The sequence below is a fragment of the Paraburkholderia sp. SECH4 genome (assembly GCF_030511745.1).
Taxonomy (GTDB): domain Bacteria; phylum Pseudomonadota; class Gammaproteobacteria; order Burkholderiales; family Burkholderiaceae; genus Paraburkholderia; species Paraburkholderia madseniana.
Genome location: NZ_JALOCP010000024.1, coordinates 1 through 113125 on the forward strand (window position 1 = coordinate 1; position 113125 = coordinate 113125).

Consider the following 113125-nt stretch of genomic DNA (forward strand, 5'->3'; position numbering starts at 1 on the left):
CCTCACGAACCACCGCGCTTAGCCGGAGCCCCCTACCGCGCGAGCGGTTTCGTTCTTCGACCCACCTCAGACGGTCGTCCATGCAGCATCTAGACGGCTGCTTTCAAGGTTAAACGGCCACCCCGGCTATTCTGGCGTCTAGTCGCGTTTCTGCGGCTTTGTGCCGTCAGCCTGGCCTGCTGCCGCTCAACAACGCTGAGCGGCAGCAGGCATAACAGGGCTGTTCCGACCATATACAAGAATTCGCTGGCACTGTCCGGTGATACGAAAGTCAATCCAATGTTGTAAACGGGAGACAAAAATTGAAAACAGATCCCGATTTAATTTGACGGAAATATCATTGCGCGCAGGCCAAAAGCCGCGCATGAACCGCAGCGGTTATATAGACCAGCGGTTTGCCTTACAACTAAACATGGGGAGATACTCTGTGAAGAAAACCATCAGCGCCATCGGTGGCGCACTTATCGCCATCGCGGCCCAATCCGCTTTCGCGCAAAGCTCGGTCACCCTGTACGGCATCGTCGACACGAGCGTCCGCTATCTCACCAACGCCAATGCGAACAACGACAGCCAGGTATCGATGGGCGTCGGCCCGATCACCGGAAGCCGTTGGGGCTTGAAGGGTTCTGAAGACCTGGGCGGCGGCTTGTCTACGGTGTTCCGGCTTGAGAACGGCTTCAACCTGTGGAACGGCCAGTTTGCGAGCCAGAATACCCTTTTCAACCGGATGGCTTATGTTGGGCTGTCTAGCAACCAGTATGGCACGGTGACCTTCGGTCGCCAGAATACGCCGCTATTCGACCAGCTAGGGAACGTCTACGACCCGCTGACCGTCGGTAACTACGATCAGGACGGCTGGCTGCCTGGCGCACTCGGATACGGCCTGCGCCAGAACAACTCCGTCAAGTACAACGGCCAGTTCGGCGGCCTGAACGTGGAAGCCATGTATAGCTTTGGCGGTGTGGCCGGCAGCACCGGCGCGAACAACATGTACGGCTTGACGGCGGCCTATACGTACGGCGGCTTGTCCCTTGATGCCGGCTTTCAGCAGAACAGCGATGCACACAACAACAAGTTCAATGTTGTCAACGTGAGCGCTGTCTATGCGTTCAGCACGGTCAAGGCCTACGCAGGCTGGCTGCATGCGCAGGACAACACCGGTATGGTCGACCTTTTCATGTCGGCCGCGAACTCGCCGGCTGCCGCCTTTTCGGCGCCGGTGACGAATACCAACCGCATCGACGACGGCTTCTACGTCGGTACCACCTGGCAGGTCACGCCGCCGCTGCTGCTGACTGCGGCAGCCTACTACGATCACTCCCGCAATGCGTTGAACGCCGATGGCACCACGCTTGGCCGCGGCGTCCGTTACTCGGGCGTGCTGCTAGCCGAATACTCGCTGTCCAAGCGGACCGAAGTGTATGGCACGGTCGATTTCATCCGCGGCACTGGCGCGGCGAAAGCAGACTTTCCAGGCCGCAACAACCAGACCGGCGTCGCGCTCGGCCTTCGCAACATATTCTGATTCGTGCTGACCGGTTTGCCGCCGGGCATCGCGCTTCCGAACCACCTGCGCGCGCTTTTTCTATACGCGCGCAGGTGGGGCGCAATGTGCTGCGGATGACCGGTCCGGCCGACAACACGCCTGACGTGTGCGGCGCACGAAGGGCCGTTATCGGGGCGGAGCGGTCCTTCGAACGTCCGGGTGAAAGCGTGGGGCAACGTCAGTAGATGGCCGAAGAACCCGGAGCCCGTCAGTCACCGGCTCTGCCTCGACGCGAATTTCCCTTGTCGACCCTTCCCGTACGGCCACCTTCTGTGCACGTATGGCGGGATTACGCGTCGAACGGGACATTCGGCGGATACGCGGTAAAGTGCACAGCGTCAAGCAGGACGGCCGGTCGTCGAGTGGACCGTGCTGCTAGTGTCGCTGGCTTCCGCTGGTGCGTTCATCCTCGCCATAGAGAAAAGGTTCGGCGATCCGAGACGGAACGCTCCGCGGCACGGTCACTGCGATTCGAAAGCGCCTTGGATGCTCGCAGTCGAAGGCCGCAGCCCTTCGCAAACACCTCGTGCAACACACGCAATCCAGTCAGGCGACGACTAAAGCGATAAGTCAATCCTCAGAGCCGCGAGAGGAGCGATACGCAGCGAAAAGCATCCAAGCCGCTCCGGCAACAAAAAAAAGATACCGGCCGCGCGCAATACACTGCATCGCTCGGCCGGCCCTGAAATCGCGCCGAATCCCGCGTAGGCTGGCGCCGCGCCGGCCGGCGGCCAACTGCATCAAAACGAGCCCCCAAGAGGAGAGCAGGCGGGGAGGCGGACTGCGATCTTGAAGCTGCTGGGACCACCCTCGGCCCGCACGACCGATCGGCGGCCGCATTGGCGCGCACGGTTGCCGGACCGCCCCCAGCCCGCTGTAGGCCAGCAAAACGTGCCGGGGGCATATTTCGCACTTTACTTATCGTTTTCATCAAACTTAACAATCCTCTGGCCTTGCATGCCAAGACCGGCCATCAGGCCCGTTTGGCCAAAAATGAACGAGTAGACATCGGATTTCAACGTAGTAGTTGTCATAGACCTGGCCATCCCTGCATCCACTACTACGACACTCGGCCCCATACCAACCGATAATCCGGCGCCGCTGGTGAGCGTAGTCATAGCCGAGTCGGTCATGAGAAACAAGGCCTCCGAGAACGATTGGGCGCCAGCCTGCAGGCCATACGAGACTGCGCGTGCTCTGTAGTACCCAAGGACTTTCCCGTCTGGACCAAACATCACCCCTTTCCCGCCTTGCGCACCGACGATAAGCCCGGCCTTGACAATGTCGGGAAACACGACGACGGCCTTCGCCTGGTATTGGAGTTCCTTCGCCTTTGGAGTGCCGGCAAATAGCTGTTGAAGTGCCGCTTGCGCTTTGTCGACTAACTCAGGGTCTCCGCCATTAGCAACGGTCGGGTTCGTCGAGCAGGCCACGACAAACAGAAAGACGGGAATCGCGAGAACAAACCGAAGGGATTTGATCATGATGCAGGCTCCATTAAACATATCGTAATCGCGGTATTGAGCGCGCACGCGCCGCGACAGCGAGACTCACATGAATAGTGGTAGTTGCGGTCCGATCAAACAATTGGACCTTGGTCCAATAGCGTTGTCCTGAGTCAGCCGACCAAGAACTCCGTCGACGACGGATGATGGGTGAGACGGATGGCCGTTAACCGAAAGCTTTAGATCCCTCGATAGGCCTAGCCGGGCGTCCCTTGATGGCCGCATCCCATCAGAAGCTGAACTTCCGTGACCATGACCGGATCGTGCCCGCGATCAAGTCGATTCACACGCCAGATGTTGCCGGCGGAAATACACTCCTCACCGCCGCCGCCAACGATGACATGCTCGTCGGTTCCATTGTCGCCGGAGCAGGCAAGAATTTCCGGACCGACAACGTCAGTATTGCTATGGTTGTTCGGCACATAGGCTTTCGCCTGGGTTATACCCGGAAACACTACCCTGAGCCCTTAAGGACGTGCTAAAAATAGTCGATATCCCGTAAGCGCGAGTGAAGGTCCGGTCCGGAGATTGGAGAATCCCACGCGGTCTGTCGCACGGAATTCCGAGGTGAAAGTATGGAAAAAAAAGTGCTCGTCGCGGTAGCCGCTGCGCTTATGTCTTCTGTGGGCGCGCTGCATCCCGAATCCGCCCGTGCCGCTGATGCTGCAGCCTCGGCCTTCGAAGACTCGACCGTCGACGCCTCTCTCGACCCCGGCGAAAAACGCGTCTCTGCCGATGCCGACATTCAGGCGCGCCTGGCAGACCTGCGCTATGCGTATTTCATCGGCTATAACGCGCGCGCCAGGGAAGACTCGAAATCCTATGCGACGTTGGGCGACGAAGTGAAGCATCGGCAAAAGCCGCTTGCTGTGCCGGCCATGCCCGCATCGCCGAAGCCGGTTGCCGAGCGGGGTGCACCCCCAAGGCGGGTCGTAGCGCAAGCCGCGTCGCCGAGGCAAGTATCCGCGCCGGTCACATCGCCGAAGCGGGATGCTGCTGCGCGAGCCATGCCGTCCCGGCAGGTCGTCGCGCAGGCCGGCCCTGTGCCGCTGAAGCACGGCTCCGCGCAAGTCGCGTCTGCGCCGCCGAAGCGGGTCTCTGCACCGGTCGCGGTCGCGTCGTTGAAGCAGGCTTCACTGCGGGTTACGCCGCCTAAGCGGGCTGAAATGCAGCCTGTGCCTCTGAAGCAGGTTTCAACTCGGACTGCGTTGCCGAAGCTGTTTGCCACCGAGTCCGAGCCTCCCATACTGATTCCGACGCAAGGCGTGACGGCATTGCCGCATGATGACGACTCGCAGTTGACGCAGAGGCGCGATTTGCAGAACGCTCAGCGGGCGGTGCCGCAATATCGGCAGGCCGATGAGGAACCGCAATACGCGGCGGAGCAGGGGACTCAAGCGGCTTACAACCGGCAAGCCCGGCAATATCAGAATCAGCAGCCCCAGCAATACGCAGCGACGCCGGCGTATAACCAGACGTCAACAGAGTCTCAGGAGTCAGGTGGGTACGCGAGGCGGGAATACGCGCCGCCGCCTCGAACTGTTCAGGCTAATCAATACGCGCCAGCTCCGTATCCGCCCGCGCGGTACCAACCGGCTGACGCGCAGTCCGCCTATGTACCTCGGCCGCCCACTCAAGCGGCGGCGCAGCAGGTCATCATAGTGGGCCGCCCGCCTGCCTATCCGGCATACAACGAGATGTACACGCCGCCTGAACTGCGCCGGCCGTACCCCACCGGTTACGGCAATCCGGCGCAGCCTGTCGGATATCAGGGATGGGAGTAGGCGCACTCACTCGCATGTGCCGTTGGGCGCCCTGACTCACGTATGCAACGGGCCGTTACAGGCGTCCCGTTTCCATGATGGCAGCAACATGCGCATGCCGGACACGTGCGATGGCACTGCCGTGACTCCGATCGCCTATCAGGGCGATTCCTGCGAAGGTCCATAATCGTACCGATTGTCGCCACTGGCGCATTCCCAACCGGCGTGACTCGGCGGCTGGTTCATGCCGAAACTTGCTGGATCGGTAACGGGGGCGTCTCGGCCGATACCGTTGCAGGCGGCTTTCGTTAGAATGTGTTTGCGATCCTTATATTCGTTTATAACCGGAGACAAACGTGCCAGGCTTACTTCCCGATGTCGACCGCGAGGGACTGCTCGAGTATTCAGTCGTTTACACCGACCGATCAATCAATCATATGTCGCAGCTCTTTCAAGGAGTCATGCGTGATATTTCCGGTTCTCTGAAGAAAGTCTACAACGCGAAGTCGGCCGTGGTCGTGCCGGGCAGCGGGACGTTCGGCATGGAAGCTGTTGCCCGGCAGTTCGCAACGGGCAAGAAGTGTCTGGTGATTCGCAATGGCTGGTTCAGTTTCCGCTGGTCGCAGATTTTCGACATGGGCGGCATTCCGTCTGAATCGATCGTGCTGAAGGCGCGCCCGGTCGAACAAGGGAGACAGGCTGCCTATGCACCGCCACCGATCGAAGAGGTGGTCGCTGCGATCAGGGAAAACAAGCCGGATCTGGTCTTTGCGCCGCATGTCGAAACCGCATCCGGGATCATGCTGCCGGACGCTTATTTGCGCGCGGTGGCCGACGCTGTGCATGCTGTCGGCGGCATGTTTGTACTGGATTGCATTGCCTCCGGCACGGTCTGGGTCGACATGAAGGCGAGTGGCGTTGACGTCCTGATCAGCGCGCCGCAAAAGGGATGGAGCGCTTCACCGTGCTGCGGGCTGGTCATGCTTAGCCCGCTTGCCCGCGAAAGAATCGACGGAACAACCAGCACCAGTTTCGCTTGCGATCTTCGCAAGTGGCTGCAGATCATGGAAGCCTACGAGAACGGTGGGTTCGCGTACCACGCAACGATGCCCACGGACGGTCTCGCTACGTTGCGTGATGTTATGAAGGAGACCGAGGCATACGGCTTCGATAAAGTGAGAGTAGAGCAGCTTGAACTCGGCAAGCGCGTTCGCTCACTCCTCGTGGACAAGGGTTTCAAAAGCGTGGCGGCCGAAGGTTTTGAGGCTCCGGGCGTCGTCGTCAGCTACACGGACGATGACGGAATACGATCGGGTAAGAAGTTCGCTGATGCCGGCTTGCAGATCGCGCCTGGCGTTCCCCTTCAATGCGACGAGCCTGAAGATTTCAAGACCTTCCGCATTGGGTTATTCGGCCTGGACAAACTGCATGACGTTGAAGGTGCGGTGGCCAGGCTCGCGAAGGCGCTGGACAGTATTCTTTAGGGCATTTTTTTTGTTTTGCGGAGGATGTGCGTATTGGTCGTCATCGCGAACGCCTCGGGAGGAGGAGACCGAGGCTAGGCTATACGCACTATTCGGCCTTATGGAAAGCTTCGCATAAGGCCGATCAACGGTCTGGCACTTCGCATCGGTGATCGGCAGGTCATCGGGGCGGATTCAACGGGGGGATGCAATAGTTTGCTGGAATCGCTCGGCTGGCGTCTCGTAGCCCAGGGTCTTTCTCGGACGCTCGCTACGCACGATTTCAATGTCCGTTCGGCCCCGAAGTTGTTATGGAATCCTGGATTCAGTGCGCCGTTACCCGCCGAGCTGAGGCACGCCGAAGCCGCGCCGCTGCCTGCCAGCGGGCCCCAAACCGCCAGCCTGTTCCAGGGCTGGTGTTACTCATCCCCACGGATCAGGGTTGGCGTTTGCCGCGGCCACCAGCGGGTTTGCCAGCCGGCTTACGTGAACCCGCAGCTGGCTTGCTGGCGGGCTTGCTGCGTGGCTTTTGCACGCTGAATGGGCTACCGCTGGACAAGCTTGTGCCTTTGCCCGCGGCCACAGCGCGCTGCGCCGCAGGCTTGCGTTTGTTTTCGCCACTTTGCGGGCGCGGTTTATTGCTGGGCACCTGCGTGGCGCGCGGCGCAGCTTGCGGCACTTTGGGCTTCTTGGGCTTTTTGGGTTTCTTGATGATCTCGCCTGTCGCGCTAGTTTGCGGCACGCGGTGTTCGGCTTCAAAACCCGGCTCTTCTTCACGGCGCAGTGTTTGCCGGATCAGCGCTTCAATCGCGGCCAGTTGCGGCGCTTCATCGGCACACACAAGGGACACCGCCACGCCGCTGGCGCCCGCGCGGCCGGTACGGCCAATACGGTGCACATAGTCTTGCGCCACGATCGGCAGATCAACGTTGATCACCAGCGGCAGGTCGTCGATATCCAGCCCGCGTGCAGCCACATCGGTGGCCACCAGCATACTTACTTCGCCCGTCTTGAAGCGCTCCAGCGCACGCAGGCGCGCGGGTTGCGGTTTGTCGCCGTGGATGGTGTCGACCGCATAGCCCGCTTCATCCAGCATGGCCGCCAGGTAATCCACGCCAATGCGGGTTTTGACGAACACCAGCGCGTGCTCCCAGTTGTTCTCAGCCACAAGGTGCATGAAGAGGTCAGGCTTGTTCTTTTTATCCACCGGCACCACCCACTGCTTGATCTTGCTGGCCGTGGCATTGGGCGGGCTGACGCTGATATTGACCGGGCTGCGCAGAATGCCCGCCGCCATGGCGCGGATATCATCGGTAAACGTGGCAGAGAACAGCAGGGTCTGGCGCTGAGCGGGCAAGGCAGCAAAGACGGCGTTGAGTTCGCGCGCAAAGCCCAGATCCAGCATGCGGTCGGCTTCATCCAGCACCAGCGTTTGTACTTGATCAAACTGCACTGCGTTCTGGCGATTGAGATCTAGCAAACGGCCCGGCGTGGCAACGAGCACATCCACGCCTTTGCGCAACTTCATCATCTGCGGGTTGATACTCACACCGCCGTAGGCGGCCAGAAATCGTAAGTCGAGGCCTTTGCCGTATTCGATAAAGCTTTGCAGCACTTGTTCGGCCAGTTCACGCGTGGGCACCAGCACCAGAACACGCGCGCGGTTGCTGGACACCGCCGGGCCGTGTTGCACCAGCCGTTGCAACAGCGGCAGCGCAAAACCCGCCGTTTTGCCAGTGCCGGTCTGTGCCGCAGCCATGACGTCCTTGCCACTGAGCACAGCAGGAATCGCCTTGGCCTGCACCGGCGTAGGTGTTTGGTAATTGAGGTCCTGCACATTACGCAGCAAGGGATCGATCAGGCCAAGCGAGGCAAAAGACATTGGCGTATTCCGGGCTAAAACCGCAATTCTAGCGGTTACCGCCTGATTGCACCGCGCAAATCAAAGGTCAAAAAGATCGACGTTGATCGCCACTGAAAAACGCAGCGGCCCACACAGATCGTCGACAATGCGATATCTATCTGGAAGCAACCTGTTGCATTCGGTTCGATGTAACCGATAGCGTCGTCGATTTACTTGAGTTCCGATATCAGGATCAACATATGGCCCGCTCTGAACGTCTTCTTAGTCTCCTGCAAGTGCTACGGCGTTACCGACGTCCCGTGAGTGGTCAAGCTTTGGCCGAGGAGCTCGGTGTGAGCATCCGCACGCTATACCGGGACATCGCCAGTTTGCAGGCGCAAGGAGCGATGATCGAGGGGGAGCCGGGCGTTGGTTACGTGATGAAACCGGGTTTCATGCTGCCGCCAATGATGTTCCGCTCAGAGGAACTCGATGCTTTGGTTCTTGGCATGCGCTGGGTGGCTGATCGCTGCGACAAGACGCTATCGGACGGCGCGCTGAGCGCGCTTGCGAAGATAGCCGCACGATACTGCCAGAATCTGACAGCATCGTCTTTTAGACTGAGCTCCCTTTCTTAGCCAGGAGCTCAAAATGAAGTTTGCGTCTGTTCGTGTTGTTACCCAGGATATCGAAGGTCTGGTCGAGTTTTACCGAAGGCTTTCCGGTCTCGAGGCTGCACGGCCTGCTGATGGGTTTGCGGAAATACAATTCGAAGGGGCGGTGCTTGCGATTTCGTCTGAGCACCTGATCAAGCTGTTTAATGTCGGTGCCGCCACTGCGGCTGCGAATCGGTCGGCGATCCTGGAGTTTGAAGTGGAGGACGTTGATGCAGTGTTCGAACGGATGAATGCGTGGGGGACAGAAATCGTTATGCCGACGACGTTGATGCCGTGGGGCAATCGCTCTCTCTTGCTGCGCGACCCGGATGGGAATCTCGTCAACATATTTTCTCGACCCAAGCGTTGAGAAAGGCCACCGGACCACGGTAACTTTCCCTGACAGTTCGCGACGGGCAAGAAGTGTCTGGTGATTCGCAATGGCGGGTTCAGTTTTCGCTGGTTCGCTTGCGATCTTCGCAAGTGGCTGCAGATCATGGAAGCCTACGAGAACGGTGGGTTCGCGTACCACGCCACGATGCCCACGGACGGTCTCGCAACGTTGCGTGACGTCATGAAGGCCAGTGCGGGATATGCGGCCAATGTCAACCGGACTGCATCGGCTCGACGCTCTTACCGAAGCGCCGAGCGTACTCTGCGGGACTCACCCCGAAGCGGCGTGTAAATGCCTTTCTTAGCACGTCGACGCTGTCGTAGCCATTCTGACGACAGATGTCTTGCATCGATCTCTCGCCAAGCGCAAGCGAACGGCAAACGGATTCCAGCCGGACGTTTTCGACATATCTTGCGGGTGTGGTCTGCAATTCTCGCTGAAACATACGTATCAACGTTCTGACGCTCGTTGAAATTCTGGCTGCCATGACTTCGGCTGTGAGGTCCATGTGCAGATGCTCACCGATCCAGAGACATAACTCGTTCAGACCTGAGTTGTGCGCGCGCTGCGACTGAAGTGCGAAGCTGAACTGCGCCTGTCCGCCCGGACGACGCAAGAACAGGACCAGATTCTTCGCAATTTCCAGGGCGAAGTCATTTCCCAGATCTTCGCTGACCAGCGAGAGCGCGAGGTCGATTCCAGACGATATGCCGGCCGACGTGTACACGTTGCCGTCTTTCACCCAGATAGGAGTCGGGTCGACCTGTACCTTGGGATAGCGCTCCGCCAGGCGCCGTGCCGCGCCCCAATGCGTCGTCGCCCTGCGACCATCCAGTATGCCCGCAGCAGCCAGGGCGAACGCTCCAACACATATGGAGCACACGCGACGCACTGTCTGTGAGCGGGTCCGAATCCAGTCTATACCCGTCGTAGTTATTGCTGGAGAACTTGATCAGGTGGATCTGCCAGAGACATTGCGCGGCGAGCTATTGCCGCGAATCCTGGGCTCCCAAATGCTTCTGCTGCCCGGTACGGGGCACCTGTCACCTCTCGAGAATCCGGCTGCGGTCGCAGCAGTAATTCGCCAATTCATGCAGCAACTGAAGACATAACTTCGAGGGCCCCCTGAACGACGGCTTCCCGCAAAATTGACCGTCGCCTGCCGGCCGAGGGGTTCATCGCGCTAGTCGGCGGGCCGTTTGCCGCCGAGGCACGCAGCGCGAATTGGCGGTGAGAAGCGCGACAGAGAACGCTTCTTCATCTGGATGTATTCGCCAATGCTTGACCGGCTTCGCGAGACCGATAACGGTTGGAGGATCGCGGAGCGCTACATAGGTGGCTCAACGACGAATCGCCGCCTGACGCCGCCAGACATCTCCGCCGCTGCGATACGACCTTTCCTCCCTGGTGCTTAAAGAACGCCGGCGTCTGGCTGCTCGGCCAGGCCAACATTTCTGCAGCCCGGAGTGAAGGCCTGTCACAGTTCGCACGGCGCCTCCGTCTGTGCAAGTCCATAGATCTGAGCCAGCCCTCTCGCCAGTGCGCTCTTTGCGTGGGCAGTTGCAGACAGTGTGCGAAGCTGGTTTCCGCGCTCCTCTCGTGGCGGTAGTCCACGGCATCGTTTGATATTCGAAGGGCGCGCGTGAATCAGGGCCTGTCCTGAAGGTTAAGTGGAGATGCGCTCATGGCAATCCGTCTTTACGGAGCACAAACAGGCAACAGCCGAAGGGCGGCCATCGCCCTGGAAGAGGCTGGCATTTCGTATTCCGTCAGCCGCTTGGATTTGAGAGCCGGGGAGCACAAGACTGCTGCGTTTCGGGTGCTTAACCCGCGTGGCCTTATCCCGGTCATGGTCGAAGAAGGCAAGGCAGGAACAGACCTTGTCGTTACCCAATCGAACGCGATCATGTTCTATGCGGCGAGTCGATCGCGGGAGAGGCTAACGCCCGATCCGGGCCAGGAGGCCGCCTTGTTTTTCGATCGCCTGTTCTATTTCATCACCGAAGTGATTGCGCCAAACGGCGGTGCTTTCGAGCTTAGGCAACAAGGCAACGAACCGGGCGCTCAATTTCTTGCCGGTCGTTCCATCGAGGCGCTCGTTCAGGCCGAACGATTCCTGATCGACGCCCCATATGTCGCCGGCGATAGATTCACACTCGCAGACATCGCTGCCTATACGAGTGCCTTTGCTGCGAGGCAGGACCTCGATTGGTCCAAGCTCCCTCTGCTTCGCGCCTGGTACACGAGGATCAGTGCGCGGCCCGGCGTCGTTCGCGGCATGGCAGCTTTTTAGCGCGGCCTTCATTCAGACTCCGTGAGAGGCGAGGTGTTTCGCTCAAGGCGAACAGAAGCTGCTCGCGAAAAAACTTGCATATAGGAGCACATGCTCCTATATTGCCATACACGAGCATATGCTCTTAACTATTCAGAGGATCAAAACCATGAACGAATCGACCATTCTTGTAAGCGGCGCAACCGGCCGTACTGGCGGTGCAGCCATCGACGAACTGCTCCGGATGGGTAAGCGCGTCCGCGCTTACGTGCGCTCGGATGATGAGCGCGCAGCGGCGCTGCGGGCGCGCGGCGTTGACATCGCCGTCGGAGATTTCACCGACATCGACGACATCCGTGCGGCCATGGAGGGTGTCAGCTCCGCCTACTTCCTTCACCCGATCGCACCGGGGATTCTCGGGGCCGCAGCCTATTTCGCGCAGGCCGCGAAGGAAGCCGGCGTCACTGCGATCGTCAACATGTCGCAGATTTCAGCGCGGCGCGAGTCGACCAGCCATGCGGCGCAGGATCACTGGATTTCGGAGCAGGTCTTCGACTGGTCCGGTGTGCCCACCACGCATCTGCGCCCCACATTCTTTGCGGATTGGCTCGTCTACCCGCATTTTGCAAAGCAAATCTGGGCCAGAAAGAAGATCGATTTTCCGTTCGAAAACGGTCGCCACGCTCCGATCAGCGCGGACGACCAGGGCAGGGTCATCGCGCACATTCTGGCGAATCCGGCAGGCCATGGCGGCAAGACTTACACTCTCCACGGCCCGGTAGAGATGAACCATACGGAAATCGCTGCAGCCGTGAGCGAGGTGCTCGGCGTGACGATCGAATACGCCCCGACTTCGATCGAAGATTTCAAGCAACAGATGGAGCAGGTGTACAAGTTCCCTCCGTTCCTTGTGCAGCACCTCGTTGAAGTCGCGCAGCACTATCGCGAAGGGGTGTTCCAGGGTACTAACGATGCTGTCGAGAAAATCACCGGGACGCCGGCGCTTTCTGTCCCGGCATTCATCGAGAAGTATCGGGGCGCTTTTGCCTGACGAACGCGCGAGGCGCCTGGGCAATTTAACCAACGTTGAGGAGGACACGAGATGCTGCCGGAAAACCAACCCATCGGGGTCGATCAATGCAACTGCTTTACGGTGAGGAAGGCCGCCCGTCAGATCTCGCGTCTTTACGACGCTTATCTCCAGCCATCCGGCCTTCGCATCACGCAGTTTCTCACCCTGGCGACCCTGAATGAACAGCAGAGCGCCTCGGTTAATGCTCTCGCCGAGCGGCTCGACATCGAGCGGACGGCCATGGGAAAGATGATCGGTTTTCTCGAGCGCGATGGTTTCGTGAAGATGCGACCGTCTCCCACCGACGGCCGCATCCGCATGGTTGAACTCACCCCCGAGGGAGCCGATCTTTTCGAGCGGGCGGCGCCGCTGTGGCACGAAGCGCAGCATCAGTTCAGCATCATGAACGGGCCAAAAAATGTTGCAGTGCTGCGGCGGAGCCTTTCGCACATGAAGGTCGACAATGAGGCGACATCTTCCGCCGAATGATCGCCTGCCTGTTTTTCATGGACTACGCTCCGGTGTTCTTGCGCCACCTTCGCATCATGGCCGCGATTGAAGCCACGACGCTGGTGCTGCTTGTGTTCGTCGCAGTTCCGCTCAAGCATCCAGGCGGCATGCCGGCCGCCGTCAGATGGCTGGGGCCAGTGCACGGCGTCGCGTTCGTCGCTTACCTATGGCTGGTCGTCACGTCAGCGGCAAGCGGCGCGTGGCAGCGCTCAGAAGTCGTCCGGCTGATCGTTGCTGCGATCGTCCCCTTCGGGGGCTTCCTGAATGTGGCGTGGCTCGCACGCAAGCGGGCTGCTCGATGATTTATCTGTCAATCAAGGCACTGCATGTTGCGTCAGTAATAACATTTGTCGCTGGGCTTCTTGTCCTTTCCATTTGCGCGGCGACGAACAACCTCGTGATTCTTCGGGTGATGCGCCGTTGGGACCGCCGGGTGACGACCCCAGCACTGGCCATGGTGTGGATCACCGGCCCGACGATCGCGCTGATGGGGCACTGGTTTGGCGCCGCATGGCTAACCGCGAAGCTGCCTTTGGTCGTGTTGCTGTCGGCGTTGCATGGCATGCTCGCAGGTTTTTCGAGGCGGGCAGAGCGCGACGACACAGTGCGCGAATCGTCCGCGTTGAGGTTTGCAGCGCCGGCCGTGATCGTCATTGTTGTGGCGATTGTTTTCCTCGCGGTTCTGAAGTTCTCGCGGTGAGACGCCATGCTGACTGCTATAAATGCGCCCATGTCCATTCCGGCTTATCCGAATTCTGGCGCATGGAAGTGCGACCTAGACAGAGGCTTGAGTACGGCGTGGCCTGACACACGATTAGTCGACTGTGGCGACCGTATCGATTCAGCGCCTCGCTGTTGCGAGAACTGTCGACCGACGCAGCGCGGCAATGCAGTTCCGGCGAAGAGGCAATGACCGAAGTGCTCTCCAGGCGGTCAGAGTTCGGCACTGGCCTTGTATGACCGCAATGGGACGCAAGTACGCATCTGCCTGCAGTGAACCCTGTCATTCGCATCCGCCGACATGCGAATGACAGGAAAGTGATCCGCAGCCGCCAGACCAACACCGATACTCGAATGACGGCTAAGGCCGATGGCAATACTTCAACATTGCGAATTAAATGGCCGGTTCCTGAGCGGAACCGACGCCAGAATGTCGGAGCGACGGTGCGAGCGAACGACGACTCCTGGCCGGTTGCTGCCTGACGGCGATCGGCGGCACGCGACCCTAACCGGCCCTTCGACTCGATGCGAGCGCTCTGGCAGCTTCCAAACTGGAACTGCCAGGGGGTGTTCAGGCGACGACCTTCTGCTCTCCGGCAGCTTGCTCGCGCATGCGACGGGCTTCGTCGCGCAGGAACTGCTGGTAATCGTCCAGATCGCCGTCGAAGGGCTCGACGCCACCCTTGGTAACGAGCCAGAACTCGTCACATACCGCGCGCAGCAGCGACCGGTCGTGACTGACCAGCATCACTGTGCCTTCGAATTCGTTGAGTGCCATGCCTAGCGCTTCGCGTGTGGCCAGGTCGAGGTGGTTGGTAGGCTCGTCGAGCAGCAGCAGGTTGGGGCGTTGCCACACGATCATGCACAACACGAGCCGCGCCTTTTCGCCGCCGCTCATCGTGCCGACCGCCTGATGGACCATGTCACCACTGAAGTTGAAGGTGCCGAGGAAGGTACGAAGCGATTGTTCGGTGCCGCTCTGGCCGGGGGCACGCAGGTGCGCCGGTGTGTCCTTCGCAAGGCGGATCATGTGTTCTAGCGGTGTGTCGAGGGGACGCAGCACGTCGAGTTCCTGCTGTGCGAAGTAGCCGATGTTCAGGCCCTTGCCTTCGCTGATTTCGCCGGCAATCGGCGCCAGCTCGTGCGCCACCGTCTTCACCAGCGTCGACTTGCCCTGGCCGTTGGCACCGAGAATGCCGATGCGCTGCCCGGCCAGCACGGAGCGGTTGATGCCCCGCACGATGACCGTCGGCGGCGTGTCCGGCGCTGCGTCGGTCGGCGCGGGGTAGCCGAAGCTCGCGTCCAGCATCGACAATAGCGGGTTCGGGACGTTGAGCGGCTCCTTGAACTCGAAGGTGAACTCCGCGTCGGCAAGCACCGGTGCGATCTTCTCCATGCGTTCGAGCGCCTTGACCCGGCTCTGCGCCTGCTTCGCCTTCGAGGCCTTGGCCTTGAAACGGTCGATGAATTTCTGCAGGTGGGCGATCTTGTCCGCCTGCCTCGCCATCGCGGCCTGCTGCAACTGCAGTTGCTCGGCGCGCATCTCTTCGAACTTGCTGTAGTTGCCGCCATAACGCACCAGCTTGGCGTTGTCGACGTGCACGGTCACCTGCGTCACCGCGTCGAGGAATTCGCGGTCGTGGCTGATCACGACCATGGTTCCCTCGTAGCGCTTGAGCCACGCTTCCAGCCAGACCAGCGCGTCGAGGTCGAGGTGATTGGTTGGTTCGTCGAGCAGCAGCAAGTCGGACGGACACATGAGCGCTCGCGCCAGCTGCAGTCGCATGCGCCAGCCGCCGGAGAAGCTGTTGACCGGCTGGCCAAGCTGGGCAGCACTGAAGCCCAGGCCTTGGATCAGCGCCTGGGCGCGTGCGGGAGCATCGTGTGCACCGGCGTCGTGCAGGGCCATGTAGGCGTGCGCCATGCGCATGCCATCGTCGCTGGCCTCAGCAGCGGTTACTTCGGCCTGCGCTGCCAGCAGGATGGTGTCACCCTCGATGACGAAGTCGGTCGCACTCTGCTCGGTCTCCGGCATTTCCTGCGCGACCTGGCCCATCTTCCATGCAGCGGGAATCGAGAACTCGCCGCCGTCTTCGTGCAGCGTGCCGTTGAGAAGGCCGAAGAAGGATGACTTGCCGGCGCCATTGCGGCCGACAAGGCCAATCTTTTCGCCGGGGGTGAAGGTGACGGACGCGCCGTCGAGTACGACATTGACGCCACGGCGCAGCGTGACATTACGGACGGAAATCATAAGGAGCTACTTCGGAGAGGACAGGCATGATAGCCCACCGGACGTACGGGGCCGTCTCTTTTCTGGCCGAACGAGTGAAGAACCGCTTGCGCTTTGCGGCGCCCACCCGCCACAAAGCGAGGCGGGCACTGGCGCACCGGGCGTTCCGGCTGCGGGGAGAATGCGTGCTCCCGGCCAGTTTGAGCCATTCAGAGGAAGCTTTCGCGGGTCCGCTCCCGGCTCGACATGAGACGGTCGCTGATCGCGCTCTGAGCTTGCCCGTCCGCCATTCCAGGGCATCGCGAATTGCGGACGAAGGGTGACCTGCTATGTGACCTGACGTCCAGGTGCGATGACGCCGCTGAATAATGCCCGGTCCACCACGGGTGGCCGTGCTGCAGAAAAGCAGAGGTTCATTGGGCGGGCACACCACGTGAAGGCCGGCGCCTGAACTGGAACCGCTGCCTGCGAAACGCGCTTCGCGTGCGCCGAAGCACGTCGACGTCCACCGACAAGCGGCTCAGATCACGCAGTCGGAACAGTTCCGCCGTCGATGACGTACTCAGTGCCGGTGATGGCGCTGGCCCGCGCGGAGACGAGGAAACCGATGAGTTCTGCCACCTCCCGGGGAGAGCATGGCCGGCCGAGAGGAATGCCTCCGAGCGAATCCATGATGATCTTGCGAGCGCCGTCCGTGTCGATGCCGTTCTGCCGGGCGATCTCAGCAACGAGACCCGCGGCGGCATCCGTTTCAACCCAGCCGGGGGAGACACGCACGACCCGAACGCCTTTCGGACTAACTTCCTTGGACAAGGCTTTGCTGTAGTTCGACAGGGCAGCCTTGGCGGCGGCATAGGCAATCGTGGCCTCCGGCAACGGTAACTGCCGCTGGATCGACGTGACGTGGATGATGACGCCTGAGCGCTGCTCGACCATCGAGGGCAACAGCGCGCGATCGATGCGTACTGCCGGGAACAGGTTCAGGCTCAATGCCTTGTTCCATTCGTCGTCGTCGAGCACACTGAAGCCACCCGCTGGCGCAGATGATCCACCCGCCACATGCACGATTATATCGACGCCGCCGAGCCGCTCGAGCACGGCGTCGACAATGGTTTTACAACCCTCGGCCGTCGTGATATCCGCACCGATGAACCTTTCTTCGGTAAGGTCATCGGAACGCGAACGTGCCGTCGCGAGGACGTTCGCTCCCGCCTCGCAAAGGTGTGCGACAACGGATTTACCGACGCCTTTGGTCCCGCCTGTAACAAGCGCCCGAAGGCCCCGAAGTTCAAGTGCCGCGCTCATCAGCGAATCTCCAGAGACGCGATCTTGCCGTCGGCCAGAACAAACGTGTAGGTCAGCTCGACCGGGCTGCCGGGGAAGGCGCCCGTGAGCCTGGCGCGCATCGTCACGGCGGCGCCATCCTGGGACAAGTCCAGCGGCTCGATGGCGTACTGGTACCTGGCTTTGGTGTCTTTCTTCCAGGCCTGGATGGCTTCGAGCCCCTCGATAGTGCGGCCCTCGTCGCGCACGACGGCGTCAGCAGCGAAGCAGTTCGCGAGAGGAGCGGTGTCGCTGGTGGTTTCCGCGTTCAGATAGGCATCCAGTGGCGGGGGCAGGGTCATGTTCATCGGACTTTTCCTGAACGTCACGTTTGCATGTCCCAATGATGGCGCTATAGTTACCACATCGCAAGAACGCACTAAAAAGTAAGTAAGCCGTGCCCAACCGAAAAGCCTACACTCCCACGACTGCCGCGATCGACGTCGAAGCCGCATTCAAGCTGCTGGAAGGACGTTGGAAGCTGGTGATCCTGTTTCACCTTTTCGGTGGTCAGGTGCGACGTTTTTCGGACCTCGAGAGGCTAATCCCCAGCATCACGCAAAAGATGCTTGCCCAGCAGCTGCGCCGCCTCGAAGAGGACGGCATTGTGACGCGCACGGTCTATCACCAGGTGCCGCCGAAGGTGGACTACCGCCTCACCGATTGGGGGCAGGCCCTGTGCCCGGCACTGGATGCGATCCTGAAATGGGCGGAGCACCGTGAAGACTTTCCATCGGCTGCGTCGAGTGTGCGTGCCGAAGACTGACAGACCTGTTTTCCTGAATTCGAATTCTGTGGGTCGTTGACGAGGTGTCTGCTGCAAGTCAACGGATACGTCTGCATCGGTTTGGGGTGCTCTCCCAACGTTTTCGGAGTCACACCGTCGGGGCGCGGTATGGTCGGACCGCGTCAGCGATCCGCCACTTTCCGTGATGGCCGACGAGATAAAGGCCGACGCGTTATCCGCGGTCGTCTCATGTCGCTCCCGGATCGGACGGTGGTAAAGCTTGTCCGCGCGGCTCCATCGGGTCGAGCTGAGCCACTAATGTGATCCTGGTGGCCGTCACCGGATACGGACTGCCGGCGGATTGCCTCAAATCAGCCGAGGCTGGGTTCGACCATCATCTGACCAAGCCGGTCGACTATGAAGCCTTGATCCGGTTATTTGGCGCAGGGACGCAGGGGACGCCACGCACGTAGGGGTTCCCTCAGCCGCCATGCGGTCTGCCACCGTACCGACTTTTTCCGGGTGACACGGCAGAGTGGGTTCAAGCGACGACAGCCGCGCGTCAGTTCAATCGCCCGAACAGACATGAATCACTGCGTACGGGCCGATCCAATGCAACCGGAGTTACCGACAATGAAAGCATTCGTTTATCTTGGCCCTGGAAAGAAGGCTGTTGAAGAACGGCCCAAACCCGAGATCGAGGCGTCCACCGACGCCATCGTCAAGATCAGCAAGACGACAATTTGCGGCACGGACCTGCACATTCTCAAGGGCGACGTCGCGACCTGTCAGCCCGGCCGCGTGCTCGGCCATGAAGGTACCGGCGTAATCGAGCAGGTCGGAGCAGGCGTCACGGCGTTCAAGCCAGGCGAACGCGTCCTGATTTCTTGCATCAGCGCATGCGGTAAGTGCATGTACTGCCGCAAACTCATGTATTCCCATTGTGTCAGCGGCGGCTGGATTCTTGGCAACAGGATCGATGGCACGCAGGCCGAGTTCGTGCGGATTCCGCACGCGGATACCAGTCTTTACCGGATTCCCGACGGCGCCGACGAAGAAGCGCTGGTGATGCTGAGCGATATTCTGCCGACGGGCTTCGAGTGCGGTGTGCTCAATGGGAGGGTGCAGCCCGGTAGCATCGTGGCTATTGTCGGCAGCGGGCCGATCGGGCTTGCGGCATTGCTCACAGCCCGGTTCTATTCTCCCGCCGAAATCATCATGGTCGATCTGGACGATAACCGGCTAGAGACCGCAAAGCGTTTCGGTGCGACCGCGGTGATCAACAACGCGGATGGCAATGCGGTGAAGGCGATCATGAAACTCACGGCCGACCGTGGCGTCGATACCGCAATAGAGGCGGTCGGCATTCCGGCTACCTTTGAATTGTGCGAGGCTATCATCGCGCCGGGCGGGACGATTGCGAACGTCGGAGTACATGGCGTCAAGGTGGATCTTCATCTGGAGCATCTGTGGGACCGAAACATCACCATCACCACGCGGCTGGTCGATACCGTGAGTACACCGATGCTGATGGATACGTTGCGCGCCCGCAAGCTCGATGCCAGACTTCTGATTACACACCGCTTCAGGCTCGATCAGATTCTCGACGCCTACGGGACCTTCGAGCGTGCTGCTGACACGCGCGCGCTGAAGGTGATCATCTCGGCATAGCCGTTCGCCGCGACGATAGTGTTGCCGCTCTAGCGCGGCCTCTCTCATAGGCCTTCGATATGAAATACAAAGACTATTACGAAGTGCTGGGATTGCCGCGCAGCGCGACACAGGACGATATCAAGCGTACGTATCGCAAGCTCGCTCGCAAATATCACCCGGACCTGAGCAAACTCGACGACGCGGAGCCACGCTTCAAGGAGGTCGGCGAGGCGTACAGCGTGCTCAAAGACACGGAAAAGCGCGCAGCCTACGACCGGATGGGCGACCAGTGGCGCAATGGTCAGGACTTCGAGCCGCCGCCGCAGTGGGACGAGGGCTTCGAATTCAGCGGCGGGGAAGACCGCGGAGCCGAGGATGCACGCTTCAGCGAATTCTTTGAGGCACTGTTTCGCGGTGAACATGCCGGTGGTGGTCGCGCCTCGACAAGACGCGGGCGGCACGCTGCCGGCGGCAGACATGATCGCGCAACCGCCCAAGATATGGAGGACGCCTATGGCGGTGTGCCGCACTCGGCTTCGGGCCAGGACCACCATGCCAAAGTGGTGATCGATCTGGAAGATACCTATCGTGGGGCGCAGCGTACGATTTCGCTGGAGATGCCAGTACTCGATGCGAGCGGCCGTGCCGTGCTGAAGTCGCGGACGCTTGACGTCTCCATTCCGAAGGGCGTGCACAGTGGGCAGCATTTGCGACTCGCCGGCCAAGGGGGGACGGGTTTCGGCGAGGGGCGCGCTGGAGACCTGTACCTGGAAATCGCGTTGCGCCAGCATGGACTTTTTCGCGTCGACGGCCGCGATGTGACGATCGTCGTGCCGGTCGCCCCTTGGGAAGCGGCACTTGGCGCGCGCATTACCGTGCCGACGCCCGACGGCGCCGTCGAAATAGCCATACCCAAAGATTCCAGCGGAGGCCGACGCTTACGCTTGAAAGGCAAGGGAATCCCCGCGAGCGGTCCGACCGGTACATCGGGCGATCTCTATGCGCAATTGAACATCGTTCTGCCGCTGGCTGACAGCGAGCAGGCACGCGCGGCTTACGAGACACTACGACAGGCATGCGGCTTCAATCCGCGCGCGCACTTTTCAGGTGATGCATCATGAACGAATCGCGCACTGGGTGGCTCGAATGCCTGATCGTCGAGGAGCAGGTGGAGTTCACGCTACTCGAATTGTGCCGGGTGTCCGGCGCTTCTGAAGTCCAGCTCGTTGAATGGATCGAGCAAGGCGCAATTGAGCCGAAATACGTCAGCGAGGACGATGGCCCGCACTTCGACGGCGTCTCATTGCGCCGCGCCCGCAAGGCTCGCCATCTCGCGCAGGATCTCGAGATCAACGCTGCTGGCATCGCGCTCGCACTTGATCTGCTTGATGAAATCGAAGCCTTGCGAGCGCGGTATCTGAGGCGATAGGGAAGCTCCTTCACGCTATTTCAGATTGTTGAGTTCGGCACGTGCAAGCGTCTCGGCCGATTTCCATGCGACATCTTCACGTTCGAAGAAAGTGTCGAGTTTGATGACGAGTTCGTTGCTCTTCGCTGCGCCCTTCGGAACGACACACACGCTCGCCACCCAGCCATCGGCAATATGGTCTCTGACTGTCATGTAAGCGTCATGTGTTGTGCTTGAGATGATTCTGTCCGCCATGGTGTCACCCGTCTGAGTAAACGACAGCCACATTGGCCGTCGTAGCTGCTGGTAAATCTCGCGGTTCATTCCGATGCGACTGGCTCGTCGGCGCCTGCGTCCGACCAATATCCATGCTTGTCGTAAAACTGGTGCAGCACGACTTCGTAACGCCGGTCGATCGGCATCGAGTCGTCATAAGCTGGGCTATTCTTGATGACGTCACGCGTCAATGCCGTCGATACGGTTGAATCGAACCAGTCGACTTCGCCGATCCAGTGAATCGCGATGAGCACGGCCTTGCCACCGGGCCACCAGTTGTGCGTCTCTACGACCAGGTAACGAATCGCCCAGTCGGTGTCGTCGTAAATGAAGTCGGATACGTGACCGATGCTGCCGTCGGCCGTCTTGAGGTGGTAGCCCTTGACCTCGTCGGTGCTACGCAGATGGACGTCGGGTTGCGGTTTGTTCGTATCCAGGGTTGGCCCTGGTGGCTCATCGGGCAGGGCGTCAGGCGCTACACCTGTTGGGTCATAGGCCGGGTAGGCGCCCATCCCCCATAGGTTTGGGCCGCCCCAATAGGTCGGATAGCTGTAGTAGCGCAGATACTCGATCTCGTGCTGCCGCGATACCGGCTTGTGGGCGTCCAGCATTGGGCTGTCCCTCACTTGCTGCCGGGAGAGGCCGACATGCACGACACTCGATCCGGGATCGGTGTGTTTCACCGAATACGGCGAAACCAGCACTTGCCGGTCATTGAGCCAATTGCCTGTTTCGACCACCAGGTAGCGCACACCCCATGACTCGTCGTCGAAATAGGCCTGGCTAACTGAGCCGATGTCGCCGTCCACTGCGCTAACGGTGCTTCCGTGCAAGTCTCGCATGCTTCGTAACATGGTTTCTCTACCCTGTGTTTCGACGAGGGCGCACATCACGCGCGTCCCTCGGCCTCAATTTCAAAGCGACGTGAGCCGCGTGACTTTTGTGCCTTCCAGCGACGCGCCCGCCATCAGGCCACTGTTGGTCAACACGAAAGCGTCGACCTGTCCGGTCGCGGTGCTAGTGTCGAGATTGCCGTTCGCACCGACTTTCAGCACGGCCACGGAGGCGTCGCCGCCAGCCGACCATCCGTCCCTGCTACGGAAGCGGTTGAGCGACTCGTCGGTCATGAACAGGAAGACGATTGCGCGCGATTGCGCGCCGATCTGCCAGCCGATCGAACCGGTCGCCGTGCTGTAGTAGCCAACCGTGTGTCCGCCGACGCGCAAGGAGCCTTCGCCATACTGACCGCCGACCACGAAGCCGGCATCGATCACCGACGGGAACGTCAGTATCCCGTGCGCCTTGCCGACCAGTTCGCGTGATCCGCTTGCCATACCGTACAGGCGAGTCAGAGTCGAGTCGACGCCTGCATCGATGGAGCGGCGCTTGTCCATCTGCTGACTGCGGCTCGCATCGGAAGAAGAGGTGGTAGTGCAACCTGAGAGCGCTGCGCCGAGCACCAGAAGCGATCCGGATGTGCTCCAGATGAAGGTTCGTCGAAGCATGATTTTCTCCGCGCTGGTCAACGATAGAAGACACGCTACGCGCACGCGCGGCAGAAAGCGGTACGACAACGTACAGAGATCTGTCTATGTTCAAACGCACAATCGACGACGCATTTCTCGCAGTTGACAGACCTGTCCGCGCAGACCCGTTAAGGCGTGGCCGGTGGCGCGCCGCGACGGACCACCAGGCGCACGCGAACTATAATTTAAACAGGGTTTAGTCTGGTTCGACGTCCTCGCCCCATTCGTCTGGCGCATTCATGCAACTACTGCTGATGCCTGATACTGTTAAGAACAATTCTGCGAAAACGGTGCAGTTTCTGGACGGGATGTCGGGGAGCGAGACATGGAAAACGAAAGTCATTCCAAAGAGAACCACCTGCTTTCGGTTCTGCCGGAAGCAGAGCGGGCGCGCGTGGCGCCGCATCTCGTACCGGTCGAAATGCCACTGGGCCTGGTCGTGTACGAGTCTGGCGATCGCCTTGATCATGTCTATTTTCCGACAACGTCCATCGTATCGCTGCTCTATGTGATGGAGGACGGCGCGTCCGCCGAGATCGCAATTGTGGGCAACGAAGGGATCATCGGTATTGCGCTCTTCATGGGCGGTGAAACAACGCCAAACCGGGCAGTCGTGCAAAGCGCAGGACGGGCGTATCGACTGGATGCGCGCATCCTGAAAGAGGAATTCCATCGCGCTGGCCCGGTGCAGCGGTTATTGCTGCGCTATACCCAGGCATTGATTACACAGATGGCCCAGACCGCCGTCTGCAACCGGCATCATTCGATCGACCAGCAATTGTGCCGCTGGCTGCTGCTCAGCATGGACCGCCTGCCGTCAAACGAGCTGAAGATGACACAGGAACTGATCGCCAACATGCTTGGTGTGCGCAGATCCGGCGTGACGGAAGCGGCGCTGAAACTCCAGGACGCGGGGCTGATTCGCTACGGTCATGGCCACATCGAGGTACTGGATCGACCGGGACTCGAAAAGCGTGTGTGCGAGTGCTATAGCGTGGTGAAACGGGAGTTCGACCGGTTGTTGCCCGATCTGAAGGCGATATAAAACGCGCATTATTCCTGCTTGGGCGAGTAGCGCAGGGGCTACCGCAATACTCTCGACAGCATTCCCGACGAAAACGGCTGGCGCTTTTTACCAAGATGCCGGGCGGAAAAAAAGAAATCCCGATGTCCACCACCGTACCGACTGCGCGGCAAATCAATGCCAGCCTCAGGCTACAGGATGGCCCTCTTCCGGGTTGTGCGGATGCCGGTCAGCATCACATTCAATTTGCGAAGATAACTCGCGACAGGCCAGAAGATTCCGGGCACGTGGCGAGAGAGCGGCGATGGGCTCGTCGTAATACGGAGTCGGAAAGGAGTCGTCTCATGTTGAGCATACTATTGATAGTTGTACTGGCGTTCCTGTTGATGGGCGCGATGCCGACCTGGCCGCACAGTCGTTCGTGGGGCTATATGCCAAGCGGGGCGCTGGGTGTGCTGCTGGTCGTCGTTCTCATCTTGCTGCTTCTGGGCAGAATATAAGAACGCGAATTCCTAGAACGTGTTATGAACTTTCGGCCAGACCTGGTACCCTGGCGGGATGAAAAAACGCAGACCTTACCCAACTGATGTATCGGATGAAGAGTGGTACTTCGCCGCTCCGTACCTGACCTTGATGAACAAGGACGCACCCCAGCGCCGCTACGAGCTGCGCGAGATGTTCAATGCATTGCGCTGGATTGTGCGCGCGGGTGCACCGTGGCGTTTGTTGCCCAATGACTTTCCGCCCTGGGAGATGGTCTATCAGCAGACGCAGCGCTGGATTCAGGCAGGCTGCTTCGAGGCGATGGTCAGTGACCTGCGTTCGATCATCCGGGTCGCGCAGGAGCGCCGTGGTCAACCCAGCGCGGTTATTTTCGACGGACGCACGCTTCAGTCGACCTGCGAGAGCGGGCCTCGCGCTGGTTACGACGGCTACAAACGCAAACGCGGCAGCAAAGTCCACATGGCGGTTGATACCTTGGGGCAGTTGCTTGCCGTGCATGTGACGCCGGCCAACGAGCAGGAGCGCGCGCAGGTCGGGGAGCTGGCGCGTCAGGTTCAGCAGGCCACAGGCCAGACGGTCAAGGTGGCGTTCGCCGACCAGGGATACACCGGCGAAGAACCTGCGCAGGCTGCACTCGACGAAGGCATCGAGCTTCAGGTCATCAAGCTGCCGGAGGCGAAAAAGGGCTTCGTGTTGTTGCCGCGCCGCTGGGTGGTCGAACGCAGCTTTGGCTGGCTCAACCGCTTCCGCAGGCTGGCCAGAGACTACGAGCGGTTGCCCGAAACCTTGGCCGGTTTGCATTTCGTCGTGTTCTCCGTGCTTATGCTTGTCCACTTTGCAGCCCTTAACAAAAGTGCATAACACGCTCTAATAGACGATCTGATCGTCAGCCCAACCGATCGGGTTCCCTACGTCATCCGCTCGGTAGGCGGGTTTCTCGGGATGGGAACCCATCTCGTCGCAGTACCGTTTGGCAGCCTTCAGGTCGTCGACAAGCAGATGCGGCTAGAGGATGCGACCAGGGAGTCCCTCAAAGCATTGCCAGAGTTCAGGTACGCGCCTGAGTAACGGCGGCCGCCGGTTTTGATGCGAGTCCGCGAGCAGGCGACGATCGTCGCGCGAGGCTTTCGCCAGCGCTCCAGACCGCCAGACGTATTGACACGCGAAAACCGCGAAAGAAGAGGGCGATGTCGTGGGAATGTGCATGGCGTTCCGGCAGGATCGAAAAACGCCACGCCGGCACGCGGGCACCGCCCCGCCCCGCCTGTTTTGGGGCGCTACAGTGACTTCAGCCTGGTGACCTTCGTATCTTCGAGCGCCACGCCGACCATCAACCCGCTGTTCGTGAGCACGAACGCTTCGACCGGCGCTGTCGCGGTGGTGGTATCAATGTTCCCGTTCGCACCGACTTTCAGGAGTTGGACCTGCTGAGATATGGCGTCACAAAGCTGCCGCTAGCGCAGGCCGAATGTTTTCGACGGGCGGTTTACGGCGAAGGGAGTGAACGCGTACGGTCGGCCAAGAGGCGACATTCGGCAAATTCGATCGAACGTCCGCTCACCGGCTGACAGGCGTCGTCGTGCTTCAACGGCTTGACGCACTTCCGTAACGATGCCCTCATGGATTCTGTGTTACGTCCCGCCCGGAGGTGTGCGATAGAAGCCCAAAAACATACTTTCCGTTGATATGAATTAGTATAACGAATAACGAGAATACGTCTCTATCGGGATGATCGCTTGTGCAGGAACCGGTCGGGCTTCACATGCACTTATCAAGTGCTCTACAGCTGTTCGCAGCATGAGTTGAAGGTCCTGGGTCAGCAAATAGTCAATCGCGTCGCCCCGCAAGAGCGGCTCCGTGACGCGGTTAACTTCGTGAGTCACGTAGACTGTCTGGCCCGCCAGGCCGTATTCCCGCAGCGCGGCCGCCAGCCCTTCGTTGCCACCCGCGACGTTGTAGATGCCATCGAGCTTGCCGTGCTCGTCCAGAAAGCGCCGGGTTGCCTCATAGGTCGCAGCCCCCGAATCAGCGCCCTTGATGACCTCCACTAGGTTCACGTTCGGGAACCGCTGCCTGATCAGAGAACGGAAACCGATCTCTCGGTCCTCATGACAGGTATAGGAAAAGGTTGCGACGACCACGGCGACGTCGGGCGATGGGTGCGCCTGCAAATGCCGCCCGATGAGAAACGCCGCGGATTGCCCTGCAGCGCGGTTATTAACACCAACATAGGTGTGACGGGCGTCGGCATCGACATCTGTTATCAGCGTCACGACCGACTTGCCAGCGGCCATACATTTGCGCAGGGCCGCGGTTGTGGCCGCCGTGTTCGTGCAGATGATTGCAATACCGTCCGCCTCATCAGCCGCGACGCTCACTTGCGCTGCCACGTCGTGATCGGAAACACCCACGCAGTTCACGACCTCAAGCCGCGTTCCTGCCGCAGCGAAGTCATCTTCGAGTTCGGCCGCGCATCGCATCAGTTCCTCTGTGAAAGCGTCCCCGGCCTGCGCGAGCAATCTGAACGCGTAATTCCGCTGCGCGACAGGAACCGTCGAATGTGCCGGAGATCCCGCATCCAGTTGCCGCCGCGCGGCGTCGACGGCGCTGCGCGTACGTGGGTGCACCCCCGGCCGGTTGTTCAGCGCGCGATCGATCGTCGCCCGGCTGAGTTGCGTCATCTCCATCAGTTGTTTGAGGGTCGGCTTGCCTTTCATCGTGCATTCCCATGGGTCGAAGCGCGAAACCAGCGCATGGTTGACATTTTGCCTCAAAAAATGAGTCTTCATGAGACATGACGTGAGTCAATGCTGCGCAAGCAGGCAGCTAGGCGGGTACAGCCGGCAGGACTGGGACCATGGAATACCCTGAGTAGCTCAATATGAGGCATATTAGTCTTTGACGATGGCTCATAAAGAGCCTTAAATGAGCTCAAAGATGATCAATGCTTCATCTCACATCTCATCGTCAAACCGATTTCTCGTACAGGGTGCGACTCATGTCCGACCAGCAAGACAGCAGGAAAACGATCACCATGGACGACTGGTATAAATGCCGACTCGACAGAAAGGTGCTCAAGGAAGTCACGCGGCGCAACGACTCCGCCGCGCTTCTTCGTTTTGGCGGATTCATTGGGCTGGTGGTGGCAAGCGGCACGCTCGCATGGTTCTCGCTCGGTTCGCTCTGGTGCATACCGGCGTTTCTTCTCTACGGCACGCTGTATGCGTTCGCCGAGGCGATGGAACACGAACTGCGCCACCGCACGCCATTCAAAAGCGAATGGCTGAACGAGTCGGTGCATTGGCTGATCTGCTTCATGACATGGCGTGAGCAGATTTATAGCCGCTGGTCGCATGCGCAACATCACACTTACACGCATCTCACCGCAACCCTTCCCGCCGACGTTGAAATTGCGGTCAAGCGGCCACCGAATTACCTGAAGCTCGCCACCGATTTTCTACGTGTTTCGCACGGCGTTCATCACCTGGGCAACATCGTCCGGCATAGCTTCGGCATCGTGTCGAAGAGCGCCAAGGCCGTCGTTCCGCCCACCGAATTTCGTGCAATGTGCCGCAATTCGCGTGTGATCCTGGCGCTGTACATTGCCGCCGCCACGTGGGCGATGTTGGCCCATAGCTGGTTGCCGGTCATTTTCCTGCTGCTGCCCCGTTCCTATGGCGCCTGGCTGCACGAATTGCTGGCCATTGCGCAGCATACGGGATTGCGTGAGAACGAACTCGACCACCGCTTCTCGACACGAACGATCAAACTCAATCCTGCTCTGCAGTTCCTCTACTGGAACATGAACTACCACGTCGAGCATCACATGTTCCCCAACGTGCCTTTCCACGCGCTGCCGAAACTGCGCAAAGCGATCGAGGCCGATCTGCCGCCGGCATACGAAGGGCTCTTCAACGCGTGGGGCGAAATCTTCCACGTCTTCCGGATGCAACGACACGATCCGGACTACATGGTTACGCCGTGCGTACCGGGCAAGTCGCCGTACGTCGCGGCAGAACACGACACCGCCGCGCCGCTTGCGGCCCAGGTACGCTAACCGCGGAGAGATGCAATGAATATCCTGCAATGGCATCAGGTCTGCGGGTGCGATGACATCGACGAAGAGGACGTCATCGAGTTTCGTCACGACGACAAGCTGTATGCGATCTATCACACGCCGAGCGGCTTTTACGCAACCGCCGGTCTTTGTACCCACGAGACGGCGCGCCTCACCGAAGGTCTCGTGTTCGGCGAGATCATCGAATGTCCGATGCACATGGGCCGTTTTCACATTCCGTCGGGCGCGGCGAAAGGCGCGCCCGTCTGCGTGAATCTGCTTACTCATCCTGTGAAGATCGAGGACAACAAGGTTTTGATCGGGTTAGCAAGCGATTGACCGCCGCGCCTCGATTGAGAGGCGCGGCTCCCCCTGGCCCGTGTCGTCATACAGGCCAACAGAACGATATATACGGAGACAGCTATGCAATCCACCATAGGGAAGGCGCTTTGCCTGACCGCCACAGTGTTGAGCCTGGGACTATGCACCGGTGCTTTCGCGGACCCCGTCGCTCATTTTGATTTCATTACGCACGCGCCGGATTCGGATGCGTGGTGGAACACGGTCAAGAATGGCATCAGACAGGCCGATCAGGATTTCAACGTACAGACCGACTACCGGAATCCGCCAAACGGGGACATCGCCGACATGGTGCAACTGGTCAACCAGGCGGCCGCACGCAACTACGATGGCGTGGTGTTGACGATTGCCGACTACGACCTTCTCAAAGGAGCCGTCACGAAGCTGAAGGCGAAGAATATCCCGTTCATTACCTCCAATACCGGTACGGAGCAGCAGAGTGCCGACCTCGGCGCCATCATGCATGTGGGTCAGCCGGAATACCTGGCAGGCAAGGAAGCGGGGCTGCGTGCGAAGGCGGCCGGCATCAAGACGTTTCTGTGCGTGAACCACTATGCGACCAATCCGCTCTCGTTTGAGCGCTGCCGCGGGTTCGGAGAAGCCATCGGTGCGGACACGAAGGCATCTTCGCTTGATGTCGGCACCGATCCAACCGGTATCGAAGCCAAAGTGAGTGCCTATTTGCGTGCTCACCCAGATACGCAGGCCGTGTTGACGCTTGGACCGACGTCCGCCGACCCCACCATTCGTGCCGTGACCAAAATGGGGCTCGCCGGCAAGATCTGGTTTGCGACGTTCGACATTGATCCTGACGTTGCCAAGGCGATCAAGGACGGCACGATCAAGTTCTGCACCGATCAGCAACCCTATCTGCAGGGCTACATTCCCATCGCAATGCTGGCGATCATGCACAAGAATCACAACACGGATGTCGTAGCCGCCCGCACGGAGCTGGAAAAGGATCCGAAGTTCATGAAGCGCCTGGAGTCCTATGGACTCAAGCCGGTCTACGAGGCGCGCAATATCAGCTCGGGACCTGGCTTCATTACGCCGCAGAACATTGAGAAGGTGTCGGCGCTGGCTGGCAGCTACCGTTAAGCCCAGTTGCTTGCCGAGGAGGTCCAATGAGTCAACGCCTGCTGGTGTTTCAGTCAGTGTGGGCGATGGAGCGTCGCCATACCGACGGCTACGAACGCACGCTCGAAGAGAACGTGCGGATGATCGCCGATGCGGGTTTCGATGGCGTGAGTGCGCACTATACCGACCGGGAGTCTGTTCAGCGCCTGGCGCAGTTGCGCGGGCCGCATGGACTGCATGCAGAAGGCCAGTGCTTTCCACGGACGGTGGACGACTTGCAGCCCGTGCTCGAAAATGCCGCCGAGTTTGGGGTTCACCACATCGATCTGCAGCCCGACGTGCGTCCTCGCACGGTCGCGGAATGCGTGACGCTGCTCGATGGGTGGCGGCGGCTGGCGGAACAGGTCAACTTCCCGGTCTACATTGAAACGCACCGCGACCGGATGACCACGGATTTGCATTTCACGCTCGATCTGCTCGACGCGCGGCCCGATCTTAAGTTGCTGGGTGACATTTCGCATTACCTCGTGGGGCGTGAATTTGCATGGCCCGTGTCCGACGAAAACCACGCGCTGATGCACCGCATCCTCGACAACTCATGGGCATTTCACGGACGCGTCGCGAGCCGTGAGCAGGTGCAGATCGAGCTGTCGTTCGAACCGCATCGGATGTGGGTCGACCTGTTTCTCGACTGGTGGCGCTATGGCTTTGCATCGTGGCGCCGGCGAGCGGGTCCTGACGACACACTGGCGTTCACCTGCGAGCTCGGTCCCAAACCGTACGCGATTATCGGGCGCGATGGCAACGACACGACCGACCGTTGGGCAGAGTCACTGCTGCTGCGCGACTGGATACGCGAGGTATGGGAAGAATTGCAGCTCACTGCAACGCTCACGGGCAGCGCAATCCCCGAATAACAACCGCTTCATCAGAGGACGGCAGTATGAGAACCAAAGCAGCTATCGCATGGAAAGCAGGCGCCCCGTTGACGATCGAAGAAGTGGATCTGGAAGGTCCGCGCGCCGGTGAAGTCCTGATTGAAGTGAAAGCGACGGGTATCTGCCACACCGACTACTACACGCTCTCGGGCGCCGATCCGGAAGGCATCTTCCCGGCGATTCTCGGCCATGAAGGTGCGGGTGTGATCGTCGATGTGGGTCCGGGTGTCGGCACATTGAAGAAGGGCGACCACGTCATTCCGCTTTACACGCCGGAATGCCGTCGGTGCAAATTCTGTCTGTCGCGCAAGACCAATCTTTGCCAGGCGATTCGCTCGACGCAAGGCAAGGGCCTGATGCCCGATGCCACGTCGCGCTTCTCGCTGGGCGGCAAGCCGCTGTTTCACTACATGGGCACATCGACGTTCTCGAACTACATCGTCGTGCCGGAAATCGCCGTCGCGAAGGTGCGTGAAGACGCGCCGTTCGACAAGATCTGCTACATCGGCTGCGGCGTGACGACGGGCGTCGGCGCTGTGGTGTATTCGGCGAAGGTCGAAGCGGGCGCGAACGTGGTGGTGTTTGGCCTGGGCGGCATCGGCCTGAACGTGATCCAGGGTGCGAAGATGGTCGGCGCGGACAAGATCATCGGCGTCGATATCAACCCGGGCCGCATCGAGTTGGCGAAGAAATTCGGCATGACCCACTTCATCAACCCGAACGAAGTCGAGAACGTGGTTGACCACATCGTGCAACTCACCGACGGCGGGGCAGACTATTCGTTCGAATGCATCGGCAACACCAAGGTGATGCGTCAGGCGCTGGAGTGCACGCACAAAGGCTGGGGTCAGTCATTCATTATCGGCGTGGCGGCGGCGGGTGAAGAGATCAGCACGCGTCCGTTCCAGCTGGTGACGGGCCGCGAGTGGAAGGGCTCGGCATTCGGCGGCGCGCGCGGCCGTACCGACGTGCCGAAGATCGTCGACTGGTACATGGAAGGCAAGATCAATATCGACGACCTGATCACGCACCGTCTGCCGCTCGAGCGCATCAATGAAGGCTTCGACCTGATGAAGAAGGGCGAGTCGATCCGCTCGGTCGTTCTTTACTAGGCGAAGGCGGTTACTCGATCACTTTCATTCACTTTACTCCTGGGCGGCGGAATTCCTGTAGGGCGTCGGAGGAGTGACTGATAGTGCAGGGGCGAGAGCTTGATGGGCTGGCGACTCCACCCGCCAGCTTTTTCCCACGCAGGTACGATTTGTGGACGATATGGACCTCGCGTCCATATCGGCTTTTTCGCGTCTGGTCGTTCTGTGGCGACTTCCGGGAAGCCGGGCGCAGTTTCGAAATGGCGCTCCGCTTCATTGTTCATTCGCTGAGGTAAGGACTGTGTCTGACATTGGCCGAGCAGAACACGCGAAACTCGACCGGTTCGGCCCGGGGTGCCGTATCGACGATACCGCACGCATGGAGGGCATGCTGCAATGCCGCGATGACCTGTCCGTCGGGATCCTGGTCGATCGCGATATCCATGCTGCCCGCCTTGATGAAGTCGCGATGCAGATCGAGCATTTCATGGCCGACCCACACCACCTTATTTGCCGCGCCGAACTTGCGCAAGGCCGCTTCGACGCCCGCCGAGCCGTAGCCGCTGTTGTAGATCGCGCTGAGACCGCCTTGTTCGAGCGCTTTAGCCACGGCGTAATAGCAGCGGTCGTCCTCGTCCTGCGTCTCGATCGGCTCGGGTTCACATGTCAGATGGGCAAACGCTTCGTCGATCTGTGCACGGCAGCCGCCAATGCGGTCGAGATGCGCCCGGTAGTCCATACGGCCGCACAGCAGCAACACCCGGCCCAGTTGCCTTGCCAGCCGACCGATGTAATAGCCGGCGGTGCGGCCCGCGCACACGTTGTCAATGCCGGCGTAGTGGAGTCTGCCGGTATCGGGAATGTCCGTGACCATGGTGATCACCTGTTCCCCGCGCGCGATCGCCGATCTGAGTGCGTCGCGCACCGTCGTCGTATCGTGCGTCGTGATGATAAGCGCCGCACGTTGACGACGGGACTGGGTAATCGCCTTCGTAATCACGTCGTCATCGGCTGCCGACAGCACCATGCGATGCACGACAACGCGTCGATCCAGCATCTGCATGGCGCGTTGCAGCGCCTGATTCAGACGATTAAAGAATGGTGCCTGGCTGTCGGGCAGCAGGACGTCGACATGGATAAGTCCGTGGCGGGTCTCAGGCAGCGTGCGCGGCACGGCCAGTTCCCGGGCGGCCGCCACGACGCGCTTACGTGCTGCGTCCGATACGCTGCCGCGCTCGTTCAGGACACGGTCAACGGTGGACGGACTGACGCCGGCAAGTTGTGCGATCTCGATGAACCGCGCAGAGCGCTTACGCCGAGGGGGTGCTGCGCTATTTGCCACGGTTGTCTCCTTGTGCAGTTCACTATTTTCATTGCCATTCTCCTACGCTAGAAGTTTGACGATAAATCGTCAAATTTTCCGTTGAGCGATGCACGAATAGGGCTTATTTTTGATTCATAGACTCTCTGCATCATGCGGAGAAGGACATAACGGAGACAGACGTGGCAAACATGACCGACCGTGCGCGCGAAGCTTCCTCGTCCGCACGACACGAGGAGTATCGGCTCGTCGGCGGAGCGGGTGAGCGCGCGGAGGCTGCCGGTCTAGTCAATGCGGAGTGGTACAAATGTTCGGTACCCCGCCCAGTGATGAAGCAGTTGATGCAGCGCAGTGATGCCCGCGCGATTCGCGACACGCTCATCTGGTACGCGGGCATAATCGCCAGCGGCGTGCTGGCCGGGTTCGCGTGGCACGTTCACTCGCTGTGGGCGACTCCAGCCTTTTTTCTCTATGGCACGCTCTACTGCAGCCCGGCCGATTCGCGTTGGCATGAAGCCGGGCATGGAACGGCATTCAAGACGCGGTGGATGAATGACGTGCTGTATCAGGCGGCGTCGTTTCAGGTGTTCCGTCGTGCGACGGTATGGCGTTGGAGTCACGCCCGTCATCACACGGACACCCTCGTGGTCGGACGTGATCCCGAGATCGCAGCGCCCCGGCCAACCGATTGGCTGGGCCTGGCACTGAGTATCTTCGCGCTAAAGCACGTCTGGAATGAACTGCCAAAGATGGTTGCTGCGGCGTTTGGCCGGATTAATGAGGAAGACCGGACTTTCGTGCCGGCGTCGGAATGGCCGAAAGTGTTCCGCGAGGCCCGAATCTCTCTGGCCATTTACGTCGTAGTGATTGGTGCAAGTGTCTATTTCCGCACAATCCTGCCGCTCCTCTATGTCGGGCTTCCGAGCCTGTACGGGGGCTGGCTCTACCTGTACTTTGGTCTTACCCAGCATGCGGGGATGCCGGAAAACGTGCTGGACCACCGTCAGAACTGCCGTACCGTTTTGATGAATCCGGTTTTCCGGTTCCTGTACTGGAACATGAATTATCACGCCGAGCATCACATGTTCCCGATGGTTCCATTCCATGCACTACCGCAGCTACACGATACGGTGAAGGGTGATATGCCGCCGCCGTATCGCAGCAGTCTTGCCGCCTACGCTGAGATCATTCCGGCACTCGTACGGCAGACGCGCGATCCGTCGTACCACATCGTGCGTCCGGTTCCAGCCGTCAAGCAGGCCTGAGAGAAATCAATACAAAACCTGGAGACAACCGCCATGTCACAATGGGTCGAAGCTGCTGCGCTGGGCGATATCGAAGACGAAGACGTGATGCGTTTCGATCACGCGGGACGTACCTACGCAATTTATCGCGTCAACGATAACGTCTATGCGAGCGACGGATTGTGCACGCATGAACATGTGCACCTGAGCGATGGGCTCGTGATGGACCATGTGATCGAATGCCCAAAGCACAATGGCCGCTTCGACATCCGTGATGGCCGCCCGCTCTGCGCACCCGTGTGCGAAAAACTCAAGACCTACCCGGCGAAGATCGAAGCCGGCCGCATCCTGATCGAGGTCTGACGCGATGACAACCGATCGTGTCATGGCAATCGTCGGCGCGGGTCACGTCGGTGGCCGCGCTGCCCAGGCGCTGCGAGAATCTGGCTGGCGGGGCGTCATCGCGCTAATCGGCGCCGAGTCACACTTGCCGTACGAGCGGCCACCCCTGTCGAAGGGATTGCTGACGGGCGAGCGGGAAGCCGCGCAATGTCAGCTCCGAACACGCGACGCATGGCAGCAGGACAACGTCGAACACATCGTCGCCACGGTGAGAGCAATCGCGCCAGATACCCGTGAAATTCAGCTTGCAGATGGCAGGATCATTCCCTACGAGGCGTTACTGCTTGCCACTGGAGGTCACGTCCGGCGTCTCGCGATTCCGGGCGCCGAACTCGATGGGGTATCGACCCTGCGCACACTCGACGACGCGGCGGCTATCGCACCAAGGCTGGTGCCTGATGCTCACGTAGTGATAATCGGCGGCGGATTTATCGGCCTCGAAGTCGCGGCTTCGGCACGTCAGCGTGGCTGCCATGTTTGTGTGCTCGAAGGCGCGCCGCGTCTGCTTGGACGTGCAGTGCCCGCAACCATTGCCGCGCGGGTGCACGCATTGCATGAGAGCAAGGGCGTCGAGGTTCGCGTCAACACGGCACCGACGGCGATCGAGCATACCCCGGAAGGAGCGTTGGCTGTGACGCTCGCAAATGGCGATGTATTGAAAGCAGACACAGTCATCATCGGCATCGGGATTGATCCGGCGGACGAGTTGGCGCGAGAGGCAGGACTTAAGGTGCAACGCGGCGTAGTCGTCAATGCTGAGCTCAAGACATCGGCGCCCGGAATCTACGCGGCGGGTGACGTCGCCATCTTTCCTAGCCGCCTCTCAGGTCAGCCGATCCGGCAAGAAACATGGCACAACGCGGAGACGCAGGCGCGCATTGCTGCTCGTAACATGTTGGGCGCCCAGGAAGAGTATCAGGACCTTCCGTGGTTCTGGTCCGACCAATACGATCATCAATTACAGGTGGCTGGCGAGCCGGTACTCGGAGAGCAATGCGTGATCAGGGTACTTCCCGGTACGGCTGAGATTCATTTCAATCTTGACGCCAGCGGTCGACTCGTTGGGGCCAGTGGTTTCGGGCCCGTAAGCGGTTTTGTGAAAGAGATGAAGCTCGCACGCATGCTGGTCGATCGAAGCGCAACACCGGCACCCGAAACGCTCTCTGATTTGAACTTCAAGTTGAAGTCACTCCTGTAAAGGAATGAGAGTACGCACCGATTCGTTTCGTGGCGCTTCGCTAACGGACACATGTCTGCCACTTCCCGACCACCGGATGCGTTCGGTAGTCGGGCTCGCCCTCGTTTTCGCACGACGTCTCGCGTCCCTGTGAGCCCTTTGCGTATCGGCCAAACCCCGGCTTGCCTTTACCTCCCGGATACGCGACATTTCTGGAACCACCTCGCTGACAGTAGCGAAGCAGAACACCCTGATCCAGGACGGTTCGTCACTTCTGCCCCCAGGAACAATGCGCATCCCTCCACTAAAATCCATCGTCGCGTTTGAAAGTGTCGCCCGGACAAAGAGCGTCAATCGGGCGGCTGATGAATTGGGGTTAACACCATCGGCGGTCAGCCATCAAATTGCCAACCTCGAATCCATGGTGGGAAGGCCCTTGTTCACAAGAGTGGGACGGGGACTCGTGTTGACGCCAACGGGTCAGCAATATCTGGCGGATGTCACCGGATCGCTCGCCGATCTGAGCCGCGCGACGGAGCGCGCATCGAGCCAGTCGGGTGTCGAGATTCTTCGCATTCACTCGAGTCCCAGCTTTGGGCTGATGTGGCTGCTACCGCGGCTCGCTTTGTTCCAGGAAGCGAACGGCGACATTCAGTTGAATCTCGCCTGCTCGTATGAGGATGTGTCGTTCACCTCTGGCTTCTATGACGTCGACGTACGGCATGGCTACGCTCATTGGACCGATGGCGAGATCAAGACGCTACGCAACGAGTTCATCGCGCCTCTTGCTTCAGAGGAATACCTGCAAAGGCACCCGGTGCGTACCCCCGAGGATCTGCTCGAGCGGCGCCTGATCTTCTCGGAAACGCCTCTCGTGCAGTGGAAGCAATGGTTCGGCAAGTTCGGCGTTGCAGTGTCGCGCAAGGCATACGATTTCGCGTTCGACCGCTCTTACATGTCGCTCGAAGCCGCTGCATTGGGACACGGCATCGCGCTCGAAAGCACGATGCTCGCATCGGTTCATCTGAAACGAGGTTCGCTCGTACCGGTCTTCGATCGCGCGTATGCGGTCGAGGTCGGAGCCCATCACCTCGTTTACCCTTCCCAGAACGCGGACTTGCCGCGCGTGGCCAAATTTTTGGCCTGGGTCGAGCAAGAGATCAGCCGTGATGCCGTGTAGCGCCAGGCCGCACCAGGCGGGACGCCAGCGCCCTGCCTTATGCGAAAGGGCTGTTTTCTGACGCCTGTGACTCCACGGTGCGGTGACACCTGAAAATTCTTCAGCAATAGTTGAGCCGGACTGCATTGATCGAGATGGTTGAAGCGCTGAAACTGCGTCTACCAACTAACGTGATCGATGGAGACAAACATGTTGCTCGACAGCAAAGTGGTAATCGTAACCGGCGCAGCCTCGCCGCGTGGCATTGGCAAGGCAACCGCAAAAGCGCTTGCTGCGCAAGGCGCGCGAGTGGTGATTCTGGACCTTCGCAAGGAAGACGCAGAGAGTGCCGCGCGTGACCTCGGCGAAGAGCATCTCGGCCTCGCCTGCGATGTGACCGACAAGGCCGCATGCATGGCTGCCGCCAGGGCGGTCATCGAGAAGTACGGTCGTGTCGACGGATTGATCAACAACGCGGGTATCACCCAGCCGTTGAAGACGATGGACATCGGAGCCGACAACTTCGATGCGGTCATCGACGTAAACCTGCGCGGTACGCTCTACATGTCGCAGGCGGTCATTCCGCAAATGAGAGCGCAAAAGAGCGGCAGCATCGTCTGCATGTCATCCGTTTCCGCGCAACGCGGCGGCGGCATCTTCGGCGGTCCTCACTACAGCGCCGCAAAAGCGGGCGTACTCGGTCTCGCTCGTGCGATGGCGCGTGAACTCGGGGCGGACAACATCCGCGTCAACTCGATCACACCGGGCCTGATCCAGACCGATATCACCGGTGACAAGCTCACGACGGAGATGCGCGTCGACATCATCAAGGGCATTCCACTCGGTCGACTCGGCGATGCGGCCGACGTCGCGAACGCCTGTCTGTTCCTCTCGAGCGACCTGTCCGCCTACCTCACCGGCATCACGCTCGACGTCAACGGCGGCATGTTGATCCACTAAGTACGACATCCGTCGCGCTTGCGGCGGATGGGTCAATGCACCCGGCGGTAAAACCCGGGGCAATATGGCAGGAGACAACCATGAAAACGAAGGCCACTGCGCCGTCAATGACGGGCGATGTCACATCGCTCGCCGATCCGGCGAGCTTCGAATCAAAAACGTATGCGAAGGTGGGACGGCGCCTGATACCGTTCCTGATGCTGTGCTACCTGGGCGCTTATCTCGATCGGGTCAACGTGGGCTTCGCGAAACTGCAGATGCTCAACGACCTGCGATTCAGCGAAACCGTGTATGGTTTCGGCGCTGGCATTTTCTTCCTCGGTTATTTTCTCTTCGAGGTACCGAGTAATCTCATGTTGCACAAAGTGGGCGCACGAAACTGGCTCGCTCGCATCATGCTGACGTGGGCGGTGATCTCAGCCTGCTTCGTCTTCGTCAAGTCGCCCACCACCTTCTATGTTCTCCGCTTTCTATTGGGCGTGGCCGAGGCAGGGTTCGCGCCAGGCGTCATCCTGTATCTGACTTACTGGTTTCCTTCTGCGCGGCGCGCCAAGGCGCTCTCCCTCTTCTTCATGGCGATTCCACTTGCCGGCATTGTCGGTGGGCCGCTGTCCGGTTACATCCTGCATGCGTTCCAGGGCGTACACGGTCTCGCCGGCTGGAAGTGGCTGTTCATCCTCGAAGCGCTGCCGTCGTTGCTCCTTGGCGTCGCCATCCTGCTCTACCTCGACAACGGTATCGCTGCCGCCAGGTGGCTCACTGATCCGGAGAAGGCGCTCCTCGCACGCAACGTGGCGAACGACAACGCCCACAAGATCGCCCATGTGTCGATCAGGTCTTTCATCGGCGATCGTCGTCTGTGGTTGATGGCTGCCATCTACTTCTGCGTCGTGCTTGGTCAGTATGGGCTGACGTTCTGGCTGCCGACGATCATCCGCAAGTCCGTGGTGGCCGACCCGCTGTGGGTGGGCGTCTTCACAGCCATCCCGTACCTGTGCGCCATCATTGCGCTGCCGCTGGTGGGAGCAAGCGCTGACCGCCATCGCGAACGTCGTCTGCATCTTGCAATCCCCATGCTCGTATCGGCAGCAGGCTTTGCAACGCTTCCGATGCTGGGCGGAGTCGGCGCATCGCTGGTGTGTGTCAGCGTGGCCGCCGCCGGCATCCTCGCTTCGTCGTCGCAGTTCTGGTCGCTGCCGACCGCACTCCTCGGCGGCATGTCCGCCGCAGCGGGTATCGCCGCGGTGAACTGTTTCGCCAATCTCGCAGGGTTCTTCTCGCCGGCCATCGTGGGCTGGTTGAACGACCTGACCGGTAAGTCGACGGCTGGGCTCATCTTTATCTCCGTCGCCATCGTCATCGGTGCCGGGCTTGTTTTCCTCGTGCCAGCCAAAACCGTCAATCGCTGACACCTTTCGCTGCAAAGACTCACTTTTTAAATCAAGGAGACACCATGAACAGTCCCTCATCAGATGGGGTGACGCTCGCCGAGCGCGCCTACCGGATTCGCAGAAACGCCTTGCTGATGGGCGAAGTGCAGGGCCAGGGCTATATCGGCCAGGCACTCGATATCGCCGATGTACTCGCAGTTGCCTACTTCGGCGCAATGCGCTACCAGCCCGACAACCCCGACTGGGAAGGCCGCGACCGCTTCCTGCTGTCCAACGGACACTATGCGATCGCGCTCTACGCCGCGCTGTTCGAAGCCGGCTTCCTGCCACCGGAAGAACTCGAAACCTACGGCAGCGACGACAGCCGGTTGCCCATGTCCGGTATGGCGAGCTACACGCCTGGCATGGAGATGTCCGGCGGCTCGCTCGGCCACGGTCTCACGATCGCGGTGGGCCGCTGCCTCGGACTGAAGCGCAAGGGCTCAAACGCCTTCGTCTACACGCTCTTCTCCGACGGAGAACTCGATGAAGGCGCGATCTGGGAGGGCCTGATGTCGGCCGCTCACTGGAAGCTGGACAACCTGATCGCCATGGTCGACGTCAACAACCAGCAGGCCGACGGTCCCTCCTCGAAGATCATGGCGTTCGAGCCGCTCGTCGAGAAGCTCGAAGCGTTCGGCTGGTTCACGCAGCGCGTGGACGGCAACGACATCGACGCAGTGAAGGCCGCCTTCGATGCTGCACGCAATCATCCGAAGGAGCAGCCCCGGATTATCGTTTGCGATACCCGCATGGGCTGCGGCGTGCCGTTCCTCGAAGAACGGGAAAAGAACCATTTCATCCGCGTCGATGCCCATGAGTGGCAACTGGCGCTCGCAGCACTCGAAGCAGGGAGACAAGCATGAGCGACACCACTCTCACCAAGAAGCCGCGCCTGAAGACCTCGGCGATGATCGCTTCTATTGCCGGCGTTGGACAAGTCACGCGTTCCGCGCCGTTCGGCCATGCATTGGCCCAACTGGCCCGGGAGAAGAAGAACGTGATCGGCATGACGGCCGACCTCGGCAAGTACACCGACCTGCATATCTTCGGGAAGGAGTTTCCGGAACGCTACTATCAGATGGGCATGGCCGAGCAGTTGCTGATGGGCGCGGCCGCCGGTATGGCGCATGAAGGCGCCCAGCCGTTCGTGACGACCTACGCCGTATTCGCAACCCGTCGCGCGTATGACTTCATGCACCAGGCCATCGCCGAGGACAACCTCGACGTGAAGATCATCTGCGCGCTGCCGGGCCTCACGACCGGCTACGGACCGAGCCATCAGGCGGCCGAGGATCTTGCGCTCATGCGCGCGATGCCGAACATGACGGTCATCGATCCGTGCGACGCGCTCGACACCGAGCAGATGGTGCCCGCGATCGCCGCGCATAACGGCCCGGTGTATGCGCGTCTGTTGCGTGGCAACGTTCCGGCCGTGCTCGATGAATACGACTATCAGTTCGAACTGGGCAAGGCGAAGCTGCTTCGCGACGGCGCCGAGGTGCTGATCATCTCGTCGGGCATCATGACCATGCGCTCGCTGGAAGTCGCGAAGGCGCTGGAAGCGGACAACGTGGGCGTTGGCGTATTGCACGTGCCGACCATCAAGCCGCTCGACACTGAGACGATCTTGCGCGAAGCCCGGCGCACGGGTCGCATGGTGGTGGTCGCCGAGAATCACTCGGTGATCGGCGGCCTTGGCGAAGCGGTCGCGACCACGCTGCTCACGGCAGGTGTCACGCCGATGTACCGTCAAATCGCCCTGCCCGATGAGTTCCTCGGTGCGGGCGCGCTGCCGACCTTGCACGATCGCTATGGCATCTCGACCAATGTCATGGTAGATACCATCAAGGGCTGGCTTGGATGAGCCAACGGTGTCGTCCAGACGCGGCGGCACGGCGGACATCGCTCCGCCTGCGTGTGAAACGAGCCGTCTGCCAGCTTGAGAGGGGGACGGTGCGTCAGTTCCGTCGACGCACCGCTACCCATGTGCGTGAATGCATGTAAAGCGGCGGTACGTCGGGATCCTGGAGAGGGTCTTCCGTTAGGTGATTGATACTGGAGCAGCCAATGAACGCAATCAGAACACTCAAGCTCGCTGGTGCTGCATTGATTGTTGTCGCTTCCGTCAATGCGTGGGCACAGGAAAGCGAATCGTCTGCCTCATCGGCGGCAACGCAAGGGACGTCGAAATCCGCCGTCAGAAAGGCGAATCGGGCATTAAGCAGAAAAGTGGTTCAGGCGCTTTCGAAGGGCGGTGTCGATACCACGGGCATCAATGTACTCGTAAAAGGTGGTGCAGTAACGCTAGCTGGAAGCGTCACCGATCCGGCACTGATCGACAAGGCGGCCTCGATAGCGAAAGGCGTTTCTGGCGTTACGTCCGTGAAGAATGCTCTGACGATTCGCGAAGGTGGGCCGTAATACCGCCCACGTGTCCATAGCTGCGACTCAGCACACCGGCAACAAACCGATCGTCAGTGTCATTCCTGCTTCGATTTCGGTTGTTGGGGTTGCTGTCGAGGCTCAGATCCGCGTTGTGTCGGCGCCCTCGTACATGCGTCCGGGGGCATTACGTAGGGCACGTCGTCGCAGCAGCACTTATACACCGGAAACCCGTGCGCGTTCGTGCGGATGATGGTCGTTGGCCCGTGCAGCGGGCACACCGCTTTCATGGTGTCTCCTGAGACTCATAAGTCAACTGGTTCTATCGTACACGCAGCTCGCCGGTCCGGTATGGCCCGATGCTGGCGAGCGCTATTGCAACAGTTTTGACCGACCGACGGGGTGCGTTAAGGCTTATTGGACGCCTGCCTGCCCGCACGCGCCGCAGCACACTCACAGCCATGTGAATGAGGGCAGGCGTCCAATAACCCTTAACGACGGCGTGAGTTTGCTGATGCAGGAAGCTGCCATTCGACTGCTCGATGCTGCCACTGTCAGCAATCCGCCAGATTGCCGACGTAGAATCCGGACCGGCCCAATGGCGGCTCCGGCCGATGAACCGCCATGGACCGCCAAGTTCGGACACTGACGAAGCCCAGATATGCCTACGCGCTGACTATCGACGCAGAGACGACTAGCCGCCCGCGTCCTCTGTGACCTCCGAGTTCGCGACAACACGCCAACCGCCGCCGATGATGCCTTGTCCGATCGGCCAAACGCAAACACTTAGCCCGCCTGGTTGAACGCTACGCCGCTGCCATGATTTATAATCATCAAGCCGTCGGGAAACACCCGGCGGCCAGGTGTGGAAGCCTGTTGTTCTAACCGCACACCCGCCCAGGCGGGCGTGCGTCTACCTATGCACGTCTATATTTCAATGGGCGGGCTGTGGTGGGGGAGCCGCAAGGCTCGCCGGCTTGTTAGAACACCGGTCTTCCAAACCCGCCACGTGCCCGCTCACCCACTTCCTCAAGCGAGTGTCGGGCGATCAAAGAAGTACCAGGGAGGTCGCACCATGAGCAACAAACCTACAAAACAATCCCAACCCGCTTCACGCCCGCCAGTCGACGCGCTCCAGTACGAAAAGCTTGCGCTTTCCACCTTCGCCCTCTGCAACCGGCAGTTGAGCCAACTCAACACATTGATCACACTTGCGTCCTCAATGTGTAGGAATCCTGCCATCACGAGTGACGAAAGACGACGTCAGCAGACCATGCTTGAATTGCTCGTCGACACAGCAGAGCAATATCATCGGGAACTCGAATGTGACCGTGAGCTATACCAGGTGATCGCGCTCGATGCGAAGGGCATCCCTCAAAGCCGCATCACCGCGAGCCGTGCAGCGTGCCTTCTCGCAGAGGCATCACAAATAGCGACGACGGAAACACCGGCAGCCACGAAGCCCAGCCCTGCCAAACAAACGTCAGCGAAATCCGCGACAAACGAAGAAGAAGACGCGGACGAACAGCCAGCTCCCGTGCAACATTAAGCACCGAGAAGGCGGACGGCTTTAGTTGGCCGACTGCCGTCCAATGCTCAACCGCCCGAAAACGGGCGGCTCTTCCATCAGCGAATAGTGCAAAGACACGGGTTAAGACCGAAGCTGGAATAGGTTTACTGTCCCACGAGTGGCGCAACGCCGCCGGCATGCGCGGCGTCTGCGGCGTCGTGATGTGCGCCGGCCGCCGTCGAACCCGTTTGCCCCTGCTCACGCGCAAGGCTCAACCGGAACTGCTTGCACCCCAACCACAACAGCCCTGCAGCCAGCAAAGTGGCGATGAGGTTAACGATCGACATCGAGTCACCCACCGCTTTCGGCAAACCGAACACCTTGTCAGTCAGCAACGCAACGAGCGTCGTGCCGATCCCAAGTGCGATGAGATTGGAAACCAGCAGAAACACCGCTGAAATCTGCGCACGCATCTGGTTCGGCGCGAGTGTCTGCATCGCGGCGGTCGACGTGGGCATGGGGAACGACGCGAAGAACATCGCAACGACCAGCAGCGCAAGCGACACGTTCAGGCTATCGACCTGTGTGAAAGCAACTGCCGGCACGAGCATCCCAACCGCGCCGATGAAACCCGCGAGCATTGGGCCGTCCGTGCGGCCTTTCTTCATGAGCCAGTCGTTGAGCCACCCGCCGCAGAACACGCCGATGGTGTTCGCGACCAGCAGGATCGTGCCGAGCGTGTAACCGGCTTCAGCCGGCGTGAGTCCGAAGTGGCGGATATAGAACGCGGGCGTCCAGCTCATCAGGCAGAACAGCGTCATCGCATAGAACGAGAAGCCGAGGTAGTGGCAGGTGAACGTCTTGCCATGCGTACCGATGAAGCGCAGCGAGTCGCCCATCGACACGCGCTTTGCCCGACCGGCGCCGTCCCGCACGAGTCCTCGACGCGCCGGATCGCGCACGGTGAGGATAAACAGCAAAGCAACGAGAAAGCCCGGCAATCCGACGATAAAGAACGTGAGTTGCCACGAACGCACGTCGCCGAGGAGCGGCACGCTGATCGTCGTCATCTGCTTGAGCAGATGGATCACGTATCCGCCGATCAGGAATGCCATCCCGCCGCCGATGAATGAACCCAGCGAGTACACGCCCACCGCGCGCCCCAGTTTTTCCTTCGGAAAGTAGTCGCTCAACATCGAATACGTTCCGGGCGACAGCGCGGCTTCGCCCACGCCGACACTCATGCGAGCCAGGAACATGTGGATAAAGTTCTGGCTGACGCCGCAGGCTGCGGTGGCGAGGCTCCATAACGCAATGCCTGTCGCGATGATGCGAGGGCGGGCGAAGCGGTCGGCGAGATAGGCGAGCGGCATGCCCATCACCGCATAGAAGAGCGAAAACGCGAAGCCTTGCAGCAGGCTGAACTGCGTGTCGGTCAGATGCAGATCCTTCTTGATTGGCTCGATCATCAGCGCGAGAACCTGCCGGTCGACAAAGGAAAACACATACGCAAGCATGCAGATCAGGACCACGTACCACTCGTACGTGTAGCGCCTGCGCGCAGGGTTATTGCTCGTTGATACGGCCATGCCGATTCTCCTGTGCCTGATATTCGACGAAGTTGCGATGAGGTTGCAATGAGGTTGCGAAGCAGCGTATGTAAACAAATTTCTGAAACATATACGCAAGGCCTGCGCACACACGGCGAGATTCCCCTGGGTCACTAAAGTTTTCCCCAGGAGGCGGCCGGAAAGGCTTGTCCAGTAAGGCGAAAGAGGCCGTTGTACGGTGCGCGGCGCACCTCATTCGTGCTGTCTATAAGTGTTATATGTGCGCATTCATCGACGCTCGAAATTGGTGTTCCTAGACTCGCCTCGTTTTCCGCTCCATCAAACGAAAGGCTTTGGGGAAGGCGGAAAACACGAGCGTCGCGACGGCAAATCCGCGCGGCAGATAGAACCAGACTTTCGCCGGGACTAAAGGAATGACCAAACGGATGTGGTGCGTGTCGCTGCTGAGCCTCGCAGCGGCACCCGCGCTTGCGCAATCGAGCGTGACTTTGTACGGACGGATCGACACGTCGATCGAATACGCGAATTTCGGTCCTAACCACGTGGTGAGGATGGGAAGCGGCGATATCTCCGCGACGCAATTCGGCTTGAAGGGCAGTGAAGATCTCGGCGGCGGCTATCGCGCGATCTTCAAGCTCGAAAACGGCTTCAACTCGGCCAACGGCACGCTCGGCAACAACGGCGCGCTGTTCGGACGCGAAGCGTGGGTCGGGCTGGCGGGTCCGTTTGGCGCGATGCAGGCCGGCGTCAATTACACGGTGCTGCATACGTCATTCGTGACCTACAGCTTGCCGGGAGACGGCGCCGGTCTTGCATGGGGCAATGCGGCGAATAACTTCGTCGGGCCGGCCTTTTTGCGCGTGAATAACTCGATACGCTATTCCTCGCCCCGTATGGGCGGCGTGCTGGTGCGGGCTATCGCCGCGCGCGGAGCGAATGGTGCGTCGAACGTTCCTTCGACGCTGGGCGATACCTACGGCGCGTCGGTTAACTATGTGAACGGCAGTCTGTCGGTCGACGCCGACTACATGCTGCAGACCTTCAGTCCGGCGAGCGCGGCGGCACTGAACGTGAGCAGTCGGACGGCTGCCGGCAATTACGCCCTTGGGGCCATCTCGTACGATTTCGGCTTCGTCAAACCGGCTTTCATCTATCTACGGCATCGCGGCGGGCCGGACGTCGCGACGAGCGTGAACGCCGCCAGTTCGAATCCGCACAACGATCTGTTCGAACTCGACGCCACCGTGCCGGTGGGCCGTTCGCTGGTGTTGCTGAGCTACGGCCATTACCGGAAAGTGGCTGACAGCGAAGGCAATGCAGATTCGTTCGGCGTGCGCTGCGACTATCCGCTTTCGAAGCGCACCGTGCTCTATACGGGCGCTGCGATGATCCGCAACGGCGCACACGCGAACTTCACGGTCAACGGCGCGGCGGGTGGCGGCGTGTCGGTAGCGAAGGCTGGTGCGACCGCAAGCTCGGTGGTGGCCGGCATCATGACGGCCTTCTAGGCGGCTGATCAAGCTGACCCGCTGGTGAATCGGCGGGTCGCTCCTGACGCGTTCAGGCGCTACGTACGCCTTCCGGATTGAGATCGAGCGGCGCGCTGAGCCAACTGTCGAAAGGCTCGCGGGCGCCGATCCGGAACAGCTCCATGAGCACACCGCGCAGCCACCGGTGGCCGGGATCGGCATCGAAACGGCGATGCCAGTACGCGTTCACGGGCCACGTGAGCGCATCTTCGAGTTCGAACACGGCCGATTCACCGAGCGTGGAGAACGCGCGCGCAACGGTGCGCGGCAGAATCAGCGCGTAATCGCAGCGGCTCAGGATGGCCGGCACCACCATGAAGTTCGGCACCGCAATCCGCACGCGCGAGGTGAGCCCATAGCGTTCGAGCAGTTCGACCGATTGCGGGTGTGAAGTGACCGCGATGAAGTGCAGTCCCGCGGGCACGTTTGCATTCAGCGTATAGCCTTCCCGCAGTTCGAACTGCTCCGCCACGCGCCGCGCCATCAGCAGCACATAACGCTCCTGCAGCAGTTCGCTATGGTGAAAGTGGCTCGACGCATGCGGGAAATGCCCGAGCGCAAAGTCGATGCGGCCCGATTCGAGCGCCACGTTGAACTGGCTGTCGTCGATCTGATGGGTTTCGATCACCACCCCGGGCGCTCGCGTATCGAGTTCGCGCATCAGCGTCGGCAGAAACGCGGCTTCGGCGAAGTCGCTCATATGCAGGCGGAACACGCGGCGCGACGTGGCCGCGCGGAACTGTGCGCCTTCATCGAGCATGTCTTGGAGAATCTCCAGCACGCGATCGATGGAAATCGCGAGGCGCTGCGCGCGCGGCGTCGCTTCGACACCGCCGGGCGTACGCACGAACAGCGCGTCGCGAAACACGAGCCGCAGGCGGGCAAGCGCGTGACTCACGGAAGGCTGCGTGATCCCCAGCCGCAACGCCGCGCGGCCGACGTTTTTCTCGATGTACACCGCGTGAAATGCCTTCAGCAGGTTCAGGTCGAGGTCCCGCACGCGCGGGGCCCCTGCGGCCTCTGTGAAGGCCAACGGGTCATGTTCGTGCGGATCGGAAGCGGTGGAATCGGCGGAATTGGCGGGATCGGTCTGCATGGGAGTCAGTTGCGCACCATGCGCTTCGCGGTGGCCGATGGCAGGCAGCCGAAACGCCGCGCGTACGCCTTGGCGAAATGCCCAAAGCTGTGCACGCCGTGCTCGACAAAAATATCGGTCACCGAGCGTTCAGACTGCGTTTGTAGTGCGCGGTGCACGGCCTCGAGCCGCCGTTCGCGGATATAGCCACCGGGGGACGTATTGAGGAACTGGCTGAAACCGTTCTGTAGTGTGCGCGTTGAAACACCGGCGGCGCGCGCCAAGGCGTCCATCCGCAGCGGCTCGTCGAGGTGGGCGTCGATATAGTCGCGCGCGCGACGCACGTGGACCGGCAGTGGCGACGAGGAGGCGCGGGCCAGCGTCGCGCTGTACGAATGCGGCAACTGGCTGAGCAGAACGGTCATCAGCCACTGCGTGAGATCGCGGCCGAAGATCCGTTCCTGCGCGGGCTCGTCGAACTGGTCGCACAGATTGCACAGGTAGCGCAGGGTCGACAAAAAAACCGTGGTGCCCGTATGTGCATTGTCGAAAGCGAGATCGAACACGAGCGGTTGTTTGACGCTGTCGTTCAACATCTCGGCAAGCTTGACCTCGAGCGCCTGCCGGTCGATCCGCAAGAGCAGGTTGCGGCATTCGCGGTCCGTGACGATGCGGCTCATACGTGCGGGCGATGACACGCTCAGGCTCCCGGCCCGCAGCGAAACGCGTTCGCCACCCGATTCCAGCGCGCATTGGCCGCTGAGTGTGGTGCGAAACAGGTAGTGATTGCCGATGTCGCCAGCATCGATGTGGGTTTCGCTGCCGTAGTGGAGTTCGAGGAGCATCGCCTGATGGAGTGCGACGCCGTATAGCTCGGCGTTGAGCGGGCCACGGTGCGGGACTTCCATCCGGTGCGGACAGAGCACCTGTGACACTTCCCGCTCGATATCCTCGCGGGCGTGCGATGCGATCAGACGGTTACGGTTTCTGCGTGAAATCGCGATTTCCATTCATGGGCCTCGAAGCGGGGAGCGGGCAGCGCGCTCATCATGCGATGGCCATTTTTTTCGCGCAAGAACGGATCGACCCGGATAGCAAGATTGTTCATCAGGCGCGCGACGGCGCGCTCATTGAGTTGCCGGATTTGAATGCGGCTTGCGCGCTGTGAAGCGTCTTTGTGCCGGCGACCCCGTAGTCTGACGATCATCGAACAAGGAGAAGTGTGATGAATGTCAGCGTACTGGGCGGGGGCCATGGCTGCTACGCGGCCGTGATCGACATGCTGGAAAAAGGACATAACGTGACGTGGTGGCGCCGCGATACGGTCGCCGCGGCGCGGCTGCGCGAACTCGGCGCGCTCAAGGTCAAGGACTTTCGCGGCGAGCGGCGGGTGCCGATCGGCGCGCAGCCGGGCGCGATCCGTCTCGTCGACGACCTCGCGGAAGCAGTGGAGGGCGCACGGCTCATCGTGATCCCGCTGCCTTCAACAACGCACGAAGCGCTGGCGGCTCAACTGGCACCAGTTCTCGCGGATCATCAGGTGGTGTTCCTGCCGCCCGGCACGTTCGGTAGCTATGTGTTCGCGAAGGCAATGCACGAGGCGGGCAACGCACACGAGGTGGCCTTCGCGGAGACCGGCACGTTGCCGTACCTTGCACGCAAACATGGCGAAGACAATGTGGTGGTGAGCGCGTACGCCACGCGCCTGCCGAGCGGCGTCTTTCCCGCACGGTTTGCGACGTGGGCGGTTCCGGTGCTGCGGGCGGCTTATCCGTCGGTCGAACCGATCGAGGACGCGTTGAGCGGCGCCCTGATGAACGCGGGACCGGTGATCCACCCGCCATTGATCATGATGAACGCCGGACCGCTCGAGCACTTCGATGCTTGGGACATTCACAACGAAGGCACGCAACCGTCGATCCGCCGCGTAACGAATGTGCTCGACGCCGAGCGTATGGCGGTACGCGAGGCGCTCGGCTACGGCGCGCCGCATTTTCCGCTCGCCGACCACTACGCGAGCGAGGGCGACGAGTGGATGTATGGCCGCGGCGCGCACGGCAAGTTGACCGATAGCGGCGACTGGCGCGAGGACATCGATCTGAAGACGCACCGCTATATGCTCGAAGATACGCGGCTCGGTTTGTCGTTTCTGGTTTCGGCGGGACGCTGGGCCGGGGTGCCGACGCCCGTCGCCGAAGGTCTGTTGAATCTGGCGAGCGCGGTGTCGGAGCGCGATCTGTACGGCGAAGGCCGCACGCTCGAGCGGCTGGGCCTTGCGTCGCTTTCGCGCGAGGCGATGACGGCCTTGCTCGAACGGGGTTTCGGCCAATGAGCACGGCCGTCGAGATCCAGCACGTTCATATCCTCGGTGCGGGGCGGATGGGGCAAGGCATCGCGCTTGCCTTCGCTTATGCGGGCTTGCGCGTGACGCTGATCGACTTCAAGGACCGCGACCCGGCAGCCCGTAGCGCCTTTGCGGCTGCCGCGCGTGGCGAGATCGTGCGGCAGTTGCAGACGCAGGTGGTGTTCGGCCGCATCAGCGAGGCGCAGGCCGCGGAGACGATGGCGCGCATCGTTATCGTGGATCGTGAGCGCGCGCGGGAAGGGCTTGCCGAAGGCGAGATCGTCTTCGAGGCCGTGCCGGAAGTAATGGAGGCCAAGCAGGTCGCGTTCGCCTGGCTATGTGAGCACGCTGGGGCAAACGTGTTGTTTGCATCGACCACGTCGACGTTTCTTGTGACCGAACTTCAGCTGGTGGTCGTGCATCCAGGGCGGCTTCTCAACGCGCACTGGCTCAACCCGGCTCACCTGATGCCGCTCGTCGAGGTCAGTCGTAGCGATGCCACGGCGAAAGAGACCGTTGAGCGCGTGGTCGCGTTGCTGCGCCGGGTCGGCAAGGTGCCGGTGGTGTGCGCGCCGTCGGCGGGATACATCGTGCCGCGCATCCAGGCGCTGGCGATGAACGAGGCCGCGCGCATGGTCGAGGAGGGCGTTGCCAGCGCGGAAGACATCGATACGGCGATCCGTACCGGTTTCGGTCTGCGGTTTTCCGTGCTGGGTCTGCTCGAATTTATCGACTGGGGCGGCTGCGACATTCTCTACTATGCGTCGCACTATCTGGCGAGGGCGATCGATCCACGCTTTCTGCCCGCCGCGATCGTCAGCGATCACATGCGTGAAGGCCGCGATGGTCTGCGCGATGCGCGTGGCTTCTACGATTACGCGGATGTCGACGTGCCGGCGTATCTGCACAAACGGCTCGGTGAATTCAGCAGCTTGCTCGACAGCATGGGGCTTGCGCCGGTGTTTAATGCCGTTTCCGCGTCCAGTGTGCCGAAGCAGACTACACTTGCCGTAAGCAAGGAGGACTACGGGCCACGGTGACCGGAGGAGACAAGATGGACCTGTTCATGTCGATGGAAGCGTTCGTGCGGGCGGCGGAAGCGCAAAGCTTTGCCGGTGCCGCGCGCCAACTGGGTGTCGCCAAATCGGTGGTGACCTCGCGCGTCAAGCAGCTCGAAGACCATTTCGGCGTGCCGCTCTTTCATCGTTCGACGCGGGCGGTGCGCCTGTCGGAACTCGGCGAAACGTACTACCGCGAGTGCGCCGAACTGGTCAACAAGGTCCACGATCTGTCCGGACGCTCGCGCGGCGATCCGCAGGCGCTCGCCGGCACGCTCAATATCCACGTTCTGCCGGGCTTCGCGCTTGGCCATTTTTCGCAAACACTGATCGAATTCCGCGCCGCTTACCCACGCGTCGAGTTCGTCGTGACCGTCAACGACCGGGTGATCGATCCGGTGCAGGAAGGCTTCGACCTGGCTTTGCAGATCTATCCGCCGGCCTCCAACCTGCTGGTGGAGCGGCGTCTCTTTCCCGTGCGAGGCGTGCTGTGCGCGGCGCCCGGTTATCTGAAGGAAGAGCCGATGATCGAAACGCCGCTCGACCTGTTGCGGCACGATTTCGCCCGTTACTCGTACTATCCATGGGGCGACAAGTGGCCGCTGATGCGAGGCAACGAGTGCTTCGAAATCGCGCTGAATCCGGTGCTCAAAACCAATAGCGTGCACCTGCTGCTCGAGTTCGCGCGGGCCGGTGCGGGCGTCGTCTATCTGCCGACGATGGTCGCCGCGGCCGATCTGCTCGAACGGCGCCTTGAACGCGTGCTGCCGGAGTACGCTGCACCGCCGCTGTGGCTGTCGGCGGTCTATCCCGCCTCGCACCGCTCGACCACCAAGGTCAAGGCTTTCGTCGACTTCCTGCGCGCCCGCTATCTGCGCGAACCGCAGTGGGACAAGGCGCTCGGCATTTCACCGCCGGACGACGAGACCAAAAGCGTCGGCGAGGAGCTGGCCGAAGACTGAAAACCACCGGCGAACCCCCCGAGAACCGCCCGGGTTCTCCACCAGGTAGTTTCCCTGGCGCGATTTTGAAGCACCCATGGTTCGCGTTTCCCGACCCTCAGAACATTGCTGTTGCGCCTGCCGCCACTTAATCTTCGATCCATGCAACGCATTCGCGGATTCGTAGATCAACTGGAGGCAGACATGCAAGAGACCTGGTTCGGTAGCCTGGACAATTTCCGCAAAGGCTCCATCGAAATCATCAATGGCAAACCGGAGCACTACGCGATGTCGAACGTGTTCGAGGTCGCGAGCCGCGCCGCGCCCTACGAGAAAGTCGTCGTCGGCAAGAATCTCAAGTACGTGATCGAGACGCTGCGTGCGGAAGGTTCGTCGCCGTGGTTTGCTGCGTCGCACGATGAATTCGCGGTCGTGCTCGACGGCGAAATCGACATCTATTTCATCAAACCGTCGGACGGCCCGCTGGTCGACGCGCAGACCGAAGGCAGCGTGCGGCTCGAAGGCCAACCGTCGGGCCAGTCGATGGGTTACGTCCGGCTGCGTCGCGGCCATCAGGCGCTGCTGCCTGCGGGCGCCGCGTATCGCTTCGAAGCGAGGACGAAGGGCGTGCTGCTCGTGCAGACGATCCTCGGGCGCTATTCGGTCGAGAAGTGGGCCGACATCTGCATCCACTGATTCCCTCTACCCGATCGATCCTCTCCTGGAGCCCATCATGGACAAAACCAACACCCTGCAAAACGTCACCGCAAGCGAGGCCGACGCGGTGAGCGGTTATCGCACGTTCCGCCTCGGTGATTTCGAATTCAGCCGCGACGCTTATTTCGCCACCGTCAAATGGCCCGCGAAAGGCCAGATCCGCTCACACCAGATGCACGCCGACGACTTCCTGCGCGCCATGATGCGCGACGTGGCTTGGGGCTTCTTCTACGGCTGGGTCAACTTCGACGAAGTGATCGGCACGCGCAATCACTACGGCAAGGTCGACATGTATGCCGGTGCGTACAACGCAAGTTTCAAGGAAGCGGGCGTCGATCATATGCAGCAGTTCGACACGCCGCTCATCATGGCCACCTTCAAGGCGATTCTGCGGGACTGGGTCAACGAAGGCTTCGATCCGTTCGCCGCGCCCGAAGAAACCGGCTCCGCGTTCGGCACGAAACATGGCGACAACATCGCCGCGATCGAGCGCACGCGGATCGCTACGAAGCGCATGCCGGGTCTCGAAGGCGATTCGCCGTTGCGCGACGACTTGCCGGTCAATCGCCAGTTCGCCGATGTGGTCCAGGACGAACCTGAGATTCATGCGGAGCCAGGATTCGAGAGCGCGTTGCATGCGTTCAGCCTCTTCAAGTACCTGTCGCGCTCTGACGTGACGTGGAATCCGTCGGTCACGTCGGTCTGCCAGCAGAGCCTGTTCTGTCCGACCACCGAGGAATTCGTGCTGCCGGTGTTTCATGGCAACGACCGCGTCGAATGGTTCCTGCAACTGTCCGACCAGATCATCTGGGACGTCGCCGATAAAGACAGCGGCGAGCCGCGCGCACGCATCACGATGAACGCAGGCGATATCGCCGCGATGCCGGCCGACATCCGCCACAAGGGCTACTCGCAGAAGCGTTCGATGCTGCTGGTGTGGGAGAACGCCACGCCCGATCTGCCGAAGCGCTACGAAAGCGGTGAACTGCCGCCGTATCCGATCCAGATCTAACTCTCAGGCATTCCCTCCGATCGTTGATCGAACGGCGCCAGACCGCTGGCGCCGCGGGGAATGTCACGTCCAAAGTTTTACTTGCGCGGGATTGACATGCAAACGCAACTCTTCATCGGCGGCCGCTTCGTGCCGGCTGCAAACGGCGAAACGCTCGCCTCCCTTAATCCGCACGACAACTCGGTGATTGCTGAAGTCGCGATGGCCGGACCCGCCGATGTCGATCGCGCCGTGGCGGCGGCGAAGGCGGCGTTTCCGAAGTGGAGCAATCTCGCCGCGATGGAGCGGGGGCGTTTGCTGCTCAAACTCGCCGATGCGATCGAAGCGAACGCCGATGTGCTGGCGCGCCTCGAATCGCTCGATACCGGGCACCCGATTCGCGACACACGCAATCTCGATGTGCCGCGCACGGCGGCTACGTTCCGCTATTTCGGCGGCATGGCCGACAAGTTCGAAGGCTCGGTGATTCCGGTCGAGCAGGGCTTTCTGAACTACATGACGCGCGAGCCGGTCGGCATCGTCGGGCAGGTGGTGCCGTGGAACTTTCCGCTGATGTTCACGAGCTGGAAGATGGCGCCGGCGCTTGCCGCGGGCAACTGCGTGATCATGAAGCCCGCTGAACTCACGCCGCTGTCGAGTCTCGCGATCGCAGAACTGATGGCCGAGGTTGGACTTCCGGACGGTGTCGTCAATATCTTGCCGGGCCTGGGTCATGTGGCGGGTCAGTACATCGCCGAGCATCCGGAGATCAGCAAGGTCGCCTTCACCGGTTCGACAGCGATCGGCCGCAAGATCGTGCAGGCGTCGAGCGGCAATCTGAAGAAGGTGCAGCTCGAACTCGGCGGCAAAGGCGCGAACATCGTGTTCGGCGACGCGAATATCGACGCGGTTGTGCAAGGCTCCGCGTTCGCGATCTTCCACAACCAGGGGCAAGCGTGTATCGCCGGTTCACGGATGATCGTCCATGAATCGATCGCTGACGAAGTGCTGGAGAAGTTCGCCGCATTGAGCCGCACGATCCGGATCGGCAATCCGCTCGATCCACTGACCGAAATGGGCCCGCTGACCTCGCGTCAGCATCGCGACCGCGTGTTGTCGTTCGTCGACGTCGCACGGGAACAGGGTGGCCGCGTGCTGGCGGGCGGCAAGGCGCCGGACGATGCCGCGCTCGCGAATGGCTGCTATGTCGAGCCGACCATCGTCGAAGCGAAGCCGGAGCATCGGGTCTCGCAGGAAGAAGTGTTCGGTCCGTTCATGACGGTCACGACATTCCGCACGGACGAAGAAGCACTCGCGATCGCGAACGGCACCGAGTACGGTCTCGGTGCGGGTCTCTGGACACGCGATCTGCAACGCGCGCACCTGGTGGCCCGCGAGATTCGCGCCGGCATGGTGTGGATCAATTGCTACAAGCGCGTGAGCCCCGCGTCACCGTTCGGCGGTGTCGGCGCGAGCGGCTATGGACGCGAGATGGGTTTTGAAGCGATGCGCGAATACACGCAGCCCAAGTCGGTCTGGGTCAACGTGGATGCGCAGATTCCGCCTTACTACCCGCGCTGAACCGCCATGGAATCGTTCGTCTATAACGGCCTGGCCTCACGCGTGATCTTCGGTGCGGGCAGTCTCGACCAGCTCGATCGCGAGATCGCCTTGCTCGGCGCCACGCGCGCGATGGTGCTGTCCACGCCGCAGCAGCGTGCTCAGGCCGAAGCGTTGGCGGCAAGTCTTGGCTCGCGGGCGGCGGGCGTCTACGCCGAAGCCGTGATGCACGTGCCGATCGAAACCGCTCGCGCGGCCCGCGACTTTGCCATGCAGGTCGGCGCCGATTGCGCGATCGCGATAGGCGGCGGATCGACGACCGGACTCGGCAAGGCGATCGCGCTCGAAACCTCGCTGCCGATCATCGCGATTCCGACCACTTATGCAGGCTCCGAAATGACGCCGATTTACGGCCTCACCGAAGCCGGTGTCAAAAAGACCGGTCGCGATCTGCGCGTGCTGCCGAAGACGGTGATCTACGACCCGTCGTTGACCACGTCGCTGCCGCCCGCGATATCGCTGACGAGCGGCATCAACGCAATCGCTCACGCGGCCGAAGGGCTCTACGCGCAGGACACGAATCCGATCATCGAGCTGATGGCGGAAGAGGGGATCCGTGCGCTCGGCCACGGTCTGCCCCGGGTGATGCTGAAACCGGACGATCTCGCTGCACGTGGTGATTGCCTCTACGGTGCATGGCTGTGCGGCGCGGTGCTCGGCAGCGTCGGCATGGCGCTGCATCACAAGCTATGCCATACGCTCGGCGGCACGTTCAATCTGCCGCACGCGGAAACGCACACGATCGTGCTGCCGCACGTGCTCGCCTATAACCGCGAGGCCGCACCGGGGGCGATGAAGCGTATGGCACACGCGCTGCACGCCGACGACGCCGCGCAAGGCGTATTCGACCTCGCACGCGATAACGGCGCGCCTACCGCGCTGAAAGACATCGGTTTAAGTGCAACCGATCTCGACGTCGCGCTCGATCTCGCGCTGAAGAATCCGTACTGGAATCCGCGGCCAGTCGAACGAACGCCGCTACGCGCGTTGCTGGAAGCTGCGTTCGAAGGCAGACGGCCGGATTAGCACGAACGCCCCCCACTCATACAAAAAATTCAGGAGACAACCATGGACGCATATTCCTTCGATGCGAAGCGCCGCCGCTTCGTCACACTCGCCGCAGGCGGCGCGCTCGCCGCGTCAACGTCGGCGTTCTCGCCGCTCGTCTTCGCTGGCGGCCCGCGCACGCTGAAAATCGGCTACGTATCGCCACAAACCGGCCCGCTCGCGCCGTTCGGTGAAGCCGACCGTTTCACGATCCAGCAGATGCAGACGGCGCTGAAAAGCGGCATCGTGATCGGCGGAAAAACCTATCCGGTGTCGATTGTCGTCAAGGACAGCCAGTCGAACCCCAATCGCGCCGGCGAAGTCGCCAACGATCTGATCCTGAAGGACAAGGTCGACATCATGCTCGTCTCCGGTACGCCCGAGACCGCTAATCCGGTCAGCGATGCGTGCGAGCTGAACGAAATGCCTTGCGTGTCGACGGTGGTGCCATGGCAGCCGTGGTTCTTCGGCAGAAAGGGCGATCCGAAGAAAGGCTTCCGCTTCACCTATCACTTCTTCTGGGGACTCGAGGACGTGATCGCCGTGTTCACCGGCATGTGGCAGTCGGTGCAGACCAATCACAGCGTCGGCGGCCTGTTTCCGAACGATGGCGACGGCAACGCCTGGGGTGACGCGAAACTCGGCTTCCCGCCCGTGCTCGCACAAAAGGGCTTCACGCTGAAGGACCCGGGGCGCTTCCAGAGCATGACGCAGGACTTCTCCGCGCAGATTTCGTCGTTCAAGCAGGCGAATGCGCAGATCGTCACCGGCGTCGTGATTCCGCCCGACGCGAAGAACTTTCTCGTGCAGGCGCGTCAGCAAGGTCTGAAGCCCAAAGTCATTTCTATCGGCAAGGCACTGCTGTTTCCCACTTCGATCGAAGCGCTCGGCGATCTCGGCGATGGCCTCTCCACCGAAGTGTGGTGGTCGCCTTCGCATCCGTTCAAGTCGTCGTTGACGGGACAAAGCGCGCGGCAAGTCGCGGACGACTACGAGCGCATCACGTCGAAGCAATGGACGCAACCGATCGGCTTTGCGCATGCGCTGTTCGAAATCGCCGTCGATGCGTTAAAGCGCGCGAAAGATGTTGACTCGAATGAAGCGATCCGCGACGCAGTGGCAACGACGAAGCTCGATACGCTGGTCGGTCATGTCGCGTGGGGCAGCGGGCCGGTGAAGAACGTCGCAAAGACGCCGCTGGTAGGCGGCCAATGGGTGAAGGGACAGAAGCATCGCTTCGATCTCGCCATCGTCAACAACCAGCTCGCGCCGAACGTGCCGCTGTCCGGCCCGCTCAAGCTGATCGCGTGACTTTATAGCGGGGAGCGGTGATGAACCCAGTTCTCAGATTAACCGGTGTGTCGAAGCGTTATGGCGCGCTGCAGGTGACCGATGACATCAGCTTCGCGGTCGAACGCGGCGAGACGTACGGCATTCTCGGCCCGAACGGCGCCGGCAAGACCACGTTGTTCAACCTTGTCAGCGGCGACGTGCGGCCCGATCAGGGCAGAGTCGAATTCGACGGTGCGGATGTGAACCACTTGCCGCCGCATCGCCGGTGCGCGGCGGGGATCGGCCGCTCGTATCAGGTGCCGCGGCCGTTCGGCGGCATAACGGTATTCGAGAACCTGCTGGTCGGCGCGACGTTCGGCGGCGAACTGGCCGAGCATGCCGCCTACGACGTCTGCATGGATGTACTCGAACGCACGGGTCTCAAAGCGCGTGCCAACCAGTTGGCCGGCACGCTGGGGCTGTTGGATCGCAAGCGCCTCGAACTGGCCCGCGCATTGGCCACGCAACCGCAGTTGTTGCTGCTGGATGAAATTGCAGGCGGCCTGACCGAACCCGAAACGCACGAACTCGTCGACGAGATTCGCCGCGTGAAAGAGGCGGGCGTGACGATCGTGTGGATCGAACACGTCGTGCATGCATTGCTCGCGGTGGCCGACCGGCTGCTCGTCATCAACTTCGGCAAACGGCTCGCCGAAGGCCTGCCCGGCGCCGTGATGGACGACCCCGAAGTGCGGCGGGTGTACCTCGGACTGGAGGCATGACCATGTCGGCATTACTGGAGACTCGCGCGCTGAGCGCGTTTTACGGCGACTTCCAGGCGCTGTTCGGCATCGATGTAACGGTGGCGCAAGGCGAGGTGATTGCGCTGATCGGCTCGAACGGCGCGGGCAAGTCGACCTTTTTGAAATCGGTGGCGGGCCTGCTGCGCCCCCGTTCCGCCGGGCAGATCCTGTATCGCGGCGAGCCGGTCGGCAGTGCGGCTGCGGCGAGCATTGTCGGCAAGGGCATCGCGCTGGTGCCGGAAGGGCGACGTCTGTTTGCGAGCTTGAGCGTCGAAGAAAACCTGCTGCTCGGCGCATTTTCCAAACGGCCCGGCCGCTGGAACCTGCAAAGCGTCTACTCGCTGTTTCCGGCATTGCGGGAGCGTCGTCACCATGCGGGCACTGCCTTGTCGGGTGGTCAGCAGCAGATGGTCGCAATCGGCCGTGCGCTGATGAGCAATCCCGATCTGCTGATGTGCGACGAACTTTCGCTCGGCCTCGCGCCGGTTATCGTGCGCGAGATCTATGCGGCTTTGCCTGCGATTGTCGCCGGTGGCATGAGTGCGATCGTCGTCGAACAGGACGTGCAACTGGCGCGCCGCGTGTCGTCGCGTTTCTATTGCTTCCAGGAAGGGCGTGTGTCGCTGGCGGGTGTATCGGCCGAGGTGTCGGACGAGGCGATCACGCAGGCATATTTTGGAGCGGTCGCATGAACACGTTCATCAATATCGTCGTACAGGGTGTGCTGCTCGGCGCGCTGTATGGGCTCTTCGCGATGGGTCAATCGCTGGTATTCGGCGTGATGCGGCTCACCAACACCGCGCACGGCGATTTCATCGTGCTGTTGGTGTTCGTGCTCTTCGCCCTGACGAACTACGCGCATCTGCCGCTCGCCGTGTCGCTGGTTCTGCTGCTCGTGATTGCGTTTAGCGCGGGTTACGCGGTGCAGTACACGATCCTCAACCGGGTAAGCAGCCGCGATCCGCTGCCTTCGCTGATTGTCACGTTCGGATTGTCGATCGTGATCCAGAATGTGTTGCAACAGGTGTTCTCCGCCGATCCGCGTTCGATCGCGACGGGCAGCTTCGAGTCGAAGAGCCTCACGCTCGCGGGCGGCATCACGCTGGGCTATCTGCCGCTCGTCACTTTGGTCGTCACCACCGCTTTGGCTTTTGCCATGCAGTGGCTGTTCGGCCGCACGCCGCTTGGCCGCGCGTTTCGCGCCACCTCGGATGATCGCGAGATCGTGCAACTGATGGGCGTCTCCTATCGCCGCACCTATGCGCTCGCAATGGGTATCGCGTTCGTGCTGATTGCGGTCGCTGCCGCGCTGTATTCGATGCGCACCGCGGTGTCGCCGACCGATGGCCCGGCGTTGCTGCTCTACGCGTTCGAAGCAGTGATCATCGGCGGGATGGGCTCGTTCTGGGGCACCTTCGTCGGCGGCATGGCGCTCGGTATTGCGCAGCAGGTGGGTTTTTACTTCGATCCCGGCTGGGGTATCTGGCTCGGCCACGTGGTGTTTCTCGGCGTGCTGGTGGCCCGGCCGCAGGGTTTGCTGCCCAAAACCGCATAGAGGCTCGACATGACGATGCATATGAACCGGCCCGCAGGGGGCTTCGAAGTGCGGCGCGCGACGCGTGCGAGCCGCGTGGCGATGATCGTGCTGCTGATCGTCGCGCTGGCGGTGGCGAGCGCGCCATGGTGGGCCGGGCGCGATGCGATGCGCGACTTCGTCCAGCTCGCGTCGTATCTGGTGTTCGCGTTGATGTGGAATCTGCTGGCGGGCTACGGCGGGATGGTGTCGATCGGGCAGCAGGCGTTCTTCGGCATCGGCGGCTATGGGATGCTGATTCTCGCCAACTACTGCGGGATCTCGCCGTTCGTTGCTGTGCCGATCGCGGCGGCAATCGCAACGGTCATCGCAATTCCGGTATCGATGGTGGCGTTCCGGCTGGAAGGCGGTTACTTCGCAATCGGCACGTGGGTGATCGCCGAAGTGTTCCGGCTGACGGTGGCGAACGTGTCGGTGCTCGGCGGCGGTTCGGGCACCAGTCTCACCGCGCTGCAGGACGTGCCGCGTGCGCTGCGCGAATCGCTGACGCTATGGCTCGCGCTCGCTATCGTCGCGGCGGCGATCGGCCTGCTGTACCTGTTCCTGCGTTCCAAAGCCGGCCTTGCATTGACCGCGATGCGCGATAACGCGGTGGCAGCCAGCAGTCAGGGTGTCGACGTGAAGCGTGCGCGGTTGCTCGTCTATCTGGTATCCGCGTGCGGTACGGCGTTGGCCGGTGGCCTGTATTTCGTCGGCAACCTGCGTATCTCGCCGGACGCGGCGTTCTCGGTGAACTGGACCGCGTTCGGTATTTTCATCGTGATGATCGGCGGCCTGGGCACGCTTGAAGGACCGATTGTAGGCGCGCTGATTTTCTTCGTGCTTAACCAGTTTTTGTCCGACTTCGGCACCTGGTATCTGATCGGGCTCGGCGCGCTGGCGGTCGTCGTGACGATGTTCTTTCCGCAAGGACTGTGGGGCTTCGTATCGCGCCGCTACGGACTGCAATTGTTCCCCGTGGGACGCCGCGTCGTGTTCGTCGACGCGGGCGCTTCACAGCAAGATTCACAGCAAGCTTCGCCGCACGATGCATCGACCGATTCCGTCGAGACGCCGTCGGCTCCCCATCGCGCATGAGGTCGACAATGAACGACGAAACTATCCATCCTTTGACGCAGAACGTGCTCAGGACGTTTGCCGACTGCACCGATCCGCGACTCAAGCAGATCATGACCGCGCTGGTCAAGCATCTGCATGCGTTTGCCAGCGAGGTTGAACTGACCGGCGAGGAGTGGCGTCGCGGCATTGAATTCCTGACTGCGACCGGCGACAAGTGCAGCGGCATTCGCCAGGAGTTCATCCTGCTGTCGGACACGCTCGGCCTGTCGATCATGGTCGACGCGATCAATCACGAACGCACCGGCGACACGACCGAGAGCAGCCTGCTCGGCCCGTTCTATCGCGAGGGTGCCAGGGATGAGGTCTTTGGCGCCAACATCGCGCGCACCGAAGGCGAGCCGACGCTGATTCACGGCCGTCTCGTCGACGAACGTGGCACACCGGTGTCCGGCGCATTGATCGAGGTGTGGGAAACGGCCAATAACGGCATGTACGAAGGCCAGGACCCCGATCAGCCCGAGAGCAATCTGCGCGGCAAATTCCGTTCTGGACCGAACGGCGAATACGCATTCAGAACCATCAAGCCAACCAGCTATCCGATTCCGACCGATGGCCCCGTCGGACAGATGCTGCTCGCGACCGGACGTCATCCGATGCGGCCTGCTCATATTCACTTCCTGATCGAGGCGCCCGGCTACGAGACGCTCACCACCGCGCTGTATTCCGCTGGTGACCCATATGTCGACTCCGACGCGGTATTCGGCGCGAAGCCGTCGCTCGTAATCGACTACGTGTCGAACGACAGCGTGGCGGCCGCGAAGGAATGGGACTTGCCGAGCCCATTCTTCGAAGTCCAGCGCGACTTCGTGATGAGTCGGCGACTCGCGTGAGGAGGGCACGTCATGAATGCGGCGAGTCCCGAAGCTCAAGCGGGCTTTCTGTGCGCGCTCGACGATATTCCGGACGGCGGCGCGCTGGAAATTGCCGCTGAGCAAGCCGGTGCACCAGGCATCGTCGTGGTGCGCCGAGGCGACGACGCCTGGGCCTATCGCAACGTCTGCCCGCACTTTTCGATTCCGCTGAACTACGAGCCGAACACGTTCTGGGCCTACGACGCCGAACTGCTGATGTGCGCACATCACAGCGCGATGTTCCGTTTCGAAGATGGTCAGTGCATTGACGGTCCGTGTCAGGGGGCGGCGCTTACACGTGTTGCCATTCGTATTGAGCGGCGAAACATATTCAACAACGACTGAAGGAGACACTGATGAAAAAGACGAAGTCGAAGCGCTTTTCGATAGCAGGCTGCACGGTCGCGTTGATGGCGCCGGGTTTCGCAGGCGCGCAAAGCAGTGTGACGCTGCAAGGCGTGATCGATGCGGGCGTCACTTATGTGAACAACCAGCATGGCGGCGCCGCGACGCTGTTCGACAGCGGCGTGCTGTCGCCGGATTTGCTGACCTTCAAAGGTAGCGAGGACCTGGGGGGCGGCAATAAGGCGATCTTCGAACTCACGTCGCAGTTCGATCTGGGCAGCGGCGCGACGATTCCCGGCGCAGGGCAGCTTTTCAACCGCACAGCACTAGTCGGACTCACCAACGACCGCTTCGGCTCGCTGACCTTCGGCAATCAGTATGACTTCATGTTCGAGACGCTAACGCTCGGACTGTATGACGGTGCGTTCCTGTTCGGCGGTATCTACGATTTTCGCCAGGGGCCGTTTACTGCGTTGGGCGTACCGAACAATCCGACCGGCTCGTTCGACTTTGACCGGATGGCCGGCGCAACGCGCGTGGCGAACTCGGTCAAGTATCGCAGCCCGGATATCTCGGGCTTCACTTTCGGCGCGCTCTACGGATTCGGCGGCGTGCCCGGCTCGTTCTCCTCGGACTCGACGATGAGTTTCGGCGCGAACTATGCGAACGGTCCACTGGGCGTGGGGGCGGCGTACATCGAAGTGAAGTATCCGCAACTGGGCAACGGTCACGACGGTATCCGCAATTTCGGCGTGGGTGCGCACTATAACTTCGGCAGTGTGCTAGCCATGCTGCTGTACACGAACACGAAAAATACCGCGAGCGGCGCGAAGATCGATGTCTACAAGGGCGGCGCGTCGTGGACGATCTCAGGGGCATGGACCCTCGGTCTCGACTATGCGTATATGAAAGGCAACGACGTGCTGCTGGACAACAAGGCGCAGCAGATCACCACGGCGCTGCAATACAACTTTTCGAAGCGCACCACTGGTTACGTCGAAGCGATTTATCAACGCGCGGGCGGCGATGCGGCAGTGACGCGAGCGTGGATCAACGGCTTGTTGCAGCCGGACGGCGCGGCGAGCAACCGGTCGCAGACGCTTGCGCGGATTGGCTTGCGCACGAGCTTCTGAGAGCGTTCGGCTAAAGACGGGACGCTAACTGGCTGCGGCGCAGTCGCAGCCATTCAATCGCAATCGGTTGCGTAGTTCGCAAATTCCTACATCCCCCTGTCTACACGCGTACTCAGGGTTAACTATGGCATCTTTAAGCTTTGACATCGGCATTTTTGCAATTTACTATGCAAACGATTGCACTGATGGAGATGCCCTGTGGAAAATTCGAACCATCTGAAGAACATCGTCGACGACGCCGTTTCGATAACCGCGGTTGTCAAGGCGGCAATGAGCCAGACCGACAATCCTCGGCTCAAGGAACTGCTCGACGCGCTAGTGGACCACGGCCACGCGTTCCTTAAGCAGGTGAAGCTGACCGATGAGGAATTCGAGAAGGGTCTTGATTTCGTGAGGGCGGTCGGCCTGGCTTGCAACGACAAGCACAACGAGGTCGTTCTGCTCGCCGACGTGCTGGGTCTCTCAACCCTGGTTACGTTGCTGAACAATTCGGACGCAAGCGGTCGCACGCCGGGCGCCTTGTTGGGACCGTTCTACCGGGGTGACTCGCCGCAGTATGCGAATGGTGAATGCATCGCATGCGAGAACTCACCCGGCTCCCCGCTCTTCGTGAACGGACGCGTGCTCAACACCAAAGGCGAGCCCGTTGCCAACGCCAAGGTCGACGTCTGGCAGGCCTCGCCAGTCGGTTTGTACGAAAACCAGGACTCGAGCCAGCCCGACAAGAACCTGCGCGGTCACTTCTACACCGACAGCGAAGGGCGGTTTACCTGCAAGAGCGTGCGTCCTGCCGGCTACCCTGTGCCCACCGACGGGCCGGTAGGCGTGCTGCTTGAAAGGCAGAATCGCCACCCATTCCGGCCGGCGCATCTGCATTTCGTCATCATCGCGGAAGGCTACGCGACCCTGGTTTCGCAGGTGTTCGCCGACGACTCGGAGCACCTGAATTCCGACGTCGTGTTCGGTGTCAATCGCCGTCTCGTGGGCACGTTCCGGCGCCACGATTCCGGCACGGGTCCGAGGCAGGACGTAGACAGGCTGTACTACACGCTCGACTACGACTTCGTTCTTGCCGAAGGAACGCCGACCTATCCCACGCCCCCCATCAAGTAAAGAGGAGGTCTCACGTGTCCAACACACTTTCAGGGAAGGTCGCGGTTATTTTGGGCGGAACCGGAGGTATCGGCGCTGCTGCGGCCCGCCGTCTTGGGCAAGCTGGCGCCCGCGTCGTTGTCGTCGGTCAGCATGACCTGACCAAAGCTCAGCGCGTGGCCGACGATCTGCCGGGCGAGGGCCACACCGCGGCGCTCGCGTCCATTACCGCGAGCGGGACTCTGAACGCGCTGGCCGGGCTGGTGCGTGACCGGTATGGTCGCGCGGATATCCTCGTGAACACGGCGGGCTTCACCCAGCCCGTCAAGCATTCCGACCTGAATGCGCTTACCGACGAATTGATCGATGAGATTCTGAAGGTCAACTGGCGCGGGCAATTTGCCGCCATCCGCGCTTTCCGCGAACTGCTCGATGCGTCGGGGGACGGCCTGGTCGTCAATGTTTCATCGATTTCCGGCACGACGGGTGTCGGCAGCAACATCGCCTACTGCGCGGCCAAAGCCGGGCTTGACGTGATGGCCGCCTCGCTTGGCCGTGCACTTGCACCTCGCATTCGTGTCCTGAACGTGTCCCCGGGGGTGGTCAATACGTCGTTCGTTCCCGGCCGTGGCGATGATTTCAACGACAAGGTTGCGGCCACCACGCCGCTAGGCCGCATCGGGACGCCGGACGATATTGCAGCGGCCATCGAGGCCTGCGCCACTCATCTGAAATTCAGCACTGGGGTGACCATCGTCGTGGACGGTGGCCGTCGTCTGAACTAGTTGCAGCGAGGCCTGATATGCATTCCCGCAAGACCATCATCACCTGCGCTGTAACAGGCAATATCACCAAACCGGAGCAACATCCGGGACTGCCGATCACACCCGCGCAGATCGCGACCGCCTCGCTCGAGGCCGCACGCGCCGGCGCGGCAGCCGTTCACATCCACGTGCGTGATCCCGAGACGGGGCGGCCCTCGATGGATGTGGCGCTTTACCGGGAAGTCATCGAGCGCATCCGCGCGGTGAACGTCGATCTCATCATCAATCTGACCACGGGTCCGGGCGGCCGCTTTATTCCGAGCGACGACGATCCCAGAGTTGCGGCGCCTGGCACCACCTTGCTGCCGCCGGAGAGGCGCGTCGAGCATATTCTCGAGCTCAAGCCGGACATTTGCAGTCTCGACCTGAACACGATGAACTCCGGCGGCGACGTTGTCATCAATACACCTAAGAATGTCACGCGCATGGCCCACGTCATCCGGGAGGCGGGCGTCAAGCCGGAGCTGGAGATTTTCGACTCAGGTGACTTGCACCTGGCGTTGGACCTGATCAAGGAGGGCGTTCTTGACGGTCCGGGGCTGTGGACCCTGGTGATGGGCGTCAAATACGGATTCTCGGCCAGTCCGGAAACGCTTCTCTACGCGCGTAACCTGCTACCCCGTCAGGCCACCTGGTCGGCCTTCGGTGTCGGTCGTTCCGAATTCCCGATCGTCGCCCAGTCATGGTTGGCGGGCGGCCATGTCCGGGTCGGCCTGGAAGACAACATTTACATTGCCAAGGGTGTGCTCGCTTACAGCAATGCGGAGCTGGTCGCGCGTGCGCGCGACATCGTGCACTCGCTGGGCGGCGAACTGGCGACCAGTCAGGAGGCTCGCGAGCTTCTGGGGCTGAACCGATGAGCGCGCTTCAGGACGCGTCGGTATTCGGCTCGACCCGCCATCTTGACCTTTTAGGAAAATAAAAAATGAAAACAGTTCGTGTATTGGAAAAGAGCGCCGATATCGACTCGCTCGATCTGCACATTGGAGCGCAAGATCCGCCGGACGTCGAGTTTGCCGAGTGTCTCGTGCGCGTGGTGAGTGCCGCGGTGAATCCGAGCGACGTGAAGGCTGTGCTGGGCTTCATGCCGCATGCGGTGTGGCCGCGCACGCCGGGTCGGGATTACGCCGGCATTGTTGTCGAGGGGCCGCAGGAGATGCTCGGCAAGGAAGTGTGGGGTAGCGGCGGCGAGCTGGGTATCCGGCGCGACGGCACGCATGCCGGCTATCTCGCCGTGCCCGTGGACAGCGTGCGTGCCAAACCGGCCAATCTGACCATGGAGGAGGCGGGCGCGATCGGCGTCCCCTTCGTTACCGCCTTCGAAGGACTGCAACGGGCGGGTGGCGTGGAACAAGGCGACGTCGTCCTCGTGCTGGGTGCAAACGGGAAGGTGGGGCAGGCAGCGATACAACTTGCGACCCAGGCAGGGGCCAAGGTGCTGGGTGTCGAGCGCACGAATGCACCGTACATCGGCCATGCGAACGCCGACGTCACCATGATCGACGCCTCGTCGCAAAACCTCGACGAGGTGGTTCGAGAATTGACAGACGGCCATGGCGCTGACATCGTCTACAACACGGTTGGCAGTCCATACTTCGAAAAGGCCAACAAGGCCATGGCGGTGCGCGGGAAGCAGATTTTCATCTCTACTGTCGAACGTCCGGTGCCATTTGACATCTTTACGTTCTATCGGGGGCAGCACACCTATGTCGGCATCGATACGCTCGCGCTCGACAGCACGGAAGGTGCGCTCATTCTCGATGCGTTGTTGCCGGATTTCGAGCGTGGCACGTTAAAACCGTTTCCCATCGTTGAGGATTTTGTCTTCGATCTCTCCGACGCGGCGCTCGCGTATCAGGCCGTTTTCCGCGGCGCGGCTAACCGGGTCCTGCTCAAGCCATGAACGTAACCCGCTTCGAAGATGCGCCGGAATATTTTCCGCCCAATCACTTTTCGATGCGGTGCGTCCGGCTTCAAGGCCATGAAGCCGGACCGGCGGAGTCGCTGTGGCTAGGCATTTCGGCGATCGAGCCGGGCGGCTACACCACCTCGGATGCGTCGCCCGTTGAAAAACATTATGTGGTGCTGGAAGGCGAAGTCATTGTCCTGACCGATGAAGGCGAGGTTATTCTCGCGGCCTTCGATTCGTGCCGCATTGCGCCGGGCGAACGGCGAGCATTGCACAATCGGTCCCGCCGCCCGGCGAAGATTCTGCTGGCGATGCCGTTTCTGCGGCCTGAGCACTGCGGATGAGGCGACGGCAGTGCTAACCACCCGCGTGCTTTCCATGGCGATCTGCAAAAGCTGCACATGACATATTCCGCCTGTGTGGTGACGGATGTGCGGCTTGGCGCGCGTGATCAGCGGCATGCCCAATCCGCCGCGGTCGGCTGCTTTCTCTATGTGCGGCGAGGCGGCGTGTGGATAACGGCTGAACGGCGCGCGTACTGTGTGACAGAGGGCAACGGCGTCTGGCTTCCGCCGGCCGTCGCACATAGCGTCTGTGCGGTGTACGGAGCCGATATTTGCGCGCTTCGAATCGATGCCGGGCTAAGCGCCGATTTCGTACCGGCGGCGCGCGTTCTGAACTGCTCTGACGTATTGATCGCGATTTTCGCGGCCACGCAACGATCGACTATCGAACGCTCATTTGCAGCGGTCGTGGCTCTGTTAGCCGACGAACTGCGTGCGGTGCCTGAAATCGCCGGGCATTTTGCTGTCCGCATGCCGTCATCGGGAAGCCGCGTCGCGGCGCTATGCGAGGCGCTGCTCATCCATCCAACCAGGGATATGGCGATTGCGGACGCGGCAAGCCGGGCGAAAGTCAGCAGCCGTACGTTGAGCCGGATTTTTACCCAAGAACTGGGCGCCAGTGTCGGCCAATGGCGCCGGGAGGTGCAGGTAGGGGCGGCGATGTGTGCACTTGTTCACGGGATTTCCGTAGCGGAGACGGCCCGTGTTCTTGGGTTCACGTCGAGCGCGTTTTCGACGCTCTTTAAATCACGGATCGGTAACGCACCGCGCGAATGGCTCGCGCGTCAGCGCACCAGACCGCCTGAACGAAGCGCTTCAGGTTGATGCTTGGCGCTTCTGTGCTCATTCGGCACTCACTCAGCAGAAGCAGGCGCGGTTTTCGGCGTTCTCGCTCGCAGCGGCGTGTTGCGTGGCATGGCGGTCGAGCCGCGCACCATCAGTTCGGGGGGGAGCGTAATGCGGTGCGGAGCCGCGCCAGGTGTCGCGATCATCCCGAGCAGCAGTCTCGCGGCCTGCCTGCCCATTTCCCGGTGCTGGATACGCAGCGTGGTTAATGGCGGATGGAGCATGTCGAGAAGCGGCATGTCGTTGTGACCGATGAGCGAAATATCTTTCGGGCAAATCAGACGTTGTTCTGCGAAAACGTCATAGCACCCCAGCGCGATCAGGTCATTTGCGGCAATGATCGCCGTTACGCCTTTGTGCTCCTTCAGCAACTGGTCGCAGGCCACCTGGCCCGCTTCGCGCGTGAATTCGGCGGCCTCGAGGATAACCGTCCCAGTCAGGCGATGCTGCTGCGTCGCCATCTGGAAGCCCTGGATTCGCGAGAGCCCGGTTGCGAGGCGCTCAGGACCGGCGAGATGCGCAATCCGCTTGTGCCCTAGCTCCACCAGGTGATCGACCGCAAGCTTCATGGAGAGGAAGTCGTCGTTGATCACTTCCGGCACCTGTCCGCCTTCCTCCGCGCGATTCACCAGCACGACGGGTATGCCGTCGAGAATGCAACGCCGTACTAACGGGTCGTGACGGGCAGCGGTTGCGAGAACGAGGCCGTCGACCTGGCGCTCGAGCATCTGCTCAAGCATGCGTTCCTGGTCTTTCAACGTGCCAACGGTATTGGCGATCAGGACGCCATAGCCAACGGCCGCGAGTTCTTCTTCGATGCCACAGACAATTGGCGGGAATACCGGATTCTCGATATCGGGCAAGCACACCCCGATCACCCTTGACTGCCCCCCACGAAGCGCGGACGCGAGCTTGTTCTGACGGTAACCGAGCGATTTCGCGGACGCCAACACTCTGCGGACGACTTCGTCCCCAATCAGGTGACGGGTTGCAGGATTGAGGGCGCGCGAAACCGTCGACGCGTTGACAGACGCATGCAGCGCGACTTCGCGAATGGTGACGCGGATCGGTGCCCGGGATTCTGATGTTTTGGCCATGGAAGTCATTGTATAGGTGCAAAGGGTTGCTCTCAATGTTGCAAGTACAAACCCTATGCGCTGAGCGTCATAAATGAATTGACAAAGGTATCTGCCTGGCTAGTATGTGCATACGTTTGCATAAAATTTGTTGCATGAAAGAAAAGTGAGAATGGCAGACGCGATGCAGTAAAAGCTTAATAATTGATTTGCTTTCAAGCAAACGATTGCATCGATTGTGCGCAAGATTGGAGGTGTTTCCCGGGATGCATTCCCGCAACCGGGCTGGCGTACCGGATTCGGGCACTCGCTTGAGGCCCGCCAAAAAACAGTTAAACGGAGACGACCTTGAAACTGACGACAGAACTGACGAGCCGACTGGCGAAAAAACGCATTCTCATCGCCTGTGCGTTTGCATTGGGCATTGCCGCGGGGCCAAACGCATTTGCGACTGGCGAGAGCGTTGCGGCTTTCTACAAGAATCAGGTCGACCCGCATTTTGCGCTCGTCCACGCCGGCGTCGACGCGGCAGCAAAGGATCTCGGCGTTTCGGTGACCCACTACGCGCCGACGCGGCCCAATGATCTCGGCGAGCAGCTCAGCGAGCTCGAGGACGTCAGTGTCAAGAAACCCAGCGTCGTGCTGTTCATGGGCGTCAACCCACATGGTGTCGTTCCGGAGATCGAGAAGGTCAACGCGATCGGTATCCCGATCGTCAACTACAACGATCGGGTTGCAGGCGGAAAATTTGCCTCCGTCGTCGTCGCCGATGACTTCAATCTGGGGCTGGACGTCGGCCGCTATCTGCTGAAGAGCCTGGGCGGGAAAGGCAATGTCGTCATTCTTGAAGGTGTGAAGGGCTCCACCACGAGTGACGAACGGGTCCGCGGTTTTCACAAGGCGCTGGAGGAATTTCCGAACGTCAAGCTCCTTGCCTCCCAGCCTGCGAACTATCAGCGTTTGCAGGCGCTTCAGGTGATGGAAAACCTGATTCAGTCAAATCCAAAGATCGACGGTGTTCTCGCGGCAGCGGACGTGATGGCGATGGGTGCCATTGAGGCATTGGAGGCGGCCGGGCAGAAGCAGGTCAAGGTGGTGGGTATCGGGGGCGTGCCGGAGTCGGTCAAAGCCATCAAGGACGGTCGACTGCTGGCGACGGCCGAATTCAACGGCTACAAGATGGGCTGCATTGCCACGATGGCGGCCGTGAAGACGGTGCGTAAGGAGTCCGTTCCGCAGACCATTCTGATCAAAGGCATCGTCATCGACAAGACGAACTATGCGCCATTCGAAGTGCCCGGCGACAAACGGCAGTGTCCGAAATGGGGCGATGTCGTGAGCAACTAACGAGCCCGGAGTTCGCGTTGTCGCGATGCCGGATTATCGCTCGAACGATACGCCGGCACTGCCAGTGACTGCTCAAGCCACAAAACGAAGGCAAACATGGAAACAACGATTCCGACCGATGGCGTGCCTCTTCTGGAATTGCGCAAGATCTGCAAAAGCTTCCCGGGTGTGCGCGCCCTGACTGACGTCGACCTTCAGTTGTATGCCGGTGAAGTGCATATGCTTCTCGGGGAGAACGGTGCAGGAAAGTCGTCCTTGATGAAAGTACTGTTCGGCGCGTACAGAGCCGACTCCGGCGAGTTCTTCAGCGACGGCCGACAGATAACAATCGAGTCGCCTGCCGACGCCAAACGACTCGGCATCGCGGTGATCTTCCAGGAGTTCTCTCTCGTACCGCACCTGAACATCGCGCAGAACATTTATCTTGGGCGCGAACCGCGCAATCGCTTTGGCCTGATCGATCATCGCAAGATGCATCTCGACGCGAGAGCCGCGCTCGAAGAACTTGGCCTTGCCTACGATACCCATGCTTATGCGGCCGACCTCGGCGTCGCGCAGCAGCAGATGGTGGAAATCGCAAAGGCGCTCTCGCACAATGCCCGCGTAGTGGTCATGGACGAGCCGACGGCAGCAATCTCCGACCGTGAGGCCGAGGCCCTGTTCAGTGTCGTCAGGAAGCTGCGCGAGTCCGGTGCCGCGATTGTCTATATCTCTCATCGCATGAAGGAGGTGTTCGACCTGGGCGATCGCGTCACGGTATTGCGTGACGGCCGTCTGGTGCGGTCGATGCCGGCCACCGCGGCGACACCCGATGAACTGATCGCGTTGATGGTTGGCCGGTCAGTCGGAACGGTGTACAAGCGCCAATATTTCGGCGAGCCGGGCAAGGTCGCACTCGACGTGCGCCAACTGACCACCACAACCGGCGTCCGAGGTGTCGATCTGCAGGTCCGGTGCGGCGAGATCGTCGGACTCTCGGGACTTGTCGGCGCCGGGCGCACGGAAGTCGTGCGGGCGGTCTTTGGCGCAGACCCGATCGAAACCGGCCAGGTCACCGTTTTTGGTGAGGCTGTGACCGGCGGTCCTCACAAAGTCGCGGCGATGGGCGTGGGTCTGATTCCTGAGAACCGGAAGCAGGAAGGACTGGCGCTGAAGCGCTCCGTGCACGAAAACCTGCTCACCGCCAGCCTGTGGAAACTCTTTCCGAGAGGATGGTATCAAGCGGAGAAAGCAAGGAGTGCGACTAAAGCGCTCGTCGATTCCTTGCGAATCGCTCCTGGCGACCCCAGTAAGAGCGCCCGTGTCCTCAGCGGCGGCAATCAGCAGAAGATCGTGATTGGCAAATGGCTCAGCGCCGGCTGCCGGCTGTTCATATTCGATGAACCGACGCGCGGCATTGACATAGGCGCAAAGACGGAAATTTTCAATCTGATCGAGAAACTGATTAAAGACGGTGCCGCCGTTCTTCTCATCAGTTCAGAATTGTCGGAGATTGTTCACGTTTGCGATCGCGCATACGTCATGCGCGAAGGCGTGGTCTCGGGTGAATTGCCAAGAGAAAGCCTGAGCGAACAGAACATTCTTCGTCTGGCAATGCATGGGAGTTAAATCATGGACGCAAGCGCTGAAAGAATCAGTGTGATACGAAAGCGGCGGCCAGTGCCGTCGATTGTCGCGGCGAGCGGTGTACTTGCGGTGGCGGCGATGTTCGGCGTGCCCGGGTTTGCATCGAGTGGCAACATCACCAACATCGGACTGCAGGTCTCGATCCTGCTCATGATTGCAATGCCGATGACGCTCGTCATCCTGAGCGAGGGGCTCGACCTCTCCGTGGGTGCGCTCCTCAGTCTCTGTGCGGTCGTTTTCGCTCAGACTCTTGGGTTGGGGTGGGGCATCGCGCTGGCGTTATGTGCTTCGGTGGCGGTAGGGATGCTGACGGGTCTCTTCAACGGCGCACTCATCGCGAGGCTGGGGCTTCCTCCCTTTGTTGTCACACTCGGTACGCTCGGCATTGCCCACGGTATTGCGCTAGTGCTGACGGACGGCAATGCGGTTGTCGTCGGGAACCCCAGCGTGGCCCAGCTCTACGCGTGGACCCTTCTCGGCATTCCGTTTCCGGTGATCTTTGCGCTCCTCGCGTATGCGCTTACCCATCTCCTGTTGTATCACACCCGGTTTGGCACCTATGTGTTCGCCATCGGCGGTAATCGGGACGCGCTGCTTCTCGCCGGCATCAAGGCCAAAGCCTTTCACATTGCGATCTATGTCTTCGGTGGATTGATGGTCGGCCTGGCAGCACTGGTGCTGGTCGGTCGAATGAATTCTGCAGAGCCCAATTCGGCAATCGGCATGGAGTTCGATGCCATTGCGGCCGTGGTCCTCGGTGGCACGTCTTTCGAGCGTGGCGAAGGATGGTTGTTCGGCACGGTCATGGGCGTCGTGACGATCGGCGTTTTGCGCAATGCCTTGAATCTCCTTGGCATTGAGTCCTCTCTTCAGGTTGTTTCCGTCGGGATGCTGGTGCTCCTTGTCGTTGTTATCGATAGTGTGCGCAAGTCCGGAGTCAATGGAGCGAAAGCATGAGTATTCTGAACAACTCCCGCTTCGTATGGTCCCGTGTCAGCCAGTTGGATGTGCGTCATCATGTTCGCGAGGAAACGGCCACGCTGATCTATCGCGCCGTACTCATCGTTCTGATTGCGATGGCATTGGCTTTCACGACGTCGGCGTTCTCCACAGCCCCCAATCTGCTCAACGTTCTGCGTCAGGCGAGCCTGATGTTCCTGCTCGCCTCCGGGCTTACGCTGGTGATCCTGTCCGGCGGCTTTGATCTCTCGATCGCGGCCAATCTGACGCTGTCGGCCTGCCTGGCGGCCGGTGTCATGAAGACAGGCGGGTCGCCGATTCTGGCAGCCGCCACCGCGCTTTCATGCAGCACGCTGATCGGTCTGCTCAATGGTCTCGCTGTGACGTTGCTGCGGCTTCCGCCGTTTCTCGCCACCTATGGGATGCTTTGGGTCGTTCAGGGGCTCGCGTTCCATTACATGGGCGGCAACGAAATCTACGGCTTTCCGACGGGGTTCAGAACACTGGGCACAGGATTCCTCGGCGGCATACCGTTGCCCGTCTACATGATGGTATTCGTGCTGATTGGCGCGACGATCGTCACGGGAGGACTCAACTTCGGCCGGGAAATCTATGCGATCGGCGCCAATAGCGAGGTTGCGAGGCTCTCAGGCATACCGGTGCGCCGGCGCAAAATTGCCGTTTATACGATAAGCGGCTTGATGTCCGGGATTGCCGCGCTCATCTATCTCGCGCGGGTCAATGCAGCAGATTCAGCCATGGGCGAGCCGCTTCTGCTTCCCGTTATCGCGGCCATATTGATCGGCGGCACGTCCCTGTTCGGTGGCGCAGGGAGCTTGCTCGGCACGTTGTCCGGGTGCCTCATTCTTGCACTCGTGATCGACGGGATGAACCTCCTGAACCTCAACTCAAACTGGCAACCATTGATCATTGGCGCCGTTCTGCTCGTTGCCGTACTCGCGGACGTGCTCGGACGGGGCAGAAACGAGCGGATCGGCTGACTCTGCCAGGCGATACATGACCTCACGGTTGTTTGTCGCTCATTGTGTTGTTAGTCCTGTATGCCCTTTGCCGTTGTTGTCGCTATTTCCACCTGACGTTAGTCACGAAAACGGACGCTTTGATAAGCGGCGAGACTTCGAGGTCAAGGACTTTAACCGGATGTTCCGTATTATCTGAATAACGATCCGGCCGACACAAACGTAATCGCTAACGAGATCAGTTGAGAACGCACCGGAAGAATAGGGCGGCCAACGGATCTTCAATACGAGTCTTCAGGCAATTGATTGCATCAGTATTGCAGAAGTAGATCTTTAGGAAGGATTTGGCGTGGTGGTGGGGCGGAAAGCCGGCTAAGGCGATGACCGAGGCAATCTGGCTGTCGTGCAGGTGCGTCGCGTGTTTCCTTTAGCTTGTCTTTCTTTCCTGAACGATTCGTACAACGAATATATAAATGCGAGCTGTGAAGTCGGAAACGGCTGGCAGTGAATCCATTACTAAGAGCGAGTGAGGAAGACATGAAACGAAGGCTGATTGCCGCGGTCATTGGCGCGGGGCTGTGCAGCGCTGGTTTGAGCTGTGCGAGCTTTGCGCAGAGCAGCATCACGATGGCGGGCAAACTGGACGACGGTATCACGTTCGTCGACAACGAAGGCGGTCACCACAATTACAAGGCCGATAGCGGCGTGCTCTTTCCAAATCTATGGATATTGACGGGCACCGAGGATTTGGGCGGCGGCATCAAGACCGTGTTCAAGTTGTCGTCGCTGTTTAACCTGAACAACGGTCAGCTCAATCAGGCGAACACGCTATTTGGCCAGCAGGCATGGGTGGGTCTGCAGACCGACTACGGCACGCTGACAATGGGCAGGCAGTTCGACTTCAGCGCGGATTTCTTTGGGCAGTTCAACGTGGGCGCCTCCGGCAGCGGTTACGCGATCCATCAGGGCGACTTCGACCACACCAACAATGACCGCATGAACAACTCCATCAAGTACACGAGTCCTGTGTGGGGCGGCTTCACGTTTGGCGCGATGTACGGCTTTAGCAATACGCCGGGAAGTTTTCATGACGGAAGCGGTTGGAGTGCCGGCTTGCAATACGCCAATGGACCTCTGATTGTGGGGGCAGCGTACACGTACGAGGCCAAGCCCACGCTGGACCCTTATGCGCAAATTGGTGTCCACACGTTCTTCAATGTGCCTGTCGCCTCTGTGTCGGGCAATACCGCGACCGATCTGATGCCCGAGTTCCAGATCAGCTCTCTGGGAACGTTCGGGATCGGCGCATCGTACGCGATCGGAGACTTTACGCTCTACGGCGACTTCAGCGACACCGTCCTGAAGTACCAGGCCCAGACCTCGGTCATGCATGTCTATGAAACCGGGGCGACGTATCAGGTCACTCCGGCCACGCAACTGGTTCTGGGTTATCAGCACACCGGCTTCGAAGGTCACACGTGGAATCAGGTGACTGCAGCGGCGCTTTATTCGCTGTCGAAACGGACCCAGGTTTATATCTCCTCGGATTACCTGAAGGCGTCATCCGGCGTGGACCCCGTCATCGGCGGGAGTTTCGCGCCCTCGCTGGCACGTCAGCAGGCTGACGTGCGAATCGGCATGTATCACGCTTTCTAAGCACCCTTATTTCGCAGGTTTGTCTGCGCTGCGATAACCAAATTGGGGAAGTGCTCCCCGTCCCAGCCGCGGCTGGAAATTTTAACGATTGATTGGAGGAGTCAACACATGAAACGTACATACCTTGGCCTGGCTTTAGCGGGTACTTTCGCGGTCGGCGCTTATACGTGGGCGAGCAACGCGGCGGAGACCGCGCCCAAATGGGTTGCGAATATTCCGGTGACGAGCGCCAAGCCGTTCGGCTTCGACATCAGTGCGTCGGCGGATGGCAAGTACTACCTGGCTGACGGGGCGAACGCCACGCTGGACGTGTTCGACGCAAAGACGGCCACGCTGCTCGACCAGATTTCGGCGAACTTCGCCGGCATCGGACCGAGCCATGACAAATCTGGACCGTCGGGGGTCACGCCGTTGCCGGGCACGTCGCTGGTGTACGTGGGCGACGTCAACTCGGTCAAGGTGATCGACGTCGCAACCAAAAAGCTGGTTAAGACCATTACCGTCAGCACGTCCGGTATTCGCGCCGATGAGAGCTGCCTGGACCCTGTGCATCATGTCGTGATGTTCTCGAGCGGCGCAGAGGAACCGCCTTTTGCCACCTTCATCAATACCGAGAGCCAGGAAGTGATCGGGAAACTCTCGTTGAAGGACTCGACCGGTCTTGAAGCGTGCGCGTATGACCCGAAGGGCAAGAACTTCGTGTTGAACAACGATGGTACGAAAGCCAACCCGAAAGGAGAAGTCGATGTGATTCCGGTCGCGTCGGTTCTCGAAGGCAAGCCTGTCGTTGCGAACGTTTTCTCGCTGAAGGGTTGTGAAGGCCCGACCGGCCTCGCGATGGGCCCGGGCAACGATGCACTGATCGGATGCGATCCGGACGAGGGTGGCAAGCAGACTACGGTGATCATCGACCGTACAAACGGCAAAACCGTCGCCGAGTTGCCGTTCGGCGGCGCGGACGAAGTCGTGTACGACCCGGTGTCCAATCGTTACTTCCTCGCCGCCGGTCACCGCTCGGCCGACAACGTCTCCCAGGTCGGCAGCAAGACGGCGAAGTTCGACCCGGCACTCGGCATTATCGACGCCGCTACGCGCAGCATCGTCGCGATTGTTCCGACCACGATGGGCGCGCACTCAGTGGCGGTGGACGGTGAGTCTCATCGTGTCTTCGTGCCGCACGGACCGGGGCACTCGGAGCAGTTTGCAGGTGCGGGCGTAGCGGTATTCACGACCGAGTAAGTGCCCCTGTAGCTGTTTGCCGCGTGTGACTCGCAGTCGGGCCGTTGCCATGTCCCCAGGACTTCGTCGAGTGGTCCTGGGGCGCCGTGCAGCACTGTCCGGCTGCCCTCAGTAGTTCAACTTTCAAAAAGACTCAATCATGGTCCAGTTTCGTGCAGTTTCAGCTGCACTCGTCGTATCGCTTGGTTTGGTGCTTATCGAGACGCCTGTGGCGACGGCTCAACCGGCTAGTGGCGAGCAGGCGTCCTCCTCCATGGGCGCATCAACGCCAAAGCAGATCGCCAAGGCCCAACGGAAGGCTGCTAGCAAGGCCCGGCGGGAAAAGAAGAACGCCGAGTTGAAGGCCCTCGAGAAGAACGGCTATCGAGAGTCAGGCAATCAGGATAACTATCCGCAGAATCTCATGGACGCGGAGCGTAAGGCCGCTGCATCGAAACCCGCTACGCCGGCGTCCGCATCGGGTCAATAACACGCTCGACTTTAAGGGTGGCGCTGGGGGCTGCGTTCTCAGCGATAGGCCTGATCAGAAATTATCGGACTCGTTGGTAAGCGCGCAATCTTTCTGGTTATAGGGACGCGCGCTCCCCAGCATAAGCTTCATCTATCGAGCGGTGCTCGAGGTGTCATGAAGAGGAGACTAGCTTGAGATTCCGTCGTTCAGCTCCGTCAAACAAGGCTGTATTCGCCACATTGCTGGGTTCGGCGTGCCTCGTCTTTCTGAGCAACGTTTGCGCTGCCGACACAACTCAAGCGCAGCAGGCAGCGCCTCCGCTTGCAAGCTATTCGCTGAGTATCAAGCAGGCAATGAAGCTTGTCGACATCGCAACGGCAACTGCGCAGAGCCGCCATCTCGCGATGAGTTTCGCCGTGCTCGACCCGGGAGGGCACCTCATCATGGCTGTACGAATGGACGGCGCGCCATTTGTTAGCGTTGATTTCGCCCGCGGCAAAGCCTTCGCCTCCGTTGCGCTCGGCGGCCAGTCCGGTGCAACGCTGGAGCAGCGCTTCAAGGACGATCCTTCGGAGTACAGCAATGTTTCCGGTGCTGGGTATTTCGCCCCGTTTCTGCCGGCACGGGGTGTGTTTCCTGTTTTTGTCGACGGGCATCTGTTAGGTGCCGTTGGCGCGAGTGGGGCGCCCTCTGAGATCGATGATCAGGTCGTCAAGGGTGCAATTGAAGCAATCGGCGCAACGACTGTGCGATGACACGTCGTGTCCTATTGAAACGATATTGGGAAGATTTTCATGAAACGCGAAACAGAACAACGCGATGCAGTGGGCGTAACAGGCGCCACGGACGACAGGCATGCCTCGACATGTGACGCCACCGACGCTTGCCGCCGATCGATTCTGAAGCTTGGTTTCGGCGCGTTTGCGGCGGGTGCTTTAGGTTTTTCCGGCGCGGCTCGCGCGCAGAGCGGCTCGTCGCAAGGGGCGGCTGTCGCGGCAGCCTCGCGCGAAGGTCAGACCATCAAACTGGTGCCGTCGCTGGAAACGGTCAAGGTCGGGCAGATCGAGCCCAGCGCGCCGACGGCAGTCACGATCAAGTCGGGCGATACCGTCTGGTATGACGGCACTTGGACCAATTGGGGCAATGAGGCCAAGTATGGGCTGACCTTCAAGGAGCGCGAGCCGATCCGCAAGAAGTACCCCAACGGTCCCTTCTCGCTGATTGGGCCCGTTTCGATCATCGGTGCCGAAGCGGGCGATCTGGTTGAATGCCGTATGTTGAAGATGCGGCCGATCGACTGGGGCTGGAACTCCGCGCCTCCCGGTGTCGGCGCATTGCCGCACGATTTCAAGCCTTACCTGCGCTATCTGAAATTCGACAAGGACAGGACCGCCGCGGCATATGTGCCGGGCGTCAATATTCCTCTGCAGCCATTTCAGGCGTATATCGCCACGCAGCCGGCCGGCGAGAAACCCGTCAGCGCGAATCTGGCCGGCAATTACGGCGGTAATCTGGACTGTGCCGTGCTGGGTGTGGACACGTCGATCTTCCTGCCTGTACAGGTCACCGGTGCGCGGGTGTGGACGGGCGGCTCCATGGGCGCCTCGGGTGAAGGCAACGTCGATCAGACCTCGATTGAGACTGCCTTCGAAGAGATGCGCATCCAGTACATCCTGCACAAAGGCGCTGCGCTGAATGTGCCCATGGCGGAGACGCCTGACCACTGGATCGGTTTCGGGTTTTCCGACTCTCTCGAGAATTCACTGGTTGCCTGTCTGCGCCAGATGATCAGCTGGCTGTCTGCCGCCAGTGGCATTGCACCGGAAGATTGCTATGGAATCTATAGCGTGGCAGGCAGCTTCCGTGTGACGCAATACGCCAATCAGACCGGAACGGTTTACTCGACCATTCCGCCCAAAGGCATTCATTGCATGCTTCCCAAGCGCATTTTTACCCCCGCGCTGCAGCAGCGCATCGCAGCGTCTATACGGGCTTGAGTCCATGGTGGTGCGTCAGTTCAACAGGCGTGTGCTCGCGCCTGGCTACAGCATGTCAGCCGGGTCGCGTACCCGTGCACGAGTTGCAAAGGAGATGATTCGATGATTGCGAAAGACCCGAACCCGTCCATGGAAGGCGGCCTGGCCAAAACACGCCGCGTGGGGCCCGTGCTGGCCCTGCTGGTGTGCTTCCTGGTGATCGTTCTGGACGGATTCAACACCACGTCGATCTCCTTTGTCGTGCCGAGGCTCGCTCATGAATGGCATCTGGCGCCGGCGCTCTTCACCACCGTTTTTGTCGCGACGAACATTGGCGCGGCGATCGGCTTCATGATTTCCGGTCCGCTCGCTCAACGTTTCGGACACCGTTCCATAGGTGTCGCGAGTGTTGTGCTATTTGCCGGGAGCACGCTCGTGACGGCGTACGCGACCAATATCGCCAGCATGTCCGTCATGCGCCTTGCGGCGGCCATCGGTTTGGGCGCGGCGTTGCCGATCGCCATTACGGCGGCGGCCGGCATCATTGGCGCGAAGCATAAGGTGGCGGCGTCCCTGCTCGTTACGACTGGCATGTCCGTCGGCGCCGTCACGGGCGGCGTGGCAGGTGGTCCTCTGATGAGTCACTTCGGCTGGCAGTCGATCTTTGTGACCGGTGGTGTCCTGCCTTTCCTGCTGGTTGTTGCGTTCTTTCGCATCCTCCCGGCGCGCAGCCCGGTGATAGCCGATGCCGCCGCCGTGCGTGTGTCTAACCCGCTCAAGGCGCTGTTCGAAAATGGTCTGGGCGCCTATACGTGCCTGCTGTGGCTGTTCTCATTCCTGATCTTCATGGACGTCTACGCACTGCTGTTCTGGGTGCCGACGTTGCTGGTGGATTTCGGCTTCTCAGCGGACCATGCGTCGGTCGGCATGGCGGCCTTCAGTATCGGTGGTCTGAGCGGCAACGTCCTGATGACGGTGGCGGTCACGATGATGACGCTTGCCGGCAGGCTCAGGGTGAAATCGGCGCTGGTTGTGGGATTGTTGCTGGTGATTATCAGCGTCGGCAGCCTTAGCCAGGTGGCGGTGACGCCGGCCATCGTGCTGCTGTTCATCGGTGTGATCGGCGCAGGTCTGGTCAACGGCATCATGGGCCAAACCGCGCTCGCAGTCGCCTTCTATCCGCCGGAGATTCGTGCAACCGGGGTGGGCTGGGGGCATGCAATCGGGCGGGTCGGTTCCTTCGTTGGGCCTGCGATTGGCGGAGGCTTGCTGTCGCTCGGTTGGCCGGTGCGCGAGATTCTCCTCACCGCCGTTGCGCCGGCCGGCGCGGCGATCCTCGCTCTCGGCGCCCTATCGTTGGTCGGTCGTAGAGCGGTTCAAAAGTTTCCCGATAACGCCGTGGTGGAGAACTGAGACTCGCCACGTCATGCTCCGCTGATTGACGAGTCGTCAATCGAACTCATGAACGCTCGAAAACGCCGGCGTGCCGCCGGCACTATTGATACACATGGGACAGCGCTCCCACATTCAGACTGCAAATCCAGCTATTTAATCCAACCCAAAGACACACTAGATCATGAAAATTATTGCTTACTCAGACGGTGGCCGCATCGCACTAGGAGTCGTCACCAGCCCGACCCATTTCGTTGCTGTCTCCGACATCGCCCCGGACCTGCCATCAAGCCTCATTTCAATCCTGGAGCAGGAGGATGGACTCACGCGGTTGCGGTTAGCGGCAGAAGGACGGCAAGGCGACCGGGCGCTCGCTGACGTCACACTCAAGCCCTTCCTGGACCGCCCAAACGCGATGTGGGCTTTGGCGTTGAACTTCAAGAGCCATATCGCGGAGACGGGACTTCAAACGTCGATGGAATTTCCCCACCTTTTCATGCGCACGGCTGCATCTTATGTCGGCGCCGGTGAGCCGATTCTGGCGCCGCCGGAATCCGTTGCACGGGCGTTCGACTACGAGTGCGAACTAGGTGTAGTCATAGGCACGCCTGGTCGTTACATTCCGGTGGAGCGAGCGCTGGAACATGTTGCGGGTTACACCTGCCTCAACGAAGGATCGGTTCGCGAGTTCCAGATGCACAATCGTCAATTCGGCCTCGGCAAGAATTTCGAAGCATCGGGGTCCTATGGGCCGTGGTTGATGACCCGCGACGAATTTGGCGATCCTGCCACGCACTCCATCAAGACTCGCATCAACGGTGTCGTTCGTCAGAGCGCACCTCTCGACGATATGCTGTTGAGTGTTGCGCAAGTCATCAGCTATCTGAGTCAGGGTTATCGTTTGCGGCCAGGTGATCTGATTGCGATGGGTACGCCTGGTGCGTTGAAGGCTCAGCCGGATGATGTCGAGGGCAATGACCTCTCGCGTCAATACGGTCCCTTTCCCACACCGGGGCTGGTGCATATGCGAGCGGGAGACTGGGTCGAGGTGGAGATCGACGGACTGGGTGTGCTTGGCAATCCAGTAGCCGCCGATGCGTCCGTCAGCGAAAGTGGTTATGCAGTGCGGAAATCCGCGGCCTGATTCCGGTTAACGCAATCCTGGCTTTCAGAGGGTGTGGGGATCATTCGAAGCCCCCACACCCCCGTTCAGCCGCGCTGATTGTCCAGCGTCACCGAGTGCCTGCGAAACTCACTGGGTGGAACGCCCATGTGTTGTGCGAAGAAACGGGTGAAGTGGCTGTGTTCTTCGAACCCCAACTCTTCGGCGACTTCGGAAAGCGGTTTATCGCTAACTCCAAGCAGTTGGATCGCATGAGACATGCGGACCCAATCTATATAGTGCTGCGGTGAAATGCCCATGCACAGTCGGAACTGCTGGAAGAATCTCGACCTGGACAAGCCGACTTGAGCCGCCACTTGGGCAACGGTGGGATTCGTCAGCGACGCGTGCTTGATGAAATCCAATGCTTTGCGGATGCGAAAATCGACCGGTCTGCCTGACGGGATGATGCCGGCCGTCAATGCGGGATCGGCAAAGTCCCGACCGAGTGCGGTCACCAGATCCGCAAGAATCGGCATGCAATTGTCGTCCTGGGCGACCAGGTGGTTGGTGATCGCCGCGGCGATGCGATCCACGTGGTGCTGCACGTCCGGCGTGACGACGACCTCAGCCTTCGGGAAGATGCTTGCAGTGCCGCTTTCGGCGAGTTTCAATTGCTGGCGCAACCAGGGGGCTTCGACGACGAGGGAAAGGATCAGGGAAGGCTCGTCGTCGCTGCAGCTTTTTGAGTGTTCGACCCAAGGGTTCAGGCAGATTGCCCGCGCCGCTGTAAGCGTGCAATCGTCTGCGCCGATGCGGAAATTGCAGTTGCTTCCACCAAGCTTGAAAAGGAACTGGTATTGGGAGTGAGCGTGCGCGACAAGCGGACGGCTAATGAAGTTCACCGTTGCTCTCCCGAAACTTCCTTGCAGAATCCAGACGGGCTTGTCCCCATCAATTGGTACTGTTGTCATACCCAACATTTCTCCACTTGGAACGAGGCAGCGCACGACGCTTTGCCGGGTTCCATGAATACAAAAAAAGACGCTTCGGTAAGCGGCGAGATCCTGCGGAAGGCCAGGAGATTGATAACTCGCACAGACGTCACTTAATCAAAAGTAAGGAGTGCAGTCAATGGGTAGAAACGTGCTCCGACATGCGTGGTGGTTTCAGTGAGAATTTCAGAGCGGATTTCAGAAAGTCAGGACGATTTGGCAAGCAATCGGTACTTTCGGTCAGGTGTTCCGGTGAAGGTCAGCTTATATTGATTCCACCGTGTTATTCGAAAGTAGGGATAGGCATGCCGTTTTTTGAACGAGAAGGGATACGCTTCGCATACGATGAGTTCGGCCCTGCGGGGGCGCCTGTCGTTGTATTCAGCCATGGCTTCCTGATGGACGGCGATATGTTCCAGTCGAACATTGCGGAGCTGGCGAATGAATTCCGTTGCGTCGTTTGGGACCAGCGAGGTTTCGGTGCAACCGGAGCCACGACCCGGGCCTTTAGCTATTGGGACTCCGCGCAGGATCTCATTGCCTTGCTCGATCATCTGGAGGTTGCCTCGGCATCGCTTGTCGGCATGTCTCAGGGCGGATTCATATCAATGCGTGCGGCGTTGCTGGAACCGGACCGCTTTCGGGCGATCGCCCTGATATCGACAAGAAGTGATGTCGACTCCGAAGCGGTCCAGCAGTCTTTCGAGGAACTGAAGGCGGAATGGGCACGTAATGGCGCGAAGAACGTCGCACAGAATCTGTCGGCGTTTCTGTTCGGTCCCGAGTACGCGGCATCGGTATGGATCCAGAAATGGATGAACGCTGGTTCGGATCACTTCGAACATCCCGTCAATGCCCTTGTCTCGAGGGACGACATCACGCCGCGCCTTGGCGAGATTACCCATACGTCGATCGTATTTCATGGACGCGACGATGCCGCCATCAGCCCTGACTGCGCAGAGGCGCTCGCCGCCGGGTTGCCGAACTGCAAGGATCTTATATTGGTCGACCGGGCGGGGCACACGCCGAATTTAACGCATGCCGATATCGTGAATCCGCCGTTACGGGATTTCCTGCTTCGCTACGCACGCTAAAGCAAGCCACTCGCCTATCGCGCTTACTTGCTGCCCGGCACGGTCTGATTGTTGTCTTGTGGCGCCTGAGCCGCTGTATTCTGATCCGCGCCGGCCTGGTTCGCGCTGGACGGTTGATAGCGGGTGTGTTCGTGGTCGTGATTGACATGCATATGCTCGCTGGCAGAGGCCGGAGTAAAGAAGGGCATGCTTAAAACCACGACCGCACAAAACGCAGTGACTTTCATGATGATCCTCTCCACTTGATCTGAAGCGCGTTGGGTTAGCGCCGTTTACATTCTATTCGCAGCGCGGGTCAGTGGAAGGTCGGGTTTGGCTCGATCTGAACGATCGCATTCAAATCATTCGTTTTATGGACAACAAGTTGATCGCCATCGTGACCACCCGTCAGAACAACTGTTTCTGCCCGGACATCAAGGTCGTAAAGTCGTCCCGCAATAGCGGCAGGATCGCGTCGGCCACCGGTTGCAACTGCCGCGTCAGATAGTGTTCGTAGTCGATCGCCGAGCGCAACGTTTCGAGCGGTTCCGGTCCGGCGGTTGTCATCACATAGCTGATCCAGCCGCCGTCCTGGTATTGCAGCGGGCGCCCCTGTTGCCGGTTGAACTCGTCGGCCACACGGGCCGCACGCACATGCGGCGGCACGTTGCGCTCGTAGTCGCCGAGCGAGCGGCGTAGCCGCTTGCGGTACACGAGTTGATCGTCCAGTTTTCCGTCCAGCGTATCGCGCACGTAGTCGCGCACATAGTCCTGATACGGCAATTGCTTGAAGATTCGCCGATAAAGCTCCTGCTGGAACTGCTGGGCGAGCGGCGTCCAATCGGTCCGCACCGTTTCGAGCCCCTTGTAGACGATCTCTTCGCTGCCGTCCGGCAAAACAGTCAGCCCGGCATAGCGTTTCTTGCTGCCTTCTTCGGCGCCGCGAATCGTCGGCATGAAGAAGCGCTTGTAGTGCCGCTCGAATTGCAACTCGAGTGCGCTCTCGAGTCCAAAACGCTCCTGCAGATTTTGCCGCCACCGCGCGTTGATATGCTCGACAAGCGCTTGGCCGATGCGACTCGCGTCTTCCTCGCTATGCGCGTGCTTCAGCCACACGAAGGTCGAATCCGTGTCGCCGTAAATGACCTCGTAGCCTTGCGCCTGAATCAGTTCACGCGTGGTGTGCATGATTTCATGGCCGCGCATGGTGATCGACGACGCAAGACGCGGATCGAAGAACCGGCAGCCGGTGGATCCGAGCACGCCGTAAAAGGCGTTCATGATGATCTTCAACGCTTGCGAAAGCGGCTTGTTGTGCTCACGCTTGGCGGTTTCGCGCCCCTGCCACACGTGGCCGACAATCGACGGCAAACAATGGCGGGTGCGCGAGAAGCGTGCGCCGAGAAAACCCGGCACCGATTGATCGTCGCCGGGATTGAGCATGGCTTCCACGAGACCCACCGGGTCGATCAGAAACGTGCGGATGATCGACGGGTACAGGCTCTTGTAGTCGAGCACCAGGACCGAGTCGTAGAGGCCGGGCCGTGAATCCATCACGAAGCCACCAGGGCTCGCGGCACCGGCCACGTCACCGAGATTCGGCGCGACGTAGCCTTGCCGATGCATCCGCGGCATATACAGATGCGTGAACGCCGCGACCGATCCGCCGCTGCGATCCGCAGGCAGGCCGGTGACCGTCGCGCGTTCCAACAGAAACGGCAGCAACTCGGTCTTCGCAAAGATACGCGTGACCAGCTCGCAGTCTTTCAGGTTGTACTGCGCGAGCGCGGGCTTGTCCTCATCGAAGCGACGCTGGATTTCATCCATGCGCTGATACGGATTGTCGATCGACTTACCTTCGCCCAACACCGTGCGCGAGACATATTCGAGGCTGAACGAAGGGAAACTCCACGTTGCGGAGCGCAACGCTTCGATACCGTCGATGATCAATCTTCCGGCGGCGCCCGCGAAGAAATGATTCTGTTTGTGGCCGTGCTCACGCCATTCCATGACCGCACCGCCGCGGCCGAGCCGTAGCGGCACGCGATATTGTTCGGCGTGCTGCAGCAGCACACGCAAATCGAACTGCACGAGGTTCCAGCCGATGATCGCGTCGGGGTCGTGCCGTTCTAACCACGCGTTCAGTTTTTCGAGCAACTGTGCGCGGGTTTCGCAGTATTCGAGGTCGAAGTCGACACCGCGGGCATCGCCGTTCGGCGGCCCCAGCATATAGACCTGGCGCTGCCCGCAACCTTCGAGCGCGATCGAATAGAGTTCGGCATGCGCGCTGGTTTCGATATCGAGCGACACCAGCTTTAGTGACGGCCGGTAGTTCGTCGCTGGCTTCAATTCGCCGTTCAGAAGCGGGCCGCCATGCTGTGCGTCGCCAGCGAACCACACCGGCGCGGTAATGAAGCGCTCCATCATGTAGCGCTCGGGCGGGAAGATGTCGGCCTCGTACACATCGACGCCGCCTTGTTTCAGGCGTTTCTCGAAGCCCGTCAATTGACGGTACTGCGGGCAGTAAAGCCCCATCACCGGCCGCTGCTGGAAGTCGCACAGTTCGAGCGGACGCAGATCGAGCGGCGCCTCGCGGCGCAGGATGGTTTCCGCTCGCTCGCGGTGGTCGGCCGGAATAAATGCCACCGAAGGCTGAGGACGCAGGCGCACGTGACGGGGCCCGCCGTCTGTTGCCAGCCAGAAATCTACCTCCGTACCGGCGGGCGTATCCCGCCAGTGTCGGGTCAAAATGAAACCCTGTTCAAGCTCAGTCAAACTTCCACCTCTAAACGGGCGTCATCGCCTGGCTCGATTTTACCGTTATGCGCTTTGGGCCGTGCCCCCGCGGTTTCCGTGGCAGCGAAGGGGGCTGGGTTCGTCCGCATGGCACGTCTGGATGCAGACGCGCGGCGTAGTCTGTATCATCGTTTTGCAGCGATTCCTTCGGCGCAGGCCATGCGCCGGTCAAGTCTACTAAGAATGGAGTGAGCGATATGACGTTGAGCAAACTTGTTGTCGTGGTCGCGGTAGCTGCAACCAGCTTTGGTGCGCAGGCGCAAGTCGCCGGCACACAACCCTTGAGCGTCACGGTCGAGCAGTCCAATGCGCTGCTGAGCGGCTGGAGCGTGAAGAAGAGCATTCTTGGCAAAGCCGTCTACAACGATCAGAACGAGAAGATCGGTTCGATCCGCGATCTGGTGATCGCGCCAGACGGCTCGCTGTCCGCTGCCATCGTCGCCGCCGGCGGATTTCTCGGCGTGGCATCGCATGACGTAGCGGTGCCGATCGCTGCGCTGGATATTCGCGGGGGGAATTTCTATCTGGCCGGCGCGACCAAGGACGCCTTGAAGGCGACGCCCGAGTTTCAGTACAACAAGGTTCAGGCACCGCCGAAGCCTAAAAAGCTGACCGGCCAATAATGCCTCAAGCCGGCGGATTCAGCGGCTGGGCCGCACCTGGTGCCTTCTGAACGGCCGCTGAATCCCGCGGCAATAGAAAACGGCGCTCGCGGCGCGAATCGGTAGTTGGCCCAAACCGCTTCACGCTTGCAGCGCCGTTTTGCCTTTAATGCGGGCCCCGTCGGGCCACTGCTCACGCTTCCAATGCGAGCGTGGCGAACGTGCCCAGCCAGTGTTCGCCCATATAGTCGCCCGCCACATGCGGCAGGGCGCTCTGAAGATGCCGCTCGGCCGAATCGAACAATGCCGTCCGGCGCACGTCGCCGGCGGGCAGTGCGCGCGCCAGCGACCGCTGGCACCATGCGCGGCTCAGATTCAGACCATCCAGGTGGGCGATTTTGCCATCGGTACGGTCGGTCACGGTGACGGGTTCGAACAGCGTGGCGGGCTTCTTCGCGCCGAGATCGGGCAGAAAGCGCCTGAACCATTCGACGAATTGCGCGGGCGGTAACACGCGCCGCATCAATTCCGCTTCCATCAGGGAAGGCGACAAAAACTCGTCGCCGGCGGGCTCCCATGCCTGACAGGCGACATCGTTCAGGAACCAGCGCTCTGCCGTATTCACCAGCAGCGCCTCGAGCGATTCACGCGAAGTCTGCCGCGCGAAATCTAGCGTGAGCGCTAGCGCGAATGCCATGTTGAAGTGCGTGCCGACGCGCAGCGGGTAGGTCGCTTTCGGCAGAAATTCTTCGAAGCGGCCGACAAAAGTCTCCGTAAGCGGCGCAAAGACCTTGGACCAGCGCGCGGCCTCCGACAGCTTCAGCGAATGGAGTTGCGCGCTCAGCGCGAGCAGCCATGCCCATCCATAGGGGCGCTCGAAACCGCGATTGTGCGGCAGGTCGAGATACGCCAGCTCACCGGCCACATTCGCTTCGGTGAAATGCTCGTCGACCACCGCGACGATGCGCGCTGCTTCAGGCAGATCGGGAAAGCGGTCGAGCAGATGCAGGATCAGCCAGTAGCCGTGCACGCATGAATGCCAGTCGTAGCTGCCGTAAAAAATCGGATGCAATGCGCGCGGACCTTGCACGTCTTGCGGACCGCCGAGCGAGTGGGTCAGCTTGTTCGGATACTCGCGCGTGAGGTGGGCGAGCGCAAGATTGGCGAATTTGGACGCGAATTCGGGCGTGAGTTGGACAATCATCGGCGCCTCCTCAAAAGCGGAATACAGATAGGTACGACAGTATGATATTGACGACCGAGAATAGTAAAGCAGCCGGTCGCCGCGCCTTGATCAGGCCATTCTGGCCCTTCAGTTCCAGCAGCACGGCCGGCACGATATTGAAGTTCGGCGCCGTCGGCGCCATCAAAGTGCCGCAGAAGCCGCACAGTATGCCGATCTATCCAGAAAATGAATACAGACCATTCCAACATTTAATTTGTGGATATGTCGGCGCTCCAATATGGTTCAACGATCCATTCCACGCAGGACCATGCGGCGCAACGAACGCAACCCGATCAGGGCGCGCTGGATGAGTCCTTGAGTCCTGATTTGCAGAGGCCAGAACCATGTTCGACCGCGTATTCGTCAATGCCGTAGACGCCGACGGCAACCCGCTCAACCTCGCCGTACGTGAGGGGCGCTTTGTCGCCATCGGTCCGGAACGTCCCGCGATCGACGGCGCGGAGGTCGTTGATCTGGCCGGGCACCTGGTGTTGCCCGGGTTCGTCGATGGACATATTCACCTCGATAAAAGCTTCGTTGGCGATCGCTGGCGTCCTCATCGTCATGTCGCGAGCCTGCGTGAGCGTCTCGCTATCGAAAAGCAGGAACTGGCAAGCGCCGCGCCTATCGTCGAGCGCGCCGATGCGCTGATACGCCAGGCCGCGTCGTTCGGCACCATTGCGATGCGCAGTCATGTCGACGTCGACGCGACGACGGGTCTGACCAACCTGCATGCCGTGATGGAAGCACGCGAAAAATGGCTCGGTGTGGTGGATATCGAACTCGTTGCGTTCCCGCAGGCGGGCGTCGTGTCGTGTCCGGGCACGGCGGAAGTGCTCGATGCAGCCGCCCGTGAAGGCGCGCAGGTGGTGGGCGGAATCGATCCGACAACGCTGGATGGCGACGCCGAAGGCCAGCTCGATATTGTCTTCGGCATTGCTGAAAAGCGCGGCGTGAAGATCGATGTTCACCTCCATGAACCGGGGCAGCAGGGGATCGATCAACTGCACCGCATTGCCGCGCGTACCCACGCATCTGGGTTAAACCGCCGGGTATCGGTGAGCCACGCCTACGGGCTCGGCGACGTCGCGCCCGAGGTGGTGGATCGTGTCGCTGCCGCGCTTGCGGAAGCCGGCGTATCGATCATGACGAATGCGCCGGGCGACCGCGCGTTCCCGCCGATCCTGCAACTGCGCGCAGCCGGTGTGCGCGTGTTCACCGGTAACGACAACATTCAGGACGCATGGTGGCCGTATGGCAACGGCGACATGTTGCAACGAGCCATGCTGGTTGGTTATCGCTCCGGTTTTTATACCGATGAAGAACTGCGCGTTGCGCTCCACATGGCGACGGAAGCGGGCGCGGCCGTGCTGGAGAAAAGCAGCTACGGACTGAAGGTCGGCAATGAGGCGACCTTCGTCGTTGTGAAAGCACCGAACGCCGCCGCTGCCGTTGCTGCGGCGCCGGCTGATCGGGCCATTGTCCGAAGCGGGCAATTCTGGGGTGATTCGTCCCGTTTGCTGTTCAAGGTCACGACGGCCGGACAGGGCTTTGTCGACTGAGTGCGTCAATCAGCTCGCCGTCGCGCGCAACGATGCGTCCGTTCGCGATAACCAGGCGGCGCCTGGGCCGGGCAACCACGGCATGCGCGACGCATTCCGCATCGACCAGCACGAGGTCCGCGCGTGCGCCGACACGCAGGCCATAGTCGGCAAAACCGCAACCTCGAGCGGCAGCGTCGCTCACGCAGTCGAAGGCAATCGCGAGGTCGTCATCGCGCCGCAAGTCGTAGCGCATGCCGATCAGCATCGCGCGCTCAAGCATGTCCGGCACGCCATACGGCGACCAGGTGTCGCGAATACCATCGTTGCCGCCGAAGATCGTGATGCCTTTGTCCCTGCAAACCTTGAGCGGCGGAACGGGGCGAGACGGCGGCGCGCTGGTCAGAAGCGCTACACGCAGATGCGCGATCCGTTCGAGCAGCGCGTCGCGCTCACGTTCGGGCAATGCACCCAGGCAGAACGCGTGGCTGACGACGACCTGCCCCTGCATGCCCATCGCCTCGACGCGATCGAGCAGCAGTTTCAGCGTGAATGCGCCGACCTCACCGGGTTCGTGCAAATGGATATCGATCGGCTTGCGGTAGCGCTCCGCCAGCTCAAAGGTCGCGTTCAGCGACCCGACGGGATCGCCGTCGATCAAGGCAGGATCGAGTGCGCCGAGTACGTCGGCGCCTGCGTCGAGCGCGCTGCCGAGCAATTCGACCGTGCCGGGACGGATCAACATGCCTGACTGGGGAAACGCGACGATCTGCATGTCCAGCACATCGCGCATCGTCTGCCGCGTGCTGAGCACGCCTTCGATATAACGCAGCCCGGCGTCGGTATCCACGTCGACATGGGTACGCAGGCGCGTCGTGCCTGCCTGCACGAATGCCCGCGCCAGAGCGAGCGACTGGCTGGCCGTATCGTGTCCCGACGTCTTGCGCCATTCGCGCTCGTTGCTGATCCGGTCGGTTAGTGCGGGTCCGACCTCGTTGCGATACCACGCGCGGCCCCAGTGGCTTTTGTCGAGGTGCGTGTGCCCTTCTACGAAACCCGGCAGCAGCAAAGCGTCGCCGCCGTCTTCAGTCAGCGCGCCAGGTTGCGCTTCGACATGCGGGCCGAGCGTCGCGATGCGACCGTCGGCGATGCCTACGGAAACCGGTTGGCCGTCAGCCAGCCGGACGTTGGAGAGAAGAAGAGAGCGAGTCATGGTGGTCATGCCGATTCGACGGAAGTGGCGATACGGGCCCGCGCGCCGCTTCGTCGCGGCTGCCGAGGAATGGCTTGATGTTATCCATCTCACCCGGCATTCGAAAATTAAATGTTCAAATGCATGTTAGTTGGAAATTGGATACCATTGATTAGACATATGCCATTGTCAGGCGCTGCGAGGCTCGATGAAACCCAACGCCAAAGCGCGTACACCGCTATTCGATCTGGATCTGCTGAAGGCCATCGTCATGGTGGCCGATTGCGGCACCTTTACTGCGGCTTCCGCACGGCTTCATTCCACGCAGTCCACCGTTAGCCAGAAGGTGCGGCGTCTCGAGGATATGGCGGGGCACAAGCTACTCGAGCGCGGCAGTCGCGACGTGAGTCCGACCGATGCCGGCGAAACCTTGCTCGCCTACGCGCGCCGCATGCTTGCTCTCAACGATGAAATGATTGAAGCGCTGTCGGGCGCGACGGTGGGGCTGACTGTCCGGCTGGGCGTGCCGGAAGATTTCGTCGGCGGTCCGACAACCCATATGCTCGCCGCGTTCAACCGCAAGCATCCGCAGGTCAAGCTGGAAGTGACCAGCGGATTAAGCCGCGACCTGAGCAATAGCTACGATCGCGGCGACCTGGATCTGATTCTCGTGAAGCAGCGGCGCAATAGCCGTGAAGCCGTTGCGTGCTGGCCGGAGCAATTGAGGTGGATCGACAGTGCGAAGAACCCTTCGATCCAGCTTGATCCGATTCCGATCGTCGCATTTCCGCCGCGCGGGTTATACCGTGACGACATGACCAATGCGATCGAAGGACTCGGGCGCCACTGGCGGATGAGCTTTATCAGTTCGAGTTTGAGCGGAATCCAGGCGGCCGTTGCCGATGGTCTCGGCGTCAGTCTGCTGCCCGCGCGCGCAGTGTTGGCGGATCACGCCGTGCTGACACCGAAGAGCGGGCTGCCTTCGATCGAAACCAGGGATATCGCGCTGCTGTACCGTCCGACGGCTGATGCCGCTGTTAAGGAGTTCGCGCGTGCGTTGTCGCGTATGTTCGGGCCGCAGCGCCGGTGAGCTAGAACAACGCCAGAATCCGCTGACGTGCCTGCAACGTTTCGGAACACCAGTCCCTGAAGGGAGCAACGCGCCCGAAATTCAGGTGATACCCAAGCGAGATCACTGCACGGTGATTGAGTAACAGATCGGCTGTCGCTGGTTCGGAGTTCGTTTCCTTGATATCGGCGGCCTCGTCAATTTCGCGATTGAGCCGCAAATACTTTAGCGACTTTGCGAGTTGCGCGGGCCTCTTGCCAAGGAGCCGCGCTGCGTCGCCGAGGGGCATCCACAACGCGTTGCCATCATGTCGAACATGCAAGCGCTGACCGCTCACTCGGCATACGTAGACGATTTTTTCAAACTGACTCATTTCAACGACTCGCAAGGTGACGATGCCACGGCTGGTCTCATCTCCGTGTGTGCAAGATTCGAGGAAGGTCACCCCTCCTTCAAGCCTAACCGGCTGCGGCGATACGCCTTAAATGATCGAGCGCCTTACTCCACAACGAACAATATGCGTCCTCCGTCATATATGCTGCGTGTGACGTCAGGGTTGTGTTGGATCGTCCTGTAAGCGTGTCGTCGCGTGGCAATGGCTCTGCGTCAAATACGTCCAGAGCGGCGTGGCCCATTTGCCCGGAGTCAAGTGCCGCGATCATCGCTTTCCTGTCGATCAGTGCCGCACGAGCGGTGTTAACGAGCAGAAATCCTCTCCTGGGAAGCTGCAACAATTCCTCAGTCAACAATCCCTGCGTTTCCTTCGTAAGAGCCAGATGGATGGAGACCACGTCCGCCGTTTGAAGCGCTTTGCGTAGATCGGGTTCAAAGAAGGGAGCTGAACGGGGAGTAGCACTCCATCCGTGCACATCCATACCAAGTGCTTGCCCAAGTTCGGCCACGGCTGTCCCTACGCCACCGAGACCAAGCACCGCAAGCTTGCGCCCCTCGAGCTGCTGGCCTGACAATGGCATCCAGATTCCACCGCGCACGTCGCGATCCATTCTGGCAATCTGTCTTGCCCCCGCAAACATCAGGGCGACTGTATGTTCGGCCACGGCCCGGTCACCATAGCGCGAGACGGTCGACACAGGAACGTCAGCACTTTCTGCGGCCGTCAGGTTAATGTATGAACTCGCTCCCGTACCCATGAACACAATTTCGCGAAGCCCGGCGTTTTCACGAAACAGGGCATCTGGAACGAAACTATGTTCGACCAGGACCACATCTGCACCTTGGCACAACTGCAGCATCTCTTCGCCATCAGGACTGCCCACGTGAATGTCCAGACCCGCGGGAACCGGCAGGCGTCGTCGGGAGATCACTTCATGCAGCTCCGGGGTGCAGTCTACGAAAATCGTTCTCATCGCTGTTGGTTGTCCCGCTTTCGAATGATTGCGGTGATCTATCGGCGCAACTGCGAGTAGCTGCCGTTGCCCTCGCCATTGCGATCACGCGTCGGATGACAGATAGGCTATTGCCTGGATTTCAATCTTGTAACCATCGAAGGCGATCTTCGATTCAATACAGGCGCGGCCCGGTGCATGGCCTTCAGGAACCCATGCATCCCAGACCTCGTTGATCTCGTGGAAATAGCGAATATCGCTGAGCCATACGGTCGCAGACACCAGATTTTCCCGGTTCGCGCCGTGGACCGCGAGCAGCCGGTCGATGCGATCCAGAATCTCCGTCGTCTGGGTCTTCGCATCGGCGAACTGATTGTCGTACGCCAATTGGCCCGCGATATAAATCGTATTGCCCGCGCGTACAGCCTGGCTCATGCGCCTGGATGTTTCCGTTCGTTGAATCGTCATCGTGTCCTCTCAAGTTGACATCGTGCGTGTCGCTTACACACAGCACTGAAGACGGGGAGCGCCATTGCCTCCGCACCTCTTTTTTCCTCTGTGCAAACGCTCACGATGGTCTTCATCAGGTCCGTTGATATTTCGACCCGGTATGTCGACGGAGTGCATCGCCGCGTTAAAGGTTTGGCGGGCCGTGTGCGGTTTCGAGAGGCGAGTTTCAGTGTATTGGACTTGCACAGAAGCCAATACCGAGATCAGGACCTTTGTGGCGCAGGCCGCGCTAAATTTGCCCTATTTGCAGCATTTTCTGTTGTGGATTGGCTCGGCCGCCCCCTGTCTAACTGAGCTGGACTTGTCCGGTATTTTCTAGCGATATACCACGCAATTTCGATACTTTTTGCCGCGCCACCTCGCTACGATCAAGTCAGCGGTGGCTGAGCACTTCACTATTCACGCCACGGCAAAGTCGATTGTGGGAACACCATTCCTGGACGACCGAGGCTTCACTACAACTGGTGTCGCTGTTCGCCTGCAAACTACGTGGAAGAAACTGATGAAAGTCGTTGTACTAGGAGCGGGACTCTCGGGCGTACTCGCCGCCTACTATTTGAATAAGGACGGCTTCGACGTCACGGTGGTCGACCGGCAGCCTGTAGCGGCGAACGAAACCAGCCATGCGAACGGTAGTCTCATTTGCCTCGGACACTCGTATCCGTGGGCTTCCCCCGCAGCGCCGGGGATTCTGCTCAAATCCCTCATACGTGATGACCAGGCGTTGCGATTGAGCCTCAAGTTTTCGCCGCGCATGTGGGCGTGGCTTTTCAAGTTCCTGCTTGAATGTCCACGTAGCCGCGCCGACCGTCACGCTGCGTCGCGCCTGAGACTCGCGTCCTATTCGCAGTCGCTTATGGGCGAAGTCGTCGACGACGCGAAGCTGCAGTTCCACCATACCGATCGGGGACTGCTGTACATCTATCGCAATGAGTCGACGATGAAGCACGGTGTCGAGCAAATGCGCGTACTCGAAAACAACGGGCTTCCGATCAGGATAGTCAATCCGACGGAGGTCGCAGCTATCGAGCCGTCGCTCGAACCGGTCAAGAACGAGTTCGTCGGCGCAGTCTACGTTCCCAGCGATGGCACTGGGGACGCCAGACTGTTCACGGTCGAACTGGCGAAGGTACTTGAGGGACGGGGCGTCAAATTTCTCTATAACACCGACGTTAAAGGTCTCAACGTGGCGAGCGATCGCGTCGTTTCAGTCGAAACGTCTCGCGGCCCGATCGAGGCGGAAACGTTCGTCGTTGCAATGGGTTCCTACTCTCCGCTTTTGCTCAGACCTCATGGTATCAAGCTGGACGTCTTTCCAGTGAAGGGCTACTCCATGACCGTCCCTATCGAGAATCTGGACCAGGCGCCCGTGATTGGCGGACTCGATGAGGACAACCTCCTGGCGTTCTCCTGTCTCGGCGACAAGCTTCGGCTCACCGCGACGGCGCAATTTGTCGGCTACGACACATCGCATGCGGAGAGCGATTTCCGGCATATGACTCAGGCCGCGATAAGTCTGTATCCGACCATCGGAAATTATTCAAAGGCGAAATACTGGGCCGGATTGAGACCCGCTACGCCCGACGGCAATACCCGATTCGGCTCGGCGAAATACCAGAACCTGATTCTCAACACGGGGCAGGGGTCCATGGGTTGGACAATGGCATGCGGCAGCGGCCGGATAACGGCTGACCTCGTTGCGGGACGAAAGCCCTCCATCGACATTCGCGAGATGGCTTGGCGGAACTGACGAGTACGGCGGTTGCCCGTTGCTTCGGCAGATGCAACAGCCCCATGAGCCTCTGCCTATCGAGCACTGCGTTGCGCGCACGGGAGATAGAACCGGTCCGGTTCATCCGGGTGCACGAATCTTCGTGCATAGGCCTACCGGTGGACATTAACGTAAATAGCAGTGAAAGAGCCTTGCGTTTTCGTACGTTGAGCAGGATGGTTCGTCGAATTTGGCTGCCTATGCTCGGAATCGCTGGACGATGTCGTGTCGACTTCACCATCGAATGAGACGCACGAGCCAGTTTCCCATCCATGAGGTAACAAATGAAAACGCAATTCAATTCCGCATTTGCATTGGCCGTGTTTTTTTCCGCTATCGTTGCTCACGCCGAGGTGGTTAAGATCGGCGTGGCCGGCCCACTTACCGGGGCGCAGGCGCTCTTCGGGAAGGACAATGAGCGCGGCGTAAGGTTGGCGATCGACGATCTGAATGCATCAAATCTGAAGATCAACGGACAACTCGTTAAGTTTGAACTGATCTCGGAAGATGATCAGGCGGACCCGAAGACAGGAATGTCAATTGCGCAAAAACTTGTGGATTCTGGTGTAAAGGCAGTGATCGGCCACTACAACTCTGGTGTGATGATTCCCGCCGACCAAATTTACAATAATGCGCGCATCCCAGTGATTACCGGGGCCGCCTCCAATCCAGCGGTCACGGCGGCTGGCCTTCCGTACGTATTTCGCTTGGCGGCCAACGATAACGTCATGGGTGCCCGGATGGCGGAATTCGCCCGGAAAGAACTCAAGGCTGACAAAGTCGCTGTGATTGACGATCGCACGGCTTATGGTGCCGGTGTGGCCGACGTCTTCGTGGAGACCGCGAAGAAACTGGGGATGTCGATTACGACTCGCGAGTTCGCGACGGACAAGTCAGTTGACTTCACCGCGATCCTGAACAAGATCAAAGCCACGAAACCTGACGTGATCTTTTATGGCGGTTACTACGCTCAAGCAGCGACTGTCGGCCGTCAATCCCGTCAACTTGCGCTGACCGTTCCGATTCTTGGCGGTGACGGAATCTGCTCTGTCGAGCTTCCCAAGCTTGCCGGAGGAGCGCTTGACGGGCGAGGCTATTGCGCCCAGGGTGGTTTGCCGCTGGAGCAACTGGAGAAGGGGCCCGAATTCGCCGCTCGCTATACCAAGGAGTTTGGCAGCAAACCTGACATCTATTCGCCCGCCTTCTATTCGGCGACCATACTTGTGAGCGATGCCATGAAGCGGGCTAACTCAACCGATCCCGAGAAGTTTGTCCCCTTGTTGAAGAAAGACGCGTTCTCGACCTTGGTCGGGGCGGTCCGCTTCGATGCTTCGGGAGAATGGGCTAACGCGCCGGTTACGCTGTACAAGATTGCTGACGGGAAGTTGAACCAGATCCGGCAATAGGGTTATCCCGCGATACCGGGCGGGATAAGCGATTGACGGGTTCCGGCGGAGGAGCGGCGCGAGGGTCCGGTTCGTGTCGGGTCCCCGACAACCAGGGGGTACCCACAGTAAGGTATCCAGCGATCGCCTTTTGCTAACATGCCAGGCAGAAGCCAGCAGCAGATTCTGCTGCTGGTGTGCGGACGAGCAACAGAGATTGCCGATGCGGTGGGCAACATAAGTAACGGTTGCTGAGCGTGCCCAATAGACTATGTCTAGCTCACCAACCAACAGGAGGAGTTACTGTGAAACTGACCGACTTCGATACACTGACTTTCGATTGCTACGGCACGCTCATCGACTGGGAAACGGGTATTTTCGAGGGGTTGCGTCCTCTGCTCGAACGCGTCAACCCGCCGCTGACGCGGGATCAGGTTCTTGAAGCACACGCACGTCATGAGTCGTCGCAGCAGGCCTACACGCCGGCGAAGCGTTACCAGGAACTGCTGCCGATCGTGTACAAGCGATTCGCCGAGGAATGGCAGGTGCCTTTCACGTACGAGGAGTGCCTCGCCTACGGCAAGTCCGTACGCAATTGGCCGGCGTTTGAGGACTCGGCGAGCGCGCTGCAGTATCTGAAGAAGTACTACAAACTGGTCATCCTGTCGAACATCGACAATGACAGCTTCACGTACAGCAACGCGAAGCTTCAGGTCGAATTCGACGCGATCATCACCGCAGAGGACGTCGGCTCCTATAAACCGTCGCCGCGAAACTTCGAGTACATGCTGGACAAGCTGGGCGCCCGCGGTATCCGGAAGGAGAAGATCCTCCACACCGCCGAGAGTCTGTTCCACGATCACAAGCCCGCGAACGCGTTCGGGCTTGCATCGTGCTGGATCTATCGCCGCCATTCGCAAACCGGTTTCGGTGCGACGATGAACCCCGGTGAGCAACCCACCGTGAACTTCCGTTTCAACAGCATGGCCGAATTCGCGAAGGCTCACCAGGAAGCGCTGCTGCAGAAGTAAGTAGTCGATAAATTTACCGGCCCTTGTGCCGGTTTGATTTGCCGCGCCAGTGCCGGCGCGGCGAGTTCCGCGCAAGCCGGAACACCCCAGTTAAGGAGCCCTTCATGCGGCTGACGGATTTTAAGGCCCTGACATTCGACTGCTACGGCACCCTGATCGACTGGGAATCGGGCATCGTCGCGGGCCTGTCAGCATTGGTCTCATCGCTTGACCCGCCATCGACGCGCGACCAGGTGCTGGAAGCGCACGCCCGTCACGAGTCATATCAGCAGAACGCGACGCCCGACATGCCGTACAACCGGCTGCTCGAGGTAGTCTACAAACGGCTCGCGGAGGAGTGGGGCGTCAGCTACACGCGCGAGCAGGCGGAGGCTTATGGTCGTTCGGTGCGCGATTGGCCCGCCTTCCCGGATTCGGCAAGTACGCTGCAGTATTTGAAGAAGTACTTCAAGCTGGTCATCATATCGAACGTGGATAACGAGAATTTCACATACAGCCGCGCCAAGCTGCATGTGCCCTTTGACGTTGTCGTCACGGCTGAGGATGTGGGAAGCTACAAGCCGTCGAGCCGTAATTTTGAATATATGCTCGACGTGCTGTCGACACTCGGTGTGCGTAAGGACGAAATCCTGCACGTCGCGGACAGCATGTACCACGATCATGAGCCAGCCAACCGGTTGGACATTCGTTCATGCTGGATTCATCGGCGCTTCGAGCAGCGCGGGCTCGGTGCGACGATGCGCACATTCGCGGAGCCGTCTGTCGATTTCAGGTTCACCAGCATGGCGCAGTTCGTCAAGGCACATCACGAGGAGCTTTCCCGCGTGTAGCGGGGACGCCGGTTCGCCCGCCGATTCGAGAACAGAACGATATGAGCAACCGACCAAAACTCGACCGGATCGACATCAAGATCCTTGCCGAATTGCAGAGGAACGGCAACATCACCAACGCGAATCTCGCGGCCGCGGTTGGCCTTTCTGCGAGCCCGTGCCTGCAGCGCGTCAAGCGTCTTGAATCAGCCGGTGTGATTTCGGGCTACGGTGCTCACGTGAATGTCGCGAAAGTGACCAGCATCGTGTCAGTGTTCACGGAAATCATGCTGCATGACCATCGGCGCGAGGATTTTGTGCGCTTCGAAGCGAACGTGCGCGATTTCGACGAGATTACCGAATGTCACCTGGTGAGCGGTGGGTACGACTACCTGCTTAAGTTCGTCGTCAAGGACATCGGTCACTACCAGGAAGTGATTGAACGCCTGCTCGACCGCAATCTCGGCATCGAGAAGTATTTCAGTTACATCGTGATCCGTTCGCCGTTCGTCAAGCACGGAGTGCCTCTCGACAAGTTGCTGACAGATAACGACTGAAGCTGCGCAGTGGTCGTGGTTGGAACACTGGCCAATCTCCCGTATTAAAGCGTGGCGTTGCCCTGAAATCTTCCTGCGCAATGTATGAAATCAGCGTCTATTCCTCGCGAAGCCGATACAGCTCAATGGCGAACTGCAACTGAAAACGAATACGAGGATCCTCAAGCGATACGCCGAGCGTGCTCTCGATTCGCTCGACACGGTAGCGCAGCGTGCTAATGTGGATGCCGAGTGCCTTTGCTGTGTTCGCAAGTTGGAAGCCCTCGTCGGCAAGCGTGCCGAGCGTATCGAGTAGCGGTTCGCCGCGCCGCTTCTCCGCCAGTGGCAGCACGAGCCGCTCGACTAGCAAATCGCGCGCGTCCGCTTCGCCCATCAGTGCGCGCGGGAAGAGGATCTCGTCGAAGTGATGCAGCCGGCCGGCCCGCAGCGTCGGAACTAGCGCCTCGACGTCCTTCGCGCCGAGGGCCATGCCTTTCACGCCGCTGTGTACGCGACTCACCGCCATCGCTGCGCGCCGGTCGGTTACGGCTTCCCAAAGTGCCGCCACCGATGCGTCTGCTGGCAAGATTAACCGGATCTGGTTCAGCCAGATTCCGAGCAATTCCGGCATTCCCTTCGCACGCAACTGGCGCTTCAGTGCATTGACCCAGCGTTCGCGGCGTTCGAGTCCTTCGGTCGTCAACGGGATCGGCTCGTCAATCAGCACGAGTCCAATTCGATACGGGGCGGCTTCGCTCCAGCCGAATACGCGAGCCCGTTCGAGGGCGCTCGCCGACGTGGTGAATTCGCCGTCGAGCAGGCTCGCGACGAGCGCATAGCCGAGCCGGTCTTCCTGCTGTGCGAGCGCTCGCTGGTGCATCATGTGAAGCGCCGCCACGACACTCGCGTGCTCGATAGCGCGTGCGTCCAGCTCATCGGTCTCGTCGTCGGCGAGATCGAGCCAAATGAGCGCGACCACCGTGTCCTGCAGACGCACCGGGTGGCAGAGCCGTTGTGCGTCGCCGTCCGCCGTTGCGAATGCAAGCTTTGTCGGGCGATTCGCGGGCCCACGGTAATGGGAAGGGAGGTCCACACGCGTTGCGTCGAGGAACTGCGGCTCGAGAGCCGCCAGCGCGCCGACGTCGCTAATGGAACTGCCGAGCACATGGCCTGCAGGATCGGTGAAAGTCACCGCTCGCCCGAGCAGACTGCTCAATGCGCGCGCAATATCAGACAGGCTCGTCGCGGACACTGCTGCATTCGTGAGCGCACGGTGCAACTGCTCTGAGCGTTCTATGATCGCGCCCTGGAAGTTGATGATCTTCGCGAGGATCTCATGCGTGACATCGCTAAACTGCACCGCCCATGGCAACTCCAGCAGAGGCAACCCGACGCGGTTCGCTTCTTCGAGCGCCTCGGTTGGGAAATGCTCGCGGAAATTCGGCACTGCGAGTACGACCCCGGCGAGTCCGATCGCGCTCAGATCCCGGACGAGTTGGCGCGAAGCGGTCTCGTCTCCGGGCCAGTTATAGCCCGTCGATAGTAGAAGCTCGCCCGATTTCACCCAGTTCGCAATGTCCGGGTGATCGACCATATGCACCCAGGTGATCTCGCGCTGAAGATTCTTGCCGCCGGCGACGACTTGGGCGTCCCGCAGCACGGTTTCGCGAATTGCGGTCTCGAGTTTCATCGCGGCTCCCCGGGAACGACGCGGCGGGGCGCCGCGAAGTCTAGCAAGATCAGGTGCCGCGCGGCTGGCGGTAGCCGAACAGCACGCCGAGCAAGCTGAATGCGGCTGCGAACATCACGTAGAACGCGGGCGCCATCGCGGTGCCGGTTCTGCTGATCAGCCAGGTCAGGATCAGCGACGCGAAACCGCCGAACGTCATCACGGCGAGGTTGTACGCGACCGACAGCCCGGTCGACAGCACCTTGGCCGGGAACGTTTCGGAAAGCGCGGCGAGAATCGGGCCGGTGTACACCGCAATCAGCACGCCGAACACAGCCTGGAATACGCACAGCGTGGCAAGCGACGGCGCCGACACAATCATCACGAACAGCGGCCATGCGAGGATGAGCATCGCGGCCGACGCCCCCCCGAGCAGCCATTTCCGCCCGATTCGATCCGACCACCAGCCGGTGATGGGCGAACACACGGTGATCACGCTTCCACCGACCATTGCGGCGATGAATGACGCGGACGCCGGCAGCTTCAGCACTCTGACCGAGAAGGTCGGCATGTAGAACAGAATCACGTAGATACATACAGTCCACAATACGACCATCGCGAAACTCGCGAATGCTTGCCACGGATAATCGCGCAGCACATCCGCGAGCGGTGTCTTCGACTTGTCTGTCGTTTGCAGGAACACCGGCGTTTCTTCGAGGTTGCGCCGGATGAAAAAGCCTATCGGCCCGATCAGCAGGCCGCAGAGGAAGGGAATACGCCAGCCCCAGTTCTCGACGTCGGCCGCCGACAGGCCAAGCGTAATGCCGGTGCCAAAGCACGCGCCGAGCAGCACCGCGAAGCCGATGCTCGTCTGGATCCAGCTCGAGTAGTACGCTTTCTTGCCAGGCGGTGCGTGCTCGGTGAGGAAGGCCGTTGCCGTACCCATCTCGCCGCCCGCGGAGAAGCCCTGCAGCAGCCGCGCCAGCACGATGAGACAGGGGGCTGCAACGCCGATTTGCGAATAGGTCGGCGCAAGGCCAATCAACGCGGTGCCGGCGCACATCAGCAAAATTGTCAGCGAAAGCGCGGCCTTCCGGCCGGCGCGATCCGCGTAGATCCCGATCAGGATGCCGCCAAACGGCCGCACAAGAAACCCGACGCCGAACGTTGCAACCGACAGCATCAACGACGTCAGTTCGTTGCCCGTTGGAAAGAACAGCTTCGCGATAATGATGGCGAAGAAGCCATAGACCATGAAGTCGAACCATTCGAATCCGTTGCCGAGCACGGTCGCGACGATAGCGCGTCGTCGCGCAGTGCGGTCCTCTTCGTAGCCTGCGGACAGTTGCACGGTATTCATTTCCACCACTCCTGATTTGTAATATCTGCGACGGCGTCGAGCCGGGGGACGGGGCAGCGCGGCGCACCCGTTCACAGCCATTGGACTTAGCCACAAATCGCATAACTACCCACCAGAGAGAGGAAAAACGAAGCCTACCTTCGCATGAAAGATAGAAGAATCTTTGAAAGAGGGGAAGGAATACGCAGATTTTCCTATTTTAAGTAGGTATTCCCGGCCGTTCTGGCTCCCTACCATGGGGACATTCTATGGAGGTGAACCTGATGAGCAGTCGAGAACTGAATACGACCAGCCAACTGGCCGCGATGCGGCAAACGTATGTGGCACGCGGCGTCGCGACCGCGCATCCGATTTTTGCGCAGCGTGCGACCGGCTCGTACTTGTGGGACGAGGACGGCCTGAAGTATCTGGATTTCGTCGGAGGCATTGGTGTCCTGAACGTCGGGCACAACCACCCGGCGGTCGTCGCAGCCGTCCAGCAGCAACTGGAGTCGTTCTCCCACGTGTGCTTTCAGGTGGTCGCTTACGAGCCGTACGTTCGTCTTGCTGCGCGACTGTCAGAACTTGTTGCACCCGGGCAGGGTTACAAGTCGGCATTCTTCACGACGGGCGCTGAGGCTGTCGAGAATGCGATCAAGATCGCACGTGCTTACACGAATCGGCCTGGCATCATCGCGTTCCGCGGTGGCTTCCACGGCCGTACGCTGATGGGGATGACGCTGACCGGAATGAGTGCCCCGTACAAACAGAACTTCGGGCCGTTCGCGCCGGATGTCTATCACGCTCCGTATCCGAACGCGTACCACGGCGTGTCGTCGGACGACGCGCTTGCCGCGCTCGAGCAGATCTTCACGACGCAGATTGCCGCAGAGCGCGTCGCGGCGATCATCCTCGAGCCGGTGCAGGGTGACGGTGGTTTTCTCGCAGCGCCGCCGGAATTCATGCAGGCGTTGCGCGCGCTTACTCAGCGTCACGGGATCGTGCTGATCGCGGACGAGATCCAGACGGGCTTCGGCCGTACCGGGCAGATGTTCGGTTTCCAACATTCCGGTATCCAGCCCGACCTTGTGACGGTCGCAAAGAGCCTCGCGGGGGGACTGCCGCTTTCAGGCGTCGTCGGCCGGGCGGACATGGTCGACGCCCCACTGCCGGGTGGGCTCGGCGGTACGTATGGCGGCAATCCGCTCGCTTGCGCGGCGGCGAACGCGGTACTCGACCTGTTCGAGCGTGAGAACGTTATCGAACGCAGCCGCGAGATCGGCGCGCAGCTCCGCGAAGGACTCCTGGTACTCGCCGAGGCGCACGACGAGATGGGCGAAGTTCGCCAGACGGGTTCGATGGTGGCGGTCGAGTTCGTGACGGATCGACGCACGAAGACTCCCGCGGCTGCACTCGTGCAGCGCGTGCTCGATGCAGCGCGCGACGAAGGCTTGCTGCTGATCAAGTGCGGCGTCGAACGCAACGTTGTCCGTTTCCTCGCGCCGCTCACGACGTCGGCGCAGGATGTGACAGACGCGCTGGCTATGTTCGGGCGCGCAGTCACTACCGCGAAGCGCGCAGCTTGAACGATGCACGCGATGCACGCCCACGAGGTCGTCCCGCAATGGCATGCGCGTCTGGCGGGTGTGCTCGATCGCATTCCGGCGACATTTCCAGTCGTCAACCCGGCTACAGGACTCGTCATCGCACAGGTGTCGGCATGCGGGAGACAGCAGGCGCTACTGGCGATCGAGGCGGCGTGTTGCGCCGCGAGTCCATGGCGTGAAACCACTTCCGGGGTTCGCAGCACTCTGCTGAGGAAATGGGCGGCACGGCTCGTCGACGACGCCGGTCGCGTCGCAACGACGGTGACACTCGAGACCGGCAAGCCGATCGGCGAGGCGCGGCGAGAGGTCAGCGACGCGATCCGCGCGATCGAGTGTTATGCCGAGCAGAGCAGGCTGACGGAGGTGGCGGCTGTCACGGAACACCTTGGTGAGCGGAGGCTCGAGCACCGGTTGCGGCCTATTGGCCCGGTAGCCGCGATCACCAACTGGTGCCAACCAGTGCTGACGACGGTGCGCCGGGTCGCGCCTGCGCTCGCCGCAGGTTGCCCCGTGATCCTGAAGCCGTCGTCCCGCGCGCCGCTGAGCGCGTTGACAGTGGCGAGCCTGTGGGATGCCGTCGGCGGCCCGACTGGCACGCTGCAAGTGTTGACGACAGACGACTCCGTTACCGCGGCTGATGAGTTCATGGCCGACGCACGCATCGGCATGGTTTCGTTCATCGGAGGCCGAGATGTTGGCCAGCACCTGGCGCGCAAATGCGCTGACGCGTGCAAGGACGTGTTGCTTGAAGTAGACGGCCAGATGCCGTTCGTCGTGCTGGCGGATGCCGATCTCGAACGCGCGGCGGATGCGCTCGTCACCGTCACGTTTCTGCGTAATGCGGGACAGGATTGTACGAGCGCGAACCGGCTCTATGTCGACGAGCGTGTTGCGGAGCATCTGGTTCGCGCGGTGGTCGTGCGTACGGCCGAATTGCGCTGCGGTGACTCGCTCGATGCGCGGACCCAGGTTGGGCCATTGGTCGACAGCCTGACTTTGAACATCATCGACGAACAGATTGAGGACGCGGTATGCGACGGCGCGCGGGTCGTGATTGGGGGCAGGCGCCTGGGCGGTTTGTACTTTGCGCCGACCGTGATTGATCACGTGCGGCCCGGCATGCGAATTGTCGAGGACGCACACGCGGGGCCGCTGCTGCCGGTACTGCGGTTTGCCGAGACAGAAGAGATGGTCGAGATGGCGACGTCGACCGGAAGGGGGCGGGCGGCATGGATCTGGTCCGGGGACCATGTGGCCGCACGCCGCCTGGCAACCGAACTTGGATACGACGACGTATGGATTAATGATGCCGGAGAAGCTCATGCCGACCGAGCCGGTTCCAGCGTCGTCTGGTCTGAAACCGGCGAGGTCGCGCGTTACGTCAGATCCATGATGATCGCATCGAACTTGTGTGCAATGGAAACTAATCGAGAGAGATGATGAGTGAAGGCAGTGCGTATGAAGCGTTCAATCAGGTCGACCTGCGTGTCGGCAAGGTCGTGCGTGTGGAACTCAACCACGAAGCGAAGAAGCCGGCGTACAAGCTCTGGATTGATTTCGGCGAACTGGGCGAGCGCACGACGAGTGCGCAATATACGGAGTTGTACCAGCCGGAGCAGCTCGTCGGGAGGTCGGTCGTCTGCGCGGTCAATCTCGGCACGCGCCGGATCGCCGGCTTCAAGTCTGAGGTGTTGATGCTCGGCGTCGAGCGGTCCGAAGGCGCCGTCGCGTATCTGACAACCGAGCGTGACGTCGCACCTGGCACAAAAGTTTTCTGACGTCGGCACACGCCGCGCTATCTGAAATCGCATCACACGTGCCGCATGGCACGTGACGAGATATCTGGAGGTGACATGACGAACCCCTCAAAGGCCGCGATCGAGGTGGGCGAGGAGATGGTCGCGGGTTTCGGCCGCAAGGGACTGGGGCAACTCCGGCCGTCGACTACGAGGGATCGCGGCGAAGGGCCGTTCGGACGGCTCGTGCTGCGCGGCGCGATGGTCATCGACGGAACGGGTGCGCCGCCGTGGGGACCGGCCGACATTGTCATCGAGGGCGACCGGATCGTCACGATCGCCGCGGTCGGCGTGCCTGGTTTGCCGATCAACGATACTCGCCGGCCAGCCGAGGGGGACCGCGAAATCGACTGCGCCGGCAAGTTCCTTACCCCCGGCTTCATTGACAGCCATGCACACATCGGCACGCCGTTCCATGCGGAAAGTGGCGAGATGATGCCTGCGGACTATGTCTACAAACTCTGGCTCGCACACGGCGTTACCTCCGTTCGCGAGGCTGGCTGCATGAACGGACTTGCGTGGACGCGTGAGCAGGAAGACGCGTCGGAAGCGAACCGGATTGCGGCGCCGCATCTGCATCCTTATGTCTATTTCCCGGCTGTCAACGACTACCTGAAGACGATCTACAACCCCGACGAGGGCCGTGAATGGCTCAGGCAGGTGCGGGACAAGGGTGCTGAAGGTGTGAAGTTCTTCGGTGCCCCACCGGCGATCATGCAGGCTGCGCTCGACGAATGCGCAAAACTCGGCTTGCGGACATGCTGTCACCACGCGCAATTGTCCGTGGGGCGGATGAATGCGCTGAGGACAGCGCAGTGGGGGCTGACGAGCACCGAGCACTCGTATGGCTTGCCCGAAGCGTTGTTCGACGGCCGTACGTTGCAGGACATCGACGACAACTACAACTATAACGACGAGTATTTGCGTTTCGCGACGGCTGGACAGACATTCCTGCAGGCCGCGCGCCGAGGCAGTCGCAAGTGGGACGACGCGCTCGCTGCGTTTCTCGAGGCTGGCCATACGTTCGTGCCGACAATGAACGTCTACGACAGCAACCGCGATCTCATGCGCGCGCGCCGCGCCGAATGGCATGAAGCCTACACGGATAGCACGACATGGAAGTACTTCCAGCCGCAGCGTGGCGGTCATGGCGCCTATTTCTATCGCTGGTCGGTAAAGAACGAGGTTGAATGGCGCGAAAGCTTCCGTATCTGGATGACATTCCTCAACGACTACAAGAATCGCGGCGGTCGCGTATGTATTGGAAGCGACTCGGGTTTCATGTTCCAGATCTACGGTTTCGGCTTCGTGCGCGAGCTCGAACTCTTGCAGGAGGCAGGCTTCTCACCGCTGGAGGTGTTGCGTGCAGCGACGCTGCATGGTGCGGAACTGCTCGGCATCGACCATGATACCGGCACGCTCGAAGTCGGTAGTCGTGCTGACCTGCTTGTGCACGACCAGAATCCATTGTCCGATTTCAAGTTGCTGTACGGTACGGGTGCACTGCGGTTGAACGACGGGCGTGGCGCTCTTGAGCAGCAGCGCGCGTTGCGGTTCACGATCAAAGGCGGCATCGTGTTCGACGTTGCGGAATTGCTGGCGGATGTCCGGGTGATGGTTGCGGCAACCTGGCCGAATGGCGAGGGGCCATTCGACAGCAGGGCGGAGTGAAAGGGATGGGTGCGCCGACGCAACTGGTGATTCTCGCGGGCCTGCTTGGGAGCGGGAAGACGTCGCTCGTTGAGGCCTTTCTAGACGGCACGAGCGTTGACACGGCGACAGCGGTGATTGTCAACGAGGTCGGCGCAGTCAACATTGACGGGGCTGTATTGTCGGAATCCGCGCATGGCGCCACGGTGGCGACGCTGAGCAACGGGTGCGTATGCTGCTCGTTGACCGACGACCTGGTGACGACGATTAGCGATCTGGCCGCCACACGTGAGCAGTTGTTACTGCCACCGTTTGAACGAATAGTGCTCGAATGCAGTGGATTATCGAAGCCTGGGCAAGTGATGCTCGCGTTGAATCAGCTAGCGGAATTAAAGCTTCGCGTTCATGTTGTCGTCACTTACGACTGCAGTCGTCCACCTGCCGACTATGGCGACTCTGATGATGCGGTGGCGCAGCTTGTTGCCGCTCATACGATCGTACTGACCAAGACCGACATTGTCATTCCGTCCCTCCGGACACTTGCGGGAGACACCGCGCGAACGCTGAATCCGCTCGCTCGTGTGATTGACGAATTTTCGCTTTCGGCGCGCGCGCGGGAGGCGTTTCGCGATTTCGGGGATGTGTTCGCCGCTGGCTCATCCCTCGTCGACGAGCAAGTGTTCAGACCGCGAGCGTTAATTCACCCTCGCGTGCAGGTGTTTCGAGCGCGGTTCGTTTCGCAGGCAGACTGGCAGGATGTGCTCGACTGGCTCGAGAACATTGCCGGCGCGACGGGGGAGCGCCTGTTGAGGATGAAGGCGATTGTCGCGGGAGCGTCGTCTTCCGATCGAGTTCTCTTGCAGAGCGTTGGCACGACGTTCGCGGCGCCGCGCAGGCTGGCGCCGGGCAGCGCATCAGAGACGACGGCGATCTTCATTGTTCGCGATTTCGCACTCGAAGATATCCAGGGCATCGAGTCGACGTTTGAAGTGGCGTGGAGCGCTCTACGCAGCTAGACCACGAGAGGACAACAACCGGCGCCTGAAAATCTTCCTAGAACAACTCCAGAATCCGGTGATACATCATCCCGAGTTCAAGCGCCGGCCCGCGCAATGCCGGCCCACCCGGAAAGCGCGCATGCCGCAACTGCGCGAACAGATCGAAGGCTGCGGTATCACCGGCCATGGCTTTAGCAATCATGCGCCCAGCAATCCCGGTCAACGCCACGCCGTGACCTGAAAAGCCCTGTACGTAGAAGTAGTTCGGATCGATCGAGCCGAAATCGGGTGCACGATTGCGCGTCACGTCGACAAAACCGCCCCACGCATAGTCGATTCGCACATCGCCTAGCTGCGGGAACACGCTGATCATGCGCTTGCGGATTTCCTCGCCGAGTTGCACGGGCGACGCGCCGGTCGAACTCGCGCGGCCACCGAACAGCACGCGATGATCAGCCGACAGACGGAAGTAATCGAGGAAGAAGTTGTTGTCGCAAATCGCCTCGCGTCCTTTGATCAGTGCGTCGGCGCGCGCCTGACCGAGCGGTTCCGTCGCAACGATATAGGACGCGATCGGCGCGATGCGTGCGGCCACCGGCGCCGGCAACACGTCGCCGATCGTGGCATTGCCGCATGCCGCGACGAAGCGGCAGCGTACCTCGCCATTAGCGGTCCGCACGACGGGCCGTGCACCACGCACGACTTCGATCACCGGCGAATGCGCGAACAGTTGCGCACCTTCACGACGTGCCGCATCGGCGAGACCGAGGCAGTATTTGAGCGGATGCAGATGACCGGAAAACGGATCGTAGACGCCCGCCAGATAACGTTGCGAAGCGACGCGTGAACGCACTTCATCGGTATCGAGCCACGAGAGTTTCGTATAGCCCCAGCGTTGCGACGCCGATTCCATCCACGAACGCAAATCCGGCACACGCTTCGGTTTGGTGGCCACCGTGAGATAGCCGGAGGTGAAATCGCAATCGATGCCGTAGCGTTCGATGCGCTCGCGCACGAGAGCCACGCCTTCCACCGACATCGCCCACGCGGCGCGTGCGCCGTCGAGTCCGAGTTGCCGTTCGATGATCTCGTCTTTCGCGAATCCCACCAACGTCTGGCCGCCGTTGCGACCCGACGCGCCCCAACCGGGACGATGCGCATCGAGCACAACCACCGACAATCCGCGCGCCCGGCATTCCAACGCCACCGACAAACCGGAGAAGCCCGCGCCGATCACGCAGACGTCGGCCTCCAGCGTGCCGTCGAGCATCGGATCGTCAGCCGGCGGACGCGCGGCGCTCGCCTCGTAGTAGGAGTTGGCGATCAGCGCATCGGCGCGGTGGTCGAGGGTGTTGAAACCAGGAGTCGGTGCATTCATCAAAGCAGGTCCTTCATTCGATACCAGGCCATCGCAAGTACGAGGGCAGGGGTGCGCAGTGTAGCGCCGCCGGGGAAGTCGCGGTGACGAATCTTGCCGAACAGATCGAAGCGCGAGGCCTGACCGTCGATCGCTTCGGCGATCAGCTTGCCCGCGAGCCCGGTGGTGTTCACGCCGTGGCCGGAGAAACCCTGCGCGAAATATACGGTGGGCGATAGCCGGCCGAAATGCGGCGCGCGATTCATCGTAATGTCGACGAAGCCGCCCCACGCATAGTCGATTTTGACATCGTCGAGTTGCGGGAAAGTCTTCAGCATATCGCGGCGCATCGCTTCACCGAGGTTGCGCGGCGCGAACGTCGAATAGCTGACTTTGCCGCCCCACAGCAAGCGATTGTCCGGGGCAGGGCGGAAATAGTCCAGCACGAAGCGGCTGTCGCACACGGCCGCTTTCGCCGGCATCAGCGCTTCCGCGCGATCGGGGTCGAGCGGTTCGGTGGCGATCACGTAGGTGCCCACCGGCATGATCTTGCTGGCGAGATCCGGCGCGAGTTGGCCGAGATAGGTGTTGCAGGCGAGCACGACGAATTGCGCATTGACCTTGCCGCGCGCGGTTTCGGCCACATGCCGGCCGTTTTCCTGGCGCAACGCGGTGACGCAACTGTCTTCGAAAATCTGTACGCCGGCCTCGCGTGCCGCGCGCGCCAGACCGAGTGTGTAATTCAGCGGATGCAGATGGCCGCTGTCCGCATCGAACAATCCACCGAGGTAGCGTTGAGATTGAACATAATCGCCGACGCCATCGGCGTCGACATAGCTGAAGCGGTCATAGCCGAAGCGCCGTTGCGCTTCGTCGCGCCATTTCTGGAGCGCGTCTGTATCGCGCGGCTTGTTCGCCGCGGTCAGGTAACCGATGGTCAGGTCGCAGTCGATCTGATGCTTCGCGACGCGTTCCTTGACGATATCCAGGGTTTCGAGCCCCATGTCCCAAACACGCTTCACGTCATCCGCGGGCATGAACTTCGCGAATGTGTCGATATCGCAGGCAAAGCCGCCGATCAACTGGCCACCATTGCGGCCGCTCGCGGCCCAGCCGACTTTCGATGCTTCGAGCACCGCGACCGAATGACCGCGCTCGGCGAGGTTCAACGCGGTCGAGATGCCGGTGAGGCCCGCGCCGATCACACAGACGTCGACGTTGAGCGTTTCTTCGAGGGGAGGGTGGCGGGTGGTGTCGTTTGCGGTTGCTGCGTAATACGAGGCGACGTGAGGCTGGTTCGAGAATTGGAGCATAGGCAGAGCATGCAGAAGAGGCCTTGGCGCGTGGCCCGTAGTGAAGCCGGGCCACGCGATGAGGCGGGTCGTGTTAGAACGAGTAGATGAACTGCGTCGCGAGCAGGTCGTTGGACTTGCCGTACGAGCCGTCGTTCTTCAGGAACACCTGTTTGTTCGCCCAGTCGTGACGATATTCCACCTTGACCGTGATCTGCTGGGTCGGGAAGAACAACAGGTCGAGTGCGACGTCCTGACGGGTGGCGCCCTTGCACTCGAAGCCGTGATTCGACGAGTTCGCGAAGCAGTCTGCGCCGATGCCGAAGCCGTCAGCCGTATCCATGCCGTTGCCATTCAGCGCGATGCCACCGCCGCCGCCGCCGTTCTTGCTGTCGACGAGCAGGTCATAGCGTGCCGTCACGCCCATACGGCCCACCACCGGCATGCTGAACTTGCGGTGCGCGAGCAGCGAGAGGCCGTACCACTGCGCCTGGCCGCCGTTGTACGCGGCGTTCTGCTGCTGGCCGTAGTCGAGTTCGGCGTTGTACTGCACGTCGGCGAGCGTGTAGGTCAGGTCGGCTTCGGTGAAGAAGAACGTACCGCCCGAGCTCGGCGACTGGCCGCCTACGCCGTAGACGAACGAACCCGGAATCGGGTTGCCGTTGGCATCGAGTGCCTGCGCGCTAGGCAAAGTCTGACGGCCGATGTTGAACGAGCCGCCCACATCCAGTGCGCTCGACCAGGTGTAGTCGACCCGCGAAGTGAAGGTCGGGATCTTGTTGCTGGTCGTGATTGGATCGCCCAGCGCGTTGGTGCCGACCTGCGTCGTCGCGCCGTACGTGCGGTACTGCTCGTTGCCGAGGAAGAACTTCCACGCCCAGTTACCCGTCGTATAGTTCGCGCCGATACCGATGTAGCTGCCCGGATCCGAGAAGTCATACAGCAGGTTGTGCGTCAGCGTCAGCATCTGGTTCGATTGCTGCACTTCGTAACCGCCGAAGCTCGGAATCAAACCGGCAACGAGCGTCGTCGTCGCCGTCAACGGCACGTTGATGACCGCCGTGTTCAGGATGTTGTTGCCGATATTGCCATGCTCGTTCGCAAGCAGCGTAATACCGTTGCCGCGGTTCGGCATCAAGGTAATTTCGGCCGACGGCGCCATCGGGCCGACACCGAAGGT

Annotated in this window: 109 protein-coding genes and 5 pseudogenes (1 of these 114 cut by a window edge); 83 read left to right on the plus strand and 31 right to left on the minus strand. The window is 60.5% G+C overall.

Translation table 11 applies throughout. The annotated features are described in order from the left end of the window. Positions 1-427 precede the first annotated feature (427 nt). A complete protein-coding gene (locus M0D67_RS27175) occupies positions 428-1525 on the plus strand; it encodes a porin (RefSeq protein ID WP_168435955.1) in 1098 nt (365 codons plus the stop codon). Positions 1526-2460: 935 nt separating this feature from the next. Here the strand turns inward: M0D67_RS27175 and M0D67_RS27180 are convergent. Then, positions 2461-3030, minus strand: a complete 570-nt coding sequence (locus M0D67_RS27180) for a lipid-binding SYLF domain-containing protein (protein WP_266240426.1) — start codon at positions 3028-3030, stop codon at positions 2461-2463. Between the two features lie 236 nt (positions 3031-3266). On the opposite strand from M0D67_RS27180, the gene M0D67_RS27185 reads away from it, so the two are divergent. The 3 genes from M0D67_RS27185 to M0D67_RS27195 all read left to right on the plus strand — a co-directional run bounded on the left by M0D67_RS27185 (position 3267) and on the right by M0D67_RS27195 (position 6298). Next, positions 3267-3533, plus strand: coding sequence for a hypothetical protein (locus tag M0D67_RS27185; RefSeq protein WP_266240427.1), 267 nt, complete (start codon positions 3267-3269; stop codon positions 3531-3533). Positions 3534-3626: 93 nt separating this feature from the next. Beyond that, positions 3627-4835, plus strand: coding sequence for a hypothetical protein (locus tag M0D67_RS27190; RefSeq protein ID WP_266240428.1), 1209 nt, complete (start codon positions 3627-3629; stop codon positions 4833-4835). A gap of 335 nt (positions 4836-5170) precedes the next feature. Further along, positions 5171-6298 carry an aminotransferase class V-fold PLP-dependent enzyme gene (locus M0D67_RS27195; protein WP_266240429.1) on the plus strand — a complete coding sequence of 376 codons (1128 nt, stop codon included), beginning with the start codon at positions 5171-5173 and terminating at the stop codon, positions 6296-6298. Positions 6299-6713: 415 nt separating this feature from the next. Here the strand turns inward: M0D67_RS27195 and M0D67_RS27200 are convergent, their stop codons facing one another. Then, positions 6714-8159 carry a DEAD/DEAH box helicase gene (locus M0D67_RS27200; protein ID WP_266240430.1) on the minus strand — a complete coding sequence of 482 codons (1446 nt, stop codon included), beginning with the start codon at positions 8157-8159 and terminating at the stop codon, positions 6714-6716. A gap of 221 nt (positions 8160-8380) precedes the next feature. Between M0D67_RS27200 and M0D67_RS27205 the strand changes: the two are divergent. The 3 genes and pseudogenes from M0D67_RS27205 to M0D67_RS27215 form a co-directional block, all read left to right on the plus strand. Then, positions 8381-8704: pseudogene (locus M0D67_RS27205) on the plus strand (helix-turn-helix transcriptional regulator); the annotation flags it as partial. A 67-nt stretch (positions 8705-8771) separates the two neighbouring features. Further along, positions 8772-9146: a VOC family protein gene (locus M0D67_RS27210; RefSeq protein WP_266240431.1), complete on the plus strand. Its 375-nt coding sequence runs from the start codon at positions 8772-8774 to the stop codon at positions 9144-9146. Between the two features lie 93 nt (positions 9147-9239). Further along, a pseudogene (locus M0D67_RS27215) lies at positions 9240-9362 on the plus strand (alanine--glyoxylate aminotransferase family protein); the annotation flags it as partial. A 19-nt stretch (positions 9363-9381) separates the two neighbouring features. Here M0D67_RS27215 and M0D67_RS27220 read toward each other — a convergent pair. Beyond that, complete coding sequence (locus M0D67_RS27220) at positions 9382-9897, minus strand: GlxA family transcriptional regulator (protein WP_266240524.1); 516 nt, start codon at positions 9895-9897, stop codon at positions 9382-9384. Positions 9898-9900: 3 nt separating this feature from the next. Continuing rightward, a pseudogene (locus M0D67_RS27225) lies at positions 9901-10062 on the minus strand (DJ-1/PfpI family protein); the annotation flags it as partial. Between the two features lie 792 nt (positions 10063-10854). On the opposite strand from M0D67_RS27225, the gene M0D67_RS27230 reads away from it, so the two are divergent. The 5 genes from M0D67_RS27230 to M0D67_RS27250 all read left to right on the plus strand — a co-directional run bounded on the left by M0D67_RS27230 (position 10855) and on the right by M0D67_RS27250 (position 13724). Next, complete coding sequence (locus M0D67_RS27230) at positions 10855-11463, plus strand: glutathione S-transferase family protein (protein WP_266240432.1); 609 nt, start codon at positions 10855-10857, stop codon at positions 11461-11463. A 148-nt stretch (positions 11464-11611) separates the two neighbouring features. Next, positions 11612-12493 (plus strand): NmrA family NAD(P)-binding protein, encoded by an 882-nt coding sequence (locus M0D67_RS27235; RefSeq protein WP_266240433.1) that lies wholly within the window; start codon positions 11612-11614, stop codon positions 12491-12493. 51 nt (positions 12494-12544) lie between these two features. Beyond that, a complete protein-coding gene (locus M0D67_RS27240) occupies positions 12545-13003 on the plus strand; it encodes a MarR family winged helix-turn-helix transcriptional regulator (RefSeq protein ID WP_154567948.1) in 459 nt (152 codons plus the stop codon). Between the two features lie 17 nt (positions 13004-13020). Further along, positions 13021-13326 (plus strand): DUF3817 domain-containing protein, encoded by a 306-nt coding sequence (locus M0D67_RS27245; RefSeq protein WP_266240434.1) that lies wholly within the window; start codon positions 13021-13023, stop codon positions 13324-13326. Then, positions 13323-13724 carry a CopD family protein gene (locus M0D67_RS27250; protein ID WP_154567944.1) on the plus strand — a complete coding sequence of 134 codons (402 nt, stop codon included), beginning with the start codon at positions 13323-13325 and terminating at the stop codon, positions 13722-13724. Before M0D67_RS27245 ends, M0D67_RS27250 begins: the two co-directional genes overlap by 4 nt. Before the next feature lie 591 nt (positions 13725-14315). On the opposite strand, the gene M0D67_RS27255 is transcribed toward M0D67_RS27250, so the two are convergent. The 3 genes from M0D67_RS27255 to M0D67_RS27265 all read right to left on the minus strand — a co-directional run bounded on the left by M0D67_RS27255 (position 14316) and on the right by M0D67_RS27265 (position 17605). Further along, entirely contained in the window at positions 14316-15995 is a 1680-nt protein-coding gene (locus M0D67_RS27255; protein WP_154567239.1) for an ABC-F family ATP-binding cassette domain-containing protein, read from the minus strand. Between the two features lie 504 nt (positions 15996-16499). Further along, positions 16500-17279 carry an SDR family oxidoreductase gene (locus M0D67_RS27260; protein WP_266240435.1) on the minus strand — a complete coding sequence of 260 codons (780 nt, stop codon included), beginning with the start codon at positions 17277-17279 and terminating at the stop codon, positions 16500-16502. Beyond that, positions 17279-17605 carry a nuclear transport factor 2 family protein gene (locus M0D67_RS27265; protein WP_266240436.1) on the minus strand — a complete coding sequence of 109 codons (327 nt, stop codon included), beginning with the start codon at positions 17603-17605 and terminating at the stop codon, positions 17279-17281. Before M0D67_RS27265 ends, M0D67_RS27260 begins: the two co-directional genes overlap by 1 nt. 89 nt (positions 17606-17694) lie before the next feature. Here M0D67_RS27265 and M0D67_RS27270 point away from each other — a divergent pair, with 89 nt between their 5' ends. The 4 genes from M0D67_RS27270 to M0D67_RS27285 all read left to right on the plus strand — a co-directional run bounded on the left by M0D67_RS27270 (position 17695) and on the right by M0D67_RS27285 (position 21106). Then, a complete protein-coding gene (locus M0D67_RS27270; RefSeq protein WP_301717761.1) occupies positions 17695-18063 on the plus strand; it encodes a helix-turn-helix domain-containing protein in 369 nt (122 codons plus the stop codon). Between the two features lie 594 nt (positions 18064-18657). Further along, positions 18658-19695 carry a zinc-dependent alcohol dehydrogenase family protein gene (locus tag M0D67_RS27275; RefSeq protein ID WP_266240437.1) on the plus strand — a complete coding sequence of 346 codons (1038 nt, stop codon included), beginning with the start codon at positions 18658-18660 and terminating at the stop codon, positions 19693-19695. Between the two features lie 59 nt (positions 19696-19754). After that, positions 19755-20798: a DnaJ C-terminal domain-containing protein gene (locus tag M0D67_RS27280; RefSeq protein ID WP_266240438.1), complete on the plus strand. Its 1044-nt coding sequence runs from the start codon at positions 19755-19757 to the stop codon at positions 20796-20798. Continuing rightward, positions 20795-21106 (plus strand): chaperone modulator CbpM, encoded by a 312-nt coding sequence (locus tag M0D67_RS27285; RefSeq protein ID WP_266240439.1) that lies wholly within the window; start codon positions 20795-20797, stop codon positions 21104-21106. Before M0D67_RS27280 ends, M0D67_RS27285 begins: the two co-directional genes overlap by 4 nt. A 15-nt stretch (positions 21107-21121) precedes the next feature. On the opposite strand, the gene M0D67_RS27290 is transcribed toward M0D67_RS27285, so the two are convergent. The 3 genes from M0D67_RS27290 to M0D67_RS27300 form a co-directional block, all read right to left on the minus strand. Beyond that, positions 21122-21298, minus strand: coding sequence for a hypothetical protein (locus M0D67_RS27290; RefSeq protein WP_171929091.1), 177 nt, complete (start codon positions 21296-21298; stop codon positions 21122-21124). 107 nt (positions 21299-21405) lie between these two features. Next, on the minus strand, positions 21406-22215 hold the full coding sequence (locus tag M0D67_RS27295) for a PRC-barrel domain-containing protein (protein ID WP_171929090.1): 810 nt from the start codon (positions 22213-22215) through the stop codon (positions 21406-21408). A gap of 60 nt (positions 22216-22275) precedes the next feature. After that, a complete protein-coding gene (locus M0D67_RS27300) occupies positions 22276-22866 on the minus strand; it encodes a YSC84-related protein (RefSeq protein ID WP_266240440.1) in 591 nt (196 codons plus the stop codon). 346 nt (positions 22867-23212) lie between these two features. On the opposite strand from M0D67_RS27300, the gene M0D67_RS27305 reads away from it, so the two are divergent. From M0D67_RS27305 to M0D67_RS27320, 4 genes and pseudogenes are all read left to right on the plus strand, one after another. Beyond that, positions 23213-23932 carry a Crp/Fnr family transcriptional regulator gene (locus M0D67_RS27305; protein ID WP_266240441.1) on the plus strand — a complete coding sequence of 240 codons (720 nt, stop codon included), beginning with the start codon at positions 23213-23215 and terminating at the stop codon, positions 23930-23932. Between the two features lie 323 nt (positions 23933-24255). Further along, positions 24256-24411 (plus strand): DUF3309 family protein, encoded by a 156-nt coding sequence (locus M0D67_RS27310; protein ID WP_154567228.1) that lies wholly within the window; start codon positions 24256-24258, stop codon positions 24409-24411. Positions 24412-24469: 58 nt separating this feature from the next. Then, entirely contained in the window at positions 24470-25276 is an 807-nt protein-coding gene (locus M0D67_RS27315; protein WP_201138891.1) for an IS5 family transposase, read from the plus strand. 9 nt (positions 25277-25285) lie between these two features. Further along, positions 25286-25483, plus strand: a pseudogene (locus M0D67_RS27320) (PRC-barrel domain containing protein); the annotation flags it as partial. A 209-nt stretch (positions 25484-25692) separates the two neighbouring features. On the opposite strand, the pseudogene M0D67_RS27325 reads toward M0D67_RS27320, so the two are convergent. Together M0D67_RS27325 and M0D67_RS27330 are read right to left on the minus strand one after the other, a co-directional pair. After that, positions 25693-25839: pseudogene (locus M0D67_RS27325) on the minus strand (twin-arginine translocation pathway signal); the annotation flags it as partial. 267 nt (positions 25840-26106) lie between these two features. Further along, on the minus strand, positions 26107-27204 hold the full coding sequence (locus M0D67_RS27330; RefSeq protein WP_266240442.1) for a LacI family DNA-binding transcriptional regulator: 1098 nt from the start codon (positions 27202-27204) through the stop codon (positions 26107-26109). Between the two features lie 209 nt (positions 27205-27413). Here M0D67_RS27330 and M0D67_RS27335 point away from each other — a divergent pair, with 209 nt between their 5' ends. From M0D67_RS27335 to M0D67_RS27355, 5 genes are all read left to right on the plus strand, one after another. Next, a complete protein-coding gene (locus M0D67_RS27335) occupies positions 27414-28472 on the plus strand; it encodes a fatty acid desaturase (protein ID WP_266240443.1) in 1059 nt (352 codons plus the stop codon). 15 nt (positions 28473-28487) lie between these two features. Continuing rightward, a complete protein-coding gene (locus tag M0D67_RS27340; RefSeq protein WP_266240444.1) occupies positions 28488-28811 on the plus strand; it encodes a non-heme iron oxygenase ferredoxin subunit in 324 nt (107 codons plus the stop codon). Between the two features lie 84 nt (positions 28812-28895). After that, positions 28896-29930: a sugar ABC transporter substrate-binding protein gene (locus tag M0D67_RS27345; protein WP_266240445.1), complete on the plus strand. Its 1035-nt coding sequence runs from the start codon at positions 28896-28898 to the stop codon at positions 29928-29930. A gap of 26 nt (positions 29931-29956) precedes the next feature. Next, positions 29957-30826: a sugar phosphate isomerase/epimerase gene (locus M0D67_RS27350; protein ID WP_266240446.1), complete on the plus strand. Its 870-nt coding sequence runs from the start codon at positions 29957-29959 to the stop codon at positions 30824-30826. 26 nt (positions 30827-30852) lie between these two features. Next, positions 30853-31959 carry an S-(hydroxymethyl)glutathione dehydrogenase/class III alcohol dehydrogenase gene (locus M0D67_RS27355; protein ID WP_266240447.1) on the plus strand — a complete coding sequence of 369 codons (1107 nt, stop codon included), beginning with the start codon at positions 30853-30855 and terminating at the stop codon, positions 31957-31959. A gap of 259 nt (positions 31960-32218) precedes the next feature. On the opposite strand, the gene M0D67_RS27360 is transcribed toward M0D67_RS27355, so the two are convergent. Continuing rightward, entirely contained in the window at positions 32219-33280 is a 1062-nt protein-coding gene (locus M0D67_RS27360; RefSeq protein WP_266240448.1) for a LacI family DNA-binding transcriptional regulator, read from the minus strand. A gap of 161 nt (positions 33281-33441) precedes the next feature. Here M0D67_RS27360 and M0D67_RS27365 point away from each other — a divergent pair, with 161 nt between their 5' ends. From M0D67_RS27365 to M0D67_RS27410, 10 genes are all read left to right on the plus strand, one after another. Beyond that, the gene (locus M0D67_RS27365; protein WP_266240449.1) at positions 33442-34524 is read left to right on the plus strand and encodes a fatty acid desaturase family protein; all 1083 of its coding nucleotides are present in this window, start codon (positions 33442-33444) and stop codon (positions 34522-34524) included. A 33-nt stretch (positions 34525-34557) separates the two neighbouring features. Beyond that, a complete protein-coding gene (locus M0D67_RS27370) occupies positions 34558-34866 on the plus strand; it encodes a MocE family 2Fe-2S type ferredoxin (protein ID WP_266240450.1) in 309 nt (102 codons plus the stop codon). A gap of 4 nt (positions 34867-34870) precedes the next feature. Then, positions 34871-36103 (plus strand): NAD(P)/FAD-dependent oxidoreductase, encoded by a 1233-nt coding sequence (locus M0D67_RS27375; RefSeq protein WP_266240451.1) that lies wholly within the window; start codon positions 34871-34873, stop codon positions 36101-36103. A gap of 268 nt (positions 36104-36371) precedes the next feature. Continuing rightward, positions 36372-37262 (plus strand): LysR substrate-binding domain-containing protein, encoded by an 891-nt coding sequence (locus M0D67_RS27380; RefSeq protein WP_266240452.1) that lies wholly within the window; start codon positions 36372-36374, stop codon positions 37260-37262. Positions 37263-37451: 189 nt separating this feature from the next. Beyond that, entirely contained in the window at positions 37452-38201 is a 750-nt protein-coding gene (locus tag M0D67_RS27385) for an SDR family NAD(P)-dependent oxidoreductase (protein ID WP_266240453.1), read from the plus strand. Positions 38202-38281: 80 nt separating this feature from the next. Next, positions 38282-39610, plus strand: a complete 1329-nt coding sequence (locus M0D67_RS27390; RefSeq protein WP_266240454.1) for an MFS transporter — start codon at positions 38282-38284, stop codon at positions 39608-39610. 44 nt (positions 39611-39654) lie between these two features. Continuing rightward, positions 39655-40497 (plus strand): transketolase, encoded by an 843-nt coding sequence (locus M0D67_RS27395; RefSeq protein WP_171929086.1) that lies wholly within the window; start codon positions 39655-39657, stop codon positions 40495-40497. Beyond that, on the plus strand, positions 40494-41498 hold the full coding sequence (locus tag M0D67_RS27400; RefSeq protein ID WP_266240455.1) for a transketolase family protein: 1005 nt from the start codon (positions 40494-40496) through the stop codon (positions 41496-41498). The genes M0D67_RS27395 and M0D67_RS27400 overlap by 4 nt, the downstream gene beginning before the upstream one ends. Positions 41499-41701: 203 nt before the next feature. Continuing rightward, positions 41702-42055: a BON domain-containing protein gene (locus M0D67_RS27405; RefSeq protein WP_266240456.1), complete on the plus strand. Its 354-nt coding sequence runs from the start codon at positions 41702-41704 to the stop codon at positions 42053-42055. Positions 42056-43091: 1036 nt separating this feature from the next. After that, positions 43092-43565, plus strand: a complete 474-nt coding sequence (locus M0D67_RS27410; RefSeq protein WP_266240457.1) for a hypothetical protein — start codon at positions 43092-43094, stop codon at positions 43563-43565. A 125-nt stretch (positions 43566-43690) separates the two neighbouring features. Here M0D67_RS27410 and M0D67_RS27415 read toward each other — a convergent pair whose 3' ends face one another. Further along, positions 43691-45115: an MFS transporter gene (locus M0D67_RS27415; RefSeq protein WP_266240458.1), complete on the minus strand. Its 1425-nt coding sequence runs from the start codon at positions 45113-45115 to the stop codon at positions 43691-43693. Positions 45116-45510: 395 nt separating this feature from the next. Between M0D67_RS27415 and M0D67_RS27420 the strand changes: the two genes are divergently transcribed. Next, the gene (locus M0D67_RS27420) at positions 45511-46605 is read left to right on the plus strand and encodes a porin (RefSeq protein WP_266240459.1); all 1095 of its coding nucleotides are present in this window, start codon (positions 45511-45513) and stop codon (positions 46603-46605) included. Positions 46606-46657: 52 nt separating this feature from the next. Here the strand turns inward: M0D67_RS27420 and M0D67_RS27425 are convergent, their stop codons facing one another. Next, a complete protein-coding gene (locus M0D67_RS27425) occupies positions 46658-47722 on the minus strand; it encodes a LysR family transcriptional regulator (RefSeq protein WP_266240460.1) in 1065 nt (354 codons plus the stop codon). 5 nt (positions 47723-47727) lie between these two features. Next, a complete protein-coding gene (locus tag M0D67_RS27430) occupies positions 47728-48711 on the minus strand; it encodes an AraC family transcriptional regulator (RefSeq protein WP_266240461.1) in 984 nt (327 codons plus the stop codon). Positions 48712-48713: 2 nt separating this feature from the next. Between M0D67_RS27430 and M0D67_RS27435 the strand changes: the two genes are divergently transcribed. The 22 genes from M0D67_RS27435 (at position 48714) to M0D67_RS27540 (ending at position 68530) form a co-directional block, all read left to right on the plus strand. Next, positions 48714-48869, plus strand: a complete 156-nt coding sequence (locus M0D67_RS27435; protein WP_171928586.1) for a hypothetical protein — start codon at positions 48714-48716, stop codon at positions 48867-48869. A gap of 57 nt (positions 48870-48926) precedes the next feature. Beyond that, positions 48927-50033: an NAD/NADP-dependent octopine/nopaline dehydrogenase family protein gene (locus M0D67_RS27440; RefSeq protein WP_266240462.1), complete on the plus strand. Its 1107-nt coding sequence runs from the start codon at positions 48927-48929 to the stop codon at positions 50031-50033. Next, on the plus strand, positions 50030-51085 hold the full coding sequence (locus M0D67_RS27445) for a 3-hydroxybutyryl-CoA dehydrogenase (RefSeq protein ID WP_266240463.1): 1056 nt from the start codon (positions 50030-50032) through the stop codon (positions 51083-51085). The genes M0D67_RS27440 and M0D67_RS27445 overlap by 4 nt, the downstream gene beginning before the upstream one ends. A gap of 14 nt (positions 51086-51099) precedes the next feature. Then, a complete protein-coding gene (locus M0D67_RS27450; protein ID WP_266240464.1) occupies positions 51100-52065 on the plus strand; it encodes a LysR family transcriptional regulator in 966 nt (321 codons plus the stop codon). A 183-nt stretch (positions 52066-52248) separates the two neighbouring features. After that, positions 52249-52740 carry a hydroxyquinol 1,2-dioxygenase gene (locus tag M0D67_RS27455; RefSeq protein WP_171928589.1) on the plus strand — a complete coding sequence of 164 codons (492 nt, stop codon included), beginning with the start codon at positions 52249-52251 and terminating at the stop codon, positions 52738-52740. A 37-nt stretch (positions 52741-52777) separates the two neighbouring features. Beyond that, the gene (locus tag M0D67_RS27460; protein ID WP_266240465.1) at positions 52778-53773 is read left to right on the plus strand and encodes a hydroxyquinol 1,2-dioxygenase; all 996 of its coding nucleotides are present in this window, start codon (positions 52778-52780) and stop codon (positions 53771-53773) included. Positions 53774-53869: 96 nt separating this feature from the next. Next, positions 53870-55333, plus strand: coding sequence for an aldehyde dehydrogenase family protein (locus M0D67_RS27465; protein WP_266240466.1), 1464 nt, complete (start codon positions 53870-53872; stop codon positions 55331-55333). 6 nt (positions 55334-55339) lie between these two features. Beyond that, complete coding sequence (locus M0D67_RS27470; RefSeq protein ID WP_266240467.1) at positions 55340-56398, plus strand: maleylacetate reductase; 1059 nt, start codon at positions 55340-55342, stop codon at positions 56396-56398. Positions 56399-56440: 42 nt separating this feature from the next. Beyond that, a complete protein-coding gene (locus M0D67_RS27475) occupies positions 56441-57730 on the plus strand; it encodes an ABC transporter substrate-binding protein (RefSeq protein WP_266240468.1) in 1290 nt (429 codons plus the stop codon). 20 nt (positions 57731-57750) lie between these two features. Then, positions 57751-58473 carry an ABC transporter ATP-binding protein gene (locus M0D67_RS27480; protein WP_266240469.1) on the plus strand — a complete coding sequence of 241 codons (723 nt, stop codon included), beginning with the start codon at positions 57751-57753 and terminating at the stop codon, positions 58471-58473. Positions 58474-58475: 2 nt separating this feature from the next. Further along, entirely contained in the window at positions 58476-59186 is a 711-nt protein-coding gene (locus tag M0D67_RS27485; RefSeq protein ID WP_266240470.1) for an ABC transporter ATP-binding protein, read from the plus strand. Further along, positions 59183-60049, plus strand: a complete 867-nt coding sequence (locus tag M0D67_RS27490; RefSeq protein WP_266240471.1) for a branched-chain amino acid ABC transporter permease — start codon at positions 59183-59185, stop codon at positions 60047-60049. Before M0D67_RS27485 ends, M0D67_RS27490 begins: the two co-directional genes overlap by 4 nt. 9 nt (positions 60050-60058) lie before the next feature. Further along, positions 60059-61165 carry a branched-chain amino acid ABC transporter permease gene (locus M0D67_RS27495; protein ID WP_266240472.1) on the plus strand — a complete coding sequence of 369 codons (1107 nt, stop codon included), beginning with the start codon at positions 60059-60061 and terminating at the stop codon, positions 61163-61165. A gap of 8 nt (positions 61166-61173) precedes the next feature. After that, entirely contained in the window at positions 61174-62037 is an 864-nt protein-coding gene (locus tag M0D67_RS27500) for an intradiol ring-cleavage dioxygenase (RefSeq protein ID WP_266240473.1), read from the plus strand. 12 nt (positions 62038-62049) lie between these two features. Next, positions 62050-62403 carry a Rieske 2Fe-2S domain-containing protein gene (locus tag M0D67_RS27505; RefSeq protein ID WP_266240474.1) on the plus strand — a complete coding sequence of 118 codons (354 nt, stop codon included), beginning with the start codon at positions 62050-62052 and terminating at the stop codon, positions 62401-62403. Positions 62404-62414: 11 nt separating this feature from the next. Then, positions 62415-63536, plus strand: a complete 1122-nt coding sequence (locus tag M0D67_RS27510; RefSeq protein WP_266240475.1) for a porin — start codon at positions 62415-62417, stop codon at positions 63534-63536. 198 nt (positions 63537-63734) lie between these two features. Next, positions 63735-64649 (plus strand): dioxygenase, encoded by a 915-nt coding sequence (locus M0D67_RS27515; RefSeq protein WP_266240476.1) that lies wholly within the window; start codon positions 63735-63737, stop codon positions 64647-64649. 14 nt (positions 64650-64663) lie between these two features. Beyond that, positions 64664-65413: an SDR family NAD(P)-dependent oxidoreductase gene (locus tag M0D67_RS27520; protein WP_266240477.1), complete on the plus strand. Its 750-nt coding sequence runs from the start codon at positions 64664-64666 to the stop codon at positions 65411-65413. 17 nt (positions 65414-65430) lie between these two features. Beyond that, positions 65431-66312: a 3-keto-5-aminohexanoate cleavage protein gene (locus tag M0D67_RS27525; protein ID WP_266240478.1), complete on the plus strand. Its 882-nt coding sequence runs from the start codon at positions 65431-65433 to the stop codon at positions 66310-66312. A 65-nt stretch (positions 66313-66377) separates the two neighbouring features. Further along, positions 66378-67355 (plus strand): zinc-binding alcohol dehydrogenase family protein, encoded by a 978-nt coding sequence (locus M0D67_RS27530; protein WP_266240479.1) that lies wholly within the window; start codon positions 66378-66380, stop codon positions 67353-67355. Further along, a complete protein-coding gene (locus tag M0D67_RS27535; RefSeq protein WP_266240480.1) occupies positions 67352-67705 on the plus strand; it encodes a cupin domain-containing protein in 354 nt (117 codons plus the stop codon). The genes M0D67_RS27530 and M0D67_RS27535 overlap by 4 nt, the downstream gene beginning before the upstream one ends. Positions 67706-67762: 57 nt before the next feature. Continuing rightward, positions 67763-68530: an AraC family transcriptional regulator gene (locus M0D67_RS27540; protein WP_266240481.1), complete on the plus strand. Its 768-nt coding sequence runs from the start codon at positions 67763-67765 to the stop codon at positions 68528-68530. Positions 68531-68559: 29 nt separating this feature from the next. Here the strand turns inward: M0D67_RS27540 and M0D67_RS27545 are convergent, their stop codons facing one another. Further along, positions 68560-69648: a LacI family DNA-binding transcriptional regulator gene (locus tag M0D67_RS27545; RefSeq protein WP_266240482.1), complete on the minus strand. Its 1089-nt coding sequence runs from the start codon at positions 69646-69648 to the stop codon at positions 68560-68562. A 327-nt stretch (positions 69649-69975) separates the two neighbouring features. Between M0D67_RS27545 and M0D67_RS27550 the strand changes: the two genes are divergently transcribed. From M0D67_RS27550 to M0D67_RS27600, 11 genes are all read left to right on the plus strand, one after another. Continuing rightward, on the plus strand, positions 69976-70974 hold the full coding sequence (locus tag M0D67_RS27550; RefSeq protein ID WP_266240483.1) for a sugar ABC transporter substrate-binding protein: 999 nt from the start codon (positions 69976-69978) through the stop codon (positions 70972-70974). Between the two features lie 219 nt (positions 70975-71193). Further along, on the plus strand, positions 71194-72582 hold the full coding sequence (locus M0D67_RS27555; protein WP_266240526.1) for a sugar ABC transporter ATP-binding protein: 1389 nt from the start codon (positions 71194-71196) through the stop codon (positions 72580-72582). Between the two features lie 3 nt (positions 72583-72585). Then, positions 72586-73557 (plus strand): ABC transporter permease, encoded by a 972-nt coding sequence (locus M0D67_RS27560; protein ID WP_266240484.1) that lies wholly within the window; start codon positions 72586-72588, stop codon positions 73555-73557. Beyond that, a complete protein-coding gene (locus M0D67_RS27565; protein ID WP_171928604.1) occupies positions 73554-74561 on the plus strand; it encodes an ABC transporter permease in 1008 nt (335 codons plus the stop codon). Before M0D67_RS27560 ends, M0D67_RS27565 begins: the two co-directional genes overlap by 4 nt. 516 nt (positions 74562-75077) lie before the next feature. After that, the gene (locus M0D67_RS27570) at positions 75078-76196 is read left to right on the plus strand and encodes a porin (RefSeq protein WP_266240485.1); all 1119 of its coding nucleotides are present in this window, start codon (positions 75078-75080) and stop codon (positions 76194-76196) included. A gap of 108 nt (positions 76197-76304) precedes the next feature. Beyond that, positions 76305-77435, plus strand: a complete 1131-nt coding sequence (locus tag M0D67_RS27575) for a YncE family protein (RefSeq protein WP_266240486.1) — start codon at positions 76305-76307, stop codon at positions 77433-77435. A 139-nt stretch (positions 77436-77574) separates the two neighbouring features. Continuing rightward, entirely contained in the window at positions 77575-77904 is a 330-nt protein-coding gene (locus tag M0D67_RS27580; RefSeq protein WP_174825329.1) for a hypothetical protein, read from the plus strand. Positions 77905-78227: 323 nt separating this feature from the next. Next, positions 78228-78641, plus strand: coding sequence for a heme-binding protein (locus M0D67_RS27585; protein ID WP_266240527.1), 414 nt, complete (start codon positions 78228-78230; stop codon positions 78639-78641). A 39-nt stretch (positions 78642-78680) separates the two neighbouring features. Next, a complete protein-coding gene (locus M0D67_RS27590; protein ID WP_266240487.1) occupies positions 78681-79883 on the plus strand; it encodes an acetamidase/formamidase family protein in 1203 nt (400 codons plus the stop codon). 102 nt (positions 79884-79985) lie between these two features. After that, positions 79986-81275: an MFS transporter gene (locus M0D67_RS27595; protein WP_266240488.1), complete on the plus strand. Its 1290-nt coding sequence runs from the start codon at positions 79986-79988 to the stop codon at positions 81273-81275. Positions 81276-81438: 163 nt separating this feature from the next. After that, positions 81439-82398, plus strand: coding sequence for a fumarylacetoacetate hydrolase family protein (locus tag M0D67_RS27600; RefSeq protein ID WP_154565622.1), 960 nt, complete (start codon positions 81439-81441; stop codon positions 82396-82398). 65 nt (positions 82399-82463) lie between these two features. On the opposite strand, the gene M0D67_RS27605 is transcribed toward M0D67_RS27600, so the two are convergent. Further along, positions 82464-83330, minus strand: coding sequence for an AraC family transcriptional regulator (locus M0D67_RS27605; protein ID WP_266240489.1), 867 nt, complete (start codon positions 83328-83330; stop codon positions 82464-82466). A gap of 182 nt (positions 83331-83512) precedes the next feature. On the opposite strand from M0D67_RS27605, the gene M0D67_RS27610 reads away from it, so the two are divergent. Beyond that, positions 83513-84445: an alpha/beta fold hydrolase gene (locus tag M0D67_RS27610; RefSeq protein WP_266240490.1), complete on the plus strand. Its 933-nt coding sequence runs from the start codon at positions 83513-83515 to the stop codon at positions 84443-84445. A 23-nt stretch (positions 84446-84468) separates the two neighbouring features. Here the strand turns inward: M0D67_RS27610 and M0D67_RS27615 are convergent, their stop codons facing one another. Further along, entirely contained in the window at positions 84469-84672 is a 204-nt protein-coding gene (locus M0D67_RS27615) for a hypothetical protein (protein ID WP_266240491.1), read from the minus strand. Between the two features lie 160 nt (positions 84673-84832). Further along, positions 84833-87199 carry a DNA polymerase II gene (locus M0D67_RS27620; RefSeq protein ID WP_266240492.1) on the minus strand — a complete coding sequence of 789 codons (2367 nt, stop codon included), beginning with the start codon at positions 87197-87199 and terminating at the stop codon, positions 84833-84835. Positions 87200-87417: 218 nt separating this feature from the next. Between M0D67_RS27620 and M0D67_RS27625 the strand changes: the two genes are divergently transcribed. Beyond that, positions 87418-87843 (plus strand): PRC-barrel domain-containing protein, encoded by a 426-nt coding sequence (locus M0D67_RS27625; RefSeq protein WP_154565617.1) that lies wholly within the window; start codon positions 87418-87420, stop codon positions 87841-87843. 172 nt (positions 87844-88015) lie between these two features. Here M0D67_RS27625 and M0D67_RS27630 read toward each other — a convergent pair whose 3' ends face one another. Beyond that, positions 88016-89026: a DUF2891 domain-containing protein gene (locus M0D67_RS27630; protein WP_266240493.1), complete on the minus strand. Its 1011-nt coding sequence runs from the start codon at positions 89024-89026 to the stop codon at positions 88016-88018. Between the two features lie 10 nt (positions 89027-89036). Continuing rightward, positions 89037-89189, minus strand: a complete 153-nt coding sequence (locus M0D67_RS27635) for a DUF979 family protein (protein ID WP_266240494.1) — start codon at positions 89187-89189, stop codon at positions 89037-89039. Between the two features lie 202 nt (positions 89190-89391). Here M0D67_RS27635 and M0D67_RS27640 point away from each other — a divergent pair, with 202 nt between their 5' ends. Then, the gene (locus tag M0D67_RS27640) at positions 89392-90609 is read left to right on the plus strand and encodes an amidohydrolase family protein (RefSeq protein ID WP_266240495.1); all 1218 of its coding nucleotides are present in this window, start codon (positions 89392-89394) and stop codon (positions 90607-90609) included. On the opposite strand, the gene M0D67_RS27645 is transcribed toward M0D67_RS27640, so the two are convergent. After that, positions 90578-91801, minus strand: a complete 1224-nt coding sequence (locus M0D67_RS27645; protein ID WP_266240528.1) for an amidohydrolase family protein — start codon at positions 91799-91801, stop codon at positions 90578-90580. The genes M0D67_RS27640 and M0D67_RS27645 overlap by 32 nt on opposite strands. Positions 91802-91988: 187 nt before the next feature. Between M0D67_RS27645 and M0D67_RS27650 the strand changes: the two genes are divergently transcribed. Beyond that, positions 91989-92870, plus strand: a complete 882-nt coding sequence (locus M0D67_RS27650; RefSeq protein WP_266240496.1) for a LysR family transcriptional regulator — start codon at positions 91989-91991, stop codon at positions 92868-92870. Between the two features lies 1 nt (position 92871). Here M0D67_RS27650 and M0D67_RS27655 read toward each other — a convergent pair whose 3' ends face one another. The 3 genes from M0D67_RS27655 to M0D67_RS27665 form a co-directional block, all read right to left on the minus strand. Further along, positions 92872-93294 carry a hypothetical protein gene (locus M0D67_RS27655; protein WP_266240497.1) on the minus strand — a complete coding sequence of 141 codons (423 nt, stop codon included), beginning with the start codon at positions 93292-93294 and terminating at the stop codon, positions 92872-92874. Positions 93295-93307: 13 nt separating this feature from the next. Next, positions 93308-94216 carry an NAD(P)-dependent oxidoreductase gene (locus M0D67_RS27660; protein WP_266240498.1) on the minus strand — a complete coding sequence of 303 codons (909 nt, stop codon included), beginning with the start codon at positions 94214-94216 and terminating at the stop codon, positions 93308-93310. A gap of 84 nt (positions 94217-94300) precedes the next feature. Then, entirely contained in the window at positions 94301-94663 is a 363-nt protein-coding gene (locus tag M0D67_RS27665) for a RidA family protein (RefSeq protein WP_171926147.1), read from the minus strand. Between the two features lie 544 nt (positions 94664-95207). On the opposite strand from M0D67_RS27665, the gene M0D67_RS27670 reads away from it, so the two are divergent. From M0D67_RS27670 to M0D67_RS27690, 5 genes are all read left to right on the plus strand, one after another. Then, the gene (locus M0D67_RS27670; protein ID WP_266240499.1) at positions 95208-96455 is read left to right on the plus strand and encodes a D-amino acid dehydrogenase; all 1248 of its coding nucleotides are present in this window, start codon (positions 95208-95210) and stop codon (positions 96453-96455) included. Between the two features lie 305 nt (positions 96456-96760). Next, on the plus strand, positions 96761-97882 hold the full coding sequence (locus tag M0D67_RS27675) for a branched-chain amino acid ABC transporter substrate-binding protein (RefSeq protein WP_266240500.1): 1122 nt from the start codon (positions 96761-96763) through the stop codon (positions 97880-97882). A 284-nt stretch (positions 97883-98166) separates the two neighbouring features. After that, positions 98167-98892 carry a haloacid dehalogenase type II gene (locus tag M0D67_RS27680; protein ID WP_266240501.1) on the plus strand — a complete coding sequence of 242 codons (726 nt, stop codon included), beginning with the start codon at positions 98167-98169 and terminating at the stop codon, positions 98890-98892. A 104-nt stretch (positions 98893-98996) separates the two neighbouring features. Continuing rightward, positions 98997-99722, plus strand: coding sequence for a haloacid dehalogenase type II (locus M0D67_RS27685; RefSeq protein ID WP_266240502.1), 726 nt, complete (start codon positions 98997-98999; stop codon positions 99720-99722). A 41-nt stretch (positions 99723-99763) separates the two neighbouring features. Further along, positions 99764-100258: an Lrp/AsnC family transcriptional regulator gene (locus tag M0D67_RS27690; RefSeq protein WP_266240503.1), complete on the plus strand. Its 495-nt coding sequence runs from the start codon at positions 99764-99766 to the stop codon at positions 100256-100258. A 97-nt stretch (positions 100259-100355) separates the two neighbouring features. Here the strand turns inward: M0D67_RS27690 and M0D67_RS27695 are convergent, their stop codons facing one another. Beyond that, entirely contained in the window at positions 100356-101927 is a 1572-nt protein-coding gene (locus tag M0D67_RS27695; protein WP_171926152.1) for a PucR family transcriptional regulator, read from the minus strand. Positions 101928-101976: 49 nt separating this feature from the next. Further along, positions 101977-103266, minus strand: coding sequence for an MFS transporter (locus M0D67_RS27700; protein WP_266240504.1), 1290 nt, complete (start codon positions 103264-103266; stop codon positions 101977-101979). Between the two features lie 263 nt (positions 103267-103529). Between M0D67_RS27700 and gabT the strand changes: the two genes are divergently transcribed. The 5 genes from gabT to M0D67_RS27725 all read left to right on the plus strand — a co-directional run bounded on the left by gabT (position 103530) and on the right by M0D67_RS27725 (position 109314). Continuing rightward, complete coding sequence (gabT, locus tag M0D67_RS27705) at positions 103530-104831, plus strand: 4-aminobutyrate--2-oxoglutarate transaminase (RefSeq protein WP_266240505.1); 1302 nt, start codon at positions 103530-103532, stop codon at positions 104829-104831. Positions 104832-104843: 12 nt separating this feature from the next. Further along, positions 104844-106292: an aldehyde dehydrogenase family protein gene (locus M0D67_RS27710; protein WP_266240506.1), complete on the plus strand. Its 1449-nt coding sequence runs from the start codon at positions 104844-104846 to the stop codon at positions 106290-106292. Further along, positions 106292-106630 carry a tRNA-binding protein gene (locus tag M0D67_RS27715; protein ID WP_266240507.1) on the plus strand — a complete coding sequence of 113 codons (339 nt, stop codon included), beginning with the start codon at positions 106292-106294 and terminating at the stop codon, positions 106628-106630. Before M0D67_RS27710 ends, M0D67_RS27715 begins: the two co-directional genes overlap by 1 nt. Before the next feature lie 75 nt (positions 106631-106705). Beyond that, positions 106706-108319, plus strand: a complete 1614-nt coding sequence (locus tag M0D67_RS27720; RefSeq protein ID WP_266240508.1) for an amidohydrolase family protein — start codon at positions 106706-106708, stop codon at positions 108317-108319. Between the two features lie 5 nt (positions 108320-108324). Next, a complete protein-coding gene (locus M0D67_RS27725) occupies positions 108325-109314 on the plus strand; it encodes a GTP-binding protein (RefSeq protein ID WP_266240509.1) in 990 nt (329 codons plus the stop codon). Between the two features lie 37 nt (positions 109315-109351). Here M0D67_RS27725 and M0D67_RS27730 read toward each other — a convergent pair whose 3' ends face one another. The 3 genes from M0D67_RS27730 to M0D67_RS27740 all read right to left on the minus strand — a co-directional run. After that, complete coding sequence (locus M0D67_RS27730) at positions 109352-110674, minus strand: FAD-binding oxidoreductase (RefSeq protein ID WP_266240510.1); 1323 nt, start codon at positions 110672-110674, stop codon at positions 109352-109354. Further along, positions 110674-111966, minus strand: a complete 1293-nt coding sequence (locus M0D67_RS27735) for an FAD-binding oxidoreductase (protein WP_266240511.1) — start codon at positions 111964-111966, stop codon at positions 110674-110676. Before M0D67_RS27735 ends, M0D67_RS27730 begins: the two co-directional genes overlap by 1 nt. 73 nt (positions 111967-112039) lie before the next feature. Then, on the minus strand, positions 112040-113125 hold the 3' portion of the coding sequence (locus tag M0D67_RS27740; RefSeq protein ID WP_266240512.1) for a DUF3138 family protein. It continues 501 nt past the right edge of the window; 1086 of the gene's 1587 nt are visible here — the last part of the coding sequence; the start codon falls outside the window, past its right edge; its stop codon occupies positions 112040-112042.

Excerpts from the sequence above, each read along its gene's own strand:
- M0D67_RS27425 (WP_266240460.1), bottom strand. The coding sequence starts at position 47,722 with ATGCAGACCGATCCCGCCAATTCCGCCGATTCCACCGCTTCCGATCCG.
- M0D67_RS27625 (WP_154565617.1), top strand. The coding sequence starts at position 87,418 with ATGACGTTGAGCAAACTTGTTGTCGTGGTCGCGGTAGCTGCAACCAGC.
- M0D67_RS27600 (WP_154565622.1), top strand. The coding sequence starts at position 81,439 with ATGAAAATTATTGCTTACTCAGACGGTGGCCGCATCGCACTAGGAGTC.
- M0D67_RS27450 (WP_266240464.1), top strand. The coding sequence starts at position 51,100 with ATGGACCTGTTCATGTCGATGGAAGCGTTCGTGCGGGCGGCGGAAGCG.
- M0D67_RS27430 (WP_266240461.1), bottom strand. The coding sequence starts at position 48,711 with ATGGAAATCGCGATTTCACGCAGAAACCGTAACCGTCTGATCGCATCG.
- M0D67_RS27370 (WP_266240450.1), top strand. The coding sequence starts at position 34,558 with ATGTCACAATGGGTCGAAGCTGCTGCGCTGGGCGATATCGAAGACGAA.
- M0D67_RS27640 (WP_266240495.1), top strand. The coding sequence starts at position 89,392 with ATGTTCGACCGCGTATTCGTCAATGCCGTAGACGCCGACGGCAACCCG.
- M0D67_RS27350 (WP_266240446.1), top strand. The coding sequence starts at position 29,957 with ATGAGTCAACGCCTGCTGGTGTTTCAGTCAGTGTGGGCGATGGAGCGT.
- M0D67_RS27395 (WP_171929086.1), top strand. The coding sequence starts at position 39,655 with ATGAACAGTCCCTCATCAGATGGGGTGACGCTCGCCGAGCGCGCCTAC.
- M0D67_RS27715 (WP_266240507.1), top strand. The coding sequence starts at position 106,292 with ATGAGTGAAGGCAGTGCGTATGAAGCGTTCAATCAGGTCGACCTGCGT.
- M0D67_RS27485 (WP_266240470.1), top strand. The coding sequence starts at position 58,476 with ATGTCGGCATTACTGGAGACTCGCGCGCTGAGCGCGTTTTACGGCGAC.
- M0D67_RS27720 (WP_266240508.1), top strand. The coding sequence starts at position 106,706 with ATGACGAACCCCTCAAAGGCCGCGATCGAGGTGGGCGAGGAGATGGTC.
- M0D67_RS27265 (WP_266240436.1), bottom strand. The coding sequence starts at position 17,605 with ATGAACATGACCCTGCCCCCGCCACTGGATGCCTATCTGAACGCGGAA.
- M0D67_RS27290 (WP_171929091.1), bottom strand. The coding sequence starts at position 21,298 with ATGACAGTCAGAGACCATATTGCCGATGGCTGGGTGGCGAGCGTGTGT.
- M0D67_RS27400 (WP_266240455.1), top strand. The coding sequence starts at position 40,494 with ATGAGCGACACCACTCTCACCAAGAAGCCGCGCCTGAAGACCTCGGCG.
- M0D67_RS27670 (WP_266240499.1), top strand. The coding sequence starts at position 95,208 with ATGAAAGTCGTTGTACTAGGAGCGGGACTCTCGGGCGTACTCGCCGCC.
- M0D67_RS27595 (WP_266240488.1), top strand. The coding sequence starts at position 79,986 with ATGATTGCGAAAGACCCGAACCCGTCCATGGAAGGCGGCCTGGCCAAA.
- M0D67_RS27530 (WP_266240479.1), top strand. The coding sequence starts at position 66,378 with ATGAAAACAGTTCGTGTATTGGAAAAGAGCGCCGATATCGACTCGCTC.
- M0D67_RS27470 (WP_266240467.1), top strand. The coding sequence starts at position 55,340 with ATGGAATCGTTCGTCTATAACGGCCTGGCCTCACGCGTGATCTTCGGT.
- M0D67_RS27610 (WP_266240490.1), top strand. The coding sequence starts at position 83,513 with ATGCGTGGTGGTTTCAGTGAGAATTTCAGAGCGGATTTCAGAAAGTCA.
- M0D67_RS27335 (WP_266240443.1), top strand. The coding sequence starts at position 27,414 with ATGTCCGACCAGCAAGACAGCAGGAAAACGATCACCATGGACGACTGG.
- M0D67_RS27190 (WP_266240428.1), top strand. The coding sequence starts at position 3,627 with ATGGAAAAAAAAGTGCTCGTCGCGGTAGCCGCTGCGCTTATGTCTTCT.
- M0D67_RS27455 (WP_171928589.1), top strand. The coding sequence starts at position 52,249 with ATGCAAGAGACCTGGTTCGGTAGCCTGGACAATTTCCGCAAAGGCTCC.
- M0D67_RS27180 (WP_266240426.1), bottom strand. The coding sequence starts at position 3,030 with ATGATCAAATCCCTTCGGTTTGTTCTCGCGATTCCCGTCTTTCTGTTT.
- M0D67_RS27505 (WP_266240474.1), top strand. The coding sequence starts at position 62,050 with ATGAATGCGGCGAGTCCCGAAGCTCAAGCGGGCTTTCTGTGCGCGCTC.
- M0D67_RS27300 (WP_266240440.1), bottom strand. The coding sequence starts at position 22,866 with ATGCTTCGACGAACCTTCATCTGGAGCACATCCGGATCGCTTCTGGTG.
- M0D67_RS27390 (WP_266240454.1), top strand. The coding sequence starts at position 38,282 with ATGAAAACGAAGGCCACTGCGCCGTCAATGACGGGCGATGTCACATCG.
- M0D67_RS27435 (WP_171928586.1), top strand. The coding sequence starts at position 48,714 with ATGGGCCTCGAAGCGGGGAGCGGGCAGCGCGCTCATCATGCGATGGCC.
- gabT (WP_266240505.1), top strand. The coding sequence starts at position 103,530 with ATGAGCAGTCGAGAACTGAATACGACCAGCCAACTGGCCGCGATGCGG.
- M0D67_RS27605 (WP_266240489.1), bottom strand. The coding sequence starts at position 83,330 with ATGACAACAGTACCAATTGATGGGGACAAGCCCGTCTGGATTCTGCAA.
- M0D67_RS27315 (WP_201138891.1), top strand. The coding sequence starts at position 24,470 with ATGAAAAAACGCAGACCTTACCCAACTGATGTATCGGATGAAGAGTGG.
- M0D67_RS27245 (WP_266240434.1), top strand. The coding sequence starts at position 13,021 with ATGGACTACGCTCCGGTGTTCTTGCGCCACCTTCGCATCATGGCCGCG.
- M0D67_RS27615 (WP_266240491.1), bottom strand. The coding sequence starts at position 84,672 with ATGAAAGTCACTGCGTTTTGTGCGGTCGTGGTTTTAAGCATGCCCTTC.
- M0D67_RS27465 (WP_266240466.1), top strand. The coding sequence starts at position 53,870 with ATGCAAACGCAACTCTTCATCGGCGGCCGCTTCGTGCCGGCTGCAAAC.
- M0D67_RS27545 (WP_266240482.1), bottom strand. The coding sequence starts at position 69,648 with ATGGCCAAAACATCAGAATCCCGGGCACCGATCCGCGTCACCATTCGC.
- M0D67_RS27730 (WP_266240510.1), bottom strand. The coding sequence starts at position 110,674 with ATGAATGCACCGACTCCTGGTTTCAACACCCTCGACCACCGCGCCGAT.
- M0D67_RS27420 (WP_266240459.1), top strand. The coding sequence starts at position 45,511 with ATGACCAAACGGATGTGGTGCGTGTCGCTGCTGAGCCTCGCAGCGGCA.
- M0D67_RS27355 (WP_266240447.1), top strand. The coding sequence starts at position 30,853 with ATGAGAACCAAAGCAGCTATCGCATGGAAAGCAGGCGCCCCGTTGACG.
- M0D67_RS27710 (WP_266240506.1), top strand. The coding sequence starts at position 104,844 with ATGCACGCCCACGAGGTCGTCCCGCAATGGCATGCGCGTCTGGCGGGT.
- M0D67_RS27495 (WP_266240472.1), top strand. The coding sequence starts at position 60,059 with ATGACGATGCATATGAACCGGCCCGCAGGGGGCTTCGAAGTGCGGCGC.
- M0D67_RS27440 (WP_266240462.1), top strand. The coding sequence starts at position 48,927 with ATGAATGTCAGCGTACTGGGCGGGGGCCATGGCTGCTACGCGGCCGTG.
- M0D67_RS27340 (WP_266240444.1), top strand. The coding sequence starts at position 28,488 with ATGAATATCCTGCAATGGCATCAGGTCTGCGGGTGCGATGACATCGAC.
- M0D67_RS27405 (WP_266240456.1), top strand. The coding sequence starts at position 41,702 with ATGAACGCAATCAGAACACTCAAGCTCGCTGGTGCTGCATTGATTGTT.
- M0D67_RS27565 (WP_171928604.1), top strand. The coding sequence starts at position 73,554 with ATGAGTATTCTGAACAACTCCCGCTTCGTATGGTCCCGTGTCAGCCAG.
- M0D67_RS27630 (WP_266240493.1), bottom strand. The coding sequence starts at position 89,026 with ATGATTGTCCAACTCACGCCCGAATTCGCGTCCAAATTCGCCAATCTT.
- M0D67_RS27445 (WP_266240463.1), top strand. The coding sequence starts at position 50,030 with ATGAGCACGGCCGTCGAGATCCAGCACGTTCATATCCTCGGTGCGGGG.
- M0D67_RS27310 (WP_154567228.1), top strand. The coding sequence starts at position 24,256 with ATGTTGAGCATACTATTGATAGTTGTACTGGCGTTCCTGTTGATGGGC.
- M0D67_RS27540 (WP_266240481.1), top strand. The coding sequence starts at position 67,763 with ATGACATATTCCGCCTGTGTGGTGACGGATGTGCGGCTTGGCGCGCGT.
- M0D67_RS27510 (WP_266240475.1), top strand. The coding sequence starts at position 62,415 with ATGAAAAAGACGAAGTCGAAGCGCTTTTCGATAGCAGGCTGCACGGTC.
- M0D67_RS27285 (WP_266240439.1), top strand. The coding sequence starts at position 20,795 with ATGAACGAATCGCGCACTGGGTGGCTCGAATGCCTGATCGTCGAGGAG.
- M0D67_RS27415 (WP_266240458.1), bottom strand. The coding sequence starts at position 45,115 with ATGGCCGTATCAACGAGCAATAACCCTGCGCGCAGGCGCTACACGTAC.
- M0D67_RS27240 (WP_154567948.1), top strand. The coding sequence starts at position 12,545 with ATGCTGCCGGAAAACCAACCCATCGGGGTCGATCAATGCAACTGCTTT.
- M0D67_RS27260 (WP_266240435.1), bottom strand. The coding sequence starts at position 17,279 with ATGAGCGCGGCACTTGAACTTCGGGGCCTTCGGGCGCTTGTTACAGGC.
- M0D67_RS27555 (WP_266240526.1), top strand. The coding sequence starts at position 71,194 with ATGCTTCTCGGGGAGAACGGTGCAGGAAAGTCGTCCTTGATGAAAGTA.
- M0D67_RS27210 (WP_266240431.1), top strand. The coding sequence starts at position 8,772 with ATGAAGTTTGCGTCTGTTCGTGTTGTTACCCAGGATATCGAAGGTCTG.
- M0D67_RS27345 (WP_266240445.1), top strand. The coding sequence starts at position 28,896 with ATGCAATCCACCATAGGGAAGGCGCTTTGCCTGACCGCCACAGTGTTG.
- M0D67_RS27230 (WP_266240432.1), top strand. The coding sequence starts at position 10,855 with ATGGCAATCCGTCTTTACGGAGCACAAACAGGCAACAGCCGAAGGGCG.
- M0D67_RS27185 (WP_266240427.1), top strand. The coding sequence starts at position 3,267 with ATGGCCGCATCCCATCAGAAGCTGAACTTCCGTGACCATGACCGGATC.
- M0D67_RS27385 (WP_266240453.1), top strand. The coding sequence starts at position 37,452 with ATGTTGCTCGACAGCAAAGTGGTAATCGTAACCGGCGCAGCCTCGCCG.
- M0D67_RS27695 (WP_171926152.1), bottom strand. The coding sequence starts at position 101,927 with ATGAAACTCGAGACCGCAATTCGCGAAACCGTGCTGCGGGACGCCCAA.
- M0D67_RS27650 (WP_266240496.1), top strand. The coding sequence starts at position 91,989 with ATGAAACCCAACGCCAAAGCGCGTACACCGCTATTCGATCTGGATCTG.
- M0D67_RS27675 (WP_266240500.1), top strand. The coding sequence starts at position 96,761 with ATGAAAACGCAATTCAATTCCGCATTTGCATTGGCCGTGTTTTTTTCC.
- M0D67_RS27500 (WP_266240473.1), top strand. The coding sequence starts at position 61,174 with ATGAACGACGAAACTATCCATCCTTTGACGCAGAACGTGCTCAGGACG.
- M0D67_RS27460 (WP_266240465.1), top strand. The coding sequence starts at position 52,778 with ATGGACAAAACCAACACCCTGCAAAACGTCACCGCAAGCGAGGCCGAC.
- M0D67_RS27575 (WP_266240486.1), top strand. The coding sequence starts at position 76,305 with ATGAAACGTACATACCTTGGCCTGGCTTTAGCGGGTACTTTCGCGGTC.
- M0D67_RS27255 (WP_154567239.1), bottom strand. The coding sequence starts at position 15,995 with ATGATTTCCGTCCGTAATGTCACGCTGCGCCGTGGCGTCAATGTCGTA.
- M0D67_RS27250 (WP_154567944.1), top strand. The coding sequence starts at position 13,323 with ATGATTTATCTGTCAATCAAGGCACTGCATGTTGCGTCAGTAATAACA.
- M0D67_RS27490 (WP_266240471.1), top strand. The coding sequence starts at position 59,183 with ATGAACACGTTCATCAATATCGTCGTACAGGGTGTGCTGCTCGGCGCG.
- M0D67_RS27645 (WP_266240528.1), bottom strand. The coding sequence starts at position 91,801 with ATGACTCGCTCTCTTCTTCTCTCCAACGTCCGGCTGGCTGACGGCCAA.
- M0D67_RS27275 (WP_266240437.1), top strand. The coding sequence starts at position 18,658 with ATGAAAGCATTCGTTTATCTTGGCCCTGGAAAGAAGGCTGTTGAAGAA.
- M0D67_RS27200 (WP_266240430.1), bottom strand. The coding sequence starts at position 8,159 with ATGTCTTTTGCCTCGCTTGGCCTGATCGATCCCTTGCTGCGTAATGTG.
- M0D67_RS27295 (WP_171929090.1), bottom strand. The coding sequence starts at position 22,215 with ATGTTACGAAGCATGCGAGACTTGCACGGAAGCACCGTTAGCGCAGTG.
- M0D67_RS27235 (WP_266240433.1), top strand. The coding sequence starts at position 11,612 with ATGAACGAATCGACCATTCTTGTAAGCGGCGCAACCGGCCGTACTGGC.
- M0D67_RS27725 (WP_266240509.1), top strand. The coding sequence starts at position 108,325 with ATGGGTGCGCCGACGCAACTGGTGATTCTCGCGGGCCTGCTTGGGAGC.
- M0D67_RS27635 (WP_266240494.1), bottom strand. The coding sequence starts at position 89,189 with ATGGCGCCGACGGCGCCGAACTTCAATATCGTGCCGGCCGTGCTGCTG.
- M0D67_RS27570 (WP_266240485.1), top strand. The coding sequence starts at position 75,078 with ATGAAACGAAGGCTGATTGCCGCGGTCATTGGCGCGGGGCTGTGCAGC.
- M0D67_RS27685 (WP_266240502.1), top strand. The coding sequence starts at position 98,997 with ATGCGGCTGACGGATTTTAAGGCCCTGACATTCGACTGCTACGGCACC.
- M0D67_RS27525 (WP_266240478.1), top strand. The coding sequence starts at position 65,431 with ATGCATTCCCGCAAGACCATCATCACCTGCGCTGTAACAGGCAATATC.
- M0D67_RS27280 (WP_266240438.1), top strand. The coding sequence starts at position 19,755 with ATGAAATACAAAGACTATTACGAAGTGCTGGGATTGCCGCGCAGCGCG.
- M0D67_RS27560 (WP_266240484.1), top strand. The coding sequence starts at position 72,586 with ATGGACGCAAGCGCTGAAAGAATCAGTGTGATACGAAAGCGGCGGCCA.
- M0D67_RS27380 (WP_266240452.1), top strand. The coding sequence starts at position 36,372 with ATGCGCATCCCTCCACTAAAATCCATCGTCGCGTTTGAAAGTGTCGCC.
- M0D67_RS27305 (WP_266240441.1), top strand. The coding sequence starts at position 23,213 with ATGGAAAACGAAAGTCATTCCAAAGAGAACCACCTGCTTTCGGTTCTG.
- M0D67_RS27700 (WP_266240504.1), bottom strand. The coding sequence starts at position 103,266 with ATGAATACCGTGCAACTGTCCGCAGGCTACGAAGAGGACCGCACTGCG.
- M0D67_RS27580 (WP_174825329.1), top strand. The coding sequence starts at position 77,575 with ATGGTCCAGTTTCGTGCAGTTTCAGCTGCACTCGTCGTATCGCTTGGT.
- M0D67_RS27660 (WP_266240498.1), bottom strand. The coding sequence starts at position 94,216 with ATGAGAACGATTTTCGTAGACTGCACCCCGGAGCTGCATGAAGTGATC.
- M0D67_RS27480 (WP_266240469.1), top strand. The coding sequence starts at position 57,751 with ATGAACCCAGTTCTCAGATTAACCGGTGTGTCGAAGCGTTATGGCGCG.
- M0D67_RS27535 (WP_266240480.1), top strand. The coding sequence starts at position 67,352 with ATGAACGTAACCCGCTTCGAAGATGCGCCGGAATATTTTCCGCCCAAT.
- M0D67_RS27590 (WP_266240487.1), top strand. The coding sequence starts at position 78,681 with ATGAAACGCGAAACAGAACAACGCGATGCAGTGGGCGTAACAGGCGCC.
- M0D67_RS27475 (WP_266240468.1), top strand. The coding sequence starts at position 56,441 with ATGGACGCATATTCCTTCGATGCGAAGCGCCGCCGCTTCGTCACACTC.
- M0D67_RS27410 (WP_266240457.1), top strand. The coding sequence starts at position 43,092 with ATGAGCAACAAACCTACAAAACAATCCCAACCCGCTTCACGCCCGCCA.
- M0D67_RS27330 (WP_266240442.1), bottom strand. The coding sequence starts at position 27,204 with ATGAAGACTCATTTTTTGAGGCAAAATGTCAACCATGCGCTGGTTTCG.
- M0D67_RS27375 (WP_266240451.1), top strand. The coding sequence starts at position 34,871 with ATGACAACCGATCGTGTCATGGCAATCGTCGGCGCGGGTCACGTCGGT.
- M0D67_RS27665 (WP_171926147.1), bottom strand. The coding sequence starts at position 94,663 with ATGACGATTCAACGAACGGAAACATCCAGGCGCATGAGCCAGGCTGTA.
- M0D67_RS27690 (WP_266240503.1), top strand. The coding sequence starts at position 99,764 with ATGAGCAACCGACCAAAACTCGACCGGATCGACATCAAGATCCTTGCC.
- M0D67_RS27735 (WP_266240511.1), bottom strand. The coding sequence starts at position 111,966 with ATGCTCCAATTCTCGAACCAGCCTCACGTCGCCTCGTATTACGCAGCA.